The following is a 103,112-nucleotide window of genomic DNA, read 5'->3' on the forward strand; positions in this document are numbered from 1 at the left end:
GGTCCGGAGCGTGGGCGGGGGCCGGGGCGGGGGGAGCGGACACGGCGGCCGGCGGCTGGGCGGGTCAGTCGGAGGCGCCGGCCCGGATCAGTCCGGCCTCGTAGGCCAGGACCACGGCCTGGACCCGGTCGCGCAGGCCCAGCTTGGCCAGGATCCGCCCGACGTGGGTCTTCACGGTGGCCTCGGAGAGCACCAGCCGGGCCGCGATCTCCCCGTTCGACAGGCCCTGGGCGACCAGCAGGAACACCTCGCGCTCGCGCTCGGTGAGCGGGCCCAGGGTGTCGGAGCCGCCCGGGCCGCTCTGCGGGGTCGGCAGCACCTCGGCGAAGCGGTCGATCATGCGGCGGGTGGTGGTCGGGGCGACCACGGCGTCCCCGCCGTGCACGGCGCGGATCGCGGCCACCAGCTCGGTCGGCGGCACGTCCTTGAGCAGGAAGCCGCTGGCCCCGGCCTTGAGCGCGGCGAAGGCGTACTCGTCGAGGTCGAAGGTGGTGAGGATGAGCACGTGCGGGGCGTCCGGCAGCGGGCTGCCGTCCTCGGCCAGGCAGATCCGCCGGGTGGCCTGCACCCCGTCCAGCCGGGGCATCCGGACGTCCATGAGGATCACGTCCACCGCCGTGTGCCGGAGCTTCTCCACGGCCTGGGCGCCGTCCCCGGCCTCGGCGGCGATCTCGATGTCCCCCTGCGACTGGAGGATCATCCGGAATCCGGTGCGCAGCAGCTCCTGGTCGTCGACCAGCATCACGCGGATGGTCAAGGGTGGCTCCTAGTTCCTCGGGGAGGACAGCGGGGGGTCGGTGGCGTCCGTCGGCGGGTGTCCGGGGTCGGGTGGGTGTCCGGTCGGCGGGTCCTGGGTCAGGCGGCCTTGAGCGGCAGGACGGCGCGGATCCGGAATCCGCCGCCGGGGCGGGGCCCGATGTCGAGGCTGCCGCTGACCATACCGACCCGCTCGCGCATGCCGATCAGGCCGTGGCCCTGGCCGTCGGTGCCGCCGGAGGCGAGCTGCTCGTCGGTGCTGCCGCGGCCGTCGTCCTCGACCAGCACGGCCAGTTCGCGCTCGCCGAAGTCGACCGCGACCCGGGCGTGGACGTCGGGGCCGCCGTGCTTGCGGACGTTGGTCAGCGCCTCCTGGACGATCCGGTAGACCGTCAGCTCGACGCCGCGCGGCAGTTCGCGCGGGTGGCCCGAGGTGGCGAAGTCGACCTGGAGGCCGGCCGTGCGGACCTGGTCGAGCAGCTCCGGCAGCTCCTCGACGCCGGGCTGCGGCACGTACTCCTCGCCCTTGGTGTCGGCGCTGCGCAGCACGCCCAGCAGCCGGCGCATCTCGACCAGCGCCTGCCGGCCGGTGGAGGCGATGGTGCTGAGCGCCTCCTTGGCCTGCTGCGGCGAGTTGTCCAGGACGTAGGCGGCGCCGTCGGCCTGGACGATCATCACCGAGACGTTGTGCGCGACCACGTCGTGCAGTTCGCGGGCGATCCGGGCCCGCTCGGCGGCGACCGCGACCTTGGACTGGGCGTCGCGCTCCCGCTCCAGCCGGGCCGCCCGGTCCTCCAGCTCGACCAGGTACGCCCGGCGCACCCTGGTCAGCCGGCCCCAGGCCCAGCAGAGGATGAACGGGGTGGTCATCAGGCCGATGATGAGCAGCGCCTCGGGGGCGGAGTAGTTCACGAAGTGGACGTCGGAGTCGCCGACCGACTGGATCTTCTGCGGATGCAGCCGCCAGTACACCAGCGGGCCCGCGAGCAGGCCGCCGAGCAGCGCGAACCGGGACGTCCAGGGCTTGCCGAACGCGGCGCCGGTGTAGGCGAACACCAGGTAGGCGATGCTGGAGACCGCCGGGTTGACGTCCAGGAGGACCTGGGTGACGCCGATCAGGCCCGCGGCGGCCACCGTCGCGTCGGGGAAGCGCCGGCGGAACACCATCAGCAGGGGCAGCAGGACGGCGACGGCGTAGTGGACCCCGAGCCGCCAGCCGCTGTTCTCGCTCCCGCCCTCCGGCACCACGCCGAGGAAGAGCACCATCGCGGCCCAGACGGAGTCGATCACCATGGGGTGACGGCGGAGCCAGGCGTTGAGTCGATGCACGACTCAAGCGTAGGCAGTCGCACCCCGTGTCCAGGTCCGCCGGGAGGGCGATCCGTTCTACTCCCTAGGTCGGAGAGCCCGGCATGCCGCTGCCGTAGGGATTGGGCGGGTACGGACCGGGTGTGTAGCGTCCCGCTCCATGAGCTGGATGCGGTGGGCGCCCGCCACGGAGCGTGCCCTCTACGACCCCGACGGCGGCTTCTACCGCAGGCCGGAGGGCCCGGCCGGGCACTTCCGGACCTCGGTGCACGCCTCGCCGCTGTTCGCCCGGGCGGTGGCCCGGCTGCTGCTGGAGGTGGACGCGGCGCTCGGCCGCCCGGAGGAGCTGGCCTTCGTGGACGTCGGGGCCGGCCGGGGCGAGCTGGTCGCCGGGGTGCTGGCCGAACTGCCGGAGCCGGTGGGGGAGCGGCTGAAGGTGTGGGCGGTGGAGCTCGCCGACCGCCCGGACGCGCCGCCCGCCGCTCCGTCCACAGGCCTGTGGACGGAGCGGAGCTGGGCCGGGACGGTGTGGACGGCGGAGGTGCCGCGCGGCGTCACCGGGCTGCTGATCGCCAACGAGTGGCTGGACAACGTGCCGCTGGACACCGGCGAGGTCGGCGAGGACGGGCAGCTCCGCTACCTGGAGGTGGACCCGGCGACCGGGGAGGAGCGGCTCGGCGGGCCCGTGGACGCCGCCGACGCCGACTGGGCCGCCCGCTGGTGGCCGGCCGAACGGCCCGGGGACTTCGTCGAGTTCGGTGCGCCCAGGGACGCCGCCTGGGCGCACGCGGTGGCCGGCCTGGAACGGGGTCTGGCCGTCGCCGTCGACTACGGGCACACCGCCGGGCGGCGCCCGCCGTTCCCCACCCGGACCGGCTTCCGGGCCGGCCGCGAGGTGCCCCCGGTGCCCGACGGCTCCTGCGACGTCACCGCGCACGTGGCGCTGGACGCGGTGGCCGCGCCCGGTCTCCACAGCCTGTGGACGACCCAGCGGGAGGCGCTGCGGGCGCTCGGCGTCAGCGGCGCCCGGCCGCCGCTGGCCCTCGCCTCCACCGACCCGGTCGGCTACCTGCGCGCGCTCGGCGGCGCGGGCGAGGGGGCCGAGCTCACCGACGCCGCGGGCCTGGGCGGATTCGGCTGGCTCTCGCAGGCCGTCCGCATGCCGGTACCGCCGAGCCTCGGGGCGCTGCCGGGATGGCAGACTCTGACCCCATGAGGGAGACCACGGTCGGCATCGGGGCGGGAGCCGAGAACGTCACGGGCGGGGCTGGCAGCACCGACATGGTGCTCAACATCGGCCCGCAGCACCCGGCGACGCACGGTGTGCTGCGCCTGCGCCTGGTACTGGACGGCGAGCGCATCGTCAGCGCCGAGCCGGTGATCGGCTACATGCACCGGGGCGCGGAGAAGCTCTTCGAGGCCCGGGACTACCGGCAGATCATCATGCTGGCCAACCGGCACGACTGGCTCTCGGCCTTCTCCAACGAACTGGGCGTGGTGCTCGGCGTCGAGCGGATGCTCGGCATGGAGGTGCCCGAGCGGGCGGTGTGGATCCGCACCCTGCTGGCCGAGCTGAACCGCGTCCTCAACCACCTGATGTTCCTCGGCTCCTACCCGCTGGAGCTGGGCGGGATCACCCCGATCTTCCACGCCTTCACCGGCCGCGAGGACCTCCAGCACGTGCTGGAGGAGGCCTCCGGCGGCCGGATGCACTACATGTTCAACCGGGTCGGCGGCCTCAAGGAGGACCTGCCGGCCGGCTGGCTCGGCCGGGTCCGCGCCGCCGTCGCCGTGGTCCGCTCCCAGCTGCCGGTCTTCGAGGACCTGGTGCTGGGCAACGAGATCTTCCGCGCCCGCACCGCCGGTGTCGGCGTCCTGACCCGGGCGCAGGCCGAGGCGTACGGCGCCAGCGGCCCGATCGCGCGGGCCAGCGGACTGGACCTCGACCTGCGCCGGGACGAGCCCTACCTGGCGTACGGCAGCGAGGAACTGCGGCAGGTGCTGACCGTGGTCACCCGCGAGGAGGGCGACTGCCTGGCCCGCTTCGAGTGCCTGCTGGAGCAGACCGTCAACGCGCTCGACCTCGCGGACGCCTGCCTCGACAAGCTGGCCCTGCTCGCCCCCGGGCCGGTCAACCTGAGGCTGCCCAAGGTGCTCAAGGCCCCGGAGGGCAGCACCTACGCCTGGACCGAGAACCCGCTCGGCGTCAACGGCTACTACCTGGTGTCGCGCGGCGACAAGACGCCGTGGCGGCTGAAGCTGCGCTCGGCCTCGTTCAACAACATCCAGACGCTGACCGAGCTGCTGCCGGGGACGCTGGTCGCGGACATGGTGGCGATCCTGGGCTCGATGTTCTTCGTCGTCGGCGACATCGACAAGTAGCGCCGACCGGGGGGGCGGGCGGGCCCGCCCCCCGGGGGGTTGCGCTTGGGAGCGCGCTACTTCTTCGGCGCCTTCGGCCGCTTCGCCGGGTCGGCCGGGTGCGGGGCCACCTTGCGGTCGCCCTTGGTGGCGATCCGCTCCTCGCAGAGGCCGGCCAGCACCCGGTACGCGGCCCGGCCCATCAGCTCGGTGAGCTCCGGGCGGTAGCTGACGAACACCGGGTCGGCGCCCTGGTGGGCGTCCGGGCTGCCGGTGCACCACCAGTGCAGGTCGTGGCCGCCCGGGCCCCAGCCCCGGCGGTCGTACTCGCCGATGGTGACCTGGAGGTAGCGGGTGTCGTCCGGCCGGTCGATCCAGTCGTAGGTGCGGCGGACCGGCAGCTGCCAGCAGACGTCCGGCTTGGTCTCCAGCGGCTCGCGGCCCTCCGCGAGTGCCAGCGCGTGCAGGGCGCAGCCCCCTCCGCCGGCGAAGCCGGGGCTGTTCACGAAGATGCAGGCGCCGTCGACCCGCCGGGTCTGGCGGTCGCCGTCCTCGTCGAACATGGTGATGCCGCCGTCGATCTTGAGCCGGCCCTTGGCGTCGGTGCCGTGCCGGTGGTTCTCCCACAGCTCCGGGGTCAGCCGGGCCGCGTGGCCGGCCACCCGCTTCTCGTCGTCCTCGTCCGAGTAGTGCGCGCCCAGGGTGCAGCAGCCGTCGGACTCGCCCCGGCCCTCGCGGATGCCCTGGCAGCCCTGGCCGAAGATGCACGACCAGCGGGAGGTCAGCCAGGTCAGGTCGCAGCGGAAGACCTGCTCCTCGTCCTCGGGGTCGGTGAACTCGACCCAGGCGCGCGGGAAGTCGAGCGGGACCTCGGGGCGGAGCTCGGAACGGAGGGTCGGCATCGCCAGGTCGACGGCGCCCGGGCCGTCGCTCCCGGACTTCTTCCTGCCGCCCTTGGAAGTGCCGCTGTGCTGGGACGTCTCTGCTGCTGCCACCCGGCAAGGGTAGAGCCTCCGCGGAGCTGCGAACCGTCCGTGGTCACGCGGTTCACGGCGAGTTCACCGCCCGGCCCGGTGAACGCCGGGTCAACACCGGCCGAATGCCGTTCGAACCGGCGCCCCGGTCCGCCCCGGCCGGCCCGTCCCCGGCCGCGATCAGTACCCGGACCAGCACGAACACCGGCACGACCGGTCTCCTCCGGCGTGAGATCGCGTAGCGTGGAGGGTTATGCGACTCGGTGTGCTCGACGTAGGTTCCAACACGGTCCACTTCCTGGTGGTCGACGCCCACCCGGGCGCCGCACCCCTGCCCGCGTACTCCCACAAGGCCGAGCTGCGGCTCGCCGAACTCCTCGACGAGCAGGGCGCGATCGGCGGGTCCGGGGTCGAGAAGCTGATCGGCATGATCACCTCCTCGCTGCGGGTCGCCGAGGACAAGGGCGTGGTCGACATACTGCCCTTCGCCACCTCCGCCGTGCGCGAGGCCGCCAACGGCGAGGAGGTGCTCCGCCGGGTCGCCGAGGAGACCGGGGTCGAACTGCGGGTGCTCTCCGGCCAGGACGAGGCCCGGCTCACCTTCCTGGCGGTCCGCCGCTGGTTCGGCTGGTCCTCCGGCCGGCTGCTCAACCTCGACATCGGCGGCGGCTCGCTGGAGATCGCCTGCGGTCTGGACGAGCAGCCGGACGTGGCCTGCTCGGTGCCGCTGGGCGCCGGCCGGCTGACCGCCCGCTGGCTGCCCGGCGACGTCGCCGACCCCGAGCGGCTGCGCGAGCTCAGACGGCACATCCGCGCCGAGATCGCCACCGTCGTCGGCGAGATCTCCCGGCTCGGCGCGCCGGACCACGCCGTCGCCACCTCCAAGACCTTCAAGCAGCTGGCCCGGATGACCGGAGCCGCCCCGGCCGACGCCGGTCCGTACGCGGACCGCCGGCTCACCCGCGTCAACCTCGCCGCCTGGTTGCCCCGGCTGTCCACGATGACCGTCGCCGAACGGGCGCAGATCCCCGGGGTCTCCGAGGGCCGCGCCAAGCAGCTGCTCGCGGGCGCGCTGGTCGCCGACGCGGCGATGGACCTGTTCGGCCTGGACGAGCTGGACGTCTGTCCCTGGGCGCTGCGCGAGGGCATCATCCTGCGCCGGCTGGACGCCATGGACAGCCCGGCCGACCGTCGTCGGCCCGCGCTCATCCCCTGACACCGGGGCGGGGCGGCCGGGCGCGCGCCGACCGGCTCCCCGTTCCGGGCGCGGTCCGCTTACGCTGTCTCCCGTGGCGCAACCAGCGGACGAGGACGGGACGCGGGAGGGCCGCGCGCCCCAGGACGGGAAGCCGCGGCCGGACGCCCCGCGCCGCGCCGGGCGCCGCACCGGCCCTGGTCCCGCTCCGGACACCGCCGCGGATCCCGCTCCGGACAGCGACTCGACCCCTGGCCAGGACACCGGCCCGGGGGCTCCTGCGCCGGCCCGCAAGCTCGGCAAGGCGGTCAAGGGCGTCAAGAGCGTCAAGGGCGTCAAGGCGGTGAAGGCGGCCCGGGAGGCGGCCGGCGGCGTCGCCGAGAAGGCGGCCCGCAAGGCCGCGAGCCGCGCGGCCACCAAGGCTACCGGAGCCACCAAGGCATCCAAGGCGACCGGAGCCGCCGCGGCCGCCGGGGCGGCGAAGACCGCCAGGGCGCCCAAGGGCCCCAGGGCCCCCGGCGCCGAGCCCACCCGCACCGCCCGGGCGGCCGGCGCCGCCAAGGCCGCCGTCCAGTCCGTGAAGTCGGTCAAGGCCGCCCGCCAGGCCGCCGCCCGCCCGCCGCTGCTGCGCACCACCGACCGCCTGGTCCTGCCCCCGCACCCGGCCCTGCACATCCCGGACACCAAGGTCGTCCTCTCCACCGCCTCGGTCTACCCGGCCACCACCGCGGTCGCCTTCGAGCTGGCCGCCAAACTCGGCTACGACGGTGTCGAGGTGATGGTCTGGAACGACCCGGTCAGCCAGGACATCGAGGCGCTGCGCCGGCTCTCGGACGCCCACCGCATGCCGATCCTCGCCGTGCACGCGCCGTGCCTGCTGATCACCCAGCGGGTGTGGAGCACCGACCCGTGGACCAAGCTGGTCCGCGCCCGCGCGGCGGCCGAGAAGCTGGGCGCGAGCGCGGTCGTCGTCCACCCGCCGTTCCGCTGGCAGCGCCAGTACGCCCGGGAGTTCGTCGAGGGCATCCACCGGATGGCGGGGGAGACGGACGTCCGCTTCGCGGTCGAGAACATGTACCCGTGGCGGTACAAGGACCGCGAGGTGCTGGCGTACGCGCCGGGCTGGGACGTCACCGAGGAGGAGTACCGGCACTTCACCATCGACCTGTCGCACGTCGCCACCTCGCGGGTGGACGCCTTCGCGATGGTCGAGCGGATGGGGGACCGGCTCGCGCACATCCACCTGGCGGACGGCTCCGGCTCCGGCAAGGACGAGCACCTCATCCCCGGCCGGGGCAAGCAGCCCTGCGCCGAGCTGCTGGAACACCTCGCCCGGACCGGCTTCGACGGCCACGTCGTGCTGGAGGTCAACACCCGCCGCTCCGCGTCGCCCGCCGAACGCGAGGCCGATCTCGCCGAGGCCCTCGCCTTCACCCGCTTGCACCTGGCCACCCCCGCGCGCGTACGCTGACGGCACACGAACTGCCGTCCGCAGGGGGATACATGGCGGAAAAGACCGGATCCGGGCCCAGCAGCGACTTCCGTGAACTGGCGAAGTCCTTCGGCGGCGTGGCGGCGGAGTACGACCGGGCCAGGCCCTCGTACCCGCAGGAACTGTTCGACGCGCTGGAGCGGCTGGCCGGGCGCGGTCTGGAGGGCGCGCGGGTGCTGGACGTCGGCGCCGGCACCGGCATCTCGACCCGGCTGCTGGCCGGCCGCGGCGCCGACGTGGTCGCGGTGGAGCCGAACGCGGGCATGGCCGGGCAGTTCCTCGCCGCCTCGCCCGGGCTCGGGCTGGTCCGGGGCAGCGGCGACGAGCTGCCGTTCCACGACGGCTCGGCGGACTTCGTCACCTATGCCCAGGCCTTCCACTGGACCACCCCGGAGAAGTCCGTGCCGGAGGCGATCCGGGTGCTGCGGCCCGGCGGCGCCCTGGCCCTCTGGTGGAACGTGAAGGACAGCGGCGTCGCCTGGGTGCGGGCGATGGGCGAGCGGCTCGCCGCCGCGCTGCCCACGACCTACCACGGCTACGGCGCCGTCAACGAGGTCACCTCCCACCTCGCCCCGTACGACCTGCGGACGGAGCACACCCGGCTCCGCTGGGAGCGCCGGGTCGCCGTGGACCATGTGATCACCGACCTCACCTCCCGCTCCTACCTGGCCGCGCTCACCCCGGAGCAGCGCGCGCCGCTGCTGGCCGTCGAGCGCGAGGCCCTGCTGGCGGAGTTCCCGGACGGCACGGTCGTCGAGCCGTACGTGCTGGACCTGACCGTCGCGATCACCCCGTCCTGACCCGCGCCGGGGGCCGCCCGGCCCCGTCCGGCGGCCACCCGGCTGACCGCATCGCGGACGCCGTGTCCGCCGGACGGACGGCGGGCGTAGGCTCGACAGACACAGTGGCCCCGCACCCTCCTGATCGAGCGGGGCCGCCAGTCAGCCTCCGAAGGAGTGGAGCACAGTGCCCGAGCTGAGGTCCCGTACGGTCACCCACGGTCGCAACATGGCAGGCGCCCGGGCGCTTCTCCGGGCGGCCGGCGTAGCCCGCGAGGACTTCGGCAAGCCGATCATCGCGGTCGCCAACTCCTTCACCGAGTTCGTCCCCGGCCACACCCACCTCCAGCCGGTCGGCCGGATCGTGTCCGAGGCGATCAAGCAGGCCGGCGGCATCCCCCGCGAGTTCAACACCATCGCGGTGGACGACGGCATCGCGATGGGCCACAGCGGCATGCTCTACTCGCTGCCCTCGCGCGACCTGATCGCCGACTCGGTCGAGTACATGGTCAACGCGCACTGCGCGGACGCGCTGATCTGCATCTCCAACTGCGACAAGATCACCCCCGGCATGCTGATGGCCGCACTGCGGCTGAACATCCCGACGGTGTTCGTCTCCGGCGGCCCGATGGAGGCCGGCAAGGCCACCCTGGTCGACGGCACGGTGCGCAAGCTCGACCTGGTCGACGCGATCTCGCAGGCGGTGAACGAGAACGTCTCCGACGAGGACATCGCGATCATCGAGGAGAACGCCTGTCCGACCTGCGGCTCCTGCTCGGGCATGTTCACCGCCAACTCGATGAACTGCCTCACCGAGGCGATCGGCCTCTCGCTGCCCGGCAACGGCTCGCTGCTCGCCACCCACACCGCCCGCCGCGCCCTCTACGAGGCCGCCGGCCGGACCGTCGTCGAGATCACCGAGCGGCACTACGGCCAGGACGACTACTCCGTCCTGCCGCGCTCGATCGCCTCCCGCGCCGCCTTCGAGAACGCCATGGCCCTCGACATCGCCATGGGCGGCTCGACCAACACCATCCTCCACCTGCTCGCCGCCGCCCAGGAGGCCGAGCTGGACTTCGACCTGCGGGCCATCGACGCGATCTCCCGCAAGGTGCCGTGCCTGTCCAAGGTCGCGCCCAACGGCGCGTACTACATGGAGGACGTGCACCGGGCCGGCGGGATCCCGGCCATCCTCGGCGAGCTGCACCGGGGCGGGCTGCTGAACGAGGACGTGCACACCGTCCACTCCGACTCGCTCACCGAGTGGCTCAAGACCTGGGACGTCCGCGGCGGCTCGCCGTCCGCCGAGGCCGTCGAGCTGTGGCACGCCGCCCCCGGCTGCGTCCGGTCCGCCGAGGCCTTCTCGCAGTCCGAGCGCTGGGAGTCGCTGGACACCGACGGCGCCCGGGGCTGCATCCGCGCCGTCGAGCACGCCTACTCCGTCGAGGGCGGGCTCGCCGTGCTGTACGGCAACCTCGCCGAGGACGGCTGCATCGTGAAGACCGCCGGCGTGGACGAGTCGATCTGGACGTTCAGCGGCCCGGCCGTCGTCGTCGAGTCCCAGGAGGACGCGGTCGAGGCGATCCTCGCCAAGCGGATCAAGGAGGGCGACGTCGTCGTCATCCGCTACGAGGGCCCCAAGGGCGGCCCCGGCATGCAGGAGATGCTCTATCCGACCTCGTTCCTCAAGGGCCGGGGCCTGGGCAAGGCCTGCGCGCTGGTCACCGACGGCCGCTTCTCCGGCGGCACCTCGGGCCTGTCGATCGGCCACGCCTCCCCGGAGGCCGCGTCCGGCGGCACCATCGCCCTGGTCGAGGACGGCGACACCATCGCCATCGACATCCCGGGCCGGCGGATCTCGCTGGAGGTCCCGGCCGAGGTCCTGGACGAGCGCCGCCGCGTCCTGGAGGCCGGCCACGGCTACCGGCCGCAGAACCGCGACCGCCAGGTCAGCCAGGCCCTGCGCGCCTACGCCGCGATGGCCACCTCCGCCGACAAGGGCGCCGTCCGGGACGTCAGCAAGCTCGGCTGACCCCCACCGCGATCACGGAGGCGCCGTCCCGGCCACCGGGACGGCGCCTCCGCCGTTCCCGCCAGCCGGGGATAATCGGACCCGTGACCCAGGAACCCACCCCCACCACCCAGCCCGCCGGCGCCCCCGAGCCGGAGCCGATCCGCTGGTTCGGCACCAGCTGGGTCGAGCGCGGCGGCGACTACCGGCTGCGCCGCGTCCTCGTCCCGGCCGGGGCGCTGCTCGCCGCCGCGGCCGGCGCCTTCGTGCTGCGCCTCGCCGTCGACGGCATCCGGGTCGCCGACAACGGGGGCTTCCTCAACGGACTGCTGGTCGCCGCGGTCGCGATCTGCTCGCTGCTCGCCGCGCTGCGCACCTGGAAGCTGCTCACCGAGGGCCGGGACGCGCTGACCGGCTGGATGGCCGAGGACAAGTCGCTCGGCGTGGTCTGGGTGATCGGCGGGGTCGGCTCCCTGCTCGCCTACTTCCTCCGCGCCCTGCGCGAGGCCCCCGGCGAGGCCCTCCACCGGGCCCGCTACGAGAAGGCGCTCGCCCAGCACGAACGCCGGCAGGCCGGTCGCAGCGGCCGGCCCGGTGCCGGGGCACCGGGCCGGGCCAAGCGCAAGCGCTGAAGCAGCGGGGCCGGTCAGCTGCGGCTGACCGTGCCGCAGACGCCGTCCGTCCGCAGCTCCTTGGTGCGGTCGTACGGGTCCGAGAGCGGCCCGGAGGGCGCGGGGGACGTCCCCCCGGCGGCCGCGAACTGGTCGAACTGCGGGTGGTACCAGCCGTCGTAGACGTCGCACTCGCTGTTGCCGACGTCGGACATGGTCTGCTCGAAGTAGAGCCGGTCCCGCTCGACCTGGAACTTCGCCGGGTCGTAGAAGCGGAAGGTGTCCACCCGGCGCACGATGGTCCGCGCCGTCCAGGTGTCCCCGGCCACGTCGGCCGCCGGGGTGAGCAGACCGACCGGCTTCGGCGCGCCGCCCCCGCCGGGCGCCGGGCTGCCCGTCGGCCGCGCGGGACCGGAGGGCCTGGGTGCGGTGGCGCGCTTGGCGGCGTCCGGGCCGGGCCGGAGCGGGTAGACGAAGGTGAAGTCGGTGTGCACCAGCACGCCCCGCTTGCCGTCCCCCTCGACGCTGATCCGGCCCTGGAGCCGGTAGGTGTCGCCGACCGGGATCGCGTCGCGCGCGTCGAAGCGGCTGAACCAGCCGGTCGGGTCCTGGTCGCGGGAGGGACTGGCCAGCGCCTTCTCGGCCGTCGCCCGGTCCTCCGGGCCCAGCATGGCCAGGGCCGCCTCCGGGCGGCCGCCGGCCACCACCTTCGGGTCCAGGTTGGCCGCCGCCAGGTACCGCTTGACCAGGTCGACCTGCGCGGCGACCTGGTCGGCGCCGAACACGCCGATCCTGGTGACCGTGCCCGGTTCGGGCCCGAACGCGTCGATGCCGGTGGGCCACCCCTCGGCGGGGGAGCCCGCCCACGGGCGGTCGACGGTCGGCTGCTTCGGGTCGACCGGCGGCGGCGCGGCGGTCGGCGCCCCGGTCTCCGGAGCGACGGTCGCCACGGGCGTGCCGGCCGTCGTACCGCCGGAGCCGTCGCCGAACCGCGTCGAGTACCAGGACCGCAGCCCGTCGACGTTCAGCGCCGCGAGCACCAGGGCGACGGTGAGCACCACGAACAGCGGTGTCCGCCACCACCCGCCGCGGCGCGGCCGGGGGTTGCCCCACGGGTCGACCGGCCGCGCCCGGCGGGCGAAGCGCTGCCGCGGCCGGGGCCCGTCGTTCACCGAGCGTCGGCCGCCGGGGTCGACCGGCGGCGTGTGCTGCCACCGGGCGGCGAGCATCCGGGTGCGGCCCGCCTGCTCCTTGACGGCGGCGCCGCGGACGAACTCCTCGTCGAGTACGAGGTCGGCGAACGGGTCCTTCCCGTCCGTCCCGTCCTTCGGCTCCTCGGACGGACGCGGTTCTGGGTCTTCGGCGATCGGCATCGCGCCAGTATGCCGACGGGGTGTGACGGGTGTTCGATCGGGGCCGCACCGCCGGGTGAACACCCCCGCCGGAGCGGGGCGGTCGACCACCCGTGTCCTCCCGGGGCGTCAGTCCTTGCTGCGGGCGCGCTTCACCGAGCCGACCACCCCCGCCACACCCAGGACCATGGCCGCCGGGAACAGCGAGAGGAAGAACGCCTCGAACACGCCCGCGTCGCCGAGGAACAGCTGGGCCAGCGTGTTCAGCAGGAGCAGGCCGCCCGCCGCCGGGAGCGCGGCCTGCCAGGGGTGCTCGTTCGCCCACTTGTGCAGCCGGCGGTCGGCGGTGTCCCGGCGCAGCCGGCCGCCCACCGTGCCGACCAGGAAGAAGAAGAACAGGGCGAGGCCGGCCGGACCGGCCAGCATGCTCAGCGACCAGTCCCCGTCGATCAGATCGATCACCAGGTCCGTCGCCCCCACCAGGGCACCGACCCCCGCGGCCGTCCGCCACGGGCCCAAGGTCGCCGCGGCGACGGCGACCTGCCGGTTCTCACGTCGGGACATCTCTCCGTGTGCCATGCCTCCACGGTGCGCCCGCGTTCACCGCCGGGCCATAGGGGAGAACCCCGAGATTCGCCCTAGGGGCCTCTCTTCCGGGGTGCCGCTCCGCCGAGTGCCCGCAGGGTGGACGGTGCCGCCCGGGGGCGGGGCGCGGTGCGAGGATGACCGGGGTGGCGGGACACAACACCGGAGGCAAGGAGCGGCCATGACCAGCAGCGCGGCGCACGGACAGAAGATCGCCTTCCTCGGCACGGGCAAGATCGGGGAGGCCCTGCTCTCCGGTCTGCTGCGGGCCGGCAAGGACCCGGCGGACGTCCTGGTGACGGCCCGCCGGCCCGAGCGGGCGGCCGAACTGGCCGCCAGGTACGGGGTCGGCGTGGTGGGCAACGCCGAGGCCGCCAAGCTCGCGGACACCCTGATCCTCGCGGTGAAGCCGCAGGACATGGGCACCCTGCTGGACGAGCTGGCGCCGCACATCGACCCCGACCGGCTGGTGATCTCGGCCGCGGCCGGCATCCCCACCGCCTGGTTCGAGGCCAGGCTGGCGCCCGGCACCCCGGTGGTCCGGGTGATGCCGAACACGCCCGTCCTGGTGGACGAGGGCATGAGCGTCATCTCCGGCGGGTCGCACGCCGCCGAGGCGCACCTGGAGCGGGCGGAGGAGATCTTCCGCTCGGTCGGCAAGGCGCTGCGGCTGCCCGAGTCCCAGCAGGACGCGGCGACCGCGCTCTCCGGCTCCGGCCCGGCGTACTTCTACTTCCTGGTCGAGGCGATGACCGATGCGGGCATCCTGCTCGGGCTGCCCCGGCAGGTGGCGCACGACCTCATCGTGCAGTCGGCGATCGGCGCCTCGGTGATGCTGCGGGACTCCGGGGAGCACCCGGTGAAGCTGCGCGAGGCGGTCACCTCGCCGGCCGGCACCACCATCGCGGCCATCCGCGAGCTGGAGAACCACGGGGTGCGGGCGGCCCTGCTGAGCGCGCTGGAGGCGGCCCGGGACCGCTCCCGGGAGCTGGCCTCCGGCGGCAAGTGACCCGGAGGGACGGCCGGTAGGGTCGCCCGTATGGCCTATGAACTGGTGATTTTCGACAACGACGGTGTCCTGGTGGACAGCGAGCCGCTCTCCAACCGGGTGCTCGCCGACTATCTGACCGAACTGGGCTACCCGACCACCGTCGAGGACTCCTACCGGGACTTCATGGGCACCGCGGCCCACCGGGTGCACGACGTGATCGCCGAGCGGCACGACGGCGCCCTCCTCCCGGAGGGCTTCGACGAGACCTTCCACGGCCGGGTCTTCGACACCTTCACCGCCGAACTCGCCGCCGTACGGGGCGCGGAGACGCTGCTGAAGGAGCTCCGGCAGGGCTCCGTGCCGTACTGCCTGGCCTCGTCCGCGCACCACAGCTGGATCCGCGCCGCGCTGGACGTCACCGGTCTGCGCGGGTGGTTCCCGGAGGAGCGGATCTTCAGCGCCCAGGACGTGGGGGTGGGCAAGCCGGCGCCGGACCTGTTCCTGCACGCCGCCCGCACCCTCGGCGTGGATCCGGCCGCCTGCCTGGTGGTGGAGGACAGCCCGAACGGCGTGCTCGCCGCCCGCGCGGCCGGCATGGACGTGTACGGCTACACCGCGCTGACCGCCCCGGCGAAGCTGACCGCCGCCGGTGCCACCGGCCTGATCGCCGACCTCGCCGAGGTGCTCCCCCTGCTCGACCGGTAGCGGCCGGACCCCGGGAGGGGTGTGCGGCAGACGCAGCCGTCTCACGCGCACCCCCTCCCGCGAACGCCCGTCAGCGCCTACGCTCTCGCCACCGACCGCCGTACCGGCCAGTAGCGAGGTGGATGTGCCTACCGAGAGTGCCTACCGTTCCGGGAGCGATGCGGGGGACGGGAGCGTCCCGGTCACGCCGCGGCTCCGGGCCGGCCGGGCGGCGCTGGCCGCGAGCTTCCTCCTCCAGGGCGTCACTTTCGCCCTGCTGGTCACCTGCATCCCGGAGATCCAGGACCGCTACGGGCTGAGCGACTCCCTGCTGCCGCTCTTCCTGGCTGCGGTGCCGGTGCTGGCCGGGGTGGGGTCGATCGCCTCCGAGCGGCTGGTGCGCCGGACGAGCGCGCGGGCCGTGCTGCGGGTGGTCCAGCCGGCGGTCTGCGCCACCCTGGCCGCCGTCGGCCTGGGGGACGAGCTCTGGCAACTGGCGCTGGCCCTGGGCGCCTTCGGCCTGCTGGTCGGCGCGCTGGACGCGAGTATGAACATGCTCGGGGTCGGGCTCCAGCACCGCTACGGCCGCTCGGTGATGCTCGGCTTCCACGCCGCGTTCAGCCTCGGCGGCATCGTCGGCGCGGCTGTCGCGGGTCTCGGCGCGCACGTCGGGCTCGGTCTGCCGGTGCTGTTCGGGACGGCGGCCGGGGTGGTCGCCCCGCTCGCGCTGCTGGCCGGCACCAGGTTCGCCGGACCGGCCGAACTCGGCGACGCGGTACGGGAGGCCGCCGCGGCCGCCGCCCGGTCGATCCCCTGGCGGCCGCTGCTGCCGCTCTGCCTGGTGATGGCCTTCGCCTACATCGCCGACGCCTCGGTCTCCAACTACAGCGTCAAGTACCTGACCGACGGTCTCGGCAGTCCAGAGGACGTCGCCAAGCTCTCCTACCTCGGCTACATGGTGGCGATGCTGCTCGGCCGGGCGCTCGGCGACCGCGCGGTGCAGCGCTGGGGCGCCGTTCCGGTGGTGCGGTCCGGTGCCGCGCTGTCCGCGCTCGGGTTCGCGCTGGCCGCCGCCGCGCCCGCCGCCTGGGCCGGGATCGCCGGGTTCACCGTGCTGGGGCTGGGGATCTGCGCGATCATCCCGCAGGTGTTCGCGGCCGGCGGGCGGTTGTTCCCGGCCGACTCGGACGCCGCGGTGGCCCGGCTCAACCTGTTCAACTACGTGGGGTTCCTGGTGGGTTCGCCGCTGGTGGGGGCGCTCGCGGACGCGAGTTCGTACCGCTGGGCGCTGCTGGCGCCGATGCTGCTGGTACTGGCGGTGCTGCCGCTGGCGGACCGCTTCGCCCCGGCGGCGCCGGCCTCCCCGGCGCCCACCGGACCGGCCGTCCGGGACGCCGTCCGGGGTACGCCGTAGGGCGAACCGTCGGGCGCGCCACCGGGGGGCCGGCTCAGGGCGTCGCCTCCCTGATCTCCGCCAGCGACTCGTGCAGGATCGCCTTCGCGCGGGTGAACCAGTCGGTGAGCACGGCGATCTCGGCCGGGGTGTAGTCGGCGAAGAGGCCGTTGATCCGTCCGTAGAACGGGCCGTAGACCTCCATGATCCGCTCCTGCGCGGCGGCCTCCAGCACCACCCGCACCCGGCGGCGGTCGCCCGGGTCGGCCTCGCGCCGGGCGTACCCGGCCTTCTCCAGCCGGTTGAGCACACCGGTCACCGCGCCGGTGGTCAGCTGCGCGCGTTCGGCGAGGTCGCCCGCGGCCAGGCCCTCGCCGGCCATCGCCGCCTCGATCAGGAAGCCGACGCAGGTGAGGTCGGTGACGTTCAGGCCGAGCCGCGCCGCGATGTCCTGCTGGCCGAACTGCGCGAGCGCGATCATCCGGTCCATCGCGTAGAGCGCCTGCTCGGGCGTCGCCTCGGGGCGCGGCTTGCCCTCCACGGGAAATCTCCTTAGCATCTAAGTTACTTATCTCGTGAGATAAGACATCAGTCCGTTCGCGGACGGGAGCCCGGGTGGACCCGTCCATCACACCAAACGAGGACACATGGGCGCACACGCTGATCACGACATGGGCCACACCGTGGCCGGCTGGACCGGCACCGCCGTCGTCACCCTGGGCTTCGCCGTCGCGGGCGCGGCCTTCGTCGCGGGCTCCGGTCCGGGGCTCTGGGCCGGTGCGGCGCTGATCCTCCTCGGGGCGGTCGCCGCCTGGACGCTCCACCTGGCCGGCCGGGGCAAGGCCACCGGGCCGCGCCCGCCGGAACTGCGGCACTGGCGCACCCCCGACCCGGCCGGCCGCCACGGCCACCCCGACTGCCTCGGCTGCCGGCTGGCCGGCCGCCGAACCGCCCGCCGGACCGCCCGCGCCGCCGTCCCGGCCCCCGCGCACGCCCCCGTTTCCGCCGCCGCGCCCACCCCGGGGACGAGCGCCCGGATCTGACTCCCGTACCGCGGGCGTTCAAGGACCCGTTGCCCGGCCGCACGGCCGCCACCCACTACGGTGGAGGCCATGCCCGACGCCGAGCGTGACCCCTCCTGCGGCCTGCACCTCTTCTGGGACGAGGCGGTCACCGCCTACGACTTCGGCCCGGGCCACCCGATGGACCCCACCCGGCTGTCGCTCACCATGCGCCTGGTCGAGGACCTCGGCCTCGCCGCCGGACCGGGCGTCACCGTCCGCTCCGCGCCCGCCGCGGGCGACTCCACCCTCCGCCTGGTGCACACCGCGGCCTACGTCGAGGCGGTCAAGCACGCCGCCGCCCACCCCGACCGGCAGGATCCGCGGCACGGCCTCGGCACCGACGACAACTGGTCCTTCCCCGCCGTCCACTCCGCCTCCGCGCTGATCGCCGGCCAGTCGGTCGCCGCCGCCGAGGCGGTCTGGCGCGGCGAGACCCCGCACGCGGTCAACTTCGCCGGCGGGCTGCACCACGCGATGCCCGACCGCGCGTCCGGCTTCTGTGTCTACAACGACCCGGCCCTCGCCATCGCCCGGCTGCTCGAACTCGGCGCCGAGCGGATCGCCTACGTCGACGTGGACGTCCACCACGGCGACGGCGTCCAGCACGCGTTCTGGGACGACCCCCGGGTGCTCACCGTCTCGCTGCACGAGCACCCCGCCACGCTCTTCCCGCAGACCGGCTGGAGCACCGAGACCGGCGGCCCGGGTGCCGAGGGCTCCGCCGCCAACCTCCCGCTGCCGGCCGGCACCGGCGACGCCGGCTGGCTGCGCGCCTTCCACGCCCTGGTGCCCGAGCTGCTCGCAGCCTTCCGCCCGCAGGTCCTGGTCACCCAGCACGGGGCCGACACCCATCTGGAGGACCCGCTCGCCCACCTCGCCGTCACGGTGGACGCCCAGCGGGCCATCGCCGAGGAGCTGCACGGGCTGGCGCACGAGCACGCCGACGGCCGGTGGATCGCGCTCGGCGGGGGCGGCTACGCGGTCGTCGACGTCGTCCCGAGGGCCTGGACCCATCTGGTCGCCACCGCCGCGGGCCGGCCGGTCGACCCGGCCACCGAGACCCCGGAGTCCTGGCGCGCCGAGGTCTACCGGCGCACCCGGGGTCCCGCCCCGCTGCGGATGACCGACGGCGCCCGTCCGGTCTGGCGGGACTTCGACGCGGGATACGATCCGGCGGACCGCCTCGACCAGGCGATTCTGGCCGCCCGCCGCGCCGTCCTGCCGCACCACGGCCTGCTGCCCTGACCGGGTGGCGAAGGGGCGCCTTCCGCTTGTGAAGACCTGGTGCCCGGTCGCGTTCCGTGCGCAGGCCGACCGGTACAAATCGCCGATCGACTACGTACTGCAACCGACTTATCCCTCACCGTACGAGGACTGGGCTTCTCCCTCTTCCCACTGGTACCACCCATAACTACTCTGGGGATACACGTGTGCCGGTGGAGTCACCGGAGGGGAAGCCGGTGCCTTGCACACGGGTAAGGGTCGGGTGATGGTCATGAGTTCCGGCGAACGCCCCTTGCAGGACGTCGTCTTCCTGACCGTGGCCGAGGTGGCCGCGGTCATGCGGGTCTCCAAGATGACGGTCTACCGGTTGGTGCACAGCGGTGAGCTGCCTGCCATCCGGGTCGGCCGCTCGTTCCGGGTGCCCCAGCAGGCAGTGCACGAGTACCTCAAGGAGTCCTACGTGCGGCTCGAAAGCGCGTAGGCAAGGCCGGTCAGGGCGGGGTCCACCATCGGTGGGCCCCGTCTCCGTTCGCTCCGGATTCGCCTGCGGTTCGCCTGCTCCGGGGGGCGCGATTACGACCCTGGGCGAGTGGACGGTAGGCTGGGCCCTCACGTCAGTCGTATGGACTCCGTCTCTCACGGGCGAGAGTCTCAGTGAGCGAGGGTTGTTCCGTGGGCTCTGTCATCAAGAAGCGTCGCAAGCGTATGGCCAAGAAGAAGCACCGCAAGCTTCTCAAGCGCACGCGCGTTCAGCGTCGCAACAAGAAGTAAGCGTCCCCGGCCGCGCTCGCGCGCCCAGCGCTTGACACCGCCCGTCCTGGCCCTCCGGCCGGGGCGGGCGGTGTCGTTTCCCGGTCGGCGGTTTCCCCGGTCCGGCTGTTCCCCCGGCCCGGTCGTTTCCCGGCCCACCGGCGCGGCGCGGTACGGTGCACGCAGGTCTCCCGGGCCGAGGAATGGGGTGCAGCGCTGTGGGAACGGTCGTGCTCGTCACCGGCGTCGGCCGGCACCTGGGCGCCCGCTTCGCCGCCGAGCTGCGCCGCCGGCCGGGGGTGGACCTGGTGGTCGGTGTGGACGTGCAGCCGCCGAGCCCGGCCCTGCGCGCGCTCGCCGAGCCGGACGGGCCCGCCGCGCCGTACCGCTTCCACCAGCTGGACCTGCGCCGCCCCGCCGTGGCGCGGGTGATCGCCGAGCACGGCGTCGACACCGTGGTGCACCTCGCGGTCAGCGCCACCGGACTGGGCTCCACCAACCGCTCCGCGGTGAAGGAGTCCAATGTGATCGGCACCATGCAGCTGCTCGGCGCCTGCCAGAAGGCGCCGGGGGTGCGCCGATTGGTGGTGAAGTCGACCACCGGCGTCTACGGCTCGGCGCCGCGCGACCCGGCCGTGTTCACCGAGCGGACCCAGCCGAAGACCCTGCCGGGCGGCGGCTTCGCCAAGGACGCGGTCGAGGTCGAGGGCTACGTCCGGGGCTTCGCCCGGCGCCGTCCGGACGTCGCGGTCACGGTGCTGCGGTTCGCCAACATCGTCGGCCCGGGCGCCGACACCCCGCTGACCGACTACTTCGCGCTGCCGGTCCTGCCGACCGTGCTCGGCTACGACCCCCGGCTGCAGTTCGCGCACGAGGACGACGTGGTCGAGGTGCTCTGCCGGGCCTCCTTCCCGGCCGAGCCGGGCACCGTGAACACCGGCACCGTCAACGTCGCCGGGGAGGGCGTGCTGCTGCTCTCCCAGTGCGCCCGCCGACTGGGCCGGCCGACCCTGCCGCTGCTGCTGCCGGCGGTCAGCTGGATCGCCGGACTGGCCCGGCAGACCAGGCTGGTCGACGTCTCGCCCGAGCACCTGCGGCTGCTGACCCACGGCCGGGTGGTGGACACCGCCAGGCTGCGCGGGGCCTTCGGCTACCGCCCGGTGTTCAGCACCCCGGAGGCCTTTGCGGACTTCGCCGCCGCGCAGTCGCCGGGCCTGCTGCCGCCGGAGCGGCTGACCGCCGTCACCGACGGACTGGCCGCGCTGCTCGGTCCGGAGGCCGGCCGGACCACCGCTCCGGGCACCACCGCCCCGGGCACCCCCGCCCGACCGCACCGACCCAGGAGCTGACCCGCATGAGTGCCGCCGCCGAGAACGCGCCGGGTGAGGCCAAGGTCATCCCGATCGAGTCCGCCCCCAGCTGGAGCGAGCCGCCGGCCGACGGCTCCGGCCTGGCCGACCGGGTGGCCGGCGCCGTCGGCGGCGCGCTGGCCGGGCGGCTCGGCGCCGCCGCGACCCGCGCGTTCGGCAAGGGCTGGGAGGACCGGGCCGCCGACGGCCTGGCCTTCCTGCGCCGCCGGATCACCGGCGACTACGAGGTGGACGAGTTCGGCTTCGACCGGGAGCTCACCGAGGAGGTGCTGCTCGGGCTGCTGCGGCCGCTGGCGGAGAAGTACTTCCGGATCGAGGTGCGCGGGATCGAGAACATCCCGGCCGAGGGCGGCGCGCTGATCGTCGCCAACCACTCCGGGACGATCCCGCTGGACGCGCTGATGACCCAGGTGGTGATACACGACCACCACCCGCACCACCGGCACCTGCGGATGCTCGCCGCCGACCTGGTGTTCGTCCTGCCGGGGATCAACGAGCTGGCCCGCAAGGCCGGGCACACCCTGGCCTGCAACGAGGACGCCCAGGCCCTGCTGGAGCGCGGCGAACTGGTCGGGGTGTGGCCGGAGGGCTTCAAGGGGGTCGGCAAGCCGTTCTCCGAGCGGTACAAGCTCCAGCGCTTCGGCCGGGGCGGCTTCGTCTCCTCGGCGCTGCGGGCCCGGGTGCCGATCGTGCCGTGCTCGATCGTCGGGGCCGAGGAGACCTACCCGATGATCGGCGACTTCCGGACCCTGGCCCGGCTGCTGGGTCTGCCGTACGTGCCGATCACGCCGACCTTCCCGTGGCTGGGCCCGCTGGGGGCGGTGCCGCTGCCGACCAAGTGGATCATCGAGTTCGGCGAGCCGATCGCGACCGACCGGCACCCGGTGGAGGCGGCGGACGATCCGATGCTGGTCTTCGACCTGGCCGACGAGGTCCGCGAGACCATCCAGCACACGCTGTACCAGCTGCTGGTGCGGCGGCGCTCGGTGTTCTTCTGAGCCACTCGCCGGCCGTCCGGGCCGAGCGCAACGGCGGGTCAGCCGCCGAGGATCCGCAGCCCGGGCAGCAGGCCCGGGATCAGCGGGGGCACCTCGACCCCCTGCTGCTGGGCGGCGGCGCCGCTCGCACTGGGCGACTCGGACGGCTGCGCCGGGGACCGGTCCGGCACCGGGGCCGGAGCCGGCGCGTCCGCGCTGGGCGAGGGCTTGGCCCCGGTGAGCCCGCTGGTGAGGTTGTCCACCAGACCGCCGACCGGCGCCGGTACGACATTGCCCTCGTTGCTGGGCACCGGTGCGGCCGGTGCGCCGGGGGCAGCGGGCGCCGCCGGTGCGGGCGCGCCGCCCTGCGGCGGGACCTGCGGGGTGCTGCCCGGCCGACCGCCGACCGCGGTGCCGGCCGGTCCGCCGATGACACCGCCCTGGGCCGGTACTCCGCCGACCGCCGGGTTGCCGTCGGGCGAGGTGCCGACGGACGGTCCGCCCGGCACACCCGTCCCGCGGGTGCCGTCGCCCGCCCCGCCGTCGTCCGGCATCCCGCTCTTGGCGGGCTGCTGGACCAGACGCAGGGGCGCGACGTCCTGGCTTATGTCGTCGAAGAGCTGGTCCACCAGGTGGGCCTGCGGGACGAGCTGGTCCGGGAGCCGGGACTGCACCTCGGCCCAGGCGCCGTCCTCGTCCTGGGCGAAGCCTGCCAGGGCGCGCATCGGGTCGAGCGAGCCGTTGTTGCGGTAGACGGCGCGCAGCAGGTCGCGGCCCTTGAGGGCATCGGTGTGCATGTCGTCCAGGGCCTTGCGGACCTGCTCGACGGTGCCCGGGCTGAGCGAGCCGCCGGTACCGGCCCGGCCCACCAGTGACCGGGCCTCACCGAGCCGGGTGGCCGCGTTGTCGAGCAGCAGTTCGCCGCGCTCGCTGTCGGTGTTCGCGAGGTTGAGCCGGAGTCCCTCCAGTCCGCGCTTCATGCCGTACAGCGGGTCGCCGGGGAGGGCGTTGCCACTGGCGGCCGCGGCCCCGGCGAAGCTGCCGACGGCGAGGCCGGCGACGAGCCCGCCGATCGCGAACCGGCGGCTCCAGCGTCCGCGCGGCGCCGTGCGGACGGCCCGGTGGCGGCGCTGACGCGGCACGGTGACGCCCGGTCCGCCCGCGAAGGCCTGCTCGAACGCGGCCATCAGCTGGGCGCGTTGGACGGTCCGGACCTCGTGGTCGAGTTCCGGAGCGGGCAGCGCGCCGAGCGCGCCGACCGTGTCGATGAGTTCGGCCATCGCGACCGAACCGGCGTTGCCGGTAGCGGTGTTGGCCGTTCCGTTGCCGTCGGCAGCGCGTTGCTCCGCCTGGTGGGCCTCCAGCGCCTCGGCGAAGGCCTTCGCCCGCCGGTGCTCAAGCACGTTTGCCGTCACGGGCCACACCTCCCTTCGTCGTTGTCGACACCCCGGCCTGCCGGACGGTTGCCCCGGCAAGCCAAAGCCACTCCATCGGGTGAGAGGTCGCAATTCGACTTGACCGCACGCCTGGTGGAGGCTTGCAAGCTGGCCAACGAGCGGCGCGGGCGGTCGGTTACGCACGACTGATCATCGGACCGACCGTTCACCCGGATGTGTCGGGCCGCCGCCGAGGGTGACGGCCCGCCCACTATCTCTCCCGCCGCTTCCCCGGGGGCCTCCCCGGACCGCCGCCGGCTCACCGCGCGTCGGGCGGGAGCAGGCGGGCCAGGGTGCGCACGGCGCGGTACTGGAGGGTCTTGATGGCACCCTCGTTCTTGCCCATGATCCGGGCGGTCTCGGCGACCGACAGCCCCTGCAGGAAGCGCAGCGTGACGCACTCCTGCTGCTGCGGGTTCAGCCGGCGGACCGCCTCCAGCAGGGCCGCGTTGGAGAGCGACTCCAGCACCGAGTCCTCGGGGCTGCGTTCGCACTCGTTGGAGTCGAGCATCTCGCCCGTGGTGACCTCCAGCCGGAACCGGCTGGACTTGAAGTGGTCGGCGACCAGGTTGCGGGCGATGGTCACCAGCCAGGCGCCGAAGTCCCGGCCCTGCCAGGTGAAGGTGCCGATCCGGCGCAGCGCGCGCAGGAACGTCTCGCTGGTGAGGTCCTCGGCGGTGGCCCGGCTGCCGACCCGGTAGTAGATGTAGCGGTAGACGGTGTCCGCGTAGTGGTCGTAGAGCCGGCCGAAGGCCTCGCTCTCGCCGGCCTGGGCGCGCTCGACCAGCTCCATGATCGGGTTGTGCTCGGTCTCGTAACCGGGGCCGGTGGTGGTGCGGGAGCGGCTGCGGCCGCCGGCGCTGCCGGTCCGGCCCCGGGTGCCGGCCCCGGTCGAGCCGGCCGCGGTGGTGCGCAGCAGGGGGGTGCCGGGACGGTCCTGGGTCTGGCCGAACGCGGCTCCGGCGGGCACCAGTTGGGGGGTGGCGGCGAGCTGGCTGCGGAGCAGGGTGCGCAGCAGGTCCAGGCCGGTGGAGATCTGCCGGGGCGGGACCGGGCGGCCGCGGAGGCTGGTGCGGGAGCGCAGGGGCGCGGACGACGGGCGGGAGGGTGCAGGCGCGTCGTTCCGGACGGGTGGGTACACGGGACTCCCAGAGGCAGAACTGTGGACGGATCACCTCCGCCTGCGCGGAGAGCACGTCCGCGCCCCCCGGGTCGCGCTGGGGCGGTTGGGTGACGTGCATCCAGGAGAGAATAACGCTTTGTGCAATGACAGCTACACCGTGTGGTCGAAGTGGTCGTTTGGGATCCGCATTGAACGAATATCCGGCCGACAGTGACCGAACATGTCGGCGATCGGCTGGCTCAACGTGACAGAACGGGTGCACCTGGTGACCAATTCGGTGGTGCGGCGGGCGGTTTCCCGGTTCTGGGGCCCGATAACCCCCGACTTTGTCGAGCTGGCGAACGATCAGATCCGGTCACGGGCTGGCGAGTTCGATCGACGGGGCCGGACGGGCCCGCGACGCGCGGGAGTTCGCCCGTACGGGCGGCATCGTCAGCGCGCGAATTGACCGGACTCACCCCGGCGCGGGCCCCGGACGGCCGTCCGCAGGGTCCGGTCCGCCCGTCGCCCGTCGCCCGTCGCCCGTCGCCCGTCGCCCGCTGCTCGTCGCTCAGGCGCGGTGCCGGCGGTGCAGCGCGGCCCAGGCCGCGACGGCGCCCGCGGCCACGCCGAGCGCGGCGGCGGCCGGCAGCCCGACCCGGGCGGCCTTCCGTCCGGTCCGGAAGTCCCGGACCCGCCAGCCCTGCGCGCGGGCGTGCCGCCGCAGCGCGCCGTCCGGGTTCACCACGTAGGGGTGGCCCACCAGCGAGAGCATCGGGATGTCGTTGGCCGAGTCGCTGTACGCGGCGCAGCGGTCGAGGTCGAGCCGCTCCCGCCGGGACAGCGAGCGCACCGCGGCCGCCTTGGCCGGCCCGTGCAGCAGTTCGCCGACCAGCCGGCCGGTGTACGCGCCCTCGCGGGCCTCGGCGACGGTGCCGAGCGCCCCCGTCATGCCGAGCCGGGCCGCGATGATCCGGGCCACCTCCACCGGGGCGGCGGTGACCAGCCAGACCCGCTGCCCGGCGTCCAGGTGCATCTGGACCAGCGCGCGGGTGCCCGGCCACACCTTGTCGGCGATGACCTCCTCGAAGACCTCCTCGCAGAGCGCCTCCAGCTCGGCGGTCCGCTTGCCGGCGACCAGGCCCAGGGCGGTGTGCTGGGCGTCGGCCATGTGGTCCGGGTCCTCGGCGCCGTACAGCCGGAACCAGGCCTGCTGCCAGGCGAAGCGCGCGATGTCCCGGCGGGTGAGGAAGCCCCGGCGGTAGAGGCCGACCCCGAGGTAGAAGATCGCGGCCCCGCGCAGGATGGTGTTGTCGCAGTCGAAGAAGGCGGCGGCGCGCGGGTCGTCGGGATCGGGGGTGTGGTTCTCGGCGGGGGGCCTGGGCGCCCTGCCGCGCCGGGCGGGCTCCGCGTCCGCGGGCTCCGCCTCCTCGGCCGACCGGGTCTCCGCCGCCGGCCCGGTGCCGTCGGCCGGCTCCGCCGGAACCTCCCCGACCGGCGCCGGGGCGGCCCGCAGGGCGGCCTCCGCCGCCTCCGCCGCGGCCTCGCCCGCCAGCGCGGCCCGCGAGCCGGTGGAGCGCCTTGACTGGGTGAGCCTTCGGAGCACGGCCATGCCATCGAGCATAGCCAGCCACCTGTGCGGCGGCCGTGACGGCGACGTGCCCGACGGGTGAACGGCGGCCGGGTCCGGACCGTCCGCCGGGTCGGCGCACAATGGCGGGGTGAGTCCACTGCTGCGACGTGACAAGAACCGGGGCCCGGGGCCGGCCGACCGGACGGTGACCCTGGTGGCCAAGCCCGGCTGCCATCTGTGCGACGACGCCCGGGAGGTGATCGTCCGGGTGACGGCCGAGCTGGGCGCGGCCTTCGAGGAGAAGGACATCACCCAGGACCCGGAGCTCCACCACCTCTACTGGGAGCAGATCCCGGTCACCCTGATCGACGGGCGCCAGCACGACTTCTGGCGGGTGGACGAGAAGCGCCTGCGCACCGCGCTCGGCGCCTGACCCGGGCCCCGGCGGCCCCGACGGGAGGCACCGGCCCGCTCCGCCGGGAGCCGCCCGCCCGCTCCGCCGGGGGGCTCCCGCGCCCCCGCCGAACGGCGGGGGCGGTTCGCCGAATCGTTGTGAAGATTCCGCGTTCCCGGCTTGGGGCACCGGCCGTCGGTCGGCTTACGATCGAACTCGTCTGCGCCCATGGGGGGCTGAGCACGCGAGGAGTGCCGCCATGCTTCCCGGTCCGCCCTTAGCCACGCCCGCCGAGCCCTCGGCCGCGCGCGGGGGCTTCGCCGTGGTGGACGTGGAGGCGACCGGCCGCAGCCCCTGGCGGCACCGGGTGGTCGAGGTGGCGGTGGTGCTGCTGGACGAGCGGCTCCGCCCCGAGGGCGAGTTCTGCACCCTGCTGGACCCGCTCGGCCCGGTCGGCCCGACCCATGTGCACCGGATAGCGCAGGAGGACGTCGAGGGCGCCCCGCGCTTCCGCGAGATCGCGCCGCTGCTGCTGGAGCTGCTGACCGGCCGGGTGCTGGTCGGCCATCACGTCACCTGCGACCACGCCTTCCTGGATCGCGAGTTCGCCCGGATCGGGGTCCCGCTGCCGCCGGTGCCCTCGCTGTGCACGATGCGGCTGGCCCGGGCCCATCTGCCGGAGGCCGGCGGCTTCGGCCTGGCGGCCTGTGTGGCGGCGGCCGGCCTCGGCGGCTTCGCCGCGCACACCGCGCTCGGCGACGCCCGGGCCACCGCCGACCTGCTCCGCCACTGCCTGGACGCGCCGTCCTGCCCGCCGGACGACTGGGCGGAACCGCTGCGCGAGGCGGCCGCGGTGCCGTGGCCGAGGCTGGGGCGGGCCCGGTCCCGGCCGTCCGGGGAGCCGGTGCCGCTGGTCCTGCGGGGGTCCTCCCGCCCGGCTCCGCCCGTGCTGCCGAACGGCCTGCTGTACGGCCCTCGGCCACCCCTTGCACCGCCCCCGGCGGCGGCCCGGAAAGGGGCCGGTGCTATGGGGTCCACGGCGTGATGCGCATCACTGTGCGTGGACAAATCGGACACCATCTTTGTGCACACGTTCACAAACGCATAGCCTGGCTGCCAAAGCCCAGCTTCACCCACAGGAGCACCGTGGCAATCGGCCGATCACCACAGAGCAGTTCGCAGACGCCCGACCAGGGCGCCGCGCGTCGACCTTCGCGCGCCCGGGGCATCCCGGAGGCGACGGTCGCCCGGCTTCCGTTGTACCTGCGCGCGCTCACCGCGCTCTCCGAGCGCTCGGTGCCGACCGTCTCCTCCGAGGAGCTGGCGGCCGCGGCCGGGGTGAACTCCGCCAAGCTGCGCAAGGACTTCTCCTACCTGGGCTCGTACGGCACCCGCGGGGTCGGCTACGACGTCGAGTACCTCGTCTACCAGATCTCCCGCGAGCTGGGCCTGACGCAGGACTGGCCGGTCGTCATCGTCGGCATCGGGAACCTCGGCCACGCGCTCGCCAACTACGGCGGCTTCGCCTCCCGCGGTTTCCGGGTGGCCGCCCTGCTGGACGCCGACCCGTCCGTGGTCGGCAGCAGCGCGGCCGGCCTGCCGGTGCGCCACATGGACGAACTGGAGTCCATCGTGGAGAGCCAGCACGTCTCGATCGGTGTCATCACCACGCCGCCCGGCGCCGCCCAGCAGGTCTGCGACCGGCTGGTCGAGGCCGGTGTCACCAGCATCCTGAACTTCGCCCCGACCGTGCTGACCGTTCCGGACGGCGTGGACGTGCGCAAGGTGGACCTCTCCATCGAGCTGCAGATCCTCGCCTTCCACGAGCAGCGCAAGGCCGGCGACGAGCCGGACCGCACGGAGTCCGTGCTCGACCGCGCCCCCGGCCCGGTCCGCGCCGCCGCGGCCAAGCTGCGCCGCGCGGCCGGCGGCAGCACCAAGCCCCGCACCGCCGCCGAGTCGGCCAAGGACGCGGAGCCGACGGCGCAGGGCAAGCCCGGCAAGCCCGGCGAGGGCGAGCTGTCCGCGGTGATGCCGGCATGAGCGGGACCGAGAATCGTGGGACCAGGGGGCGGGCGTGAGTCTTCTCGTCGTAGGGCTGAGCCATCGCACGGCCCCGGTCGGCGTGCTGGAGCGGGCCGCGCTGACCGGTGAGGTGCCGACCCGGCTGCTGCACGACGCGGCCGCGTCCGCGACCGTCGCCGAGGCGGCGCTGGTCAACACCTGCAACCGGATCGAGCTGTACGCGGACGTGGACAAGTTCCACGCCGGCGTCGCCGAGCTGTCGCTGCTGCTCGCCCACCACAGCGGGGTCGACCTGGAGGAGCTGACCTCCCACCTCTACGTCCACTACGAGGACCGCGCGGTCCACCACCTCTTCTCGGTGGCCTGCGGCCTGGACTCGATGGTGGTCGGCGAGGGCCAGATCCTCGGCCAGCTGCGCGACGCCCTGGCCAAGGCGCAGGAGGAGCACACCGCCGCGCGCGGCCTCAACGAGCTCTTCCAGCAGGCCCTGCGGGTCGGCAAGCGGGCGCACAGCGAGACCGGCATCGACAAGGCCGGCCAGTCCCTGGTGACCTTCGGCCTGGAGCAGGTCGCGGCCGGCGCCGGCGCGATCGCGGGCAAGCGGGCGCTGGTGGTCGGCGCGGGCTCGATGAGCTCGCTGGCCGCCGCCACCCTGGTCCGCTCGGGCGTGACGGACCTGCTGATCGCCAACCGGACGCCGGAGCGCGCCGAGCGGCTGGTCGAGATCCTCGGCGGGGACGTCGCCCGCACCCTGGACCTGGCGAAGGTGCCGGAGGCGCTGGCCGACGTCGATCTGGTGATCTCCTGCACCGGCGCGGCCGGCACGGTGATCGGGGCGCAGGACGTCGCCGCCGCCGTCGCCGCGCGCGCCGCCGCCACCCCCCTCGCCTTCCTCGACCTCGCCATGCCGCGCGACGTCGACCACGCCGTGCACGAGCTGCCCGGCGCGCTCCTGGTCGACCTGGAGAGCCTCTCGCACGCCCACGCCGCCACCCCCGGCGCCGGGGACGTCGACGCCGTCACCGGCATCGTCGCCGAGGAGGTCACCGCCTTCGGCGCCGCCCAGCGGGCCGCGCGGATCGCCCCCACCGTGGTGGCGCTGCGCGCGATGGCCTCCGGGGTGGTCGCCACCGAGCTGGCCCGCCTGGACTCCAGGCTGCCCGGTCTGGACGAGCGCTCGCGCGCCGAGATCGGCCAGACCGTCCGCCGGGTCGTCGACAAGCTGCTGCACGCCCCCACCGTGCGGGTGAAGCAGCTGGCCGCCGAACCCGGCGGCGCCTCCTACGCGGAGGCACTGCGTGAACTGTTCGACCTCGACCCGGCCGCCGTCCACGCGGTCTCGGGCACCCCGATCGGCACCCAGCAGCCTGCGGGCGGGGGCGCCGGATGAACCGTCAGCCATCCCACGAGTACCACCGGGACGATCACCCCATGAATGGTCAACCGCTCACCGGCCAGGCACCGGACCCCACCGCGGCACCCCTGCGGCTCGGCACCCGGCGCAGCGCGCTCGCCATGGCGCAGTCGGGCATGGTCGCCCGCGAGGTGACCCGCCTCACCGGGCGCCCCGTCGAGCTGGTGGAGATCACCACCTACGGCGACACCTCCCGCGAGGCGCTGGCCCAGATCGGCGGCACCGGTGTGTTCGTCTCCGCGCTGCGCGACGCGCTGCTCGAGGGCCGGATCGACTTCGCCGTGCACTCGCTCAAGGACCTTCCGACCGCGGCCCCCGAGGGCCTGCTGCTGGCCGCCGTCCCCGAGCGCGAGGACAGCCGCGACGCCCTGGTGGCGCGCGACGGCCTGGCGCTCGGCGAGCTGGTGGAGAAGCTGGCCGGAGCCGGCCGCCCGGCCCGGATCGGCACCGGTTCGCCGCGCCGGATGGCGCAGCTGAACGCCTGGGCCCGCGAACGCGGCGACCGGCTGGAGACCGTCGCGATCCGCGGCAACGTGGACACCCGGATCGGCTTCGTGGCCTCCGGCGAGCTGGACGCCGTGGTGCTGGCCACCGCGGGTCTGAACCGGCTCGGCCGGTCCGCGGAGATCACCGAGCACCTCGACCCCGAGCTGATGGTCCCGGCCCCCGGCCAGGGCGCGCTCGCCATCGAGTGCACCGCCGCCGCCGCGCTCCCGGAAGGGGGCGGTCTGGCCGCCGCGCTGGCGGCCCTCGACCACACCCCCACCCGGGTCGCGGTGGCCGCCGAGCGGGCCCTGCTCGCCACCCTGGAGGCCGGCTGCTCCGCACCGGTCGCCGCGCTGGCCGCCTGGGACCACCGATCCGAACTGCGGCTGGAGGGCGTGGTCGGCACCGTCGACGGCGCCACCCTGCTGAAGATGTCCGCCCACGGTCCGATCGTCCTCGACGAGACCGCCGAGCAGCAGGCGGTGGCCCTCGGCCGCACGCTGGCCGCCCGGCTGCTCGACGCGGGCGCGGCCGCCCTGATGGGGGAGCGAGCCCGATGAGCCCCACCGCCGCCACCGACAGCCCGTTCCCGGCCGACAGCCCGTTCGGGGGTACGGTGCCCGCCACCGGCCGGTGCACCTTCCTGGGCGCGGGCCCCGGCGACCCGGGCCTGCTGACCCTGCGCGCGGTCGAGGTCCTGGCCTCGGCCGACGTCCTGGTCGCCGACCCGCTGACCGCGGCCGCCGTGCGCAGCCACTGTCCCTCGGGCGTACAGGTGCACGCCCCCGGCACCGAGGGGCCGGACTTCGACCTGGCGAACCTGGTCGCCGAGGCCGTGCGCTCCGGCAAGCACGTGGTGCGGACCGTCGACGGCGACCCGGGCCTGGACGGCTGCGCCGCCGAGGAGATGCTCGGCTGCGCCGGCGCCGGGATCGCCTTCGAGGTGATCCCGGGCGTCGCCCAGTCGGTCGGCGTGCCGGCCTACGCGGGGGTGCCGCTGCGCGGCGCCGCCGGGACGGACGTCCGCTTCGTGGAGGCCGCCGCGCTGCTGGCCGGCTCCCCGGTGGACCTGGGCGCGCCGGAGACCACCCTGGTCGTGCGCACCACCCTGGGCCAGCTGCCGGCCACCGCCAACGCGCTGGTCTCCAACGGCCGCAAGCCGGAGTCGGCGCTCAGCGCGACGCTCTCCGGCACCACCACCCGCCAGCGCACCTTCACCGCGACCCTGGCCACCATCGCGGCGGACCTCAAGGCCGCCCGGGTGCTGCCCGCGCCGGTGTCCGCCCCGGTGGACCCCGCCACCCCGGTCATAGCCGTGGTCGGTGAGCAGGTCGCCCACCGCTCCTCGCACTCCTGGTTCGAGACCAAGCCGCTGTTCGGCTGGAACGTCCTGGTGCCGCGCACCAAGGAGCAGGCGCACGGCCTGTCCGAGCAGCTGCGCTCGTACGGCGCGGTGCCGCAGGAGGTGCCGACCATCGCGGTCGAGCCGCCGCGCACCCCGCAGCAGATGGAGCGGGCGATCAAGGGCCTGGTCACCGGCAGGTACGAGTGGATCGCCTTCACCTCGGTGAACGCGGTGCGCGCGGTGCGGGAGAAGTTCGAGGAGTACGGCCTGGACGCCCGGGCGTTCGCCGGGATCAAGGTCGCGGCGGTCGGCGAGACCACCGCGCAGGCGCTGGTCGACTTCGGCGTGAAGCCGGACCTGGTGCCGTCCGGCGAGCAGTCCGCGGCCGGGCTGCTGGAGGACTGGCCGCCCTACGACCCGGTGTTCGACCCGATCGACCGGGTGCTGCTGCCGCGCGCCGACATCGCCACCGAGACCCTGGTGGCCGGCCTGGTCGAGCTGGGCTGGGAGGTCGACGACGTGACGGCGTACCGGACCGTGCGCGCCTCGCCGCCGCCGGCCGAGACCCGGGAGGCGATCAAGGGCGGCGGCTTCGACGCGGTGCTGTTCACCTCGTCCTCGACCGTGCGGAACCTGGTCGGCATCGCGGGCAAGCCGCACAACGTGACGGTCATCGCCTGCATCGGCCCGGCCACCGCGAAGACCGCCGAGGAGCACGGCCTGCGGGTCGACGTGATGGCCCCGGCCCCGTCGGCCGCGGCGCTCGCCCAGGCCCTGGCAGACTTCGGGGCCAAGCGCCGGGACACCGCGACCGCCGCCGGCGAGCCGGTCTACCGGCCCAGTGAGCGCCGCCCCGGCTCGCGCCGCAAGGCCGCGCGCTGAATCGAGGCCGGGGGCGGACCATCCGCCGCCCCCGGCACCAGCACCACCGTTCGGAGAGAGAAGCCGTGTCCGCTGAATTCCCGTACGTCCGCCCGCGCCGGCTGCGCTCGACCCCGGCGATGCGCCGGCTGGTCGCGGAGACCCGGCTGCACCCCGCGGAGCTGATCCTGCCGCTGTTCGTCCGCGAGGGCGTGCGCGAGCCGGTCCCGGTCTCGTCGATGCCGGGCGTGGTCCAGCACACCCGGGAGACCCTGCGCAAGGCCGTCACCGAGGCGGCCGCGGCGGGCCTGGGCGGCGTCATGCTGTTCGGCGTCCCCGAGGTCCAGGACGCGACCGGCAGCGAGGGCACCAACCCGGACGGCATCCTCCAGCAGGCGATCCGGGACGTGGTCGCCGAGGTCGGCGACGCCCTGGTGGTCATGTCGGACCTGTGCCTGGACGAGTACACCGACCACGGCCACTGCGGCGTACTGGCCGCGGACGGCTCGGTCGACAACGACGCCACCCTTGAGCGGTACGCCGAGATGGCCCGGGTGCAGGCGGACGCGGGCGTCCACCTGGTCGGCCCGTCCGGGATGATGGACGGCCAGATCGGGGTGGTCCGCCGGGCCCTGGACGAGGCCGGCCACCAGGACGTCGGCATCCTCGCCTACACCGCCAAGTACGCCTCGGCGTTCTACGGCCCGTTCCGGGAAGCGGTCGGCTCCTCGCTGAAGGGCGACCGCAAGAGCTACCAGCAGGACCCGGCCAACGCCCGCGAGGCGCTGCGGGAGCTGGAGCTGGACGTCGCCGAGGGCGCCGACCTGGTGATGGTGAAGCCGGGCATGGCCTACCTCGACATCCTGCGCCAGGTCGCCGACGCCTCGCCGGTGCCGGTCTCCGCCTACCAGGTGTCCGGCGAGTACGCGATGGTCGAGGCGGCCGCGGCCAACGGCTGGATCGACCGGGAGCGGATGATCCTGGAGACGCTGACCTCGCTGCGCCGGGCCGGCGCCGAGCAGATCCTCACCTACTGGGCCCTCGAGGCCGCCGCGATGGTGAAGTAGCCGGACCGGGGCCACAGCCCCGGACACGGCGGAGGCCGGGCCCCCTACCGAAGGGGGCCCGGCCTCCGTGCGTGCTACCAGCCGCCGATGTGGGCGAAGCCCTCCTCGCCGCCGACCGCGTCGGTGGAGGTGGCGGCGCCCCAGCCGTGCGCACCGGCGTGGATGTTCGAGGTGTGGGCGAGGCCCCACCACTCGCCGGCCGCGAACACCGGGTGGGCCGAGGCGGCGAACTCGCCGCCGCCGACCAGGCCGACGTGCGCGGACGCCGCCGGGGCGGCCAGGCCGGCCAGCGCCAGCGCGCCGACGGCGGTCAGAGTGACCTTGACCAGCTTGCTCTTCATGGATCTGCCCTCTCTTCCGGAGCGCCCCGTGCGGGCGCTCTGCCTCTGACGTGTGCTCCGGTCCGGTGCCGGGGACCGGCCCTGACACGGGACCACACGCTGCCGTCCGCGGCGGCGCCCCACGCGCCGCGCCGACGGCCTGTCACCCGGCCGGACGCCGCCGGTGCGGCCCGGTCGGACGTCCGGTCCGGTACGCCCGGAGGGCCCGGGGACCAGACGTCCCCGGGCCCTCCGTCGCGCCGTGCGGCCGAATCAGCCGATCAGGTGCGAGACACCCGCGTCGCCCGAGGACTGGGTGTTCTGGCCGACGTTGCAGATCTGCTTCGGGGTGCTGTTGAGGATCGGCACCTCGACCGGGACGGCCACGCCGAGGACGGCGACCGCGATGTTGTGGACCTCCGGCAGGCAGATGTTCGCGTTGTCGAGGGTGTGGAAGTTCGGGCTGTGGTCGCCGTGGGTGCCGGTCTGGTTGGTGCCGCCGTTGCCCTGGGCGGAGACGGCGGCGCCGTCCGAGTCGGCGATGGCGGAGGCGGAGCCGGCGGACATCGCGATGGCGGCGGCGGCCAGACCGGCGGCGGCGAGAGACTTCTTGATCATTTCGGTGTTCCTCTCAGGGGTGAATCGGGGAGCGATTCGAAGGGTGGATCAGGAGGGGTGACGCAGCTTGGGACGAGCAGGTCAGCCGATCAGGTGGGAGACGCCCGAGTCGCCCTTGGTCTGGGTGCCCTGGCCCTGGGTGCAGTACTGCTTGCCACCGCTGTTGGCGATCGGGACCTCGACCGGGACGGCCACACCGAGGACGCCGACCGCGATGTTGTGGATCTCGGGCAGGCAGACGTTCGCGTTGTCCAGGAAGTGGAAGTTCGGGCTGTGGTCACCGACGGTGCCGGTGAAGTTGGTGCCGCCGTTGCCCTGGAACGACCCGGCGGAGCCGTCCGAGTCACCGATGGCCGAGGCCGGCGCCGCGGCGACGGCCAGCGCGGCGGCGGCCAGGCCGGCGGCCGCGAAGGACTTCTGGATCATGGGGAGATCCCTCTCTGAAAAGCTCTTGGTTTCCGTGCGTACAACGCGTACAACGCTCAGACCCGGTCTGCGGTCACTGACGCTCAGATCAAAGAATGACGGCACGGAAGGTTACGGGGATTTCTGAAAAGAGTCCGGGAGGCGCGACGGCCGTGTGTTTCTTGTCGGATTATTAGCCCGAACCGGTTAACGCCCGCAATCCGGGATCCGGGTGGATCGTTGAGCACATTGCTTTCGGCTGCGCCCGCGCAGCCCTTCCCTGTAGAGATCTCCACTACGGACAGGCAGAACGGTGAAAAGCATGAGGTTCTCCAAGCGGGCCGGCGCGATGCTGCTGGCGGTCGGTGCGGGCATGCTCGCCTCCCAGGGGGCGGCCTCGGCCGCCCCGGTCGGCCCCGAGCAGGTGGGGGCCCTGGAGGAGCAGCTGGCCACCCAGCAGGTGCCGGTGGACATCCCGGTGGCACCGCTGGACAGCCGGATCTCGGGCGGCATCCCGACCTCGCTGCTGATGCCCCCGGTGCCGGCCCACACCACCGGCGACGCGCTGATCCCGGAGCGCATCGTGCCGCCGCTGGGCACCGGCCGGGTCGGTCCGACCGCCAAGGCCGAGCTGCCGCTGCCGCTGCTGGACCAGGGCGCCGACCTCGGTGAGCTGCTGCTGGACGCCCCGGCGGCGCCGCTGCACGCCGACACCCCCGGGATCGGTCTCGGCAAGCCGCTCTCGCTGGCCAAGGACGGCACCGGCCAGCTCGCCGACGGCCGGGTCAAGGTGGACGAGATCGACCCGCGGCTGGTGACCGGCGCGGTGCAGGCGGTGCCCGGTGCCAGCGCCACGCTGGGCAACGAGGACGAGCGGATCTCGGTGACCGACTCGGTGGACAACCTGGCGACCACCACGACCGCGACCACCACCGGCGTGGTCCAGGAGACCGGTCTGGCGGGCCTGGCCCAGCTGTAGCCCCGGACAGCCCGGGAGCCCGGCACCCCGTGTCGCAGGACGGGGTGCCGGGCTCCCGGCGTGCGCGGTGCCGGTGCGGCGGCTCAGCCGGGCAGCACGCCGAGCAGCCCGCCGACCAGCGGCAGGTCGCGCGGGCCGCCGCCGGCGCTGAGCGGCCCGGTCAGCAGGTCGGTGCCGACCGGCGCCAGGCCGGAGTTCTCCGGCTGGACGGTCGCGCCGTTGTTCAGCACGTCGGCCGAGGAGTTGGCCCACGGGTCCAGGCGGAGGTCCTTGACCGGCGCCACGGCGTAACCGAGCCCGGCGCTGGTGCCGCCGAGCGCCTGGTTGACGTCGGTCTTGGCCAGGGCGGCACCGCCCTCGGCGGGGGCCGCGTGCGCCGCGCCGGCGCCGCCGAGCAGCATCGCGGCGCCCAGGGCGGCGGCGAGGCCGGCCCCGCTCTTCTTCGAAACCATGCGCAATCACCTTCGGGGGGAGGGGTGCCCCGGGCGGCCGGACCGCGCCCGGGTACGCCGAACCGCCCCCCGGCCGACGGGCCGGGGGGCAGTGCGGGCGGAACGCGTGCCGATGGGGATCAGCAGTCGTCCATGTCGTGGTGGTGGTGCTCGGCCTCCGCGTTGATGCAGGTGTTGCCGAACGCCGGGTTCAGCAGGCCGATCACGTTGATGGAGTTGCCGCACAGGTTGACCGGGATGTGCACCGGGACCTGGAGCTGGTTGCCGGAGGCGACACCGGGCGAGCCGGCGGCGACGCCCTCCGCGCCGGAGCTGGCGGCGGCACCGCCCGCGGCGCCGAGCACCAGGCCGGCGGCGGCGGCGGAGAGGACGGCGGCCTTCTTCACGTTCTGCATGGGGGTTGATCTCCTAGATCAAACGCGGGTTGAGCGGGCCGCACCCCGCCCGTGACGGGGTGCGGCACGAGTGCGGTTGAACCGTGGCCGCCGGGTCGGCGGCCGCCGGGTCAGCCGTGGTTGATGCAGGTGTTGCCGAACGCCGGGTTCAGGATGCTGACGAGCCCGATGGAGTTGCCGCAGACGTTGACCGGGATGTGCACCGGGATCTGGATCTGGTTGCCGGAGAGCACACCCGGGGAGCCGGCGGCGACACCCTGGGCACCGGAGCTGGCGAACGCGCCACCGGCCGCACCGACCACCAGGCCGGCGGCGGCGAGGGACAGGGCGGCAGCCTTCTTGAGGTTACGCATGTGGTTCTTCCTCCGATTTCTGCCCGACCGTCTGTGGAATAGTCGGGAGCCGGGCGAGGTGAAATCCTGGCCCGGTGGTTTCTGGGAATGCCGTGATTGTCACTCGGGCGGCCCAGATGGCGCGTGTCGCCCGTGGCGCGGGCGATGAGCGGCCGCCGCGGTACCGTGCGCCGCGAACGATTCCCGCACGGCCGGGAAGATTCGCATCGACGCGCGACCGGGAGGAATTCCGGACGGGCTTGGACCGGCGGCGGATCTCCTCGTCTTGGCGGGCGGGTGGAGCGTGTTCCGACTGTGAGAACGAGGCAGTGCGCCGGGGGAAACGGTCGGATGCGGCAGTCACCCGAATGCCCGGACGGGGGTCCGTTCCTCCGGACGGGTGACAGTGGGGGTGCCCTCGCAACCGGCTCGACCGGGTCTCGTTGGAGATGTCGCACTCCCCGTGCATCTCTGTCGAACAGTCAGGAGGCTCCTCATGAGCATCAAGAAGACGGCCGCCGTCGGCGCCGCTGTTGTCGGCATCGTGGCCGCCGGTGCCGGTTCCGCGATGGCCAGCTCCGGCGCTGAGGGCGTCGCCGCCGGTTCCCCGGGTGTCATCTCCGGCAACCAGCTCCAGATTCCGGTGCACGTGCCGGTCAACCTGTGCGGCAACACGATCGACATCATCGGTCTGCTGAACCCGTCCTTCGGCAACACCTGCGTCAACAACGGCTGATCGTTCCTCGGTCCGGCCGGTGCGAGCCGCCGCTCCCGCGCTTCCCTCCTGGGGTGCGGAGTGGCGGCTCGCGGCGTTGTCGCCCCCGGTGCCGACGGCGGCCGCCGTCGGCACCGCTCGCATCCGGCGGCGGGCCGGGCCCGCCCTCCGCCGCTCCCGCGGCCGGTCCGTCCACGACCCGCCCGTCCGGTCACGGAGCGGGCTGCCCGCCCGTGCGGCGGGCGGGGTGTCGTAGGCTCGCCCGGCGTCGCGGTGTCGGTCGGCGCGCCGGACGCGAGTGGGGCGGGGAGTACCAGAGCTGATGAGCACGGCATCGAGCACCGAGTCGTCGGGCGGGGGCGCGGGCGTGTCCTCGTCGTCCTCCCCGTCGTCGTCGCCGTCCGGGTCGGTGGGCCCGGAGGAGACCGGTCGGCCGGACAGCCCGGGCCCGGGGCCCGGCCGGATCGGCGCCCTGGTCGACCGCTTCGCGCCGGCGCTCGGCGCGTACGCGGTGGTCAAGGCGACCGGGCTGACCGTCTTCCTGCTGCTGCTCTCGCACACCGAGGACTTCCTGAAGAAGGACCCGGGGCGCGGCGGCGGTGCCCGCCCCTGGGACGTGCTCGGCACCTGGGACGGCATCTGGTACCAGCGGATCGCGGAGAACGGCTACGACCCGCAGCTGATCCCGCTGCACGGCTACCCGCTGGCCACCTACTACGAGAACTCGGCGGCCTTCTTCCCGCTCTACCCCTGGCTGATGAGGCTGGTCGGGGCGGTGACCGGGCTCGGACCGTACGGCTCGGGGATCGTCGTCTCGGTGCTGGCCTCCTTCGTCGCCGCCGCCGGGATCTTCGCGATCGCCGAGCGGCTCGGCGGCTTCCGGGCCGGGGTGACCGCGGCGGTGATCTGGGGCCTGTTCCCGGGATCGGGCGTGGAGTGGGCGGTCTACTCCGACTCCCTGTTCGTCGCCCTCTCGGCCTGGGCCTGCTACTGCGTGATGACCCGCCGCTGGCTGGCCGCCGGCACCCTCGCCCTGGTGGCCGGTCTCAACCGGCCGACGGCGGCCACGGTGATCGCCGCGGTCTCGATCTCGGCGCTGGTGGCGCTGGTGCGGCGCACCGACGGGGTGGCCAGGCCGCTGACCGCGATGCTCATGACCCCGTGGGGCATGCTCGGGTACATCGCCTGGGTCGGCTGGCGGATGGGCGACTGGACCGGCTACTTCAAGCTCCAGCGCGGCGCCTGGAACCGCTACTTCGACTGGGGCGCGTCCACCCTGAGCAGCACCGTGGACACGATCACCGGGCACTGGACGTTCTGGCAGTCCAATCCGGCGCCGGACCTCATCGCGGTGTGCCTGCTGATCACGCTGCCCGGACTGCTGGTGCTGCTGCTGCGGCTGCGGCCGCCGCTGGTCCTGGTGGTCTACACGCTGCTGACCGTCTTCATGGCGCTGAGCAGCAACCAGATCTACGGCAACATCTCGCGCTACCTGCTGCCGGCCTTCCCGCTCTGTGTCGGTCTGGCGGTGGCGCTGCGCCGGCTGCGGCCGAGCACGGTGGCCGGGCTGTTCGCGATGCCGGCGGTGGCGGCGGGCTGGTACGCGGGGTACGCGCTGTTCGAGCTCGGCATCCCGTAGCCCGACGGGGCCCCGGGTCCGTGGAAAGCAGTCCTGCGGTGGGAAACGGTCCCGCACGGGATCGTCCGTCGGCGGACGGTCGTTGCTAACCTCGGAGCCATGACGACCATCCCGCCCGTGCGGCAGATCCGTGACATCTCCGGCCTGCTGGACCACGCCAGCCATGTGCTCGCGACCCGGATGTCGGCCGCGTTCACCGAGCTCGGGATCACCCCGCGCGCGTACTGCGTGCTGTTCCACGCGATGGAGGCCGAGCGCACCCAGATCCAGCTGGCCGAGCTGGCGGACCTGGACAAGACCACCATGGTGGTGACCGTCGACGAGCTGGAGAAGGCCGGGCTGGCCGAGCGCCGCCCGTCCGCCGTCGACCGCCGGGCCCGGATCATCTCGGTGACCGAGGCGGGGGAGGAGGCCGTCGAGCGGGGCACGGCGATCGCCGACCGGGTGCACCGGGACGTGCTGGAGGCGCTGCCGGAGGACGAGCGCACCGCCTTCGTCGCGGCGCTGACCCGGCTGGTGGGCGGGCCGCTGGCGGAGCCGGTGGAGAGCGAGCGGACGGTCCGCCGGGCCCGTCGTTCCCGAGGCTGACACAAGGAAGAGGATCATCCCCAGGAAGATTCTCTCGGAAGAGATAGTCCACAACAAAACCATCTGCTAGCGTCTTACCCGGTACTCGACCCACCGGGAGACCTGTTATGACCACGCACGCCCCGACCACTCGCAAGTCGACCGCGGCCGCGCCGGGCGCACCCGCCTCGACCCGCTCACGAGCCCTCGCCCTGGCGGTGCTCTGCGCGGGGATGCTGATGATCGTCCTGGACGGCTCGATCGTCACCGTCGCCCTGCCGGCCATCCAGCAGGACCTCGACTTCACCCCCGCCGGCCTGACCTGGACCGTCAACGCCTATCTGATCGCCTTCGCCGGGCTGCTCCTGCTCGCCGGCCGGCTCGGGGACCTCGTCGGCCGCCGGAAGGTGTTCGTCGCCGGGCTGGTGCTGTTCACCGCGGCCTCGCTGCTGTGCGCCCTCGCCACCGGCCCGGAACTGCTGATCGCCGCCCGCTTCCTGCAGGGCGTCGGCGGCGCCCTGGCCTCCTCGGTCAGCCTCGGCATGCTCGTCACGCTCTTCCCCGAGCCGGGCGAGCGCGGCCGTGCCATCGGCGCGTTCAGCTTCGTCGGCGCGGCCGGCGCGTCGATCGGCCAGGTGCTCGGCGGTGTCCTCACCGAGGCGCTGGACTGGCACTGGATCTTCCTGATCAACCTGCCGCTCGGCCTGACCGCCGCCCTGCTGGCGCTGCGCGTCCTGGCCCCCGACCGCGGCCCCGGGCTGCGGGCCGGCGCCGACGCCCTGGGCGCGGTGCTGATCACGGCGGCGCTGATGCTCGGCATCTACACCGTCGTCGGCACCGCCGAGCACGGCTGGACCTCGGCGCGGACCCTCGGCCTCGGCGCGCTCGCGCTGGTCCTGCTGGCCGGCTTCCTGGTCCGGCAGGCCCTGGCCGCGACGCCGCTGCTGCCCCTGCGGATGTTCCGCTCGCGGGCCGTCTCCACCGCCAACGCGGTGCAGGTGCTGGTCATCGCCGGGATGTTCGGCTTCCAGGTCCTGGTGGCCCTCTACCTCCAGAACGTGCGCGGCTACGGGGCCGCCGCCACCGGTCTCGCCATGCTCCCGGCCGCCGTCGCCATCGGCGCCGTCTCCCTGCTGCTCTCCGCCCGGCTGAGCGCCCGGTTCGGCGAGCGCGCCGTCCTGCTGGCCGGTCTCGGGCTGCTGGTCGCGGCGCTCGGCCTGCTGACCCGGCTGCCGGCCGACGCGGGCTACCTCGTGGACCTGCTGCCGACCATGCTGCTCGTCGGCGGTGGCGGGCTGGTGCTCTCCGGGCTGGCCGCGCTGGGCATGTCCGGCGCCGGCGAGGAGGACGCCGGGACCGCCTCCGGGCTGTTCAACACCACCCAGCAGGTCGGTGCCGCGCTCGGGGTGGCCGTGCTCTCCACCCTGGCCACCTCCCGCGGCGACGCCCTGGCCGCCGCCGGCCGGCCCGAGGCGGAGGCGCTCACCGGAGGCTTCCGGCTCGCCTTCACGGTCGCCGCCGGGCTGCTCGCCCTGGCCTTCGCCGTCACCGCGCTGCTGCCGCGTCCGAAGAAGTGACGGACCCCTCCGGGGCCGCCCGCGACTCCTGGGGCCGTCGTCGAACCCCTGTCTGCGGGGCGGCGCCGGGGGTTTGACGACGGCCCCGGGCCCCGGAGCGGCGACAGGTCGTTTCCGGTCGGCTTGTATGCTCCACCTGGCGCCAGGGCGGACGTCCTGGCCGCCGATCGTTCGAGGACACAGCCGTGAGAGGTGCGGGGATGTCGGGTCGCCGAGACAGGAGTCGGTCCAGCGTGGCCAGGCCGCGTTCGGAGGACCCGACCGGCTCGGCGGGTTCGGGTGCGCCCGGGGGCGGCTCCGCGGACGGCGCCGCCGCGGGCGGTTCCGGAACCGGCACGGTCGGCGCCGGTGGCTCGATCCCGGCCCCCAGGACCGGCGGCCGGGCCGAGGCCAGGCGTGCGGCCCAGGGCAAGGGCGGCCGCGGCGGAGCCGGTGGCGACGGCGGGTCGGCCGGCTCGGGCCACCGCAAGGCGGGCGGACGCGGCAAGAAGCCCGAGCGCAACATGAAGAAGATCGTCGGCTGGACGGCGGTGGGCGCCCTGGTGCTCATAGCCGGGACCGGCGGGGCGATCTACCTCAAGCTCAACGGCAACATCAAGACCATCGACTCGGACGGGCTCAGCAAGGACCGCCCGCCGGAGTCCGCGGCGGACGCCAACGGCAACAAGCCGGTGAACATCCTGCTGATCGGCTCCGACAGCCGGGGCGCCGGCAACTCCGACCTCGGCGGCGGCAACGCCGAGGGGGCCCGTTCGGACACCACGATCCTGTTGCACGTCTACGCCGACCACAAGAACGCCATCGGCGTCTCGATCCCGCGCAACACCCTGGTGACCATCCCGCCCTGCAAGCTCCCCAACGGCAAGTGGACCAAGGAGCAGAAGGGCAAGGACATCCTGTTCAACGCCGCGTTCTCGCAGGGCGACTCGACGGAGGGCAACGCCGCCTGCACCCAGAACACGGTGGAGAAGCTCACCGGGATCCGGGTCGACCACACCCTGGTGGTCGACTTCTCGGGCTTCGCGGCGATGACCAAGGCCGTCGGCGGCGTCGAGGTCTGCCTGCCCAAGGTCATCTACGAGGGCGACATCAACCCGAACCTCAACAAGCGGGGTGCCCAGGTCCTCCCGGCCGGACGGCAGAAGGTGGAGGGCCAGCAGGCGCTCGACTACGTCCGGCTGCGGCACGGCATCGGCGACGGCTCCGACATCGGCCGGATGAAGCGCCAGCAGGCCTTCATGAGTTCGATGATCAGCACGGTGAAGAAGAAGGGCCTGGAGCCCACCACCCTGCTGCCGCTGGCCGACGCGGCCACCAAGTCGCTGCGGGTGGACGAGGGGCTCAACTCGGTCGACAAGCTGATGTCCTTCGCCCTCTCGCTGAAGAACATCGACCTTCACGACCTCAAGTTCGTGACCCCGCCGTGGCGTTACAGCGATGCCAACCTCGACCTGGTGAAGCCCGACGTGGACCGGCTGTGGGAGGCCATCAAGGCGGACCGCACCCTGGACGGCAAGGACGCCACCGGCGAGCAGCCCGACGCGCCCGCCGCCCCGGCGGCCCCGGCGGCCACCCCGGAGGCCCCGCCGACCACCACCGCGCCGCCCGCGCGCGCCGCCGCGGCCCCGATCCGGGTCGCGGTCTACAACGGAACGACCGTCAACGGGCTGGGCGCCAAGGCGGGTGAGGCCCTGAAGGCGGCGCAGTTCACCGTCACCGGCGTCAACCAGGCGAAGTCCACCAACAAGGCCACCACCACGATCGAGTACGGCGCCGGGCAGAAGGCCAACGCCGAGAAGGTCGCCGCGCTGTTCCCCGGGGCCACCCTCACCTCCACCACGGCGGCCGGCATCAGCGTCGTCCTCGGCAAGGACTACGCCGACGCCAACGGCGGCGCCGGCACGGCCGCTCCGGGCACCCCGGCGGCCCCCGCCCCGCTGCCCAGCTCGGTCACCGAGGAAGCCCGCTCGGCGGACGACGACATCTGCGCCAACACCAGCTACGGCTCCGGCGGCTGACCCCCCCCGACGCCCTCCCGGACACCAATGGGCAGGCCCCCCGGCGTAGTGCCGGGGGGCCTGCCCTTCGAACGTCCCGCGAAGCCGGTGGGTCAGGGCCAGACCAGGCAGTACAACTGGTGCCCGGCGTCGTGCAGCCGGTTGGCGAAGTCCTGCCACTCGTGCAGCATGCTGTAGATCACGAAGGCGTCGCGCGGGCCCCGGCGGTCGGGGACGGTGGACCAGATGAAGGCGGCGGCGCCGAGTTCGGTCTCGTCGGCCTTCCGCAGCGGTTCGACGACGTTGTGGGGGAGCTGGACGACGGCGTAGTCCGGGTGCAGCACGACCAGCTCCAGCGGGGGCACCTGGTGCAGCGGCACGCCCTGGATGCCGGTGAGGACCATCGCGCTCATGGTCTCCGGCTTGATCTTGGTGGAGAGATGGCCGTTGGGCGAGCCGCTGGTCTCCATCAGATCGCCGAGCCGGCCGAGCGAGCCGAGTTCGCCCGCGTCCAGGCCGAGCCCGCCGGGGCCCAGCGCGGTCGGGACCCGGGCCGCGGTCGCCCGGTCGGGTGCGCCGAAGTACTTGTACGTCACCCCCACGCGTCCCTCACCCCGCCTCTCACGGCCACGGCCGCCACGCCCCGTTCCCGCTCCCGTACCCCCGCGTGCGGTCTCGGCGGGCCGGCGGGGGCCACCCGCGGCCTCGTCGTAGCCGTCCTGCGCCTCGGACACTCGGACCATCCTCACCGGAATTCGCCGGAATCGACAGACCCCCGCACGCCCGGTGTCCTCCGGACGTGCTCCTTACCCGTCATGCGCCGCCGTACCCAGTCGAGGTACGCGGCAGTCCTCTTCACACCCCTGCATCGACCCGGAGTTCCTGCCCACCCTCGCGGCCGGACGAACCCCGGAGACACTCCGGGTACATAGTCTGACTGGTCCGGGTGGCCGGCGCAGCCAGGGGTCCTGTTGTACGGATAACCGTACAGACTCGGGCGCCCGGATCATCGTTCCAGATGATGAGGTCCGACATGCAGAGGTGAAGGACACGATTTGAGACCATGTCTCCCGTGAGCTACCCCTACGAAGCACCCCAGTCCCAGTCGCTCTTCGATCGTGCCTCGGTCGTCACGCCCGGCGGCGTGAACTCCCCGGTGCGCGCCTTCCGCGCCGTCGGCGGTACGCCGCGCTTCATGGTGTCCGGAACCGGCCCCTACCTGACCGACGCCGACGGCCGCGAGTACGTCGACCTGGTCTGCTCGTGGGGTCCGATGATCCTCGGCCACGCGCACCCCGCCGTCCTGGACGCGGTGCGGGAGGCGGTCTCCCGCGGCACCTCCTTCGGCACGCCCGGGCAGGGCGAGGTCGAGCTGGCCGAGGAGATCGTCGCCCGGGTCGCCCCGGTCGAGCAGGTCCGCCTGGTCTCCTCCGGCACCGAGGCCACCATGTCGGCGATCCGGCTGGCCCGGGGCTTCACCGGCCGGGCCAAGGTGGTGAAGTTCGCCGGCTGCTACCACGGCCATGTGGACGCGCTGCTGGCCGCCGCCGGTTCCGGCCTCGCCACCTTCGGCCTGCCGGACACCCCGGGCGTCACCGGGGCCCAGGCCGGCGACACCATCGTGCTGCCGTACAACGACCTCGCCGCCGTCGAGGCGGCCTTCCGGGCCCACCCCGGCGAGATCGCCTGCGTGATCACCGAGGCCTCGCCCGGCAACATGGGCGTCGTCCCGCCGCTGCCCGGCTTCAACGGCGGCCTGGCCCGGCTCTGCCGGGAGAACGGCGCGCTGTTCGTCTCCGACGAGGTGATGACCGGCTTCCGCGTGTCGAAGGCGGGCTGGTACGGCCTGGAGGCGGCGCACGAGGGCTGGGCGCCCGACCTGCTGACCTTCGGCAAGGTCATGGGCGGCGGCTTCCCGGCGGCGGCCTTCGGCGGCCGCGCCGACGTGATGGCCCACCTCGCCCCGGCCGGCCCGGTCTACCAGGCCGGCACGCTCTCCGGGAACCCGATCGCCACCGCGGCCGGCCTGGCCCAGCTGCGGGGCTGCACCGACGAGGTCTACGCAACCGTCGACCGGGTCTCGGCCGAGATCTCCGGCCTGGTCTCCGCCGCGCTCGCCAAGGAGGGCGTGACGCACCGGCTGCAGACCGCCGGGAACATGTTCTCGGTGTTCTTCACCGAGGACGCCGTGACGAACTACGACGAGGCGAAGACCCAGGAGTCCTTCCGCTTCACCGCGTTCTTCCACTCGATGCTGTCCCAGGGCGTCTACCTGCCGCCGTCGGCCTTCGAGTCCTGGTTCGTCTCCTCGGCGCACGACGAGCGGGCGATCGAGCGGATCGCCGCCGCCCTGCCCGCCGCCGCCCGGGCCGCCGCCGAAGCGACCGCCTGAGCCACCGCCCGGGCCGCCAGGCCCCAGTGCCCAGCCCTTACGAGTCCCAGGAGTACTGAGAAGTGAGCGCCAAGGACATCACCGTCGTCCACCTGATGCGGCACGGTGAGGTGCACAACCCGGAGGGCGTCCTCTACGGCCGCCTCCCGGGCTACCGGCTGTCCGCGCTGGGCCGGGAGATGGCCGAGCGGGTCGCCGAGGACCTGGCCGGGCGGGACATCACCCATGTGGTGGCGTCCCCGCTGGAGCGCGCCCAGGAGACCGCCACGCCGATCGCCCGGTCCCACGGTCTGGACCTCGCGTCGGACGAGCGGCTGATCGAGGCGGAGAACATCTTCGAGGGCAAGACCTTCGGAGTGGGCGACGGCTCGCTGCGCAACCCGTCCTACTGGAAGTACCTCACCAACCCGTTCAAGCCGTCCTGGGGCGAGCCGTACCTGGAGCAGGCGGTGCGGATGATGGGCGCGCTGGCCGCGGCCCGGGACGCCGCGCGGGGGCACGAGGCGGTCTGCGTGAGCCACCAGCTGCCGATCTGGATCGTCCGCTCCTTCGTGGAGCGCCGCCGGCTCTGGCACGACCCGCGCAACCGGCAGTGCTCGCTGGCCTCGCTGACCAGCTTCACCTACGAGGGCGACCGGATCGTCTCGGTGGGCTACCGCGAGCCGGTCCGCGACCTGCTGCCGGCCCATCTGGTCGGCAAGGGCGGCAAGAGCAAGCCGGTGGGCAAGAGCTTCGGCGCCTGACGCCGGCTCCGGGGCCGGTCAGGGGCCGAGCGGGGGGGCTCAGGGGCCGAGCGGGGGCCTGGTCAGGGGTCGATCCGGGGGTGTCCGGTTCCGGGTACGCCGAGGAAGCCCGGACGAGCGGAACGGTGTTCATGGTTCCCGAGTCGGTGTAAGAGCCGTGTGAGTAAGACCTGGGTCACACTCCCGCGACACCCCGCAGATCGATCCCGCCGCAGGTCAGAGGGGGTCCGGCAGACAATGCCGGACCCCCCGGTACCTGCCCGTGACTCCATGCGAAACTTTTCACATGTCTGGCATGACGCGCCTCCGTCCCCGTCTCGCCGCCGCCGCGGTCACCGCCGCCGCTGCCGCGCTGGTCCTCACCGCCTGCAGCTCCTCCGGCTCCTCGGCCAGTGGTGACGGGCAGATCGGTTTCGTCACCGCCAAGGGCAGCAACATCTCCACCGCCGCCGTCGGCCACCGCCAGGAAGCGCCGGACATCGGCGGCGACACCCTGGAGGGCGCCCCGGCCAAGCTCTCCGACTACCGGGGCAAGGTCGTCGTGCTGAACGTCTGGGGCTCCTGGTGCGGCCCGTGCCGCTCGGAGGCCGACGACCTCCAGCGGATCTGGGACAAGTACAAGGACCAGGGCGTGCAGTTCCTCGGGATCAACACCCGGGACACCGAGATCAAGAACGCCGTCCGCTTCGAGCAGGAGAAGGGCGTCACCTTCCCCAGCATCTACGACCCGGCCGGCGCCCAGCTGCTCAAGTTCCCCAAGGGCAGCCTCAACCCGCAGTCCATCCCGACCACCCTGGTGGTCGACCGGGACGGCCGGCTCGCCGCCCGGGCCGTCGGCGGCCAGACCGACGACGCCCTCGAAACGATGCTCCAGCCGGTGCTGGCGGAGCAGCAGCGGTGAGCGGGACGCTGCAGCTCGCCGACAACATCGGGACCATCCAGAGCGGGGCGCTGCTGGTCGCGGCGCCGATCGCGCTGGCGGCGGGCCTGGTGTCGTTCTTCTCGCCCTGCGTGCTGCCGCTCGTCCCCGGCTACCTCTCCTACGTGACCGGCTTCTCGGCCGCCGACCTCGCCGACGCGCGCGGGGCCCGGCGCGGCCGGATGCTGGCCGGCGCGGGGCTGTTCATCCTCGGCTTCACCGCCGTCTTCGTCTCCAGCGGCGCGCTGTTCGGCCAGTTCGGCGACACGCTCAAGGAGCACCAGGCGGTCATCAGCAAGGTGCTCGGGGCGCTCACCATCGTGATGGGCCTGGCCTTCATGGGGCTGGTGCCCGGCCTGAGCATGCGCGAGGTGCGCACCCACCGCCGCCCGGTGGTCGGGCTGCTCGGCGCGCCGCTGCTCGGTGTGGTCTTCGGGGTCGGCTGGACCCCGTGCATGGGGCCGACCCTGGCCACCGTCACCAACCTCGCGCTCAACCAGGCCGACGCCCAACGCGGTGCGCTGCTGATGGTCTTCTACTGCCTGGGACTCGGCGTACCGTTCATCGTGGCTGCGCTGGCCTTCCGCCGGGCGCTGGGCGCCTTCGGCTGGGTGAAGCGGCACTACCCGCTCGTCATGCGGATCGGCGGCGGCATGCTCGTCGTGGTCGGTCTGCTGCTGGTCACCGGTGTCTGGGACGCCATGGTGAGTGACCTGCAGAACCAGTTCGCCGGCTTCCAGATCGGAATCTGACCCGTGACCAACACGACGACCGACCGTGACCGGGTCGGTGACCCGGCGCAGGGCGCCACCGAGGAAGCGGCCGAGCGGCTCACCACCGCCCCGGCCGAGTCCGACGGCCCGACCGGCATCGGCGTGGTCGGCTGGCTGCGCTGGATGTGGCGCCAGCTGACCTCGATGCGGGTCGCGCTGATCCTGCTCTTCCTGCTCTCGCTGGCGGCCATCCCGGGCTCGCTGATCCCGCAGAACGGCCAGAACCAGTTCAAGGTCGAGACCTGGAAGGCGCAGCACAGCACGGTCGCGCCGATCTACGAGAAGCTCCAGCTGTTCGACGTCTACAGCTCGGTCTGGTTCTCCGCGATCTACATCCTGCTGTTCGCCTCGCTGGCCGGCTGCATCGTGCCGCGCACCTGGCAGTTCGTCGGGGTGCTGCGCTCCCGGCCGCCGGCGGCGCCGCGCAACCTGACCCGGATGCCGGTGTACGCGGCCTGGCGGACGGACGCGGACGCCGCGGCCGTCAACGCCGCCGCCCACCGGCTGCTGCGCGGGCGGCGCTTCCGGGCGCACCTGGACGGCGGCGCGGTGGCGGCCGAGAAGGGCTATCTGCGCGAGGTCGGCAACCTGGTCTTCCACCTGTCCCTGTTCGCGCTGCTCGGCGGCTTCGCCTGGGCGAGCCTGGCCAGCGGCACCGGCGGCAAGCTGCTGGTCGAGGGCGAGGGCTACTCCAACACGATCACCCAGCTCGACGACTTCACCGGCACCCGGTTCTACGGGACCGAGGACCTCGACCCCTTCTACGTGAAGCTGAACAGGTTCACCTCGAAGTTCCAGAACAAGGGCTCGCAGATCGGCAGCGCGCGGGAGTTCACCGCGAACGTCGACTACTACGAGGGCAGCGACCCGGCGAAGCTCAAGCAGGGGAAGATCGAGGTCAACCACCCGCTGGAGATCGGCGGCAGCAAGTTCTTCCTGATCGGGCACGGCTACGCCCCGAAGATCACCGTGCGCAACGCGGCCGGCGACGTCGTCTACACCGGCGCCACCCCGTTCCTGCCGCAGGACGGCAACCTGACCTCCACCGGCGTCATCAAGGTCTCCGACTACGGCGACAAGGACGGGAAGCGGACCCAGCTGGGCCTGTCCGGGTTCTTCCTGCCGACCGCCCCGGTGGCCTTCGACCGGAACACCGGCCCGCGCTCGCTGTTCCCCGGTGACGCGGACCCGGTGCTCGTGCTCAACGCCTACGCGGGCGACCTGGGCACCGACTCGGGCCTGCCGCAGAACATCTACCAGCTCAACACGAAGAACCTGACCCAGCTCCAGCAGGACGGCCAGCCGGCCAAGGTCCGGATGAAGCCGGGCGAGGTCTGGGCCCTGCCGGACGGCTACGGCACGGTCACCTTCGAGGGCTACAAGCAGTGGGCCAGCTTCAATGTCTCGCACCGTCCGGGGAACGCGATCGCGCTGGCCGGCGCGGTGCTGGCGATCGCCGGCCTGATCGGCTCGCTGTTCATCCAGCGGCGCCGGATCTGGGTGCGGGCGGTGGCCCTGCCGGGCGGCGGGACGCAGGTCGAGCTGGCCGGGCTGGGCCGCAGTGAGTCGGCGAAGATCGCCGAGGAGCTGGCCGCGCTCGCGGTGGACCTCCAGGACGACGCCCCGGCGCTCGACGACAGGTCCGAGAACGAGCCCGAGAACGAGCCCGAGCCCCACGGCGAGTCCGAGGACGGCTCCGCGGAGGCCGACGAGGCCTCGGCACCCGCAGAATCCGCAGTTCCCGCCGATCAGAACTCCAAGGAGTAGACGGTGCACCTCGCCTCGTCGGTCGACCCGCAGCTGGCCGACCTGTCCAACAAGCTGATCTATTCGGCGATGGCGGTCTACCTGATCGCCATGTTCGCCTACATGTTCGAGTGGACCTTCGGAGCCAAGGGCGCCGTCGCCGTCCGCTCCACCGAGCAGGCGGGCCTGGCCGGGACCGTCGCGGCGGCGGAGGCCAAGGCCAAGGGCGCCAAGAAGGTCACCGTCACCGTCGCCTCGGCGGGCGGCGGCACCACCACGCTCACCCGCACGGCGCTGGCCGGCGAGGGTGCGACGGTGGTGACCAGCGGGCGCGGCGACGAGGAGGTCGACGGCCCCGGCGCGGCCGGCACCAGCGAGAAGGCCGACCTGTCCGGCCGGATCGCGGTCTCGCTCACCGTGCTCGCCGCCCTGCTGCACGTCGGCGGTGTCCTCACCCGCGGCCTCTCGGTGTCCCGCTGGCCGTGGGGCAACATGTACGAGTTCTCCTGCGCCTTCGCGCTCGCCATGACGCTGGCCTTCCTCGGCCTGATGATCGCGAAGAAGCCGGTCCGCTGGCTCGGCCTGCCGGTCACCCTGGCGGTGCTGCTCACCCTGGGCGTCGCCGTCTCCGTGCTCTACACCGAGTCCGAGCAGCTCGTGCCGGCCCTGCACTCGTACTGGCTGGCGATCCACGTCTCCACCGCGATCATCTGCGGCGGCGCCTTCTACGCGGCGTTCATCACGACCCTGCTCTACCTGGGCAAGGAATCCTTCGACCGGAGGACGGCGGCCGGCCTGGCCAAGGGCCCGCTCGGCACCTCGCCGTCGATCTGGCGCCGGCTGCCCGCCGCCTCGACCCTGGACAAGCTGTCCTACCGGATCAATGCACTGGTCTTCCCGCTCTGGACCTTCACCATCATCGCGGGCGCGATCTGGGCCGAGGCCGCCTGGGGCAAGTACTGGGAGTGGGACCCGAAGGAGACCTGGTCGTTCATCACCTGGGTCGCCTACGCGTGCTACCTGCACGCCCGCGCCACGGCCGGCTGGAAGGGACGCAAGGCCGCCTACCTGGCCCTCGGCGCCTTCGCCTGCTGGCTGTTCAACTACTACGGCGTGAACATCTTCGTGACCGGCAAGCACTCCTACGCGGGGCTCTGACCGGAACCGGAACCACACACCGGCCCGGCACTCCAGACGAGGAAGCCGGGCCGAGGTGCGACGGGGGTAGTGCGTGCCGGGCCACCCGGTCCGGCACGGGGAGGAATTGAGGAGGAAATCGCGCAATGGAGTGCGACGAGGTCATGCTGACCGTCCGAATCACCGCCGCCGAGCAGCTGCTGCTCCGCCGGCTCGCCCAGGGGCACCGCAGCGACGTGTCCGAGGTGGTGGCCGACGGGCTGCTGGACATCATCCCGACGTTCGTCTCGCCGGCCGACGCCTATCGGCTGCTGGGCGCCCTCGCGGCCCCCGCGCCGTGCGCGCTGACCGTCTGGCTGCCGACGCCGCTGGCCGATCTGCTGGTGCCGGGTGCGGCCCGGATCGCCCAGGTGACGCAGGTGCGGATCGGTTCGGCCAGCGCGATGCTGGGTGCCGCGCTGCGGCTCTGGCTGGCGCAGGATCCGGGGCGGCTGGCGGAGAACCTCAGCGTGATGCACGCGGGGCGGCCGTCGTCGGCGCTGGTGGCGGCCTGACCCGACGGGGGTAGCGGGCGCGGGGAGAACGGGGGAGCGGGGGCTCCGGTTCAGCTGGCGAGCGGCAGACCGCGGCGGGCGGGGGCCGGGGCGGCCGCGGACTTGCCGCCGCCGACGGGGGCACCGTCGGCGGGGGCGCCGATCAGTCGGACCTCGGCCACCGTGCGGCCGTCCTGGACCAGGACGACCCGGACGGGTGCCCGGCGCCCGCCGCAGCCGTCCTGACCGGACTCCGGCCCGGCCTCCCGGACGGCCCGCACCACACAGGGCCGGTCCGGCGCGATCGGGTCGTGGAAGGCCGTCACCAGGTCCACCGGCACCACCCGGTCCGGGTGGTGCAGCCGCTGCGCGGCCTGCCGGGCGGCCTCCAGGACGAGCATCCCGGGCAGGTGTCCCGGCGCCGGGTCCATCGGGTCGAACAGCACCGGGTGGGCGGCGTCGGCGCGCAGCAGCCAGCTGCCGGGCAGCAGCGCGGGGCCGAGCACCACATCGGCGGCCTGCTGGCGGCCCACCAGTTCCGGCGCGACGACCTGTTCCGGGATCCGCGGCGGGGCGGCCGGGCGGCGGGGGCCGCGCAGCCGGTCGTAGGCGGCGGGGGAGAGGATCCGCAGGCCCCCGACACCGCGGCCGACCGGACGGCCGTCACGTTCGATCTCCGCGTGCACCCGCAGCGCGACCAGCCGGCCGTGCCGCATCCGGACGTCGTGGCAGCTGATCCTGAGCATCAGTTCGGTGGGGGCGGCGCCGACCGCGAGGCCGTCGAGGCCGGCCGGGCCGAGGGTGTAGCCGAGTTCGTCGAGCACGGCGTGGTGGTCGTGGGGGACGCCGAAACCGGCGTGGCCGACCAACAGGGCGGCCTGCCTGACGGTTTCGGCCATCAGCACCGGGTCGTGGTGCCGGTCGCCGGGCAGCCGGTAGAAGCCGTGCAGCCGGGGCCACTGGGCGCCCAGCAGGAAGTCGTACGGACCGGTGGACTGCCAGCCGGTGATGAGTACTTCGGCGACCGAGGAGCGGTGGACCAGCTGACGGGAGACGGTCCGTTCGTGGAAGTCGTAGCGGCGCGGGCCCGGTTGGGCGGGGCCGGGGTGGGGATACGGAGCGTCGCCGTCCATCGCGGTGAACACTGGCATGACTGGCCCCACTCCCGGGTGTCGGTCGGCCGGCCGAACTGGCGGCCTGCGCAAAACATACAGGCCACCCGGTTTCTGCTTCCCCTGCGGGGTAGCCGCCGTCGCGCACCCGGCGGGTTCACCGTACCCGCGTTCCGGCCTGCGGCAACGCCCGGGCGGCCCGCCCAGGACCTTGGGCGGGGGTCGGTCCCCTCTGGACGGCGGGGGCCGGGCAGGGGCTAGATTAGATACCAACCATGCGGTTTCGGGTGGGCGCGGCGCGCCCCCGACGGTCCGCAGAGGCGCCGCACCATCGACGACGGCGCCGTGACAGCAACCGGGCGAGCCGGAGCTCGCCACGGCCGGGGGCCGGAGGGACCGAGTGGCCAAGCAGGAACGGGCAGGGCGGACCAGGCAGGCCGTGCTGCTCGCGGCGGCGGACACCTTCGCCGACGCGGGATTCGAGTCGGCGAGCCTGGTCGACATCAGTCGCCGGGCGGGCGTCAGCAAGGGCGCGCTCTACTTCCACTTCGTCTCCAAGCAGGCGCTCGCGGACGGGGTCCGCACCGCGGCCGCCGACACCATCGGCCTGGCTGTGCTGCGCGCGCTGCGCGGCCGGGGGCCGGCCGTCCAGGAACTCCTCGACCTCACCCACGAACTGGCCCGGCTGCTGCGCGAGGACGTGGTCGTCCGGGCCGGTGTGCTGCTCGGCCTCGGCGGCCGCCCGGCCGGCTGCGGGGTGGGGGCGGTGGTGTCGCCGGCCGGTTCGCCGCCGGAGCCCTCGGCGGACGCGTGGTGGAGCCTGACCGCCGTCTTCCGCACCCTGCTCGACCGCGCCGCCGCGGCCGGCGAGCTGCGGCCCGGGCTGGACCGGGAGCAGGCGGCCGGGCTGCTGACCACCCTGGCGGCCGGGCTGGTGCTGTTCGCCGCCGAGTCCACCGGCCGGCTGGCTGCCGAGGCGGTCGGGGGCCTCTGGACGGTGGCCCTGCCGTCCCTCGTCCCGGCCGACCGGGTGGCGGACTACCGGATCGGATCCGCTTTCTAGTCCCGGTCCAGGTCGAAGGTGTTCAGCCGGGCCAGGGTGCGCGGCTCGACCAGTCCGGGCAGCAGCAGCGTCCAGAGGTCGGCCATCCGCTGCAGCAGGTCCTTGCGGTCGGTCAGGACCTGCGAGCTGAGCTGGATGCCGGTCACCGCGCCGGTGATCACACCCGCGGCGGCCGCCGGCCGCACCCCCGGCCGCAGTTCGCCGGCGTCCCGGGCCCGCTCCAGCAGCTCCCGCGCCGCGTCCGTCCAGCCCTGGTAGGCGCCGATCTGCGGCTGGGTGAAGGTGCCGTGCTCGATGGTCAGCCGGATCGAGCCGCGCAGCAGCGGGTCGTCCAGCAGCGAGTGGGCGAAGGCGTGCCCCAGGTCGATCACGGTCTGCATCGGGCTGTCGGAGGTCGGCTGCCAGGTGGCCAGCCAGCCGCCCTGGCCCTCGATCACGGCGAGTGCCAGCTCCTCCTTGGACGGGAAGTGGAAGTAGAGCGCGCCCTTGGTGACCCCCGCCCGGTCCAGGATCTCGGCCATGGTGGCGCCCGCGTAGCCGCGTTCGTCGAACACCTCGGCCGCGGCGCGCAGCACCGTCTGGCGGGTCGCCAGCGCGCGGGCCTGCCTGGCCATCGCAGCCTCCCTGGTGGTTCCGGTCGTCAGCTGCTGGATCCTACGGGGGCGGGCCGGGCGGCGGCCCGCATACCGTCCGGTAGGGACCCTTTCGAGCCGTTTCGGGCGGCAGTGCGGAGTTCCGGCCCCCGCGGCCCGTCCGGCCGGCCGCGGCCGGCCCCCGTCCCGGGGAACGCCGTCGGCCGGCCACCCCGGTACTGCGGGTGGCCGGCCGACGGCCGAGCGGTCTCCGTGCGGGCCCTCGGGCGAGGCGTCAGGCGGCCCACTGCCAGCTGACCGGCGAGAAGTACGCCGGACGGCGCTCCAGGCGCTGCCAGTTGGCGATCGGCTCGACCGGCGAGGAGGCGGCCGCCTGCTGGGCGGCCGCGGCGCGGGCCATCAGCACGGCGGTCAGGGCGGCGAGCTCCTCGTCGGAGAGCGAGCCGCGGACGATTCGGACGAGTGGTTCGGCGGAAGCGGTCATGGTCCGGATTTCTCCCGGCGTAAGTGGTGAGTGGGCGTCGGCTCGGCCGGCCGTACTGCTCGGGCCGGGCGGCGCTGCTACATCGGAGGGTTGCCGTGCTTGCGGCTCGGCAGGTCCGCGTGCTTGGTGCGCAGCATGGCCAGCGAGGACGCCAGGACCTGGCGGGTCTCGGCGGGGTCGATGACGTCGTCCACGAGGCCGCGCTCGGCCGCGTAGTACGGGTGCATCAGCTCGCTCTTGTATTCCTTGATCTTCTGGGTGCGCATCGCGTCCGGGTCGTCGGCGGCGTTGATGTCCCGGCGGAAGATGACGTTGGCGGCGCCCTCGGCACCCATGACGGCGATCTCGTTGGTCGGCCACGCGAAGGAGAGGTCGGCGCCGATCGAGCGGGAGTCCATGACGATGTAGGCACCGCCGTAGGCCTTGCGCAGGATCAGCTGGATCCGCGGCACGGTCGCGTTGCAGTAGGCGTAGAGGAGCTTGGCGCCGTGCCGGATGATGCCGTCGTGCTCCTGGTCGACGCCGGGCAGGAAGCCGGGGACGTCGAGCATGGTGACCAGGGGGATGTTGAAGGCGTCGCACATCTGGACGAAGCGCGCGGCCTTCTCGCTGGCGTTGATGTCCAGGACGCCGGCCAGCGACTGCGGCTGGTTGGCGATGATGCCGGTGACGTGGCCGTCGATCCGGGCGAGCACGCAGAGCACATTGGTGGCCCAGCGCTCGTGGACCTCCAGGTACTCGCCGTGGTCGACGATCTCCTCGATGACCTTGCGCATGTCGTACGGCCGGTTGCCGTCGGCCGGCACCAGGTCGAGCAGGCTGTCGTTGCGGCGGTCCACCGGGTCGTCGTTGACGACGGGCGGGGGCATCTCGCGGTTGTTCTGCGGCAGCAGCGAGAGGAGGTAGCGGACCTCCTCGATGCAGGACTGCTCGTCGTCGTAGACGAAGTGCGAGACGCCGGAGACGCCGGCGTGGACGTCGGCGCCGCCGAGCCCGTTCTGGCTGATCTTCTCGCCGGTGACGGCCTGGACGACGTCCGGGCCGGTGATGAACATCTGCGAGGTCTCGCGGACCATGAAGACGAAGTCGGTCAGGGCCGGGGAGTAGGCCGCGCCGCCGGCGCACGGGCCGAGCATCACGGAGATCTGCGGGATCACACCGGAGGCCCTGGTGTTGCGCTGGAAGATGCCGCCGTAGCCGGCGAGCGCGGTGACGCCCTCCTGGATGCGGGCGCCGGCGCCGTCGTTGAGCGAGACCAGCGGGGCACCGGCCGCGATGGCCATGTCCATGATCTTGTGGATCTTCTGGGCGTGGGCCTCGCCGAGCGCGCCGCCGAAGATCCGGAAGTCGTGGGCGTAGGTGAAGACCGTCCGGCCGTGCACGGTGCCCCAGCCGACGACCACGCCGTCGGTGTGCGGCTTCTTCGCCTCCAGCCCGAAGCCGGTGGCGCGGTGCCGGCGCAGCGGCTCGACCTCGCGGAACGAGCCCTCGTCGAGCAGGAGGTCGATCCGCTCGCGGGCGGTCAGCTTGCCCTTGGCGTGCTGGGCCTCGGTGGCCTTCTCGCTGGGGCCCCGGCGGACCTGCTCGCGGAGTTCGTGCAGTTCCGCGACTCTTCCCCGGACGTCCGTGGGGATCTCAGGGACGTCGTCGTCGACCGGTGCCTGGTGCACAACCGTCATCTCGAACCACTCCAAAGGTGAGGGAACTGTCCGACAGCCAACGTCTGCGATGCCCCCGGCTGCGAATCACTTCTTCACTTATGACTGTACGAGGGGCCGCGCGCTGGTTTCGGCGTCGATTCCGTACAAGGTCGCGTCCGTTTAGATGTCAGGGCTGCACAGAAAGCGAAGCGTTTCAGCCCGTCCGGCCGGTAGCTGTTCGATTACCCCGAGCTGTCGTCCAGATGGCGGTCGGGTGAGCGTAACCTGAGGAAACATGCAGGTCACAGCTGTACCTGTCAAGGAGGGCCGGGTCTCCCGAGGGGGTGTCCGCGGGACGCCTGGTGCGGCGGTGAAGGCCGTGCCGGCGGGCCGGTGGTGTCCGACCAGTCGTAGGGATGCACCAAAAAGACCGCAGCCCACCCGGTGGATGCCGGGTGGGCTGTCCGAGCGACACGGGCTCAGCCGCGACGCCCTTCGTCCGGGTCGTCCTTGCCGCGCAGCTCGTTCTCGCGGCGGCGCAAATCCGCCTCCCACTGCTTGAGCATGTCCTCGTGCTCGTTGTTGTGCTTCTTCAACGAGGCGAGGAACTCCGGGTTGTCGTCAGGCGCCACCGGCCGGCCGTCGCGCCGGGGCGCGTACGCCGGGCCGTCGGCGTCCAGGCCGCCCGCCGGCGCGGTCCGCAGCGCCCCGCGCTGCTTGCCGGCCACCAGCCAGGCGATCGAGCCGACGAGCGGGAAGAGCAGCACGATGATCACCCAGACCACCTTGGGCAGGTGCTTCACCTCGTCCTCGGGGGTGGTCAGGCAGTCGATGAAGGCCCACACCCACAGGGCGAGCGGGAGTACGAAGGTCAGGATCCTCAGCACGGCGGCGGTCTCCCCCGGGTGACGTCGGTGGCGGGCGCGTTCTCGTGGCGGCGGGCCGGCCCGTCGACCGGTGCCGCTTCGAGGGGGCCCTTGACACAGGCCAGGCTAGCGGGTGGCGGATACTGGCAGGCATGGCATACGACGATCTCCGCTCGTTCCTGCGGGCCCTCGACCGCGAAGGCGACCTCAAGCGGATCAAGGCGGAGGTGGACCCCTATCTGGAGATCGGCGAGATCGTCGACCGGGTGCAGAAGGCCAAGGGCCCGGCCCTGCTGTTCGAGAACGTCAAGGGCTCGTCGATGCCGCTGGCGATGAACGTCTTCGGCACCGAGCGCCGGCTCTCCAAGGCGCTCGGCCTCAAGGGCCCGGAGGAGATCGCCGACCGGATCTCCGGTCTGCTGAAGCCGGAGCTGCCGCAGGGCTTCACCGGCTTCCGGGACGCCTTCGGCAAGCTGGCCTCGATGGCCCATGTGCCGCCGAAGAACGTGAAGTCCGGCGACGCGCCCGTGCACGAGGTGGTGCTCACCGGCGAGGACGTCAACCTGGACGAGCTGCCCGCGCTGTTCACCTGGCCGCTGGACGGCGGCTCCTTCTTCAATCTGGGCCTGACCCACACCAAGGACCCGGACAGCGGCATCCGCAACCTCGGTCTGTACCGGCTCCAGCGGCACGACCGCCGCACCATCGGCATGCACTGGCAGATCCACAAGGACAGCCGCAACCACGCCGCGGTGGCCGCCAAGCGCGGCGAGCGGCTGCCGGTCGCGATCGCCTTCGGCTGCCCGCCGGCCGTCACCTACGCGGCCACCGCGCCGCTGCCGGGCGACATCGACGAGTACCTGTTCGCCGGCTTCGTCGCGGGCGAGCGGGTGCGGATGGTGGACTGCAAGACGGTCCCGCTGCAGGTCCCGGCGGACGCCGAGGTGGTCCTGGAGGGCTGGCTGGAGCCGGGCGAGATGCTGCCCGAGGGGCCGTTCGGCGACCACACCGGCTTCTACACGCCGCAGGAGCCGTTCCCGGCGCTGACGATCGACTGCGTGACGATGCGCCGCCGCCCGATCCTGCAGTCCATCGTGGTCGGCCGGCCGCCGACGGAGGACGGCCCGCTGGGCAAGTTCACCGAGCGCTTCTTCCTGCCGCTGCTGAAGATCATCATCCCGGACATCGTCGACTACGACCTGCCCGAGGCCGGCGGCTTCCACAACTGCGTGATCGTCTCGATCGACAAGAAGTACCCGAAGCACGCCCAGAAGACCATGCACGCCATCTGGGGCGCGCACATGATGTCGCTGACCAAGCTGATCATCGTGGTGGACTCCGACTGCGACGTCCACGACTACCAGGAGGTCGCCTGGCGGGCCTTCGGCAATGTCGACTACAGCCGCGACCTCACCGTGGTCGAGGGCCCGGTCGACCACCTCGACCACGCCTCGTACCAGCAGTTCTGGGGCGGCAAGGCGGGTATCGACGCGACCCGCAAGCTGCCCGAGGAGGGCTACACCCGCGACGGCGGCTGGCCCGAGATGGTCTCCTCCGACCCGGAGACCGCCGCCCTGGTGAGCCGGCGCTGGAAGGAGTACGGCCTGTGAGCACCGCCGCCGCACTCCCCGAGGTCCCGCCCGGCAAGGTCAAGTCCTTCCTGCGGCTGGTGATGATCGAGCACTCGGTCTTCGCCCTGCCGTTCGCCTACATCGCGGCGCTGACGGCGATGTTCCGGGCCGACGAGCGGGTGCACTGGGGCGAGCTTTTCGTCGTCACGGTCTGCATGGTCGGGCTCCGGACCTTCGCCATGGCGGCGAACCGGATCATCGACCGGGAGATCGACGCCCGCAACCCGCGTACGGCCGGGCGCGAACTCGTCACCGGCGCGGTGTCCCTGAAGACCGCGTACGTCGGCTCGGCGGTCGCCCTGGTGGTCTTCCTGGGCGCGGCCGCGCTGCTGAACCCGCTCTGCCTCGCGCTGGCTCCGGTCGCCGTGGTGCCGATGGTGGTCTACCCGTACGGCAAGCGGTTCACCGACTTCCCGCAGGCGATCCTCGGCCTGGCCCAGGCGATGGGCCCGGTGGGCGCCTGGCTGGCCGTCACCGGCACCTGGTCCTGGGACGCGGTGGTGCTCGGCGCGGCCGTCGGCATCTGGATCGGCGGCTTCGACCTGATCTACGCCTGCCAGGACGTGGCCTCCGACCGGGCGGGCGGGGTGCGCTCGGTGCCGGCCCGGTTCGGCGTCCCGGCCGCGATCCGGGGCGCGCGCGGCTGCCATGTGCTCACCACGTTGCTGCTCGGCTGGTACGCGGTGCTCACCGACGCGGGTGTCGCGTTCTGGATCGGCCTGCTGGTGGTGGCCGGCGCCTTCGTCTACGAGCACACCATCGTGAAGCCGAACGACCTGTCCCGGCTGAACCGGGCGTTCTTCCAGACCAACGGCTTCGTCGGCATCTCGCTGTTCTTCTTCGCGCTGGTGGACCTGATGGTGCGCGGCCTCGGCATCTGAGGCCGCGCCCCGCGGGGCTACTTCCCGCCCTCGTCGAGCGTGTGCTTGACGAGGGCGTTCGCGTGCCCGTGGCCGATGCCGTGCTCGGCCTTGAGCCAGGCGACCAGTTCCATGTGCTTGGCCAGCGGGGAGGCGCGGATCAGCTCCTGCCAGTGGGCGACCGGCTGCCCGTACTTCTTCTCGATGGCGGGGAAGTAGCTGGCGGGGCCGTTGGGGGTGGTCATGCGGTGCTCCTCGAAGTCCGTTCGGTCGTCCACTGATTGATGATCATTACGCATGGAGCCTGATCGCGACAGCGGTCAGCCAGAGCAGTCCGAGCGCGGCGGCCAGGGTGAACGCCAGCACGGTGGCGCCCGAGGCGGCGAACCCGAGCAGGACGGCGGCCGCGACCACGCGCGAGGCGAGGGCCCAGGGTCCGCCCAGGTGGCGGGCGAGGACGAGGAAGGCCGCGCACAGGGCGAGGAAGCCGACCGCTCCGCCGACCAGGTGCACCAGGCCGTGCCCGCTCAGTTCGGTCACCCGGCCCTCGGGCGCCCCGACCGGGAACCCGGCCCCGGGGTCGGCGGCGAAGAACCCGTCGAGGACGAAGCTCGCCCCGAACACCCCGACCAGCCGGGGCGCCCAGGTGCTCCCCGGCAGGGCCCGGCGCAGTCCGACGGCGCCCGCGAGCAGCAGCGCGCCGGTGAGCAGGAACGCGGTCTGCTGGATCCACCCGAGCCCGCCGAGGCTCAACTGGCTGAGCGCGTTGCGGGTGAAGTCGAAGCCCTCCCGGGTCGACCCGCCGACCACGCCGACGGCGAGGAAGAGGGGACCGGCGACCGCGCCGGCGGTCAGCAGTGGGCGGGCGGCGGCGGAAGCGGTGGCGGTCCTCGCGGTCATCGTGTTCGTCATGCACATAGGACCGGCGCCGGTGCGGAAACTCATCGGCGGGTCGGGTGTGACCCGCGTCACTCGGCATGCCGTGAATGGGTCGCGTACGTCAGGTCGGGGCCCTCTGTTCGCGGGTGCCGCGTGTGGGCGTCGTGTGTGGGTGCTGCGTGCAGGGGCGCAGATCGGCCAGACCGAACGGCCCGTCGGCCGGTGCGGCCGCCCGGCTCGTGTCCGGACGCCCCTTCGGTGCCTGCCTGCCGGTTCGTTCCGGCCGGAACCGTCGCAGGTCGGCTGCGTGGAGGGCGGGGCGGGCGGCAAGGTGGCTGAAAATCTCATGCAATATAACCTGTGACATTGTTCTGATCATCAGCCGATGACAGGATCCACGCCACATCTCCTTCCTTCAGTCCGACCCCAACTCGGGCTGCCCCCACTCACGAAGGATTCGGCGTGCTCCTGCGCACCAGACTCTCCATGCTCGCAGCCGGCGTCGTCGCCTGTTGCGCCACGGCCACGGCCGTGCTGCCGACCCAGGCGGCCTTCGCGGCGCCCCCCGCCGCCACCGCCGGTTCGGCCCCGGCCCCGGCGGCCCCGACCTCGTCCGGCCCGGTCGGCCTCACCGCCCCGACCGTGACGACGGGTTCCGAGGAACTCGCCGAGCCCGCCGCCGCGCTGCCCCCGGCGCTGATCGGCGCGACCCGCCTGAACGATCCGGCCGAGGCGAGCGCCCCCGCCGCGTTCAAGTCCCTCGCCGTGCAGAGCTGCACCCCGGCCGACTTCGCGGCCCGCACCGGGGCCGACCTGGTCGCGTTCATCAAGAGCTCGACCGTGGACTGCGTCAAGTCGCTGTACAGCAGTGGCAGTTCCGACCCCAGCATCTTCCAGCAGTCCCGGATGCTGTCCGTCGCGGCTGCCCTCAAGGACCTCGCGGCCGGCTACAGCGGCGACAGCTCGACCGGTATCACCCAGCTGGTGAAGTACCTGCAGGTGGGCTACTACATCCAGTTCTACAACCCGGACCGGACCGGCGCGTACACCGGCGAGCTCACCACCGCCGTCACCTCCGCGCTGGACACGCTGTTCGCCGGCACCCGCTGGCGCGACGTCAGCGACAGCAACGGCAGCCTCCTCAAGGAGGTGGTGTGGCTCACCGACAGCGCCAACGTCCAGGCCCGCTACATCGGCGCCTACAAGCGGATCCTCGACGAGTACAACAACACCTACAACGCGTTCCCGCAGATGATCAGCGCCGTCAACTCGGTGCTGTACTACCCGCTCTGGGGCGGCTACCGGAACCAGGACTTCGTCCGGGCGCTCGCCGCCGACCCGGGCCTCGTCAACTCGCTGGCGGACTTCGCGATCAAGCACCGCGACCTGCTCAGCGGCCCCCACTCGGTGCTCGACACCAATGCGGGCAACGACCTGGCCCGGTTCGCCGGAACCAGCCCCGCCGCCGAGGCGGTGGCCAAGCCGCTGGTCAAGAAGGTGCTGGACTCCGCGCCGCTGCTCACGCCCTTCGGGTCGCTGTACGTGTACACGGCCGTCCAGGCCGCGTACTACAACAACGGCCAGTGCTCGTACTACGGCATCTGCAACCTGCCGGCCAAGCTCACCTCGGTGGTCCTGCCGAACCAGCTGGTCTGCGACAACCGCACCATCCAGGCCCAGGCCCTGTCGGCCGCCGAACTCGAGGCCGCCTGCACCAGCCTGCGCGGCGAGGACACGTTCTTCCACAGCGTGGTCAAGGACAACGGCCCGATCCCGAACCAGTACGCCAAGACCGTCACCCTCGGGATCTTCGCCAACAAGGCCGACTACACCACCTACTCGTGGGCGATCTACGGCAACTCGACCGACAACGGCGGCCAGACCGTCATGGACCCGACCAACCCCAACAGCCGGGCCGTGAACGTGATGTACCAGAAGGCCTGGAACACCAAGGACACCGCCCGGGTCTGGAACCTCAACCACGAGTACAGCCACTACCTCGACGGCATCTACGACATGAAGGGCAACTTCTCCACCCAGACCTCCGTCCCGGACATCTGGTGGGTCGAGGGCCTCGCCGAGTACATGTCGTACACCTACCGCGCCACCACCGACACCGACGCGATGGCGCAGGCCGCCCAGCACACCTACAAGCTCAGCACCCTCTTCCAGAACACCTACGCCAACTCGGACTCGACCCGGGTCTACCCGTGGGGCTACCTGGCCGTCCGCTACATGCTGGAGAAGCACCCGGCCGACGTGCAGGCCATGCTGGCGCGGTTCCGCGTCGCCGACTACACCGGCGGCTACGCGGTCTACAACAACCTCGGCACCTCCTACGACGCCGACTTCGACGCCTGGCTCACCGCCTGCGCCGCCGGTGCCTGCTACGCGGCCGGCCCGACCGCGCTGTTCGACACCACGGTGAACGGCGCCACCGTCAACGTGAGCGAGCGGTCCGTGCAGACCGGCCCGGGCCGGATCACCGCCTGGCACTGGACCTTCGGCGACGGCACCACCTCGGACGAGCGCAACCCGAGCCACACCTACGCGGTGGCCGGCTCCTACACCGTCGCCCTCACCGCGACCGACGACACCGGCCGGACCGCCGTCACCCCGACCACGGTCACCGTGACCGCCCCGGCCACCTCCCTGCTGGCCTGCGCCGACCAGCGCAACGACGCGATGGGCCAGAACTGCGCCCGGTCCGGCCGCGCCGCGACCGCCGGCAACTCCGACTACCTGTACGTCTACCTGCCGGCCGGCACCAGCACGCTGAAGGTCTCCACCACCGGCGGCACCGGTACCGCGTACCTGTACTACAACGCGGACACCTGGGCGTCGCCGACGGCCTACACCGCCGCCTCGACGGCCGCCGGTGCCACCCAGTCCATCACCGTCACCAACCCGACGGCCGGCTACCGCTACCTCAGCCTGTACGCCGTCACCGACTTCAGCGGCGTCACCGTCACCACCCAGTTCTGACACCGCCTCGGATCCACGCGCCCGGCCGGGACCTCCCGGCCGGGCGTTCCGCGTCCGCGCGGGCCCGATCGCCCGCCGGCCGGGGTCGTTAGCATCGATCCATGATCGACAACGAGAACGACTGGAAGGCCGACCGGATCGGCAGCGCGCTGCGCGGGGAGAACCCCACCGTCGTCCGGCGGCTGGAAGCCGGGTTCGCGGTGATCGGGGACGTGCAGTTCCTGCCCGGGTACGCGATCCTGCTGACCGACGAGCCGGGCGTGCAGCGGCTCTCCGACCTGCCCCGGCCGCGTCGGCTCGCCTACCTGGAGGACCTCGACCGCCTCGGCGAGGCCGTCGAACGGGCCTGCCGCGCGGCCGATCCCGCGTTCCGGCGGGTCAACCTGGAGATCCTCGGCAACACCGACCCGATGCTGCACGCCCATGTCTGGCCCCGCTACGAGTGGGAGCCCGCCGACCTCGTCCGGCTGCCGGTCTGGCTCTACCCGCACGACCGCTGGACCGACCCGGCGCACGCCCTCACCCCCGCCCACGACCCGATCCGCGCGGCCATCGGCGCGGAGTTGGATGCGCTCCGGTAAAGGCAAGTGGTGCAGACCACTCGTTCTCGTGAATCCGCTGCCCAGGGGCGGTACGCGGACCCGACTCGCGTCTACGCTGCGGCACATGGACATCGTCATCCTGCTCTTCGACGACTTCGAGCCGCTGGACGCGATCGGCCCGTACCAGGTGCTCGGCCATCTGCCGGGCGCCACCGTGCGGTTCGTGTCGGCGGGGGAGAAGGGGGTCGTGGCCGACAGCATCGGCGGGATGCGGCTGGACGTGCCCACCGGCCGGGCGGACGTCGGGGCCTGTGACGTCCTGCTCGTCCCGGGCGGGCACGGCACCCGGCCGCTGATGACGGACGCCGCGCTGCTGGACTGGCTGCGCCGGACGCACGCGACCACCCGGTTCACCGCCTCGGTGTGCACCGGCGCGCTGCTGCTCGGGGCCGCCGGGCTGCTGGACGGCCTGGATGCCACCACCCACTGGGCGGCCGCCGGCGAACTCGCCGTCCACGGTGCCACCTATCTCCCCGAGCGGGTGGTGCGGCAGGGGCGGATCGTCACCGCCGCCGGGATCTCCGCCGGGATCGACATGGCGCTGCACCTCGCCGCCCTGCTCACCGACGAGACCACCGCCCGGGCGATCCAGCTGCACGCCGAGTACGACCCGCTGCCGCCCTTCGACAGCGGCTCCTGGGCGAAGGCCTCGCCCGCCGTCCGGGAGCGGATCCGGCAGCTCGGGTAGCCGGCCGCGGGTGCGCTACTCGCCGAGGAAGGCCTCCAGGGCGGCCGCCAGGGCGACCGGGGTCTCGTGCATGGGGTAGTGGCCGCTGCCGGGGAGCTCCGCCACCTCCGCGTTGGGGTAGTGGGCGAGGAAGGTGCCGCGCATCGCGTCGGCGGTCAGCAGCAGGTCGTGCTCGCCGACGAACACCCGGACCGGCACCGGGTTCCCGGCCACCCGGTCCACCAGGTCGGCGGTGGCCCAGTCGCGGACGTAGCCGCCGAAGGCCTCCCGGGTGGACAGCTCCAGCGAGCGGTCCACCATCAGGTCGAGCCAGACCCGGCCGGCCCGCCGCCCGGTCACCAGGTCCAGGATCGCGTACCGCTTGGCGCGGTCCTCGGCGGCGCCGTAGAACAGCGTCTCGCCGTCCGCGTCCATCGGGTACGGACCGGCGGGAACGGGCGCCAGCCCGGCCAACTTCCGCACCCGTCCGGGCGCCTGGGCGAGCACCTGCTGGACGGCCTTGCCGCCCATCGAGTGCCCGACCAGCGAGAACTCCGGCCAGTCCAGCTGGTCGGCCAGCGCGAGCGCGTCGTCCGCGATCTCGGCCAGGGTGTACGCGCCGGCCACGTCCTTGCGGTCGCCGTAGCCCCGGTAGTCGAGGAAGGCGTAGCTGAAGGCGGAGCCGTCCAGGTAGTCCGGGAACGGGCCCCAGCCGGCGCTGGTGCCGAACCAGTCGTGCAGGACCAGGACCTTGTGGGCGCCGGTGCCGACCAGGCGGTGAGGGATCGTCATGCCGGTAGTGCTGCCCACCGGCCGGGCGGCCGAACCGCCGTTCAGAGGGCCCGGCGGTAGGCCATGACCTTCTCGCCGTCGACGCGCCGCTCGCCGACCTCGGTGAATCCGGTGCGGGCGAGCAGGGCGCGGGAGGCCTCGTTGTCCAGCGAGCTCACGGCGGTGAGCTCGCTCAACCCGTAGGAGGCGGAGGCCAGTCGGCAGACCTCCTCGACGGCTGCCCGGCCCAGGCCCTGCTGGGCGTCGGCCTCGGCGATCCGGTAGCCGATCTCGGCGCTGCCGCCGGCGACGCTCACCAGGTTCACCCGGCCGACGATCCGGCCCCAGCCGTTGACGAGGACGTGGAAGTGGCTGCGGCCGTAGGTCTGTTCGTCGAGCAGGGCCCGGTGCCGCTCGGCGAAGCCGTCGGGGGTGAAGTACTCGTCCCCGCGGTCGGGCACCGAGTAGCGGAAGAAGTCCCGGTTCTCCTGCTCGAACGCGAGCACGGCGCCCGCGTGTTCGGCCGTCAGGCGTTCCAGCGTGGGCTCGGGGGCGAGCCGCGGGGCCTCCAGGTGGTAGAGGCGCTGCCGCTCGGTCGTCGTGTGGCCGATCTCGTGGCCGATGTTCCAGAGCACGTCGCCCGACCGGACCAGGGCTCCCGTGGCCCGGCCGTACCCCTTGATGACGCCGCCGCGGCCGTCCGGGTCCGGGAAGGTGTGCGGTCGGCCGGCGCCGAGTTCGACCGAGTGGGCCGAGATCCGGCCGAGGATCTGCGAGCCGCTGCCGAGCAGGCTGTCGCCGGTGACCTCGACGCCGTCCATGAGCCGGACCTCGTCACCGATCTCGATGCTCTCGTGGGCCCCGGCGATGATCCGGGTGCCGCCGTCGCCGATCTGCGAGCGGGCGCCGATGGTGATGCTGCCCCCGTCGGCGGCGCTGATCCGGGTGCCGCCGTACAGCAGGTTGCCAGGGCCGAGTACGCAGCGGCTCTGCTCGTCGCACTCGACGACGACACCGGGGTGGAGCACATTGTCGGGTCCGAGCTTCACCTGCCGGGAGACGATCACCGAGAACGGGTCGAGCACCGTGACCCCGTACTCGGCGAGGTCGAGCAGTTCGGCGGGAGTGAGCAGCCCGCGGTCGCGGCGCAGCCGGTCGAGGCGAGCGTGCACGGATTCGTCCGGAGTGGTCATCCGAGCATGGTTACGATCTTCGGTCGGCTTGTCCAGCACGGCCACCGGAGCCCGCGGCCGCCGACCCCGAACCCTCCCGAAGGAGCCCCGATGATCGGCCGGTTGCAGTGCCTCGTGCTCGACTGTCCGGACCCGGCCGCGCTGGCCCGGTTCTACGCCGGGCTGCTCGGCGGCGAGGTGGACCGCCCGGATCCGCGCTGGTCGCTGGGCGCGGACTGGTCCACCCTGCACACCCCCGACGGCCGGGTGCTCTGCTTCCAGCGGGTCGCCGGGTACCGCCCGCCCCGCTGGCCGGACCCGGAGCACCCGCAGCAGGCCCATCTGGACGTCGACGTGCCCGACCTCGCCACCGCCGACCCCGCCGTCCGGGCCCTCGGGGCGACCCTGCTCCAGGACGCCGGCGGGTGGTTGGTCTACGCCGACCCGGCCGGTCACCCGCTGTGCCTGCTCCCGGAGCGCCGCTGAGCCCGCTGTCGCGGCGGGCCCGGGAGGGGGCGGGCCCGCCCCGTGCCCGGCCCGCCCCGGTCTCAGGAGATCCGGCGGACCCGGCGGACGGCGACGGTGACCAGCAGGACGGTCAGGGCGAGGAAGATCCCGGTCTCGATCGCCTGGAAGGTCCAGAAGCGGTCGGCCGGCTGGTACTCCTGCCAGTTGGTGAGCGGGGCGGGGCCGTAGTCCTGGGCGATCCGGGCCAGGCACCCGGCGCTGTCGCCGGTCTCGGGGGCGCAGCCGATCCGGCCGTCGGGGAGGACGAGGGCGCCGGTGCCGTTGCGGACGCCCTCCTGGTAGATCCAGGAGCCGGCGAAGCGGTTGGCCATCAGCGGGCTGTCGATCGCGTAGGTGAGCGTTTTGGCCGGCAGGAAGTGCGGGCGGGCGAACAGCTCGACCAGGGCGCGGACGGCGATGAACGCCGCGAGCGAGATGCCCATCGCGGGCAGTACCCGGCGGGCGAGAGTGCCGGCCAGGATGCCGAGCGCGACCGCGAACAGCGTGTACCCGATCGGCGCGATGCCCTGGACGTCGAAGACCAGGTAGCGGAAGCGGCCGAGGCCGTTGTCGGCGAGCGGCCGCAGCCACCAGGCGGCGCCGAGCGCGTAGCCGACGGACAGGACCAGGGTGACCGCGCCGACCAGGCCGAACTTGGTGAGGATCCAGCGCCGGCGGCTGATGCCCTGGGTCCAGACCAGCCGGTGGGTGCCGTTCTCGACCTCCCGGGCGACCAGCGGGGCGCCGAGGAAGACGCCGGCGAGGACCGGCAGCAGGACCAGGAGCACGGCCAGGTAGGCGGTCGAGTCGTACTTGTTCCGGAAGCGCTCGCTCAGCGCCTCGCAGCCGCCGTTGTCGACGAGTTCGGCGTGGCCCAGTGCGCGCAGGCAGGCGCCGAGGCCGGAGTCCTGGAAGGAGGAGCGCATGGCCAGGCCGGTGGGGACCAGGACGGCGGCGAGCGCGAGGAGCGCCGCGGCCGTCCACAGAGCCTGCTTGCGGTGCTGGCGCCAGGTCAGCCAGATCATGCGGCCACCTCCGAGGCGGTAGGACCGGCGGACGGGCCGGCGGACGGGCCGGCGGTCGGGCCGGCGGTGGGGCCCGCCGAGGCACCGAGATGGGCGAGGACGAGGTCCTCCAGGGTGACCTCGTGCACGGTCCAGCGGCTCTCGTCGACCGGGCCGTCGGTGCGGACGAGCAGGGTGGACTGCCGTTCGGTGTGACTGGCCCGGACCACCTCGGCCACCCCGGGCACGGCGGCGCCGTCGGGGATCCGGGGGCCGACCAGCCGGCAGTGCGAGGCGAGCAGATCGTCCACCGGGGCGGAGAGCCGGACCTGTGAGGTGTGCAGCAGCACCAGGTGGTCGCAGACCCGTTCCAGGTCGTTCAGCAGATGGGAGGAGAGCAGGACGGTGGTGCCGTACTCGCCCACGGCGCCCATCAGGGCCTGCATGAACTCGTGCCGGGCGAGCGGGTCCAGTGCCGCCACCGGCTCGTCGAGCAGGAGCAGCCGGGGCCGTTTGGCCAGCGCCAGCGCCAGTGCGACCTGGGCGCGCTGGCCGCCGGAGAGCCGGCCGACGCGCTTGTCCGGCGGGAGGCCGAGCCGGGTGAGCCGGTCGCGGGCGATCGAGTCGTCCCATCCGTGCGGGTTGAGCCGCCGGCCCATGGTGATCAGCTCGGTGGCGGTGAAGTCGGGGTAGAGCGGGGTGTCCTGGGCGACGAAGCCGAGGTCGGCCCGGGCGTCGGGGTCCTCGCGCGGGTCCCGTCCGAAGACCCGGACCTGCCCGGTGTCGGGCCGGAGCAGGCCGACGGCGAGGTGGAGCAGGGTGGACTTGCCGGCGCCGTTGGGCCCGACCAGGGCGGCGATCCGCCCGGCCGGGAGCTCCAGCGAGCAGTCCTGGAGTGCCCAGGTCTGCCCGTAGCGCTTGCCCAACGCCTCGGTGTGCAGAGCGACTTCCGTCATGTTGTCTCCCCCAGGATGACGTTCAGGCCGGTGCGGCGCCGTCGGTGGGCGGCCGGTCCGGGGTGGCTCGCAGGGTGGTGTCGACGAGTGCGGTGATGTCCTCGCGGGTGAGTCCGGCGGCCTGCGCGCGGTGCAGCCAGGCCACCAACTCCGCCCGCAGTTCGGCCTGGTGGGCCAGGGCGGGTCCGGCCAGGGTGCGGACGAGGAACGTCCCCACGCCGGGCCGGCCCTCGGCGAGCCCTTCCAGCTCCAGCTCCCGGTAGGCCTTGAGCACGGTGTTGGGGTTGATCGCCAGCGCCTGGGCCACGTCGCGCACCTTGGGGAGCCGGTCCCCCGGTTGCGCGAGTCCGACCCGCAGCGCCTGCTTCACCTGCAGGACCAGCTGCATGTACGTGGCCACCCGTGAGCGGCCGTCGAGCACGAACTCGATCACCAGTTGTTCTCCTGTCTTACGACAGTAAGACAGGATAGGCGTACGTCAGTCAAGTGACGAGACAGGGGTGTGAATTGACGGACGGTGGGGTGACGGCCGGCGGTCAGTCGATCGTCAGCGTGTCCCCGACGGTGAGGCGTCCCGGGGTGGCGACCTCGGCGAGGGCGTCGAGCCGGGTGTCGTGGGACCGGGCGATGGCCTTGAGGATCTCGGGGGCGTGCGGCAGGCCGGGCTGCGCGACGGTGACCATCGCGCAGCGTTCGCTGGCGCGGACGAAGGCGAGCCGGGCGCCCGAGCGGGCGCCGGTCCGGGCCTCCCGGCCGAACCAGGTGTCCTCGCTGAACGGCGGGGTGCCGGGCGGGGTGCGCAGCAGGATGTTAGGGCGGAAGCGGCGGATGTCGACCGCGGCGGTCGGCGCGGCGCGGGCGACCCAGTCCAGGGTGGCGGTGGTGAGCACGCTCACCGGGAGCTGGTCGAAGTGGGAGACGGCGTCCTCGCGGGCGAGTTCGACGTCCTCGCGCTGGAGGTAGGCGCGCAGGAAGGCGGTCGGGTCGGCGACCGGCTGCCCGAGCGGGTCGAACAGCTCGGGGCCGTCGAGCCGGTGGCCGAGCCGGGAGGAGAGGCGCAGCAGGCCGTCCATCCGCCGGAAGCGGCGGGTGTTCTTGCCGGAGCCGAACTTGCCCTGGCCGTCGCGCACGGCGTAGAGGCGGTCGCCCGCGAGCCCGCGGTCGTCCACCTCGACGGAGTCGAGCCGCTCGCCGCCGGTGGATTTCACGGGGTAGCGCCAGAGCTGCTCGACGACTCCGATGATCTCTGCCATGGCCGGACAGCGTACCGCCGCCCGCCAATGATGGTCTAGACCAAGTGCCCGAGTGCGGCGAGGGGTTCACCCCAATCGGGCCACCGCCCGGACCGGAGCCCCGTCCGCCGCGACCAGCCGGAGCGGGAAGAGCGACACCTCGACCGCCCGCCCCGCCTCCTGCGCCGCCAGCAGCGGCCGCAGATCGGTCAGGTTCTCCGCGATCACCCCGCCGCCCGGCGCCCCGAGCAGCACCCGGTGGGCCGCCAGCGTGGGCTCCTCGGCGGCCGGTTGGTCGTGCTCGTCGGTGAGGTCGGCGAGCAGCGCCGCCACCGCCGGGTCGCCCGGGCCGGGATCGGGGGTGGGGTCGACGCTCAGCGCGTCCACCCCGACCGTGCGGACCCCGGCCGCCACGATCGCCTCGGCGGCCCGGGCGGTCAGGGACGGGTGGGCCAGATAGGCGTCGGTGCCCCAGTGCCGCGCCCACCCGGTGGCGAGCAGCAGGACGGTGCCCTCGCCGGCCAGCTCCAGGGCGGGCGCGAGCTGCTCGGCGGTGACCTCGGCGCGCGGCTCCAGACCGCGCAGGTCGGCCACCACGGCCGGGCCGGTGAACCGCTCCAGCGGCAGGCCGTCCAGCGTCGGCCAGGTGACGTCGACGTGGTACGGCGCGTCGACATGGGTGCCGGACTGCGAGCCGAGGTGCACCGCGAGCACGTTCACCCCGGCGGTGGCGGTGGTGAGGGCGGGCTCCAGGAGGACGGCCGGATCGCCGGGGTAGACCGGCATCGCGGTGGTCACCTGGTGGGTCAGGTCGACGAGGGTCGGGGCCATGCGGCCATCCTCCCAGGGCGGGCCGGGGCGGGGTGGGGATAGAAAGGAAGCACTATGGAAAAGCCTGAGCAGCCCGTGCGCCGCCCCTGGATCGTCGGGGTCTCCGGCGCGTCCGGCACCCCGTACGCCGCGTCCGTGATCCGAGCCCTCCTCGCCGCCGGCGAGTCCGTCGACCTGGTGGTCAGCCGCGCGGCCCGGCTGACGATCCTCGACGAGACCGGTATCGCCTTCCGGGACGCGCACTGGCGCGCGGACCTGGCGTTGTGGCTGGGGACGGCGGCGGACGCCCTGGAGGACGTCCGGTACTGGCCGGCCGGGGACTTCGCGGCCGGTCCGTCCAGCGGCTCCTACCCGGCGAAGGGGATGCTGGTGGTGCCCGCGACCACCGGCGCGGTGGCCGGGATCGCGCTGGGCCTCAGCAAGGACCTGCTCCAGCGTGTGGCCAGCGTCACCCTCAAGGAGCGGCGTCCGCTGGTCGTCTGCGTCCGGGAGGCACCACTCAACGGGGTGACGTTGAAGCACTTGGTGGAGCTGGACGCGCAGGGCGCGGTGGTACTGCCCGCCTCGCCCGGGTTCTACGCCGGCGGCTCCACCGTCCGGGAGCTGGTCGACTTCGTCGCCGGACGGGTCCTGGACGCCGTCGGCGTGCCCCACACGCTGTACCGGCGCTGGGAGGGTGAGTTGGGCGGGGCGGCGCGCGCGGCGGAGCGTCCGGCCTGAGGGGGAGTGAGGAGCCGCAGGACGGGAGAGTATGTTCTCTGCGATATCCGGGTTGGTGCGAGCACGGCGCCTTTGAATCCGGATAATGATCTGTGGGTCTGGTGAGGTTCGGAAGGACGCGGACGGTATATGGACACGGTGGACAGACAGCTCATCCAGGCGCTCCGGGAGAACGGCCGCGCGTCCTACGCCGAGCTGGGCCGGCTGGTCGGCCTCTCCGGCCCGAGCGTCACGGACCGGATCAACCGCCTGGAGCAGGCCGGTGTGATCACCGGCTACCGCGCGACGGTCAACCCGGCCTCGCTCGGCTTCGGCGTGACGGCCCTGATCGGCCTCCAGCTGACCGACGCGGCGGACCACGAGGACGTGGCGTTCCGGCTGAAGGACCTGGGGGAGGTCGAGGACTGCTGGTTCATCGCCGGTGACGACTCGTACATGCTCAAGGTCCGGGTGCCGGACGTCGAGGGCCTGGAGTCGGTGGTGAAGCGGATTTCGGGCACGAAGGGTGTGGCCCGGACCCGGACCACCGTCGTACTCTCCACCAAGTGGGAGAGCCGGGTCAGCGAGCTGCCGTTCGCCGACGGCGAGTGACCGCCGCGGGGAGTGCCTTCGCGGCGAGTAGCTGCCGCGGCGAGTAGTCGCCGCGGCGGGTGACCGCCGCGGGGCGGACCGGACGAACGAGAGCACACGGGGGAGTGGTGGACATGGCACTGGTCGGCCTGGAGGAGCTGCGCGCGGCCCGTCGGCGGATCGAGGGGGTCGCGGTGCGCACCCCGCTGGTCCCCGCGCCCTGGGCGGCGGACGGCGAGCGCCGGCTCTGGCTGAAGCCGGAGAACCTCCAGCCGACCGGGGCGTTCAAGACCCGGGGCGCGTACAACCGGCTCGCCGCGCTGAGCGAGGAGGAGCGCGCCCGCGGCGTGGTCGCCCAGTCCAGTGGCAACCACGCGCAGGCGGTGGCGTACGCCGCGCAGCTGCTCGGGATCAAGGCCGTGATCGTGATGCCGGACACCTCGCCGGCGGTCAAGATCGAGGCCACCCGGTCGTTCGGCGCCGAGGTGCTGGTGGTGTCGCCGGAGCAGCGGGACGTGGTGCCCGGTGAACTGGCCGAGCAGCACGGCTATGTCTGGGTGCCCCCGTACGACGATCCGTTCATCATCGCGGGTCAGGGCACGGTCGGCCTGGAGATCGCCGACGACGCCCCGGCGGAGCTGGACACCGTGCTCGTCCCGGTCAGCGGCGGCGGGCTGATCGGCGGCACGGCGGCCGCGCTCAAGCTGACCCGCCCCGGGATCCGGGTGATCGGCGTCGAGCCCGAGCTGGCCGCCGACGCCCGGGCCAGCCTGCGGGCCGGCGAGCGGATCAGCTGGCCGGTCGCCGACACCTACCGGACCATCGCCGACGGTCTGCGCACCCCTTCGGTGGGCGTGCTGCCGTACGAGCACATCACCGCCTACGTGGACGACATCGTCACCGTCACCGAGGACGAGATCCGCTCCACCGTCGCACTGCTGGCCCGGCGCGGGCGGATCGTCGCCGAGCCGTCCGGCGCGGTCGCCCCGGCCGCGTACTTCCACCGGGCCGCCGAGACCGGCGGGCAGGCCGTCGCGGCCGTCGTGAGCGGCGGCAACATCGAGCCCGCGCTGCTCGCGGAACTCCTGGCCGGCTGACCCGCGCGGGGCGGCTGCCCGCGAGTCGCCGCGGGTGGGGGCGTACGCTCGTTCCGGCAACGATTCGAAGTCGGAGGAGGCGGGGCACCGCATGGACGCAGGGCTCAAGCGCGAGCTGGAGGCGAAGGTCTACGCGGGGGAGCGGCTGACCCGGGAGGACGGGATCGCGCTCTACGAGAGCGACGACCTGGCCTGGCTGGGCGGGCTCGCCCACCACGTGCGCACGGTGAAGAACGGCGACGTCGTCCACTTCAACGTCAACCGCCACCTCAACATGACCAACGTGTGCAGCGCCTCCTGCTCGTACTGCTCGTTCCAGCGCAAGCCGGGCGAGAAGGACGCGTACACGATGCGCATCGAGGAGGCCGTCCGCCTCGCCAAGGCGATGGAGGTGGACTCCCTCACCGAGCTGCACATCGTCAACGGCCTCCACCCCACCCTGCCGTGGCGCTACTACCCGCGCTCGCTGCGGGAGCTCAAGGCCGCGCTGCCGAACGTCTCGCTCAAGGCCTTCACCGCCACCGAGATCCACTGGTTCGAGCGGATCAGCGGCCTGCCCGCCGACGAGATCCTGGACGAGCTGATCGACGCCGGTCTGGAGTCGCTGACCGGCGGCGGCGCGGAGATCTTCGACTGGGAGGTCCGCCAGCACATCGTCGACCACGACACCCACTGGGAGGACTGGTCGCGGATCCACCGGCTCGCCCACAGCAAGGGCCTCAAGACCCCGGCCACCATGCTGTACGGCCACATCGAGGAGCCCCGCCACCGGGTGGACCACGTGCTGCGGCTGCGCGAGCTCCAGGACGAGACCGGCGGCTTCCAGGTCTTCATCCCGCTGCGCTTCCAGCACGACTTCCACGACTCCAAGGACGGCGTCGTGCGCAACAAGCTGATGGCGCGCGCCGAGATGGCCACCGGAGCCGAGGCGCTGAAGACCTTCGCGGTCTCCCGGCTGCTCTTCGACAACGTGCCGCACGTCAAGGTCTTCTGGGTGATGCACGGCGTCACCACCGCCCAGCTGGCGCTCAGCCACGGCGCGGACGACATGGACGGCTCGGTGGTCGAGTACAAGATCACCCATGACGCGGACAACTTCGGCACCCCGAACAAGCTGGGCCGCGAGGACCTGCTCGGCCTGATCCGGGACGCCGGCTTCCGCCCGGTCGAGCGCAACACCCGCTACGAGGTCATCCGCGAGTACGACGGCCCCGACCTGGCCCGTCGGGAGACCCCGCAGGCGATGCGCCTCTGACGCACGCTCCGCCGCCCGGGCCCCCGCGGCCCGGGCGGCGCGCCTTCTTCACCGGGCCCGCACAGCCCCCGGGTTTCCCAACGCGGCCTCCGTTTGGCAGGATCGGCCACATGTCCGGTCACCGTCGCACCTCCCCGTACCCGTCGTACGAGCCGGTGCACGAGGTGCCGCAGCCCTCGTACGGCGAGCACCAGCAGGAATACGGAACCGTGTACGAGGGCCAGGACCCCGGGTACGGCTACCGGAGCCTCGCCGACCACGATGTGTACGACCGGCCCTTCCAGGCGTACGCCGCCGAGCCGGCCTTCCCGGCGGACCAGCAGCCGGTGTACGACGGATATGCCTACCAGGACGTCCAGCAGGGCTCCCACCAGGACGGCTACGGCTACGCGGACGAGTACCGGCCCGAGCCGCAGGACCCGGCGCCGCCGGTGGTGCCGCTGCCGCAGCAGCGGAGCGCCGCCGCCGCTCCCGGCCCGCGCGCGGCCGCCCGGGGCCACCGCCGCAAGCCCAGGAAGAAGCGCACCGGCCGCGCCGTCACCGCCGGCACCGCCCTGCTGCTGGCGGCCGCCGCCGGCTGGTACACCGTCGGCGAGGACGCCGCCAAGCCCGGTGTGACCAGTGCCGACGGCCCCGGCGCCGAGGGCGTCGCCGCGCAGCCCGCGGCCGACCAGCCCTCGCCGACCGCCGCCCCGGCCGCCCGGGCCGCCGACGCCCGGCAGACCGAGACCCCCGCCGCCGACCGCAGCGAGCGCACCGACGGCTCGGTGGCCGCCATCCCGGGCCTCGGCGCCTCCTTCGCCGGCCGGATACCCGCCGACACCACCCAGGTGGTGCTGGCCTCCGGCGAGGGCAAGGACACCAACCGGAGCGCCGTCACGCTGTGGACCCGCACCGGTGAGGGCCGCTGGGTGGCCGGCGAGACCTGGCAGGGCCACAACGCCTTCAAGGGCTGGACCACCGACCACAACGAGGGCGACCTGCGCAGCCCGATCGGCGTCTTCTCGCTCACCGACGCCGGCGGCCGCAAGGCCGACCCGGGCAGCAAGCTCCCGTACGACCGGGACTCGAACTTCGTGGTCTCCGGCCGGGGCTTCGCCGGCGAGCAGCTGGCCGGCTCCTTCGACTACGTGGTCGCGATCGACTACAACCGGGTGCCCGGCAACTCCCCGCTGGACCCGCGCCGCCCCAACGGCTCGACCAAGGGCGGCGGGATCTGGATCCACGTCGACCACGGCGGTCCGACACACGGCTGCGTCTCGGTGCCGGAGGACAAAATGGCGGAGTTGATCCGTACCCTCGACCCGGCCGCCCGTCCGGTGATCGTGATGGGGGACGCCGGCTCGCTGGCGGCCTGAGCGGCCCGGACCGGGCGGTCGTTCGTCCACGACTGTCTTTGCGCGTCCGATCGGGACCCGCCTGCCGCAACGGTCCTTGTCGGCCTCCTACAGCATCCCGGCGCGGATCCTGTAGCCGGTCGCGCCCGACTGACCAGCGGGTAACCGGGTTGAGTGGGCAGTATGACCGGTTCGCGCATCGTGGCACTCGGCCACTACCAGCCCCCCAAGGTCCTCACCAACGACGACCTGTCGAAGCTGGTCGACACCGACGACGAGTGGATCCGCAGCCGCGTCGGCATCCGGACGCGGCACATCGCGGAGGACGAGACCGTCGTCGACCTCGCCACCGAGGCGGCCCAGAAGGCCCTGGCGAACAGCGGCCGCTCGGCCGCCGAGGTCGACCTGGTCGTGGTGGCCACCTGCACCGCGGTGGAGCGCAGCCCCAACACGGCCGCCGCCGTCGCCGCCCGGCTCGGGATCCGCTCCCCGGCCGCCTACGACATCAACACGGTCTGCTCGGGCTTCTCCTACGCGCTGGCCACCGCGGACCACGCGATCCGGGCCGGGGCGGCCACCAAGGCCCTGGTGATCGGCGCGGAGCGGATGTCGGACACCCTCGACTGGACCGACCGGTCCACCTGCGTGATCTTCGGCGACGGCGCCGGCGCGGCGCTGGTCGAGGCCCAGGAGGAGGGCGCCGAGCCCGGCATCGGCCCGGTGGTCTGGGGCTCGGAGCCCGAGCGGGGCGACGCCGTGGTGATCACCGGCTGGGACCCGGTGATCAGCCAGCAGGGCCAGTCGGTGTTCCGCTGGGCGACCACGCAGATCGCCCCGCTGGCCCGGCAGGCCTGCGAGCGGGCCGGGATCGACCCGTCCGAGCTCAAGGGCTTCGTGCCGCACCAGGCCAATCTGCGCATCATCGACGCGATCGCGTCCCGGCTGGGGGTCACCGACGCGGTGGTCGCCCGGGACGTGGTGGACTCCGGCAACACCTCGGCGGCCTCGGTGCCGCTGGCCTTCTCCAAGCTGGTCGAGCGCGGGGAGCTGTCGCCCGGCGACCCGGTGCTCCTGTTCGGCTTCGGCGGCGGCCTCGCCTACGCCGGCCAGGTCGTCCGCTGCCCGTGACGCCCTCGCCCGACCCTGCCCGGGCCCCTCGGGGCGCCCGGGGGCCGTTGTAGGCCCCGCAGGGCCCCGGGGCGGCACGACATGCCTGTGGGCGGTCACCCTCGCAAGGGTGACCGCCCACAGGCATGTCGTGGCGCGCAGCGGACCGCCGGCGGACCTCCCCCGAGGACACGGCCGCCGTCCGTCGTACCCCGGACAGGAGGCCGGGGCGCGCGCGAAGCGGAAGGGTGGGTCGTAGCGGATCGGTCTACTTGGGCGCCTTCTTGCCGGTGACGCCCAGGTACACCAGGGGAGCGAGGTTGGGCTTGAGGTCCTTGACCTTGACGCCCCAGGAAGTGAAGGCCTTCTGGTGCTCGGCCGCGGAGGCGAGCAGCGAGACCAGTGACCCGGCCACGGCGGCCGGATCCAGTGATTTGTCTGCCTGGCCCTTCGCCTGGAGTTCCTTGACGGCTTCCGCGAGTGGCTTGGCGACCGCGTTGAGGACGGTCATGCGGATCTTGAAGAACCGCTTGTCCCCTTCCGCGGCACCGAGCGTGACCACTCGGAGAATGGCGTCGTTCTTGCGCCAGAAGGCGAGGAATCCGTCGACCAGTTCTTCCGAAGTGGTCGTGCCGGACTTCCCTGCCCAGGACTTTCCGGCCACCAGCTCTTTGAGCGTGTCGGCGTCCTTGGCCATTTCCTCGGCGATTTCGAGGACAGCGCCCTCGACATCCGGGAAGTACTGGTAGAAGGTCGCGGGGGAGGTACCCGCCATACGGGCGACGTCGATGACCTTGACGTCCCGATAGGGCGACGTGCTGAGCATCTCGCGGAGGCAGTCGAGCAGCTTCTGCCGCGTCTCCTGTCCGCGTCGCCCGGCGACGCGACCGTCGACGGTGCGAACTTGTCCTGTCATGCCGTCAGCTTACCGTGGCCCGATCTTGGCGCGATTCGGTGATGTGACAATTACTCCGCCCGGGGGTTGGTATAGGGGCTCCAGGGCCTTCGGACGGATATTCACGGGCCTCCGGAGGGCGTCATGACGCCCCCCCGTGCACCGATGACGCCACAGGGTGACGACCCCTTCGCTGAGGGGTTATCGAGTAACGGAGCGTGACGAAGTAACCGGGGGTGTGAGTCGCCCCTCACGGTGGCTCCGGGCGTGTCGGGCGCAAGCCCGGGCCGGAGCGGACGTCAGGATCCGGCCGTTCCGGAGTCGCTGACCGGGCCGTGGCCCCACCCGCGGGCCGGACAGGGCTCTGGGCGGGGGAGGTTGGTGATGGGCCGGGCGGCATTGGAGAATCGGGTCCGGCACCACGCGGTGGGTGCTCGGCACCACGCGGGCGGTGCTCAATACGGGGAGGTGGCAGCGGGTGGACCAGCTGACGGCGCACGATCCGAGGCGGATCGGGCCCTTCGAGGTGCTGGGGCGGCTCGGGGCGGGGGGAATGGGCCTGGTCTATCTGGCGCGGTCCGCGTCCGGCCGGCGGGTGGCCATCAAGACCGTCCGGGGGGAGCTGGCCGAGGACGAGCTGTTCCGGGTCCGGTTCGCGCGGGAGATCGCGGCCGCCAAGACGGTCGGCGGTTTCTACACCGCGGCCGTGGTCGACGCCGACGCGGACGCCCGGGTGCCCTGGCTGGCCACCGCGTACGTGCCGGCGCCGTCCCTGGAGGACCTGGTCACCGACTGCGGGCCGCTGCCGGTCGGGGCGGTGCGCTGGCTGGTCGCCGGCATCGCCGAGGCGCTGCAGTCCATCCACGCCGCCGGGCTGGTGCACCGCGACCTCAAGCCGTCCAACGTCCTGGTGGTCGAGGACGGCCCCCGGGTGATCGACTTCGGTATCGCCGCCGGGGTCTCCAGCACCCGGCTCACCATGACCAATGTCGCGGTCGGCACCCCGGCGTACATGTCGCCGGAGCAGGCCAGGGACAGCCGCGGCGTCACCGGCGCCAGCGACGTCTTCTCGCTCGGCTCGCTGCTGGTCTTCTGTGCCACCGGCCATCCGCCCTACCGGGGCGCCAACCCGGTGGAGACGGTGTTCCAGCTGCTGCGCGAGCAGCCCGACCTCTCCGGCCTGCCGGCCGAGCTGGTCGACCTGGTGCGGGCCTGCATGCGGCCGGCCCCCGAGCACCGGCCGACCCCGGAGCAGATCCAGGTCGAGCTGGCCCCGCACCTGTTCTCCCGGGACGACGCCTCCGGCGAGGCCGGGGACTGGCTGCCGCCCAACGCGCTCGCCCTGATCGAGCAGAAGCGCCGCCGCCCGGCGCCCGCGGCTGCGCAGCCCCCGGTGGTGCGGCCGCCGGTCGTCCCGCCGCAGCAGGTGCCGCCGCAGCCGGTGCCGTCGCAGCCGGTGCCGCCGCACCACCAGCACCAGGTCGGCCACGGGTCGGCGGCGCACTCCGCCCTGCCGGCGGTGGACGACCCGCGCACCCGGCAGGTGGCCGGGCACGCGCCGCCGTCCGCCGGTCCGGTGCACAGCGCGCCGCCCGGTCCGGACACCGAGGCCGCCACCGAGAAGATCTCCGCCCCCAGCCGCCACCGCCGGCCGGCCGGCGAGGACGAGGCGGAGGTCCGGCTGCCCGGGGCCTCGGTCCGGATAGGACCCGGCCCGCGCGCCGAGCAGACCGGCCCGGGCGCACCGCCCGCCGAGACGGACTGGGTCCGCCGGATCACCCCGCCCCCGGCCCGCGCCGCCCGCTGGCGCCCCTGGCGGTTCCGGATGTCCAACGACGTCTGGGGCACCCCCGTGGTCGCCGACGGCACCCTGTTCGTCTCCAGCTTCGAGGTGCACGCCCTGGACATCGCGTCCGGGCAGCGCCGCTACAAGACCCGGGACGTCGCCTGGGCCCTGGCCGTGGACGCCGGGCGGGTGCACGCGGCCGACGGCCCCCACCTCTACACGGTCGACGTCGCGGACGGCACCGAGCGCTGGCGGCACTCGCTGGACGGCTGGGTGTACGCGCTGGACGCGGCCGACGGCGTGCTCTGCTGCGGTGTCCGGGGCGGCGGCGTCCAGCTGCGCTCGGCGGTCACCGGTGCCGAGCTGTGGCGGGCCGACGACGCCCAGCAGGACTACGAGAACCCGCAGTCGGGGCCCGCGCTGGTGGCCGGTTCGGCCTACTACTACGGCGGCGGCCGGCTGCGCTGCGTGGATCCGCGCGGCTCCGGCCTGCGCTGGTCGGTCCCGGTCGGCGAGGACGTGCCGTCCCGCCCGGTCGAGCGGGCCGGCGTGCTCTACGTGACGGCCGGGACCAGGGTGTACGCGCTGGACGCGGCGAGCGGTGCCGAGCGCTGGCGGTTCGAGGCCCCGGTGGTGCTGTTCACCCCGCCGGCGCTGGACGCCGACGCGGTCTACGTGGCCGACTACCTGGGCACCGTGTACGCGCTGGACGCCGCCACCGGCCGGGACCGCTGGCGCGCGGCCACCGGTACCCGGCAGGGCGCCGAGCCGGTGGTGGTGGGCGACGGCATGGTGCTGGTCGGCAGCGGCGAGGTGCTGTACGCCCTCGAGGCGGCCGGCGGCCGGGAGCGCTGGCGCTACACGGCTCGGGGCGAGATCGTCGGCTCCCCGGCGGTCGCCGACGGGCTGGTCCACCTCGGCAGCCGGGACCACTCGCTGCACACCCTGGACCTGGCCAGCGGTCAGCTGCGCTGGGAACTCGGCACCAAGGGCGAGCTGACCGGCTCGCCGGTCGCGGTCGGCGGCAAGGTGTTCGTCGGCAGCAAGGACCGCTGCGTGTACGCGCTGGACGCCTTCTACGGCACGGCGGTGCCCTCGCACTGACCCGGACGCGGCGGGGGCCAGGGCCTCCGCCGCGCCCGCGGTCGGGTGCGGACTACTTGCGGGCCTCCGGGTGGCGGCTGCACCAGCCCTCCCAGGCCGAGGCGACCATGTCCTCGACCTCGTGCCGGGCGGTCCAGTCCAGCTCGCGGCGGATCAGGTCGGCCGAGGCCACCACCCGGGCCGGGTCGCCGGCGCGGCGGGGGGTGATCTCCGGCGTGGTGTCGTAGCCGGTGACCTTGCCGATCACGTCCAGCATCTCCCGCACGCTGACGCCCTCGCCGCGGCCGATGTTGAGCACCAGGGAGGTCTCCCCGGCCGGGTCGGCGGCCAGGCGCTTCGCCGCGGCCACGTGCGCCGAGGCGATGTCGGAGACGTGGATGAAGTCGCGGACGCAGGTGCCGTCCGGCGTCGGGTAGTCGTCGCCGAACACCAGCGGGGCCCGGCCGGCGGTGAGCCGCTCGAAGACCATCGGGATCAGGTTGAAGACGCCGGCGTCGGAGAGCTCCGGCGAGGCGGCGCCGGCCACGTTGAAGTAGCGCAGCGCGACGGTGGACATGCCGTGGGCCTTGCCGGCCGCGGCGACCAGCCACTCGCCGGCCAGCTTGGTCTCGCCGTAGGGGCTCATCGGCGCGCACGGGGTCGACTCGGTGACCAGGTCGACGTCCGGCATGCCGTAGACGGCGGCGGAGGAGGAGAACAGGAAGCGCTTGACGCCGCCCTCGGCCGCGGCCTCCAGCACGGTCTGGAGGCCGATCATGTTCTCCCGGTAGTACAGGAAGGGCTGCTCGACCGACTCGCCGACCTGCTTCTTGGCGGCGAAGTGGAGCACGCCCTCCACCCGGTGGTCGCGGATGGCCGCGTCCAGCGCGGTCCGGTCCAGGGTCGACCCCTCGACCAGGACGACCTCCTTCGGCAGCCGGGCCCGGTCACCGGTGCTCAGGTCGTCCAGTACGGCCACGCGCTCGCCCGCGTCGAGGAGCTGCTGCACGACGTGCCCGCCGATGTATCCGGCACCGCCGGTGATCAACCAAGTCATGGCCGAATCCTAGGGCGTGCGGGTTTCGTACCGGTGCCGCGGGCGAGTCGGAGCCAGGCATTCGGACATTTCGGTGAAATGCTGACAAAGATCTCTGCGCCCTGTCCGATCGGCCCCGTGCGGCCGTGTGCCGAGGAATCCGGAGGCGTCACCGGTGAACCGCAAGAAGGAGCCCACCCGTCCGATTCCGGCCGGACCGCGCCCGACCGGGCCGAAGGCCTTCGACCGGAGGGTGCTGGCGCCCGCCGCCGTCGCGGTGCTGACCGCGCTCGTGGCGGCCGGGTGCAGCAGCGGCTCGTCCTCGTCGTCCTCCTCCTCGTTCACCTCCTCGGGGGCGGCCGGGTCCGCGACCCCCTCCGTCCGGGCCTCCGGCAGCGCCGCCGCCCAGCCGGGCGGCGGCAACCAGCTCCAGTCCGACTACCAGAAGGTGATCAAGGACGTCCTGCCCTCGGTGGTGCAGATCACCACCGCGACCGGCCTCGGCTCCGGGATCGTCTACGACGACAAGGGCGACATCGTCACCAACGCCCACGTGGTCGGCACCGCCACCAGCTTCACGGTCACCCTGGCCGGCAGCACCAAGCCGCTGGACGCCACCCTGGTCGCCGGCTACCCGGACTCCGACCTCGCGGTGATCCGGCTGAGCAACCCGCCGGGCGGACTCAGGCCGGCCGCATTCGGGGACTCCACCAAGGTCGAACTGGGCCAGATCACCCTCGCCATGGGCAGCCCGCTCGGACTCTCCAGCAGCGTCACCCAGGGCATCGTCTCGGCCACCGGCCGGACCGTCGCCGAGCCGCGCACCGAGGGCTCGCCGGGCGCCGTGATCGGCAACATGGTGCAGACCTCGGCCGCCATCAACCCCGGCAACAGCGGCGGCGCCCTGGTCAACCTGGACAGCCAGGTGATCGGGATCAACACGCTCGCCGCCACCGAGCCGGAGGCCAACGGCGCCGCCGCCCCCGGCATCGGCTTCGCCATCCCGGCGTCCACCGTGACCAGCATCGCCGATCAGCTGATCAAGGACGGCAAGGTCACCAACTCCGGCCGGGCCGCGCTCGGCATCACCGCCCGGACCTACCTCGACCAGAACTACCGCCCGGCCGGCGCCGTCGTGGTCGCCGTCGTGGACGGCGGTCCGGCCGCCTCGGCCGGCCTCCAGCCCGGGGACGTGATCACCAGGATCGGGGACACCCCGGTCGACTCGCTGAACTCGCTCACCACCGCCCTGGCCTCGCTCGCGCCGGGAAGCAAGGTCACCGTGACCTACAGCCGGGACGGCAGGAGCACCACCGCCGAGGTCACCCTCGGCACCCTGGCGACGCCCTAGCGCGCGCCTCCAGCCCCCGGACGGCCGGGCGCCCCGCACACCGCGCAAGGGTTCGCGGGGCGCCCGCCGTCCGGGCCCAGGGAGCCGTCAGCGACGGGCGGCGCGGGTGTGCCAGGGGAGCTCGACCGTCACCGAGGTCGGGCCGCCCTCCGGGCTCTCCACCAGGAACACCCCGTCCACCGCCCGCACCCGCTCGGCCAGCCCGGCCAGGCCGCTGCCCGGGTAGGGGGCCGCGCCGCCCTTGCCGTTGTCCTGGACCAGCAGCATCAGCTGGTCGCCGGCCCGCCAGACGTCCACGGTGGCGGAGCGGGCGCCGGAGTGCTTCGAGATATTGGTCAGCAGCTCGCTCACGGTGAAGTAGGCGATGCCCTCCACCGCGGAGTCCGGCCGGCCGGTGCCGCCGTCCGGGGCCTTCAGGTCGACGTGCACCTTGACCCCCTCCGGCACCGTGCAGCGCGCGGCCACCGAGGACAGCGCCGCGTCCAGGCCGCGGTCGGTCAGCACCGCCGGGTGGATGCCCCGGGCGAGGTCCCGCAGCTCCTGGAGGGCCAGCTTCACCTCGCCGTGGGCGTTGTCCACCATCTTCGCGGCGGCGGCCACGTCCTGCGGGGTCTCGGGCTCCCGCAGCCGCTCCTTGGCCATGCCGAGGTCCATCGCCAGCGCCACCAGCCGGGCCTGGGCGCCGTCGTGCAGGTCGCGCTCGATCCGGCGCAGGTCGGCGGCGGCGGTGTCGACGACGGTGCCGCGGTCGTCCTCCAGTTCGCGCACCCGCTCGGAGAGCGCGCCCGGGGTGAGCAGGACCTCGACCAGCATCCGGTCCACCGCCGACTCGGCGCGGACCACCCAGGGCAGGGCCGGCCAGCCGATCAGGACGAAGACCAGGGTCACGGCGAAGCTCAGGATCCCCCACGGCAGCATCAGCACGTGGTAGAGCGCCGAGCGCCAGGAGAGCGAGTCGGTCAGGTGGGCGATCGCGAAGCCGGTGGCGCCCGGCCGGCGCGGCACCGGCTCCGGCTCGTGCACCCCGGAGCCGTACAGGGCCCGGGCCCGGCCGCGGGCGAAGCCGCCCATCCCCCGGCAGCCGGCCAGGCCGGCGGCGAGCAGCGGCAGCCCGATCACGGTGACGGACAGGGCGAGGCCGACCGACAGGGTCACGATCGTGAAGACGAAGCCCGCGATGCCGAGCGGCAGGTTCAGCAGCAGCTGCCCGACCTGCCGCCACATCCGCGCGCCGTACAGCGGGGTGCGTCCGGCGGGCGGCGTCTGCGCGCCGGTGTCCCCGGCGTGGCGGTCCTTTGGCTTCATCTCGGTCTTCCGTCCCTCTCGGTCGAGCTGAGCCCCTAGCTTCGCCGGTCGGGGGCGGGCGGGGCCATGGGGGTGATCCGTCTCCCCGGCCGGGGGTTATCCCCACCCCGGTTCCGACCGCCCGGGTGACGGCGGGGTGACCGCCACGTGCCGCCGGATGTCCACCGGCCGTCCATCGGATGTCTTGCGGACCGGGCAGGATGCCGGGCACGGGGGCGGTGCACTTAGACTCACGCACTGGCGATGGTTATGAGCGTGTAAAGGAACGTCGTAGAACCGCCCCGAGGGCGGGTTCCGCGGCCGATGTGGAGGCGAGGCATGGTGGGGCAGCAGGCGGCTGCGGTCGCGGCCGACCCGGCGGCCGGCAGCGGCTACTTCGACGCGTACGCCGCGATGGGCCTGCTCGCCGTCGTCGGCGTGCTCTTCGTGACGGTGGCGTTCACCGCCAACCGGCTGCTCCGGCCGGTGGTGTACTCGCCGGAGAAGCTCCTCGCCTACGAGTGCGGCGTGGACCCGGTGGGGGAGGACTGGGCGCACACCCAGGTCCGCTACTACGTCTACGCCTTCCTGTACGTGATCTTCGCGGTCGACGCGATCTACCTGTTCCCGTGGGCGACCGTCTTCGCCTCCGCCGGGTACGGCGCCGGGACGCTGGTCGAGATGTTCGTCTTCATCGGCTTCCTCGCGGTCGGCCTGCTCTACGCCTGGAAGAAGGGCGTTCTCGAATGGACGTGACGCACAGCCACTCGCAGGGGCACTCGCACGGGCACGGCGCCGCCGGCGGTCCGGTTCCGCTGGGCGTGCCGGACCCGTCCAGCCCCGGTGCCGCCGCGGAGCGGCGCATCGGCCCGCTGGCCCGGCTCGCGCCGGACCCGGTCAAGGTGGTGCTCAACTGGGGGCGGCGCTACAGCCTCTGGTGCTTCAACTTCGGCCTCGCCTGCTGCGCGATCGAGTTCATCGCGGCGTCGATGGCCAAGCACGACTTCATCCGGATGGGTGTCATTCCGTTCGCGCCGGGTCCCCGGCAGGCCGATCTGATGATCGTCTCGGGGACGGTGACCGACAAGATGGCGCCCGCCGTGAAGCGCCTCTACGAGCAGATGCCCGAGCCGAAGTACGTCATCTCCTTCGGCGCCTGCTCCAACTCCGGCGGCCCGTACTGGGACTCCTACTCCGTCACCAAGGGCGTCGACCAGATCATCCCGGTCGACGTCTACGTGCCCGGCTGCCCGCCGCGGCCCGAGGCGCTGCTCCAGGGCATCCTCAAGCTCCAGGAGAAGATCGCCGCCGAGTCGCTGCCCGGCCGCTACACCGCGCCCGCCGCGGCGCTGCGGCGTCCGCCGGTGCCCGGGCCCGAGGCCGCCGCGAGCAGCGGGGGCGATGCCGGCACCGGCACCGGTACCGGTACGACCGGGGGCGCCGGCACCGTCGAGGGAGGGGTCTCGTGACCACGGCCGAGCAGTACGCGGCGTCGGTCGGGGAGTGGGCGACCGGCGCCGAGGCATACGGGCTGATCACCGTCGACGTGCCCGCCGAGCACTGGATCGAGGCGCTCACCGCGGCCCGGGACACCCTCGGCCTGACCTTCTTCGACTGGCTCAGCGCCGTCGACGAGCTCGCCGAGGGCTTCTCGGTGGTCGCCCACCTCGCCGCCGTCGACGCCCCCGGGGTGCGCCACCTGGCGGTGCGCACCCGGGTGCCGCGCGCCGGGGCCGCGCTGCCGACCGCCGTCGCCGTGTACGCCGGGGCCGCCTGGCACGAGCGCGAGACGCACGAGATGTTCGGCATCGACTTCCCCGGGCACCCCCACCTGGTCACCCTGCTGCTGCCGGACGGCTTCGAGGGGCACCCGCTGCGCAAGGAGTTCGTGCTCGCGGCGCGGGTCGCCAAGGCCTGGCCGGGCGCCAAGGAGCCGGGCGAGTCCGAGGGCGACGGGCCGGCGCGGCGCAAGATGCAGCCGGCCGGGGTGCCGGACCCGAACGAGTGGGGGCCGCTCAAGGGCACCCTGCCGCCGGTGGCCGAGCGTCCCGCCCGGGGTGCCAGGGCCGCCGGCGCGGCCCGGACGCCGCGGGCCGCCGCGGGCGCGGCCGGGGCCGCCGGTGCGGCGGGTGCCGAGGGCGCTGCCGGGGCTGAAGGCACGGCCGGGGCCGAGGGCGCTGCCGCGGTGCGGGCGGACCGTCCGCGCCGGACCAGGACGGTCTCCGACGGGTCGGCGAGCCAGGCGGCCGCCGCTCCGGCCCAGGGGGCCGCGGTCGAGGGCGCTGCGGTCGAGGGCGCTGCCGTCGAAGGTGCCGCTGTCGAAGGCGCTGCCGTCGAGGGTGCCGCTGTTGAAGGTGCCGCCGCGCCGCCGGTGCGGGCGGACCGTCCGCGTCGGACCAGGTCGGTGTCCGACGGCTCGGTGAGCCAGGCGGAGGCCGGTGCGGCCGCCGCTGCTCCGGAGTCCGGTCCCGCGCGGACCGCGCCGTCCCGGACCCGGTCCTCCGACGCGCCCTGGCACAACCCGGTGCCGGCCCACGACGGGCCGACGGACGAGCCGAACGGGCCTTCGGACGGGCCGGCCGAGTCCTCGGACGGGCCCGCGGAGTCTTCGGACGGCCCCGCCGCCGGGGAGCGGAAGACGACTGAGCCGCCGGCCGAGTCGGCCGGCCAGGACGGAGACGGCGCGTGAACCTGTTCGACACGGTGCTGCGCTGCGTCGCCACGCTGGTCGTCTTCCTCACCCTCCCCCTGGTCATCGGCCAGACCGAGCACAAGGTGATGGCGCACATGCAGGGCCGGCTCGGCCCGATGTACGCCGGCGGCTTCCACGGCTGGGCGCAGCTGATCGCGGACGGGGTGAAGTTCGCGCAGAAGGAGGACATCGTCCCGGCCGGGGCCGACCGCCGGATCTTCCAGCTGGCCCCCGCCGTCTCGCTGCTGCCGTACCTCTTCGTGCTGCTGGCGATCCCGGTCGGCCCGGACGGCTTCGTCGGGCAGGCGATCGACGCCGGCCTGTTCTTCGTGCTGGCCGTCATGGGTGTCGGCGTGATCGGCAAGCTGATGGCGGGCTGGGCCTCGGCCAACAAGTTCTCGCTGCTCGGCGGTCTGCGCACGGCCGCGCAGCTGATGTCCTACGAGCTGCCGATGGTGCTCGCCGCGGCCTCGGTGGCGATGGCCGCCGGGACGCTCTCGCTGCCCGGGATCGTGGACGCCTGGGAGTGGTACTGGATCCCGTGGCAGATCATCGGCGCCTTCGTGTTCTTCACGGCTGGTCTGGCCGAGCTGCAGCGACCGCCGTTCGACATGCCGGTCGCCGATTCGGAGATCATCTTCGGCGCGTACACCGAGTACACCGGTCTGCGCTTCGCGCTGTTCCTGCTCTCCGAGTACGTGGGCATCCTGGTGGTCTCCGCGCTGACCGCGGTGCTGTTCCTCGGCGGTTGGCACGGCCCGCTGCCGGACCAGCTCGGCTGGCTGTGGACCCTGCTGAAGACCTTCGCGCTGGCCTTCGTGGTGATCTGGCTGCGGGTCACCTACCCCCGGCTGCGCGAGGACCAGCTGATGCGCTTCGCGTGGACGGTGCTGATCCCGCTCGCCCTCGTCCAGCTGGCCCTCACCGGCATCATCAAGGTGGCGATCTCATGAGTTTCCCCGGTGCGGGCCTGGCCAAGGGCCTGGCCGTCACGCTGCGGACGATGACGAGGAAGACCGTCACCGCGCAGTACCCCGACACGCAGCCCGCGCTCCCGCCCCGTTCGCGCGGGGTGATCGCGCTGCTGGAGGAGAACTGCACGGTCTGCATGCTCTGCGCCCGTGAGTGCCCGGACTGGTGCATCTACATCGACTCCCACAAGGAGACGCTGCCGGCCGCCGACCCGAACGCGCGCGCCCGCACCCGCAATGTGCTGGACCGGTTCGCCATCGACTTCTCGCTCTGCATGTACTGCGGGATCTGCATCGAGGTGTGCCCGTTCGACGCGCTGTTCTGGTCGCCGGAGTTCGAGTACGCGGAGACCGACATCCTGGAACTGACCCATGAGCGGGACCGGCTCCGGGAGTGGATGTGGACGGTGCCGGTGCCGCCGGCGCTGGACCCGGCGGCCGAGGAGCCCAAGGAGATCGCCGCCGCGCGGAAGGCCGCCGACAAGCTCGCGGCGGCTGCCGCCGCGGCTCTCGAACAGGGGGGTGACGCGCAGTGAGCGCCGCCGCCCTGCTCGCCGCGACCGGGCCGCTGGACCCGGCCGCGCGCTCCTTCCTCTCCCCGACCGGGGTGGAGATCGTCTTCCTGCTGGTCGGCATCGCCGTGCTCGGCTCGGCCGTGGTCGCCGTGACCACCAAGCAGCTGGTGCACGCCGCGCTGTGGCTGGTCGCCGCGCTCGGCGGGCTGGCGGTGGAGTTCCTGCTGCTCACCGCCGAGTTCATCGCCTGGGTGCAGGTGCTGATCTACCTCGGCTCGGTGGTCGTGCTGGTGCTGTTCGGACTGATGCTCACCAAGGCGCCGATCGGGCGCTCGCCGGACGCCGACTCGAACAACCGCTGGGTCGCCCTGGTGGTCGCGCTGGCCTCGGCCGGGACCCTGGTGACGCTGGTCGTGGACGCCTTCCGGACGTCCTGGATCGACCTCGGCGCGGGCGGCGGCTCGGCCGCGGTGACCGGCGCCAGCCTGTTCCGCACCTGGGTGCTGCCCTTCGAGGCGCTCTCGGTGCTGCTGCTGGCCGCGCTGGTCGGCGCCATCGTGCTGTCGCGCGGCGCGGGCCGGCGGGTCCCGGCGCCCCGGTCCGGGCGGATCCGGGCCGGCCGTCCGGTGGGCTCCAACGGGACGGTCGCCCAGCGGGCGGCCGCCGCGCCCCCGGCCGAGGCCCCCGAGACCGCTCCGGCGGAGGAGAGCTGATGCACCTCGCCTACCCCGTCGTCCTCGCCGCGCTGCTGTTCAGCGTCGGCGTCTACGGCGTCCTCGCCCGGCGCAACGTGATCCTGGTGCTGATGTCCGTCGAGCTGATGCTCAACGCCGTCAACCTCAACCTGGTCGCCTTCGACGCCTGGCTGCGCGACTCGCTGCACGCCGGCCAGGCGCTGACCCTGTTCACCATCACGATCGCCGCCGCCGAGATCGGGCTCGGGCTCGCCATCGTGCTGCTGCTCTTCCGGGCCCGGGGCACGGCGGACATCGACCGGGTCACCGAGCTCGGCGACCCGGCCGAATCCACCGCCGTCGTCGACGAGGCGCCGGTCGGGACCGAGGCGCTGAAGGGCCGGGCCGCCGCATGAACCTCGCCCTTCCCGTCCTCGTCCCCGCCCTGCCCGCGCTCGGCGCGGCCGCCACCCTGGCCGTCGGCCGCCGCTCCCCGGGCCTGGCCCGGCCGCTGGCGATCGTGCCGGTCGCGGTCTCGGCCGTGCTCGCCCTGGTGGTCGCGATCCAGCTCGGCACCGGCCAGGTGATGGACGCCGCCACCCGGCTCACCCCGACCGGCGGCCCGGAGATCTCGCTCTCGATCCACCTGGACGGCTACAGCTCGCTGATCTCGGTGCTGGTCGGCCTGGTCGCCACCTGCGTCCAGGTCTACTCGACCGCCTACCTCAAGGACGATCCGCGCTACCCCTCGTACGCGGCGCTGGTCTCGCTGTTCACCGCGGCGATGTTCCTGGTCGTGTACTCCGGCGACCTGATCGTGCTGCTGGTCGGCTGGGAGGTCATGGGCATCTGCTCGTACTTCCTGATCGGCCACCACTGGGAGACCGAGGACGCCCGCTCCGCCTCGCTGAAGGCCTTCCTGGTCACCAAGCTGGGCGATGTGCCGTTCCTGTTCGGCATCTTCCTGCTCGGCGCCGACGCCGGCAGCTTCCGGATCGAGGACGTGCTGCAGGCCGCCGGCGACGGGCGGCTCGGCCACCCGACGCTGATCGCGCTGCTCCTGCTGGCCGGGGTGGCGGGCAAGAGCGCGCAGTTCCCGCTGCACACCTGGCTCCCGGACGCGATGGCCGGTCCGACGCCGGTCTCCGCCCTGATCCACGCCGCCACCATGGTCGCCGCCGGCATCTACCTGGTGGCCCGGCTGCTGCCGGTCTTCCTGCTGTCCGGGGCGGCACTGGTGGTCCTGGCGGTGATGGCCGCCGTGACGATGATCGGCTCGGCGCTCTGCGCGCTGGCCCAGGACGACCTCAAGCGGGTGCTCGCCTACTCGACCGTCGGCCAGCTCGGCTACATGGCCGGCGCGCTGGCCAGCGGCGACCGCGAGGCCTCGGTCTTCCACCTGGTCAGCCACGGCGCGTTCAAGGCGCTGCTGTTCCTCGCCGCCGGTGTGGTGATCCACGCCGCGCACACCAACTCGATCTCCGCGATGTCCAGGATCCCCGGGCTGCGCAAGCGCGTCCCGGACGCCTACTGGACGATGGCCATCGCGCTGATCGCCCTGATCGGCCTGCCGCCGTTCTCCGGCTTCTTCAGCAAGGAGGCGGTGCTGACCGCCGCCGAGCACGCCGCCAACGGCGAGGCGCTGACCAACGGCCTCGGCCCGGCCTCGGCGGTGCCGCAGGCGGCCGGCTGGATCGTGCTGATCTCGGCCGGGCTCACCGCGCTGCTCACGGCGGCGTACGCGGCCAGGCTCTTCCTGGTGACCTTCCACAGCCCGGCGGGCGCGGCGGCCCCCGCCACGGCCGGGGCCCCGGCGGTCGCCGACCACGAACCCGACGCGCCGTACTCGCCCGAGCCGGACGAGGCCGACCCGGCCGTCGCCGAACCGCCCGCGATGCGCTGGCCGCTGTGGGTGCTGGCCGTCCCGACCATGGGCTTCGGCATCGCCGGCCTGCGCTCGGACTGGCTGCCCGCGCTGCTGGACGGCGGCTCGCTGAAGCCCTCCGCGGTCACCGCCGTCACCGGCACCGGCCTGGCCGTGGTCGGTGTGCTGCTGGCCTACGGCGCCTGGCGCTCGGCCACCGCCCGGGTCACCGAGGGCCTGCCCGCCCCGGCGGAGCCCGGCCGGGTGCCCGAACAGGCCGGAGCCCCGGCCGCCGAGGTGATCGTCGCCGATCCCGGGCGCGCCCTGCTGGGCCCGCTGTTCGGCCCGGCCCGGCACGGCTTCGGCGTCGACCGGCTCTACAGCGCGCTGTTCGTCCGCCCGGTCGAGGCCGCCGCCCGGCTCGTCCGCTTCCTCGACCGCGAGGTCGTGGAGACGTACGTGCGCGGCAGCGGCGCCGGGGCCGATCTGCTCGGCCGGGTCGTCCGGCTGGCGCAGACCGGCAACGCGCAGACCTACCTCAGCGCGCTGCTCGCCGGTGTCGTCCTGCTGGCCGTCCTGGTGGCGGTGTAGCCGATGCCGTACCTCCCGTCCTCGCCCGTGGTTGTCACTAGGAGCGCCCGATGAACGCGGTCCTCATCGCCCTCCTGGTGCTGCCGCTGCTCGGCGCCGCGCTCACCCTGGCCCCGGTGTTCGGCCCGGACCCGGCCGCCGCCGACCGGCGCGCGCTGCGCTTCGGCACGGTGCTGACCGGCGCCGTCCTGCTGCTCACCGTCGCCCTGGCGGCCGGCTTCGACCACGACGAGCCGGCCCGGATGCAGGCCACCACCGACGTGGCCTGGATCCCGGCCATCGGGGTGCGCCTCCACCTCGGTGTGGACGGTGTCTCGCTGCCGCTGCTGGTGCTGACCTCGCTGCTCACCTTCCTCTGCGCGCTGTACTCGGAGCGGCGGCTGCCGTCCGGGGCGGGCGTGCCCTCGGCCCGGTCCTTCGTCGGGCTGTTCCTCCTCCTCGAAGTGGGCATGCTGGCCACCTTCGCGGTGCTGGACCTGGTGCTCTTCTTCCTGGCCTTCGAGATCGTGCTGATCCCGATGTACTTCCTGATCGCCCGCTGGGGGAGCGGCGCGAAGGTGCCGGCCGCGAACCGGTTCATCCTGTACACGCTGCTCGGCTCGGCCGTGATGCTGCTCGGCTTCCTGCTGGTCGGCCTCAAGGCGGGCACCTTCGACATGCAGGCCCTCGCCGCCGCCCACGGCTCCGGCCTGAGCCACTCCACCCAGGTGATCGCCGCGCTGGCGATCATGATCGGGCTCGCGGTCAAGGCCCCCGCCTGGCCGCTGCACAGCTGGCTCCCGGACGCGCACACGGCCGCCCCGACGGTGGGCTCCGTCCTGCTCGCCGGCGTGCTGCTGAAGATGGGCACCTACGGCCTGGTCCGCGTCCTCCTCCCGGTCGTCCCGGACGGCACCACGACGCTCGCCCCCTACCTGGGCGCGTTCGCCGCCGTCGGCATCGTCTACGGCTCGCTGGCCTGCCTCGCCCTTTCCCGGACCGGGGCCAAGGGCGACCTCAAGCGCCTGATCGCCTACTCCTCCGTCGGCCACATGGGCTTCGTCCTGCTGGGCATCGCCTCCCTCACCCCGGTGGGGGTCAACGGCGCGCTGTTCGCCAACATCGCGCACGGTCTGATCACCGGCCTGCTGTTCTTCGTGGTCGGGGCGCTCAAGGACCGCTACGGCACAGCGGACCTCGACACCCTGGCCGGCGCCACCGGCGGCGCCCTCTACGGGCGGGCGCCCCGGCTCGGCGCGCTGCTCGCCTTCGCCGCCGTCGCCAGCCTCGGCCTGCCGGGCCTGGCCGGCTTCTGGGGCGAGCTGCTCGCGATGTTCGGCGCGTTCGACCCGGCCGAGGGCCTCTCGCGCCCCGCGTTCGTCACCTACATGGTCCTGGCCGGTCTCGGTACCCTCCTCACCGCCGCCTATCTGCTGATCGTGGTCAGGCGCGTCTGCATGGGCGACCCGAAGCAGCCCGCGCCGGTGGCCGAACTCGCCGACATCCGCCCCTACGAGGCCGTCAGCTGGACGCCGCTGGCCGCCCTCACCCTGCTCGCCGGCCTCTGGCCCGCGCTCCTGCTCGGCCTCTCCGACCCCGCGGTCAAGCACCTGCTCGGGGGTGGCTGACCATGCTCGGCACCGCACTCGGATCTCACTCCACGGGGCAGACCACTGTGACCTCCCTCGCCGTCGCCAACCCGGGCAGCCTGATCCAGTCCGTGGACTGGGTGGCGATCGCGCCCCCGCTGATCGCCGCGCTGGCCGCCCTCGCCGTGCTGGTCACCGACCTCTTCCTGCCCGCGCGGCACAAGCGCTGGCTGGGCCGGCTCACCGCCGCCGCACTCGCCCTGGCCATCGTCTCGCTCCTCCCGCTCACCGATGGGTCACCCCGAGCCACCTTCTGTGCGCAGAACGTAACAGGAGCCACTGACAACGCAGGCTGCTCCTACGTCGCCGACCACTTCGCCCTGGTCTTCCAGCTGCTCGCACTCGGCGGCGCGCTGATCGCCGCCCTGCTGTCCGCCCACACGGTGGAGCGCGAGGAGCTGCCCGGCGGCGAGTACTGGTTCCTGCTGCTCTCCAGCGCCACCGGCGCCGCGCTGCTGCCCGCCTCCCGCGACCTCGCCACCCTGGTGATCGCCCTGGAGGTGGCCTCGCTGCCCGCCTTCGCCCTGGTCGCGCTGCGCCGGGACGGCCGGGGCGCCGAGGCGGCGCTCAAGTTCTTCCTGTCCTCCGTCACCGCGACCGCCGTGATGCTGCTCGGCATCGGCTTCGTCTACGCGGCGAGCGGCAGCCTGCACCTGGGCGCCGTCGCCACCGGGCTGGAGCACGCCCCCGCGCAGCTGAAGCCGCTGGCCGAGGCGGGAGCCGTGCTCACGCTGGCCGGCTTCGCCTTCAAGGTCGCCGCCGTGCCGTTCCACTTCTGGGTGCCGGACACCTACACCGGCGCCCCGCTGCCGGTGGCCGGCTACCTCTCGGTGGTCGGCAAGGCGGCCGGGCTGGCCGGACTGGCACTGGTCACCACCATCGCCTTCCGCCCGTACGCGCACACCTGGGGCCTGGTGCTCGCGGTGCTGGCCGCCGTCACCATGACGGTCGGCAACGCGGGCGCGCTGCGCCAGCGCTTCGACACCCGCTACAGCGCGGTCCGGCTGCTCGCCTGGTCCTCGGTGGGCCAGGCCGGCTACCTGCTGGTGCCGCTGGCCGCGGCCGGCTACGCGCCCACCACGACCGACCCGCTGGGCGCCACCGCCGCGTACGCGCTGATCTACGGTGTGGTCAACCTGGGCGCCTTCGGTGTGGTGGCGGCGGTCGGCCGCCGTTCCGAGGCCGGGGTGGACGACTTCCGCGGGCTGTTCGCCCGGCGCCGCTGGACGGCGCTGGCGCTGGCGTTCTTCCTGCTCTGCCTGGCCGGGCTGCCGCCGGGCGTGATCGGCCTGTTCGGCAAGGTCGTGGTGTTCCGCGCCGCCGTCGACGCCGGGCTGGGCTGGCTGGCCGTGGTGATGGCCGTCAATGTGGTCGTCGCGCTGTACTACTACCTGCGCTGGACCGCCGTGCTGTTCGCCCCGGCCCCGGAGCCGGCCCCCGAGGCGGCTGCGGAGGCGGAGGCCGGGGCGGGGGACCGCGCGGCCGCGGCCGCCGGAACGGCCCCCGAGCGGCGCCTGCCGGTGTCGCTGACCGCCACCCTGGGCCTCACCGCCTCCGTCGCGGTGGTGCTCTCGGTGGCCCCGCAGCTGGTGCTCCAGGTGGTCGGCGGTTCGCTGTTCTGAACCCCGCCCGGCGGGCGGGCCGGGGCGGGGTCCCGTCCCCCGGTCGGGTGTCACGCCGGTCACAAGGGAACAAGGCCCCGGCCCCCACCCGTTGACCGGGCAGGAGGGACGAGGCAGAAAGGGCTTCCCCACGCACCATTGGAGGGCCACCCGTGCATCGCCGGCACAACGGACTGAGGACCGCCGCCCTGCTCGGGGGCCTCTCGGCGCTGATCCTGGTGATCGGCTCCTTCTTCGGCCGTACGGGCTTCGTGATCGCCCTGCTGGTCGCCCTCGGCACCAACGCCTACGCCTACTGGAACAGCGACAAGCTCGCCCTGCGCGCCATGCGGGCCCGCCCGGTGAGCGAGATCGAGGCGCCGCGGCTGTACCGGATCGTCCGGGAGCTCTCCACCTCGGCGCGCCAGCCGATGCCCCGGCTCTACATCTCGCCGACCCCGGCGCCGAACGCCTTCGCCACCGGCCGCAACCCGCGCAACGCGGCGGTCTGCTGCACCGACGGCATCCTGCAGCTGCTCGACGAGCGCGAGCTGCGCGGTGTCCTCGGCCACGAGCTGAGCCACGTCTACAACCGGGACATCCTGATCTCCTCGGTGGCCGGCGCGCTCGCCTCGGTGGTGATGTTCCTGGTGAACTTCGCCTGGCTGATCCCGTTCGGCCGGGGTGACGACGACGACGGCCCGGGCCTGTTCGGGCTGCTCGCGATCATGATCCTCGGTCCGGTCGCCGCCTCGCTGATCCAACTGGCGGTCAGCCGCTCCCGGGAGTACCAGGCCGACGCCGACGGGGCCCGGATCACCGGCGACCCGCTGGCCCTGGCGAGCGCGCTGCGCAAGCTGGACGCTGGCACCCGGCAGCTGCCGCTGCCGCCGGAGCCGCAGATCCAGACCGCCAGCCACATGATGATCGCCAGCCCGTTCCGGCCGGGCGAGGCCGGTACGAAGCTGTTCTCGACCCATCCGCCGATGGCCGAGCGGATCGCCCGGCTGGAGCGGATGGCCGGCCACCGGTAGCGGCACCCGTAGCGGCGCCGGGAGGGTCCGCGGCCGCCGTCAGCCCGTCGTGACCTCGTCCAGTACCGCCCGGAGCCGGTGGACGCCCTCCACCACCTGGGCGGAGGTTTCGGCGGCGGCGTAGCTGAGCCGCAGATGGGCGGCCGGCGGTTCGGCGGCGTGGTACGGGCGGCCGGGGGTCACCTGGACGCCGGCCCGCATGGCGGCGGCGGTGAGCACGCCGTCGTCGACGCCCTCGGGGAGCCGCAGCCACAGGTGGTAGCCGCCGGGGCGGTAGCTGCCGAGCACGCCCGGCAGCTCGCGGTGCAGGGCGGCGACGGCGGCGGTGCGGCGGTTGCGCAGCTCGGTGCCGAGCGCGCGCAGGTGACGGGCCCAGCCCGGGTCGGCGACGAGTTCCAGCGTCGCCTCCTGGAGCGGCCGGGGCACGAAGAAGCTGTCCACCACCTGGGTGGCCCGCAGCCGGGCGAGGGCCGGGCCGCGCGCGGTGAGGGCGCCGACCCGCAGATTGGGCGAGGCGGCCTTGGTGAGCGAACGCAGGTGCACCACCACCCCGTCGCGGTCGTCGGCGGCGAGCGGCCGGGGCAGCGCGGGGGCGTCCGCGTGGACCAGCAGCCGGGAGAAGTCGTCCTCGACGACGAAGGCCCCGGCCGCCCGGGCGATCCGGAGCACCTCGGCCCGGCGTTCGGGGGAGAGCACCGCGCCGGTCGGGTTCTGGAACAGCGGCTGGCAGACGAAGACCCGCGCCCTGGTGGCCTCGAAGGCGTCCGCCAGCAGGTCGGTGCGGACGCCGTCGGCGTCGACCGGCACCGGGACGGGCCGCAGCCCCGCCGCCCGGACGACCGCCAGGATCCCCGGGTAGGTCGGAGACTCCACCAGGACCGGTGCGCCGGGCGCGGCGAGGGAGCGCATCGCCACGGTGAGGCCGCTCTGCCCGCCGGAGGTGAGCAGGACGTCCCCGGTGGCGATCGGCCCGTCGTGGCCGCCGATGTCGCGGGCGAACCAGCCGCGCAGCTCGGTGAGGCCGTCGGTGGGCGGGCGCTCCCAGGCGCCGGGGCGGCGTCCGGCCCGGGCCAGGGCGGCGGCGAGCAGCCGTTCGGGCAGCAGTGAGGCGTGCGGGTAGCCGCTGTTGAGGTCGATGACGTCGGGCGGCGGCACGCGCAGGGTGGCGAACAGCGGGGCGGCCAGCAGGTCGCGCGGTCCGGTGTCGCTGCTGAGGGCGATCTCCTGCCAGGAGAGGTCGCCGGGGCGGGCGGTACCGGCCGGGGCCCTGCGGGCGCCGGTCGCGGGGCCGGTCGTGAAGGCGGCCGCGCGGAACACCCCGGCGCCCGGGCGGGAGATCACGAGCCCCTCGGCGGAGAGGACGGCGATGGCGCGGGAGACCGTACCGGGGCTGACCTGGTGGCGTTCCATCAGGGCCCGGCTCGACGGCAGCTTCCGTCCTTCCGGGTAGCGCTCGACTTCCCGTCGCAGACTGTCGGCGAGTTCGGTCACACTGCTACGCTCATTCATGAGAGCACAAGATAGCGCTACCCTCCGTTCGGCGATAGCGGACCGGCCCGCTACGGCGCAGACGACGGCCCCGGCGACCGCAGGGGCGACCGCAGTGGCCGCGGCGCCCAAGGCCGCACCCGGTACCGGTGGCTCCGCCGGTACCGCGCAGGCCGCCCTGGGTGTCCTCTGCTTCTCCTTCAGCTTCCCCGCCACCGCCTGGGCGCTGACCGGCTTCGGCCCCTGGACCGCGACCGGCCTGCGCGGCCTGCTCGCCGGGGTGCTCGCCGCGCTCTGCCTGGCGGCGGCCCGCGTCCCGCTGCCCGAGCGCCGGCACTGGCCCGGCCTGCTGGTGGTCTCGGCGGGCTGCGTCCTCGGCTTCCCGCTGCTCACCACGCTGGCCCTGCGCACCTCCTCGACCGCCCACTCGGCGGTCGTCATCGGTGTGCTGCCGCTGGCCACCGCGGCCGTCGCCGCGCTGCGGGCCGGCCGCTCCGGTGCCCGGCCGTCCCGGCTGTTCTGGGGCGCGGCACTGGCCGGGGCGGCGGCCGTGCTCGGCTTCACCCTGCTGCAGAGCCACGGGCGGCCGGGCCTCGCCGACCTGTACCTGTTCGCGGCGCTGCTGATCTGCGCGGCCGGGTACGCGGAGGGCGGGCGGATCTCCCGGGAGCTGCCCGGCTGGCAGGTGATCGGCTGGGCGGTGGTCGCGGCGCTGCCGGTCACCGCGCTGACCACGGCGCTGGCGCTGCCCGCCGAGCCGGTGGAGTTCGGCGGGAAGGCGCTGGCCGGGCTGGCGTACACGGCGGTGGTGTCGCAGTTCGGCGGGTTCGTGGTCTGGTACCGGGGGATGGCGGCGATCGGCGTGCCGAGGGCGAGTCAGCTCCAGCTGGCGCAGCCGCTGCTGACGCTGATCTGGTCGGTGCTGCTGCTCGGCGAGGTGCTGCCGGCCGCCGCGCCGGTGACGGCGGTGGTGGTGCTGCTCTGCATCGCGCTCACCCAGCGGGCGCGGGTCTGACCTGCGGCCCGTCCGGGGCGGGGCCCGTCCCGGCGCGTGCCCGTGGACGGCGACCGGCCGTCGCCGGCGCGCCCGGGGGGCGTGCCGACGACGGCCGGTCCTCGGTCGGACGGCGGGTCCGCGTCAGCCGCGGTCCTGGGCGTTGGTGCACAGCGCCCAGATGATGAACACGTCCAGGGCGAGCACGACCACCGACCAGATGGGGTAGTAGGGCAGCGAGAGGAAGCTCTCGATCCCGCCCAGCACCACCAGGCCGATACCGACGTACTGCGCCCAGACGGCTCCTCTGACCACGAAGAAGCCGGTCACCGCGATCAGCGCGCCGATGATCAGATGGATCCAGCCCCAGCCGGTGAGGCTGAACTGGAACACGTAGTTGCGGGTGGTGACGAAGACGTCGTCCTCGGCGATCGCCATGATGCCCCGGGTCACGTCGAGCACGCCGTTCATCATCATCAGCACACCGGCGAAGAGCACCCCGCCGGTCACCCAGCCGCTGGCGCCGTGCCTTGGCGGCGGCGTGGCCGGGCCGGCCGGTCGGGCTCCCTGTCCGGGGGGTGGCGTCGCGCCCGACGGCGGGGGTGTCGGCGGGGTCGGCGGAGTGGTGCTGCTCATGGGACCTCCTCGAATCCGGGTCCTCGGGCTCCGGGCCGGAGCGCCCCGGTCCAGGGCTCGCCGACCCGGAACTCACTCGAACGGATGTCCGGGGTTCGACCGTCCGCCCGTCGCCGCCGCCCGGCAACCGGACCGCACCTGTTCGGGTGACCCGCCCCGCGCGCCCCCGTTCGCCCCGGCGGTCCGACCGGTACTGCTGGTCCGACCCCTGCCCCGGACCTGGAAGGCGCGGCACGTGACTCTTCTGCCGAAGGAACCCGTGGAGCAGCCCCCACACCGTTCGCGCGCCCCGCGGCTGGAACGGCACCGCGTCGCCGCCCGCCGCCGGCGCGGCCGGGCCCTGGTCGGCTGGCTGACCACCACCGACCACAAACGGATCGGCACCCTCTACCTCACCACCTCCTTCGTGTTCTTCCTGCTCGGCGGGCTGATGGCGATGCTGATGCGGATCGAGCTGGCCCGTCCCGGGCTGCAACTGCTCTCCAACGAGCAGTTCAACCAGCTCTTCACCATGCACGGCACGATCATGCTGCTGATGTTCGCGACCCCGCTGTTCGCCGGGTTCGCCAACTGGATCATGCCGCTGCAGCTCGGCGCCCCCGACGTCGCCTTCCCCCGGCTGAACGCGCTCGCCTACTGGCTCTACCTGTTCGGCTCGCTGATCGCCGTCTTCGGCTTCCTCACGCCGGACGGCGCGGCCGACTTCGGCTGGTTCGCCTACGCGCCGCTCAACAGCGCCGAGTACAGCCCCGGCATCGGCGCCGACCTGTGGATCATGGGCCTGGCCTTCTCCGGCTTCGGCACCATCCTCGGCTCGGTCAACTTCGTCACCACGATCATCTGCTTCCGCGCACCCGGGATGACGATGTTCCGGATGCCGATCTTCGTCTGGAACATCCTGCTCACCGCCGTCCTGGTGCTCTTCGCCTTCCCGGTCCTGGCGGCCGCGCTGCTCTGCCTGGAGTCCGACCGGCGGTTCGGCTCCCACGCCTTCGACGCGGCCAACGGCGGGGCGCTGCTCTGGCAGCACCTGTTCTGGTTCTTCGGACACCCGGAGGTCTACGTCATCGCGCTGCCGTTCTTCGGCATCGTCACCGAGATCATCCCGGTGTTCAGCCGCAAACCGGTCTTCGGCTACAGCGGCCTGATCGCCGCGACCATCGCCATCACCGGCCTGTCGATCACCGTCTGGGCGCACCACATGTTCGTCACCGGACAGGTGCTGCTGCCGTTCTTCGCGGTCATGACGATGCTGATCGCGGTGCCCACCGGGGTGAAGTTCTTCAACTGGATCGGGACCATGTGGCGGGGCTCGCTCAGCTTCGAGGCCCCGATGCTGTGGACGGTCGGCTTCCTGGTCACCTTCCTCTTCGGCGGCCTCACCGGGGTGCTGCTGGCCGCGCCGCCGATCGACTTCCACGTCTCCGACTCGTACTTCGTCGTCGCGCACTTCCACTACGTGGTGTTCGGGACGGTGGTCTTCGCGATGTTCGCCGGCTTCCACTTCTGGTGGCCCAAGTTCACCGGCCGGATGCTCGACGAGCGGCTCGGACGGATCCACTTCTGGACGCTGTTCATCGGCTTCCACACCACCTTCCTGGTGCAGCACTGGCTCGGCGCCGAAGGCATGCCCCGCCGCTACGCCGACTACCTCGCCAGCGACGGCTTCACCACCCTCAACACCGTCTCCAGCATCGGCTCCTTCCTGCTCGGCATCTCCACCCTGCCGTTCCTGTACAACGTCTGGCACACCACCCGGTACGGGCAGCGGGTCACCGCCGACGACCCGTGGGGCTACGGCCGCTCGCTGGAATGGGCCACCTCCTGCCCGCCGCCCCGGCACAACTTCACCACCCTGCCCCGGATCCGCTCCGAATCCCCGGCCTTCGACCTGCACCACCCGGAGATCGCCGCACTCGACCGGCAGCAGAACGTCCGCGAACCACAGCGCTGATTCCGGGCCCCACGCCCTCTCGTTAGGATGACCGGCATGGCAGAGGACACCGCGGACACCGCAGAGGACACCAACGCCCCGGTGGCCGGCGACCCGCGGGCCCGGCGGCGCGGTCAGGGCGAACTGGAGGCCCAGGTACTGGCGGTGCTCCAGCACGCGCCCGGCCCCGCCACCGCCGGCTGGGTCCAGGAACGCCTCGACGGCGACCTCGCCTACACCACCGTGATGACGATCCTCTCCCGGCTGCACGCCAAGGGCGCCGTCAGCCGGACCCGCTCCGGCCGCTCCTACCTCTGGCAGGCCTCCTCGGACGCCGCCGGCCTCGCCGCCCTGCGGATGCGCCGCGTCCTGGACGGCGAACCCGACCGGGACGCCGTGCTCGCCAGCTTCGTCACCGCCCTGCTCCCGCACGACGAGGAACTGCTGCGCACCCTGCTCGACAGCGCCACCGCCCCGGCCCCCGACCGCGAAGGCTGACCTCCTCACCGTGGGTTTCTTCGTCTTCCTCCCGCTCGTGCTGCCGCTGACGGCGCTGCCCATCGCCCGTCTCACCGAGCAGCACCTCCACCCGCGCGGCGCCGCCCGGCTGCTCACCGGGTTCAGCATCGTGATGGCGCTGTGCAGCGCGGTCAGCCTCGGCCTGATCGGCGTCGTCGGCACCGCGCAGCTCCCCGGCAACCCGCTGCCCGACAGCTGGTCCGACCCCGAGGTCAGGGACGCCCTGCCCTACCACGAGACGGTCGGCACGGCGGCGCTGCTCGTCCTCGCCGTCGTCCTGCTCGCGGTGGGCCGCACCCTGGTCCGGCACCTGCGGATCCGCGCCCGCGCCCGGCGCGCCCTCGGCCGCGCCCTGCCCGCCGCCTCCGACGTCGCCCTGCTCCCCGACCCGGCCCCGTACGCCTACGCGCTGCCCGGTTCGCCGCGCTCGCCCGGGCGGGTGGTCGTCTCCACCGGCATGCTCGACGGCCTGGCCGAGGACGAGCGCGCCGCGCTGCTCGCGCACGAACGCGCCCACCTCACCCACCGGCACCACCGCCACCTGCTGGCCACCCAGCTGGCCGGCTGCGTCAACCCGTTCCTGCGGCCGCTCCAGCGGGCCGTCGCCTACAGCGCGGAGCGCTGGGCCGACGAGGAGTCCGCGCAGGCCGTCGGCGACCGCCGGGTCACCGCCCGCGCCGTCGCCCGGGCCGCCCTCGCCTCGCGCACGGCCCCCGCCGCCTACACGGTGTTCCCCGCCTTCGCGGCCCCCGGCCCCGTCCCCCGCCGGGTCGCCGC

The 103,112-nt window shown here is 73.4% G+C and carries 101 protein-coding genes; 66 read left to right on the forward strand and 35 right to left on the reverse strand.

Annotated features, from left to right (window positions below; genetic code table 11):
• Positions 1–64: 64 nt before the first annotated feature.
• Both ADK60_RS34435 and ADK60_RS34440 read right to left on the reverse strand, forming a co-directional pair.
• Positions 65–757: a response regulator gene (locus ADK60_RS34435; RefSeq protein ID WP_045937960.1), complete on the reverse strand. Its 693-nt coding sequence runs from the start codon at positions 755–757 to the stop codon at positions 65–67.
• A 98-nt stretch (positions 758–855) separates the two neighbouring features.
• The gene (locus tag ADK60_RS34440) at positions 856–2,085 is read right to left on the reverse strand and encodes a sensor histidine kinase (protein WP_045937959.1); all 1,230 of its coding nucleotides are present in this window, start codon (positions 2,083–2,085) and stop codon (positions 856–858) included.
• Positions 2,086–2,224: 139 nt separating this feature from the next.
• Between ADK60_RS34440 and ADK60_RS34445 the strand changes: the two genes are divergently transcribed.
• Entirely contained in the window at positions 2,225–3,280 is a 1,056-nt protein-coding gene (locus tag ADK60_RS34445; RefSeq protein ID WP_053650840.1) for an SAM-dependent methyltransferase, read from the forward strand.
• A complete protein-coding gene (locus tag ADK60_RS34450) occupies positions 3,277–4,446 on the forward strand; it encodes an NADH-quinone oxidoreductase subunit D (protein WP_053650841.1) in 1,170 nt (389 codons plus the stop codon). Before ADK60_RS34445 ends, ADK60_RS34450 begins: the two co-directional genes overlap by 4 nt.
• Positions 4,447–4,502: 56 nt before the next feature.
• On the opposite strand, the gene ADK60_RS34455 is transcribed toward ADK60_RS34450, so the two are convergent.
• Complete coding sequence (locus ADK60_RS34455; protein WP_045937956.1) at positions 4,503–5,327, reverse strand: DUF3109 family protein; 825 nt, start codon at positions 5,325–5,327, stop codon at positions 4,503–4,505.
• A 325-nt stretch (positions 5,328–5,652) separates the two neighbouring features.
• On the opposite strand from ADK60_RS34455, the gene ADK60_RS34460 reads away from it, so the two are divergent.
• The 5 genes from ADK60_RS34460 to ADK60_RS34480 all read left to right on the forward strand — a co-directional run bounded on the left by ADK60_RS34460 (position 5,653) and on the right by ADK60_RS34480 (position 11,508).
• Positions 5,653–6,615 carry a Ppx/GppA family phosphatase gene (locus ADK60_RS34460; protein ID WP_045937952.1) on the forward strand — a complete coding sequence of 321 codons (963 nt, stop codon included), beginning with the start codon at positions 5,653–5,655 and terminating at the stop codon, positions 6,613–6,615.
• A 646-nt stretch (positions 6,616–7,261) separates the two neighbouring features.
• Entirely contained in the window at positions 7,262–8,065 is an 804-nt protein-coding gene (locus ADK60_RS34465; protein ID WP_199839821.1) for a sugar phosphate isomerase/epimerase family protein, read from the forward strand.
• A gap of 32 nt (positions 8,066–8,097) precedes the next feature.
• Positions 8,098–8,886 carry a class I SAM-dependent methyltransferase gene (locus ADK60_RS34470; protein WP_053650842.1) on the forward strand — a complete coding sequence of 263 codons (789 nt, stop codon included), beginning with the start codon at positions 8,098–8,100 and terminating at the stop codon, positions 8,884–8,886.
• 166 nt (positions 8,887–9,052) lie between these two features.
• Positions 9,053–10,897 carry a dihydroxy-acid dehydratase gene (gene ilvD, locus ADK60_RS34475; protein WP_053650843.1) on the forward strand — a complete coding sequence of 615 codons (1,845 nt, stop codon included), beginning with the start codon at positions 9,053–9,055 and terminating at the stop codon, positions 10,895–10,897.
• 83 nt (positions 10,898–10,980) lie between these two features.
• Positions 10,981–11,508 carry a hypothetical protein gene (locus tag ADK60_RS34480; protein ID WP_063783355.1) on the forward strand — a complete coding sequence of 176 codons (528 nt, stop codon included), beginning with the start codon at positions 10,981–10,983 and terminating at the stop codon, positions 11,506–11,508.
• A 14-nt stretch (positions 11,509–11,522) separates the two neighbouring features.
• On the opposite strand, the gene ADK60_RS34485 is transcribed toward ADK60_RS34480, so the two are convergent.
• Together ADK60_RS34485 and ADK60_RS34490 are read right to left on the reverse strand one after the other, a co-directional pair.
• Positions 11,523–12,860: an SCO2583/SCO2584 N-terminal domain-containing protein gene (locus tag ADK60_RS34485; RefSeq protein WP_053650844.1), complete on the reverse strand. Its 1,338-nt coding sequence runs from the start codon at positions 12,858–12,860 to the stop codon at positions 11,523–11,525.
• Positions 12,861–12,968: 108 nt separating this feature from the next.
• Complete coding sequence (locus tag ADK60_RS34490; protein ID WP_159400702.1) at positions 12,969–13,418, reverse strand: hypothetical protein; 450 nt, start codon at positions 13,416–13,418, stop codon at positions 12,969–12,971.
• A gap of 187 nt (positions 13,419–13,605) precedes the next feature.
• On the opposite strand from ADK60_RS34490, the gene proC reads away from it, so the two are divergent.
• From proC to ADK60_RS34505, 3 genes are all read left to right on the forward strand, one after another.
• On the forward strand, positions 13,606–14,433 hold the full coding sequence (gene proC, locus ADK60_RS34495; protein ID WP_045937944.1) for a pyrroline-5-carboxylate reductase: 828 nt from the start codon (positions 13,606–13,608) through the stop codon (positions 14,431–14,433).
• Between the two features lie 30 nt (positions 14,434–14,463).
• Complete coding sequence (locus ADK60_RS34500; protein WP_053650846.1) at positions 14,464–15,120, forward strand: HAD family hydrolase; 657 nt, start codon at positions 14,464–14,466, stop codon at positions 15,118–15,120.
• Positions 15,121–15,334: 214 nt separating this feature from the next.
• On the forward strand, positions 15,335–16,513 hold the full coding sequence (locus tag ADK60_RS34505; RefSeq protein WP_053650877.1) for an MFS transporter: 1,179 nt from the start codon (positions 15,335–15,337) through the stop codon (positions 16,511–16,513).
• A gap of 34 nt (positions 16,514–16,547) precedes the next feature.
• Here the strand turns inward: ADK60_RS34505 and ADK60_RS34510 are convergent, their stop codons facing one another.
• Complete coding sequence (locus tag ADK60_RS34510) at positions 16,548–17,033, reverse strand: MarR family winged helix-turn-helix transcriptional regulator (protein WP_045937942.1); 486 nt, start codon at positions 17,031–17,033, stop codon at positions 16,548–16,550.
• A 106-nt stretch (positions 17,034–17,139) separates the two neighbouring features.
• Here ADK60_RS34510 and ADK60_RS34515 point away from each other — a divergent pair, with 106 nt between their 5' ends.
• The 6 genes from ADK60_RS34515 (at position 17,140) to ADK60_RS34535 (ending at position 21,898) form a co-directional block, all read left to right on the forward strand.
• On the forward strand, positions 17,140–17,535 hold the full coding sequence (locus tag ADK60_RS34515; RefSeq protein WP_053650847.1) for an HGxxPAAW family protein: 396 nt from the start codon (positions 17,140–17,142) through the stop codon (positions 17,533–17,535).
• A 69-nt stretch (positions 17,536–17,604) separates the two neighbouring features.
• Positions 17,605–18,801 carry an acetoin utilization protein AcuC gene (locus tag ADK60_RS34520; protein WP_053650878.1) on the forward strand — a complete coding sequence of 399 codons (1,197 nt, stop codon included), beginning with the start codon at positions 17,605–17,607 and terminating at the stop codon, positions 18,799–18,801.
• A gap of 250 nt (positions 18,802–19,051) precedes the next feature.
• Positions 19,052–19,261 carry a helix-turn-helix domain-containing protein gene (locus tag ADK60_RS34525; RefSeq protein WP_045937940.1) on the forward strand — a complete coding sequence of 70 codons (210 nt, stop codon included), beginning with the start codon at positions 19,052–19,054 and terminating at the stop codon, positions 19,259–19,261.
• 191 nt (positions 19,262–19,452) lie between these two features.
• The gene (locus tag ADK60_RS42660) at positions 19,453–19,551 is read left to right on the forward strand and encodes a 30S ribosomal protein bS22 (RefSeq protein WP_003948845.1); all 99 of its coding nucleotides are present in this window, start codon (positions 19,453–19,455) and stop codon (positions 19,549–19,551) included.
• Positions 19,552–19,748: 197 nt separating this feature from the next.
• Positions 19,749–20,879, forward strand: coding sequence for an NAD-dependent epimerase/dehydratase family protein (locus ADK60_RS34530; protein ID WP_045937932.1), 1,131 nt, complete (start codon positions 19,749–19,751; stop codon positions 20,877–20,879).
• Between the two features lie 5 nt (positions 20,880–20,884).
• Complete coding sequence (locus tag ADK60_RS34535) at positions 20,885–21,898, forward strand: lysophospholipid acyltransferase family protein (protein ID WP_045937931.1); 1,014 nt, start codon at positions 20,885–20,887, stop codon at positions 21,896–21,898.
• A 38-nt stretch (positions 21,899–21,936) separates the two neighbouring features.
• Here the strand turns inward: ADK60_RS34535 and ADK60_RS34540 are convergent, their stop codons facing one another.
• The 3 genes from ADK60_RS34540 to ADK60_RS34550 form a co-directional block, all read right to left on the reverse strand.
• Complete coding sequence (locus ADK60_RS34540) at positions 21,937–23,292, reverse strand: DUF5667 domain-containing protein (protein ID WP_159400703.1); 1,356 nt, start codon at positions 23,290–23,292, stop codon at positions 21,937–21,939.
• A 280-nt stretch (positions 23,293–23,572) separates the two neighbouring features.
• Entirely contained in the window at positions 23,573–24,349 is a 777-nt protein-coding gene (locus tag ADK60_RS34545) for an ECF subfamily RNA polymerase sigma factor, BldN family (RefSeq protein WP_078896156.1), read from the reverse strand.
• Between the two features lie 637 nt (positions 24,350–24,986).
• Positions 24,987–26,027, reverse strand: a complete 1,041-nt coding sequence (locus ADK60_RS34550) for an HAD family hydrolase (protein ID WP_053650879.1) — start codon at positions 26,025–26,027, stop codon at positions 24,987–24,989.
• Between the two features lie 109 nt (positions 26,028–26,136).
• Between ADK60_RS34550 and ADK60_RS34555 the strand changes: the two genes are divergently transcribed.
• From ADK60_RS34555 to hemB, 7 genes are all read left to right on the forward strand, one after another.
• A complete protein-coding gene (locus ADK60_RS34555) occupies positions 26,137–26,421 on the forward strand; it encodes a glutaredoxin family protein (RefSeq protein ID WP_045937930.1) in 285 nt (94 codons plus the stop codon).
• Positions 26,422–26,641: 220 nt separating this feature from the next.
• Positions 26,642–27,427, forward strand: coding sequence for a 3'-5' exonuclease (locus ADK60_RS34560; protein WP_078896155.1), 786 nt, complete (start codon positions 26,642–26,644; stop codon positions 27,425–27,427).
• 101 nt (positions 27,428–27,528) lie between these two features.
• On the forward strand, positions 27,529–28,425 hold the full coding sequence (locus ADK60_RS34565; RefSeq protein WP_199839820.1) for a redox-sensing transcriptional repressor Rex: 897 nt from the start codon (positions 27,529–27,531) through the stop codon (positions 28,423–28,425).
• 34 nt (positions 28,426–28,459) lie between these two features.
• Positions 28,460–29,797 (forward strand): glutamyl-tRNA reductase, encoded by a 1,338-nt coding sequence (locus tag ADK60_RS34570; protein WP_045937929.1) that lies wholly within the window; start codon positions 28,460–28,462, stop codon positions 29,795–29,797.
• Positions 29,798–29,838: 41 nt separating this feature from the next.
• Positions 29,839–30,867 (forward strand): hydroxymethylbilane synthase, encoded by a 1,029-nt coding sequence (gene hemC / locus ADK60_RS34575; protein WP_053650849.1) that lies wholly within the window; start codon positions 29,839–29,841, stop codon positions 30,865–30,867.
• Entirely contained in the window at positions 30,864–32,534 is a 1,671-nt protein-coding gene (locus ADK60_RS34580; protein ID WP_234325801.1) for a bifunctional uroporphyrinogen-III C-methyltransferase/uroporphyrinogen-III synthase, read from the forward strand. Before hemC ends, ADK60_RS34580 begins: the two co-directional genes overlap by 4 nt.
• A gap of 65 nt (positions 32,535–32,599) precedes the next feature.
• Positions 32,600–33,580, forward strand: coding sequence for a porphobilinogen synthase (gene hemB, locus ADK60_RS34585; protein ID WP_053650850.1), 981 nt, complete (start codon positions 32,600–32,602; stop codon positions 33,578–33,580).
• A gap of 74 nt (positions 33,581–33,654) precedes the next feature.
• Here the strand turns inward: hemB and ADK60_RS34590 are convergent, their stop codons facing one another.
• The 3 genes from ADK60_RS34590 to ADK60_RS34600 all read right to left on the reverse strand — a co-directional run bounded on the left by ADK60_RS34590 (position 33,655) and on the right by ADK60_RS34600 (position 34,944).
• A complete protein-coding gene (locus ADK60_RS34590) occupies positions 33,655–33,921 on the reverse strand; it encodes a hypothetical protein (RefSeq protein ID WP_053650851.1) in 267 nt (88 codons plus the stop codon).
• Positions 33,922–34,173: 252 nt separating this feature from the next.
• The gene (locus ADK60_RS34595; RefSeq protein WP_037779809.1) at positions 34,174–34,518 is read right to left on the reverse strand and encodes a hypothetical protein; all 345 of its coding nucleotides are present in this window, start codon (positions 34,516–34,518) and stop codon (positions 34,174–34,176) included.
• Between the two features lie 81 nt (positions 34,519–34,599).
• On the reverse strand, positions 34,600–34,944 hold the full coding sequence (locus tag ADK60_RS34600) for a hypothetical protein (protein ID WP_030304790.1): 345 nt from the start codon (positions 34,942–34,944) through the stop codon (positions 34,600–34,602).
• A 301-nt stretch (positions 34,945–35,245) separates the two neighbouring features.
• Between ADK60_RS34600 and ADK60_RS34605 the strand changes: the two genes are divergently transcribed.
• Positions 35,246–35,902, forward strand: a complete 657-nt coding sequence (locus ADK60_RS34605; RefSeq protein ID WP_045937923.1) for a hypothetical protein — start codon at positions 35,246–35,248, stop codon at positions 35,900–35,902.
• Between the two features lie 83 nt (positions 35,903–35,985).
• Here ADK60_RS34605 and ADK60_RS34610 read toward each other — a convergent pair whose 3' ends face one another.
• From ADK60_RS34610 to ADK60_RS34620, 3 genes are all read right to left on the reverse strand, one after another.
• Positions 35,986–36,354, reverse strand: a complete 369-nt coding sequence (locus tag ADK60_RS34610; protein ID WP_045937922.1) for a hypothetical protein — start codon at positions 36,352–36,354, stop codon at positions 35,986–35,988.
• A 119-nt stretch (positions 36,355–36,473) separates the two neighbouring features.
• Positions 36,474–36,749 (reverse strand): chaplin, encoded by a 276-nt coding sequence (locus tag ADK60_RS34615; RefSeq protein ID WP_045937921.1) that lies wholly within the window; start codon positions 36,747–36,749, stop codon positions 36,474–36,476.
• A gap of 110 nt (positions 36,750–36,859) precedes the next feature.
• The gene (locus ADK60_RS34620; RefSeq protein ID WP_045937920.1) at positions 36,860–37,102 is read right to left on the reverse strand and encodes a chaplin; all 243 of its coding nucleotides are present in this window, start codon (positions 37,100–37,102) and stop codon (positions 36,860–36,862) included.
• 475 nt (positions 37,103–37,577) lie between these two features.
• Here ADK60_RS34620 and ADK60_RS34625 point away from each other — a divergent pair, with 475 nt between their 5' ends.
• From ADK60_RS34625 to ADK60_RS34645, 5 genes are all read left to right on the forward strand, one after another.
• Positions 37,578–37,817, forward strand: coding sequence for a chaplin (locus tag ADK60_RS34625; protein WP_030393803.1), 240 nt, complete (start codon positions 37,578–37,580; stop codon positions 37,815–37,817).
• Between the two features lie 301 nt (positions 37,818–38,118).
• A complete protein-coding gene (locus ADK60_RS34630; protein ID WP_234371433.1) occupies positions 38,119–39,435 on the forward strand; it encodes a putative hexosyltransferase in 1,317 nt (438 codons plus the stop codon).
• A gap of 99 nt (positions 39,436–39,534) precedes the next feature.
• Positions 39,535–40,023, forward strand: a complete 489-nt coding sequence (locus tag ADK60_RS34635; protein WP_053650853.1) for a MarR family winged helix-turn-helix transcriptional regulator — start codon at positions 39,535–39,537, stop codon at positions 40,021–40,023.
• A 107-nt stretch (positions 40,024–40,130) separates the two neighbouring features.
• Positions 40,131–41,579, forward strand: a complete 1,449-nt coding sequence (locus ADK60_RS34640; protein ID WP_053650854.1) for an MFS transporter — start codon at positions 40,131–40,133, stop codon at positions 41,577–41,579.
• 503 nt (positions 41,580–42,082) lie between these two features.
• On the forward strand, positions 42,083–43,597 hold the full coding sequence (locus tag ADK60_RS34645) for an LCP family protein (RefSeq protein WP_053650880.1): 1,515 nt from the start codon (positions 42,083–42,085) through the stop codon (positions 43,595–43,597).
• A 92-nt stretch (positions 43,598–43,689) separates the two neighbouring features.
• On the opposite strand, the gene ADK60_RS34650 is transcribed toward ADK60_RS34645, so the two are convergent.
• A complete protein-coding gene (locus ADK60_RS34650; RefSeq protein WP_078879960.1) occupies positions 43,690–44,172 on the reverse strand; it encodes a hypothetical protein in 483 nt (160 codons plus the stop codon).
• Between the two features lie 467 nt (positions 44,173–44,639).
• Between ADK60_RS34650 and hemL the strand changes: the two genes are divergently transcribed.
• The 7 genes from hemL (at position 44,640) to ADK60_RS34685 (ending at position 51,840) form a co-directional block, all read left to right on the forward strand.
• Complete coding sequence (gene hemL / locus ADK60_RS34655) at positions 44,640–45,968, forward strand: glutamate-1-semialdehyde 2,1-aminomutase (RefSeq protein ID WP_045937897.1); 1,329 nt, start codon at positions 44,640–44,642, stop codon at positions 45,966–45,968.
• A gap of 95 nt (positions 45,969–46,063) precedes the next feature.
• On the forward strand, positions 46,064–46,711 hold the full coding sequence (locus tag ADK60_RS34660; RefSeq protein WP_053650881.1) for a histidine phosphatase family protein: 648 nt from the start codon (positions 46,064–46,066) through the stop codon (positions 46,709–46,711).
• Between the two features lie 295 nt (positions 46,712–47,006).
• Positions 47,007–47,612: a TlpA family protein disulfide reductase gene (locus ADK60_RS34665; RefSeq protein WP_353612655.1), complete on the forward strand. Its 606-nt coding sequence runs from the start codon at positions 47,007–47,009 to the stop codon at positions 47,610–47,612.
• Positions 47,609–48,382 carry a cytochrome c biogenesis CcdA family protein gene (locus ADK60_RS34670; protein WP_037779811.1) on the forward strand — a complete coding sequence of 258 codons (774 nt, stop codon included), beginning with the start codon at positions 47,609–47,611 and terminating at the stop codon, positions 48,380–48,382. Before ADK60_RS34665 ends, ADK60_RS34670 begins: the two co-directional genes overlap by 4 nt.
• Before the next feature lie 3 nt (positions 48,383–48,385).
• Entirely contained in the window at positions 48,386–50,170 is a 1,785-nt protein-coding gene (gene resB / locus ADK60_RS34675) for a cytochrome c biogenesis protein ResB (protein ID WP_053650855.1), read from the forward strand.
• Positions 50,171–50,173: 3 nt separating this feature from the next.
• Positions 50,174–51,307, forward strand: a complete 1,134-nt coding sequence (gene ccsB / locus ADK60_RS34680; protein WP_053650856.1) for a c-type cytochrome biogenesis protein CcsB — start codon at positions 50,174–50,176, stop codon at positions 51,305–51,307.
• A gap of 125 nt (positions 51,308–51,432) precedes the next feature.
• On the forward strand, positions 51,433–51,840 hold the full coding sequence (locus ADK60_RS34685; RefSeq protein ID WP_053650857.1) for a hypothetical protein: 408 nt from the start codon (positions 51,433–51,435) through the stop codon (positions 51,838–51,840).
• A gap of 50 nt (positions 51,841–51,890) precedes the next feature.
• On the opposite strand, the gene ADK60_RS34690 is transcribed toward ADK60_RS34685, so the two are convergent.
• On the reverse strand, positions 51,891–52,970 hold the full coding sequence (locus ADK60_RS34690; protein WP_159400704.1) for a ScbA/BarX family gamma-butyrolactone biosynthesis protein: 1,080 nt from the start codon (positions 52,968–52,970) through the stop codon (positions 51,891–51,893).
• Positions 52,971–53,331: 361 nt separating this feature from the next.
• Here ADK60_RS34690 and ADK60_RS34695 point away from each other — a divergent pair, with 361 nt between their 5' ends.
• Entirely contained in the window at positions 53,332–53,994 is a 663-nt protein-coding gene (locus ADK60_RS34695; RefSeq protein ID WP_053650859.1) for a ScbR family autoregulator-binding transcription factor, read from the forward strand.
• Here the strand turns inward: ADK60_RS34695 and ADK60_RS34700 are convergent.
• The 4 genes from ADK60_RS34700 to ADK60_RS34715 all read right to left on the reverse strand — a co-directional run bounded on the left by ADK60_RS34700 (position 53,991) and on the right by ADK60_RS34715 (position 57,598).
• Entirely contained in the window at positions 53,991–54,608 is a 618-nt protein-coding gene (locus ADK60_RS34700) for a ScbR family autoregulator-binding transcription factor (RefSeq protein ID WP_045937893.1), read from the reverse strand. The genes ADK60_RS34695 and ADK60_RS34700 overlap by 4 nt on opposite strands.
• Positions 54,609–54,861: 253 nt before the next feature.
• On the reverse strand, positions 54,862–55,071 hold the full coding sequence (locus ADK60_RS34705; RefSeq protein WP_030393819.1) for an acyl-CoA carboxylase subunit epsilon: 210 nt from the start codon (positions 55,069–55,071) through the stop codon (positions 54,862–54,864).
• A 77-nt stretch (positions 55,072–55,148) separates the two neighbouring features.
• The gene (locus ADK60_RS34710) at positions 55,149–56,750 is read right to left on the reverse strand and encodes an acyl-CoA carboxylase subunit beta (protein ID WP_045937913.1); all 1,602 of its coding nucleotides are present in this window, start codon (positions 56,748–56,750) and stop codon (positions 55,149–55,151) included.
• Positions 56,751–57,190: 440 nt separating this feature from the next.
• Positions 57,191–57,598: a PLD nuclease N-terminal domain-containing protein gene (locus ADK60_RS34715; RefSeq protein WP_045937892.1), complete on the reverse strand. Its 408-nt coding sequence runs from the start codon at positions 57,596–57,598 to the stop codon at positions 57,191–57,193.
• Positions 57,599–57,729: 131 nt separating this feature from the next.
• On the opposite strand from ADK60_RS34715, the gene ADK60_RS34720 reads away from it, so the two are divergent.
• Positions 57,730–59,187, forward strand: coding sequence for a menaquinone biosynthesis decarboxylase (locus tag ADK60_RS34720; protein ID WP_045937891.1), 1,458 nt, complete (start codon positions 57,730–57,732; stop codon positions 59,185–59,187).
• Positions 59,184–60,089: a menaquinone biosynthesis prenyltransferase MqnP gene (gene mqnP / locus ADK60_RS34725; RefSeq protein WP_053650860.1), complete on the forward strand. Its 906-nt coding sequence runs from the start codon at positions 59,184–59,186 to the stop codon at positions 60,087–60,089. Before ADK60_RS34720 ends, mqnP begins: the two co-directional genes overlap by 4 nt.
• A gap of 17 nt (positions 60,090–60,106) precedes the next feature.
• Here the strand turns inward: mqnP and ADK60_RS34730 are convergent, their stop codons facing one another.
• Together ADK60_RS34730 and ADK60_RS34735 are read right to left on the reverse strand one after the other, a co-directional pair.
• Positions 60,107–60,313: a DUF4287 domain-containing protein gene (locus ADK60_RS34730; protein ID WP_045937912.1), complete on the reverse strand. Its 207-nt coding sequence runs from the start codon at positions 60,311–60,313 to the stop codon at positions 60,107–60,109.
• A 46-nt stretch (positions 60,314–60,359) separates the two neighbouring features.
• Positions 60,360–60,980, reverse strand: coding sequence for a DUF998 domain-containing protein (locus ADK60_RS34735; RefSeq protein ID WP_053650861.1), 621 nt, complete (start codon positions 60,978–60,980; stop codon positions 60,360–60,362).
• Positions 60,981–61,409: 429 nt separating this feature from the next.
• Between ADK60_RS34735 and ADK60_RS34740 the strand changes: the two genes are divergently transcribed.
• The 3 genes from ADK60_RS34740 to ADK60_RS34750 all read left to right on the forward strand — a co-directional run bounded on the left by ADK60_RS34740 (position 61,410) and on the right by ADK60_RS34750 (position 65,222).
• The gene (locus ADK60_RS34740; RefSeq protein ID WP_053650862.1) at positions 61,410–63,932 is read left to right on the forward strand and encodes a collagenase; all 2,523 of its coding nucleotides are present in this window, start codon (positions 61,410–61,412) and stop codon (positions 63,930–63,932) included.
• 101 nt (positions 63,933–64,033) lie between these two features.
• Positions 64,034–64,513 (forward strand): HIT family protein, encoded by a 480-nt coding sequence (locus tag ADK60_RS34745; protein ID WP_045937889.1) that lies wholly within the window; start codon positions 64,034–64,036, stop codon positions 64,511–64,513.
• 85 nt (positions 64,514–64,598) lie between these two features.
• Positions 64,599–65,222, forward strand: a complete 624-nt coding sequence (locus ADK60_RS34750) for a DJ-1/PfpI family protein (protein ID WP_053650863.1) — start codon at positions 64,599–64,601, stop codon at positions 65,220–65,222.
• Positions 65,223–65,237: 15 nt separating this feature from the next.
• On the opposite strand, the gene ADK60_RS34755 is transcribed toward ADK60_RS34750, so the two are convergent.
• Together ADK60_RS34755 and ADK60_RS48250 are read right to left on the reverse strand one after the other, a co-directional pair.
• The gene (locus ADK60_RS34755; protein ID WP_053650864.1) at positions 65,238–65,993 is read right to left on the reverse strand and encodes an alpha/beta fold hydrolase; all 756 of its coding nucleotides are present in this window, start codon (positions 65,991–65,993) and stop codon (positions 65,238–65,240) included.
• A 41-nt stretch (positions 65,994–66,034) separates the two neighbouring features.
• Complete coding sequence (locus ADK60_RS48250) at positions 66,035–67,165, reverse strand: GNAT family N-acetyltransferase (protein ID WP_353651786.1); 1,131 nt, start codon at positions 67,163–67,165, stop codon at positions 66,035–66,037.
• Between the two features lie 90 nt (positions 67,166–67,255).
• Between ADK60_RS48250 and ADK60_RS34765 the strand changes: the two genes are divergently transcribed.
• Positions 67,256–67,630 carry a VOC family protein gene (locus ADK60_RS34765; RefSeq protein ID WP_053650865.1) on the forward strand — a complete coding sequence of 125 codons (375 nt, stop codon included), beginning with the start codon at positions 67,256–67,258 and terminating at the stop codon, positions 67,628–67,630.
• Positions 67,631–67,692: 62 nt separating this feature from the next.
• On the opposite strand, the gene ADK60_RS34770 is transcribed toward ADK60_RS34765, so the two are convergent.
• The 5 genes from ADK60_RS34770 to ADK60_RS34790 form a co-directional block, all read right to left on the reverse strand.
• Positions 67,693–68,676, reverse strand: coding sequence for an ABC transporter permease (locus ADK60_RS34770; RefSeq protein WP_053650866.1), 984 nt, complete (start codon positions 68,674–68,676; stop codon positions 67,693–67,695).
• On the reverse strand, positions 68,673–69,611 hold the full coding sequence (locus ADK60_RS34775) for an ABC transporter ATP-binding protein (protein ID WP_053650867.1): 939 nt from the start codon (positions 69,609–69,611) through the stop codon (positions 68,673–68,675). The genes ADK60_RS34770 and ADK60_RS34775 overlap by 4 nt, the downstream gene beginning before the upstream one ends.
• Positions 69,612–69,633: 22 nt before the next feature.
• On the reverse strand, positions 69,634–70,044 hold the full coding sequence (locus tag ADK60_RS34780) for a GntR family transcriptional regulator (RefSeq protein ID WP_045937883.1): 411 nt from the start codon (positions 70,042–70,044) through the stop codon (positions 69,634–69,636).
• 103 nt (positions 70,045–70,147) lie between these two features.
• Positions 70,148–70,864: an MOSC domain-containing protein gene (locus ADK60_RS34785; RefSeq protein WP_045937882.1), complete on the reverse strand. Its 717-nt coding sequence runs from the start codon at positions 70,862–70,864 to the stop codon at positions 70,148–70,150.
• 66 nt (positions 70,865–70,930) lie between these two features.
• Entirely contained in the window at positions 70,931–71,674 is a 744-nt protein-coding gene (locus ADK60_RS34790) for a cyclase family protein (RefSeq protein WP_045937881.1), read from the reverse strand.
• 54 nt (positions 71,675–71,728) lie between these two features.
• Between ADK60_RS34790 and ADK60_RS34795 the strand changes: the two genes are divergently transcribed.
• The 6 genes from ADK60_RS34795 (at position 71,729) to ADK60_RS34820 (ending at position 77,781) form a co-directional block, all read left to right on the forward strand.
• A complete protein-coding gene (locus ADK60_RS34795) occupies positions 71,729–72,394 on the forward strand; it encodes a UbiX family flavin prenyltransferase (protein ID WP_045937880.1) in 666 nt (221 codons plus the stop codon).
• A gap of 129 nt (positions 72,395–72,523) precedes the next feature.
• Positions 72,524–72,985 (forward strand): Lrp/AsnC family transcriptional regulator, encoded by a 462-nt coding sequence (locus ADK60_RS34800; protein ID WP_030393837.1) that lies wholly within the window; start codon positions 72,524–72,526, stop codon positions 72,983–72,985.
• Between the two features lie 113 nt (positions 72,986–73,098).
• Complete coding sequence (locus ADK60_RS34805; protein WP_053650883.1) at positions 73,099–74,061, forward strand: threonine ammonia-lyase; 963 nt, start codon at positions 73,099–73,101, stop codon at positions 74,059–74,061.
• A 91-nt stretch (positions 74,062–74,152) separates the two neighbouring features.
• Positions 74,153–75,316, forward strand: a complete 1,164-nt coding sequence (mqnE, locus tag ADK60_RS34810; protein ID WP_045937879.1) for an aminofutalosine synthase MqnE — start codon at positions 74,153–74,155, stop codon at positions 75,314–75,316.
• Between the two features lie 110 nt (positions 75,317–75,426).
• On the forward strand, positions 75,427–76,674 hold the full coding sequence (locus ADK60_RS48555) for a L,D-transpeptidase family protein (protein WP_079008934.1): 1,248 nt from the start codon (positions 75,427–75,429) through the stop codon (positions 76,672–76,674).
• Between the two features lie 162 nt (positions 76,675–76,836).
• Complete coding sequence (locus ADK60_RS34820; RefSeq protein WP_045937878.1) at positions 76,837–77,781, forward strand: beta-ketoacyl-ACP synthase III; 945 nt, start codon at positions 76,837–76,839, stop codon at positions 77,779–77,781.
• Positions 77,782–78,028: 247 nt separating this feature from the next.
• Here ADK60_RS34820 and ADK60_RS34825 read toward each other — a convergent pair whose 3' ends face one another.
• The gene (locus ADK60_RS34825) at positions 78,029–78,676 is read right to left on the reverse strand and encodes a TetR family transcriptional regulator (protein WP_030393842.1); all 648 of its coding nucleotides are present in this window, start codon (positions 78,674–78,676) and stop codon (positions 78,029–78,031) included.
• A 457-nt stretch (positions 78,677–79,133) separates the two neighbouring features.
• Between ADK60_RS34825 and ADK60_RS34830 the strand changes: the two genes are divergently transcribed.
• Positions 79,134–81,545 carry an outer membrane protein assembly factor BamB family protein gene (locus tag ADK60_RS34830; protein ID WP_053650868.1) on the forward strand — a complete coding sequence of 804 codons (2,412 nt, stop codon included), beginning with the start codon at positions 79,134–79,136 and terminating at the stop codon, positions 81,543–81,545.
• A gap of 52 nt (positions 81,546–81,597) precedes the next feature.
• Here ADK60_RS34830 and galE read toward each other — a convergent pair whose 3' ends face one another.
• The gene (galE, locus tag ADK60_RS34835; protein WP_053650869.1) at positions 81,598–82,581 is read right to left on the reverse strand and encodes a UDP-glucose 4-epimerase GalE; all 984 of its coding nucleotides are present in this window, start codon (positions 82,579–82,581) and stop codon (positions 81,598–81,600) included.
• Positions 82,582–82,813: 232 nt separating this feature from the next.
• Here galE and ADK60_RS34840 point away from each other — a divergent pair, with 232 nt between their 5' ends.
• Positions 82,814–83,911: a S1C family serine protease gene (locus ADK60_RS34840; RefSeq protein ID WP_053650884.1), complete on the forward strand. Its 1,098-nt coding sequence runs from the start codon at positions 82,814–82,816 to the stop codon at positions 83,909–83,911.
• A gap of 87 nt (positions 83,912–83,998) precedes the next feature.
• Here the strand turns inward: ADK60_RS34840 and ADK60_RS34845 are convergent, their stop codons facing one another.
• Complete coding sequence (locus ADK60_RS34845) at positions 83,999–85,216, reverse strand: sensor domain-containing protein (RefSeq protein WP_079008935.1); 1,218 nt, start codon at positions 85,214–85,216, stop codon at positions 83,999–84,001.
• A 318-nt stretch (positions 85,217–85,534) separates the two neighbouring features.
• On the opposite strand from ADK60_RS34845, the gene ADK60_RS34850 reads away from it, so the two are divergent.
• From ADK60_RS34850 to htpX, 11 genes are all read left to right on the forward strand, one after another.
• Positions 85,535–85,951 (forward strand): NADH-quinone oxidoreductase subunit A, encoded by a 417-nt coding sequence (locus ADK60_RS34850; RefSeq protein ID WP_045937876.1) that lies wholly within the window; start codon positions 85,535–85,537, stop codon positions 85,949–85,951.
• Positions 85,942–86,664 (forward strand): NADH-quinone oxidoreductase subunit B, encoded by a 723-nt coding sequence (locus tag ADK60_RS34855; protein ID WP_063772392.1) that lies wholly within the window; start codon positions 85,942–85,944, stop codon positions 86,662–86,664. Before ADK60_RS34850 ends, ADK60_RS34855 begins: the two co-directional genes overlap by 10 nt.
• A complete protein-coding gene (locus ADK60_RS34860; protein ID WP_053650870.1) occupies positions 86,661–87,884 on the forward strand; it encodes an NADH-quinone oxidoreductase subunit C in 1,224 nt (407 codons plus the stop codon). Before ADK60_RS34855 ends, ADK60_RS34860 begins: the two co-directional genes overlap by 4 nt.
• Positions 87,881–88,840: an NADH-quinone oxidoreductase subunit NuoH gene (gene nuoH / locus ADK60_RS34865; protein ID WP_375975398.1), complete on the forward strand. Its 960-nt coding sequence runs from the start codon at positions 87,881–87,883 to the stop codon at positions 88,838–88,840. Before ADK60_RS34860 ends, nuoH begins: the two co-directional genes overlap by 4 nt.
• Positions 88,837–89,394 (forward strand): NuoI/complex I 23 kDa subunit family protein, encoded by a 558-nt coding sequence (locus tag ADK60_RS34870; RefSeq protein ID WP_045937874.1) that lies wholly within the window; start codon positions 88,837–88,839, stop codon positions 89,392–89,394. The genes nuoH and ADK60_RS34870 overlap by 4 nt, the downstream gene beginning before the upstream one ends.
• On the forward strand, positions 89,391–90,086 hold the full coding sequence (locus tag ADK60_RS34875) for an NADH-quinone oxidoreductase subunit J family protein (RefSeq protein WP_045937873.1): 696 nt from the start codon (positions 89,391–89,393) through the stop codon (positions 90,084–90,086). The genes ADK60_RS34870 and ADK60_RS34875 overlap by 4 nt, the downstream gene beginning before the upstream one ends.
• On the forward strand, positions 90,086–90,463 hold the full coding sequence (nuoK, locus tag ADK60_RS34880; RefSeq protein ID WP_045937872.1) for an NADH-quinone oxidoreductase subunit NuoK: 378 nt from the start codon (positions 90,086–90,088) through the stop codon (positions 90,461–90,463). The genes ADK60_RS34875 and nuoK overlap by 1 nt, the downstream gene beginning before the upstream one ends.
• Positions 90,460–92,502 carry an NADH-quinone oxidoreductase subunit 5 family protein gene (locus ADK60_RS34885; RefSeq protein WP_045937871.1) on the forward strand — a complete coding sequence of 681 codons (2,043 nt, stop codon included), beginning with the start codon at positions 90,460–90,462 and terminating at the stop codon, positions 92,500–92,502. Before nuoK ends, ADK60_RS34885 begins: the two co-directional genes overlap by 4 nt.
• Before the next feature lie 50 nt (positions 92,503–92,552).
• Positions 92,553–94,109, forward strand: a complete 1,557-nt coding sequence (locus tag ADK60_RS34890) for a complex I subunit 4 family protein (RefSeq protein WP_053650871.1) — start codon at positions 92,553–92,555, stop codon at positions 94,107–94,109.
• 47 nt (positions 94,110–94,156) lie between these two features.
• Complete coding sequence (locus ADK60_RS34895; protein ID WP_053650886.1) at positions 94,157–95,752, forward strand: NADH-quinone oxidoreductase subunit N; 1,596 nt, start codon at positions 94,157–94,159, stop codon at positions 95,750–95,752.
• Between the two features lie 152 nt (positions 95,753–95,904).
• Positions 95,905–96,765, forward strand: a complete 861-nt coding sequence (gene htpX, locus ADK60_RS34900; protein WP_045937868.1) for a zinc metalloprotease HtpX — start codon at positions 95,905–95,907, stop codon at positions 96,763–96,765.
• A 39-nt stretch (positions 96,766–96,804) separates the two neighbouring features.
• Here htpX and ADK60_RS34905 read toward each other — a convergent pair whose 3' ends face one another.
• The gene (locus ADK60_RS34905) at positions 96,805–98,274 is read right to left on the reverse strand and encodes an aminotransferase-like domain-containing protein (protein WP_053650872.1); all 1,470 of its coding nucleotides are present in this window, start codon (positions 98,272–98,274) and stop codon (positions 96,805–96,807) included.
• Between ADK60_RS34905 and ADK60_RS34910 the strand changes: the two genes are divergently transcribed.
• Entirely contained in the window at positions 98,273–99,268 is a 996-nt protein-coding gene (locus tag ADK60_RS34910; RefSeq protein ID WP_079008937.1) for a DMT family transporter, read from the forward strand. The genes ADK60_RS34905 and ADK60_RS34910 overlap by 2 nt on opposite strands.
• A gap of 123 nt (positions 99,269–99,391) precedes the next feature.
• On the opposite strand, the gene ADK60_RS34915 is transcribed toward ADK60_RS34910, so the two are convergent.
• A complete protein-coding gene (locus ADK60_RS34915; RefSeq protein WP_079008938.1) occupies positions 99,392–99,883 on the reverse strand; it encodes a DUF7144 family membrane protein in 492 nt (163 codons plus the stop codon).
• Positions 99,884–100,178: 295 nt separating this feature from the next.
• On the opposite strand from ADK60_RS34915, the gene ctaD reads away from it, so the two are divergent.
• The 3 genes from ctaD to ADK60_RS34930 all read left to right on the forward strand — a co-directional run.
• Positions 100,179–101,837, forward strand: a complete 1,659-nt coding sequence (gene ctaD, locus ADK60_RS34920; protein ID WP_502687473.1) for an aa3-type cytochrome oxidase subunit I — start codon at positions 100,179–100,181, stop codon at positions 101,835–101,837.
• Between the two features lie 36 nt (positions 101,838–101,873).
• Positions 101,874–102,314 (forward strand): BlaI/MecI/CopY family transcriptional regulator, encoded by a 441-nt coding sequence (locus ADK60_RS34925; RefSeq protein ID WP_079008939.1) that lies wholly within the window; start codon positions 101,874–101,876, stop codon positions 102,312–102,314.
• Positions 102,315–102,324: 10 nt separating this feature from the next.
• A partial coding sequence (locus ADK60_RS34930) for a M48 family metalloprotease (RefSeq protein ID WP_053650875.1) occupies positions 102,325–103,112 on the forward strand: 788 nt, incomplete at its 3' end.

Origin of the sequence: Streptomyces sp. XY431 (assembly GCF_001279805.1) — a bacterium.
GTDB classification, from domain to species: Bacteria; Actinomycetota; Actinomycetes; order Streptomycetales; family Streptomycetaceae; genus Kitasatospora; species Kitasatospora purpeofusca.

Excerpts from the sequence above, each read along its gene's own strand:
- ADK60_RS34610 (WP_045937922.1), bottom strand. The coding sequence starts at position 36,354 with ATGGTTTCGAAGAAGAGCGGGGCCGGCCTCGCCGCCGCCCTGGGCGCC.
- ADK60_RS34745 (WP_045937889.1), top strand. The coding sequence starts at position 64,034 with ATGATCGACAACGAGAACGACTGGAAGGCCGACCGGATCGGCAGCGCG.
- ADK60_RS34620 (WP_045937920.1), bottom strand. The coding sequence starts at position 37,102 with ATGCGTAACCTCAAGAAGGCTGCCGCCCTGTCCCTCGCCGCCGCCGGC.
- ADK60_RS34535 (WP_045937931.1), top strand. The coding sequence starts at position 20,885 with ATGAGTGCCGCCGCCGAGAACGCGCCGGGTGAGGCCAAGGTCATCCCG.
- ADK60_RS34520 (WP_053650878.1), top strand. The coding sequence starts at position 17,605 with ATGCCCGACGCCGAGCGTGACCCCTCCTGCGGCCTGCACCTCTTCTGG.
- ADK60_RS34595 (WP_037779809.1), bottom strand. The coding sequence starts at position 34,518 with ATGATCAAGAAGTCTCTCGCCGCCGCCGGTCTGGCCGCCGCCGCCATC.
- ADK60_RS34525 (WP_045937940.1), top strand. The coding sequence starts at position 19,052 with ATGAGTTCCGGCGAACGCCCCTTGCAGGACGTCGTCTTCCTGACCGTG.
- ADK60_RS34905 (WP_053650872.1), bottom strand. The coding sequence starts at position 98,274 with ATGAATGAGCGTAGCAGTGTGACCGAACTCGCCGACAGTCTGCGACGG.
- hemC (WP_053650849.1), top strand. The coding sequence starts at position 29,839 with ATGAATGGTCAACCGCTCACCGGCCAGGCACCGGACCCCACCGCGGCA.
- ADK60_RS34660 (WP_053650881.1), top strand. The coding sequence starts at position 46,064 with ATGCGGCACGGTGAGGTGCACAACCCGGAGGGCGTCCTCTACGGCCGC.
- ADK60_RS34890 (WP_053650871.1), top strand. The coding sequence starts at position 92,553 with ATGAACGCGGTCCTCATCGCCCTCCTGGTGCTGCCGCTGCTCGGCGCC.
- ADK60_RS34645 (WP_053650880.1), top strand. The coding sequence starts at position 42,083 with ATGAAGAAGATCGTCGGCTGGACGGCGGTGGGCGCCCTGGTGCTCATA.
- proC (WP_045937944.1), top strand. The coding sequence starts at position 13,606 with ATGACCAGCAGCGCGGCGCACGGACAGAAGATCGCCTTCCTCGGCACG.
- mqnE (WP_045937879.1), top strand. The coding sequence starts at position 74,153 with ATGGACGCAGGGCTCAAGCGCGAGCTGGAGGCGAAGGTCTACGCGGGG.
- ADK60_RS34795 (WP_045937880.1), top strand. The coding sequence starts at position 71,729 with ATGGAAAAGCCTGAGCAGCCCGTGCGCCGCCCCTGGATCGTCGGGGTC.
- ADK60_RS34470 (WP_053650842.1), top strand. The coding sequence starts at position 8,098 with ATGGCGGAAAAGACCGGATCCGGGCCCAGCAGCGACTTCCGTGAACTG.
- ADK60_RS34730 (WP_045937912.1), bottom strand. The coding sequence starts at position 60,313 with ATGACCACCCCCAACGGCCCCGCCAGCTACTTCCCCGCCATCGAGAAG.
- ADK60_RS34765 (WP_053650865.1), top strand. The coding sequence starts at position 67,256 with ATGATCGGCCGGTTGCAGTGCCTCGTGCTCGACTGTCCGGACCCGGCC.
- ADK60_RS34925 (WP_079008939.1), top strand. The coding sequence starts at position 101,874 with ATGGCAGAGGACACCGCGGACACCGCAGAGGACACCAACGCCCCGGTG.
- ADK60_RS34560 (WP_078896155.1), top strand. The coding sequence starts at position 26,642 with ATGCTTCCCGGTCCGCCCTTAGCCACGCCCGCCGAGCCCTCGGCCGCG.
- ADK60_RS34615 (WP_045937921.1), bottom strand. The coding sequence starts at position 36,749 with ATGCAGAACGTGAAGAAGGCCGCCGTCCTCTCCGCCGCCGCCGCCGGC.
- ADK60_RS34750 (WP_053650863.1), top strand. The coding sequence starts at position 64,599 with ATGGACATCGTCATCCTGCTCTTCGACGACTTCGAGCCGCTGGACGCG.
- ADK60_RS34720 (WP_045937891.1), top strand. The coding sequence starts at position 57,730 with ATGGCATACGACGATCTCCGCTCGTTCCTGCGGGCCCTCGACCGCGAA.
- ADK60_RS34850 (WP_045937876.1), top strand. The coding sequence starts at position 85,535 with ATGGTGGGGCAGCAGGCGGCTGCGGTCGCGGCCGACCCGGCGGCCGGC.
- ADK60_RS34515 (WP_053650847.1), top strand. The coding sequence starts at position 17,140 with ATGGGCGCACACGCTGATCACGACATGGGCCACACCGTGGCCGGCTGG.
- ADK60_RS34580 (WP_234325801.1), top strand. The coding sequence starts at position 30,864 with ATGAGCCCCACCGCCGCCACCGACAGCCCGTTCCCGGCCGACAGCCCG.
- ADK60_RS34870 (WP_045937874.1), top strand. The coding sequence starts at position 88,837 with ATGAGTTTCCCCGGTGCGGGCCTGGCCAAGGGCCTGGCCGTCACGCTG.
- ADK60_RS34705 (WP_030393819.1), bottom strand. The coding sequence starts at position 55,071 with ATGACCGCTTCCGCCGAACCACTCGTCCGAATCGTCCGCGGCTCGCTC.
- ADK60_RS34800 (WP_030393837.1), top strand. The coding sequence starts at position 72,524 with ATGGACACGGTGGACAGACAGCTCATCCAGGCGCTCCGGGAGAACGGC.
- ADK60_RS34785 (WP_045937882.1), bottom strand. The coding sequence starts at position 70,864 with ATGGCAGAGATCATCGGAGTCGTCGAGCAGCTCTGGCGCTACCCCGTG.
- ADK60_RS34455 (WP_045937956.1), bottom strand. The coding sequence starts at position 5,327 with ATGCCGACCCTCCGTTCCGAGCTCCGCCCCGAGGTCCCGCTCGACTTC.
- ADK60_RS34445 (WP_053650840.1), top strand. The coding sequence starts at position 2,225 with ATGAGCTGGATGCGGTGGGCGCCCGCCACGGAGCGTGCCCTCTACGAC.
- ADK60_RS34820 (WP_045937878.1), top strand. The coding sequence starts at position 76,837 with ATGACCGGTTCGCGCATCGTGGCACTCGGCCACTACCAGCCCCCCAAG.
- ADK60_RS34845 (WP_079008935.1), bottom strand. The coding sequence starts at position 85,216 with ATGAAGCCAAAGGACCGCCACGCCGGGGACACCGGCGCGCAGACGCCG.
- ADK60_RS34910 (WP_079008937.1), top strand. The coding sequence starts at position 98,273 with ATGAGAGCACAAGATAGCGCTACCCTCCGTTCGGCGATAGCGGACCGG.
- hemL (WP_045937897.1), top strand. The coding sequence starts at position 44,640 with ATGTCTCCCGTGAGCTACCCCTACGAAGCACCCCAGTCCCAGTCGCTC.
- ADK60_RS34685 (WP_053650857.1), top strand. The coding sequence starts at position 51,433 with ATGGAGTGCGACGAGGTCATGCTGACCGTCCGAATCACCGCCGCCGAG.
- ADK60_RS34460 (WP_045937952.1), top strand. The coding sequence starts at position 5,653 with ATGCGACTCGGTGTGCTCGACGTAGGTTCCAACACGGTCCACTTCCTG.
- ADK60_RS34855 (WP_063772392.1), top strand. The coding sequence starts at position 85,942 with ATGGACGTGACGCACAGCCACTCGCAGGGGCACTCGCACGGGCACGGC.
- ADK60_RS34710 (WP_045937913.1), bottom strand. The coding sequence starts at position 56,750 with ATGACGGTTGTGCACCAGGCACCGGTCGACGACGACGTCCCTGAGATC.
- ADK60_RS34825 (WP_030393842.1), bottom strand. The coding sequence starts at position 78,676 with ATGACAGGACAAGTTCGCACCGTCGACGGTCGCGTCGCCGGGCGACGC.
- ADK60_RS34755 (WP_053650864.1), bottom strand. The coding sequence starts at position 65,993 with ATGACGATCCCTCACCGCCTGGTCGGCACCGGCGCCCACAAGGTCCTG.
- ADK60_RS34630 (WP_234371433.1), top strand. The coding sequence starts at position 38,119 with ATGAGCACGGCATCGAGCACCGAGTCGTCGGGCGGGGGCGCGGGCGTG.
- ADK60_RS34885 (WP_045937871.1), top strand. The coding sequence starts at position 90,460 with ATGAACCTCGCCCTTCCCGTCCTCGTCCCCGCCCTGCCCGCGCTCGGC.
- ADK60_RS34805 (WP_053650883.1), top strand. The coding sequence starts at position 73,099 with ATGGCACTGGTCGGCCTGGAGGAGCTGCGCGCGGCCCGTCGGCGGATC.
- ADK60_RS34605 (WP_045937923.1), top strand. The coding sequence starts at position 35,246 with ATGAGGTTCTCCAAGCGGGCCGGCGCGATGCTGCTGGCGGTCGGTGCG.
- ADK60_RS34600 (WP_030304790.1), bottom strand. The coding sequence starts at position 34,944 with ATGATCCAGAAGTCCTTCGCGGCCGCCGGCCTGGCCGCCGCCGCGCTG.
- ADK60_RS34690 (WP_159400704.1), bottom strand. The coding sequence starts at position 52,970 with ATGCCAGTGTTCACCGCGATGGACGGCGACGCTCCGTATCCCCACCCC.
- ADK60_RS34640 (WP_053650854.1), top strand. The coding sequence starts at position 40,131 with ATGACCACGCACGCCCCGACCACTCGCAAGTCGACCGCGGCCGCGCCG.
- galE (WP_053650869.1), bottom strand. The coding sequence starts at position 82,581 with ATGACTTGGTTGATCACCGGCGGTGCCGGATACATCGGCGGGCACGTC.
- ADK60_RS34665 (WP_353612655.1), top strand. The coding sequence starts at position 47,007 with ATGACGCGCCTCCGTCCCCGTCTCGCCGCCGCCGCGGTCACCGCCGCC.
- ADK60_RS34635 (WP_053650853.1), top strand. The coding sequence starts at position 39,535 with ATGACGACCATCCCGCCCGTGCGGCAGATCCGTGACATCTCCGGCCTG.
- ADK60_RS34790 (WP_045937881.1), bottom strand. The coding sequence starts at position 71,674 with ATGGCCCCGACCCTCGTCGACCTGACCCACCAGGTGACCACCGCGATG.
- ADK60_RS34550 (WP_053650879.1), bottom strand. The coding sequence starts at position 26,027 with ATGGCCGTGCTCCGAAGGCTCACCCAGTCAAGGCGCTCCACCGGCTCG.
- ADK60_RS34500 (WP_053650846.1), top strand. The coding sequence starts at position 14,464 with ATGGCCTATGAACTGGTGATTTTCGACAACGACGGTGTCCTGGTGGAC.
- ADK60_RS34490 (WP_159400702.1), bottom strand. The coding sequence starts at position 13,418 with ATGGCACACGGAGAGATGTCCCGACGTGAGAACCGGCAGGTCGCCGTC.
- ADK60_RS34770 (WP_053650866.1), bottom strand. The coding sequence starts at position 68,676 with ATGATCTGGCTGACCTGGCGCCAGCACCGCAAGCAGGCTCTGTGGACG.
- ADK60_RS34915 (WP_079008938.1), bottom strand. The coding sequence starts at position 99,883 with ATGAGCAGCACCACTCCGCCGACCCCGCCGACACCCCCGCCGTCGGGC.
- nuoK (WP_045937872.1), top strand. The coding sequence starts at position 90,086 with ATGCACCTCGCCTACCCCGTCGTCCTCGCCGCGCTGCTGTTCAGCGTC.
- ADK60_RS34735 (WP_053650861.1), bottom strand. The coding sequence starts at position 60,980 with ATGACGAACACGATGACCGCGAGGACCGCCACCGCTTCCGCCGCCGCC.
- ADK60_RS34485 (WP_053650844.1), bottom strand. The coding sequence starts at position 12,860 with ATGCCGATCGCCGAAGACCCAGAACCGCGTCCGTCCGAGGAGCCGAAG.
- ADK60_RS34775 (WP_053650867.1), bottom strand. The coding sequence starts at position 69,611 with ATGACGGAAGTCGCTCTGCACACCGAGGCGTTGGGCAAGCGCTACGGG.
- ADK60_RS48250 (WP_353651786.1), bottom strand. The coding sequence starts at position 67,165 with ATGACCACTCCGGACGAATCCGTGCACGCTCGCCTCGACCGGCTGCGC.
- ADK60_RS34700 (WP_045937893.1), bottom strand. The coding sequence starts at position 54,608 with ATGGCCAGGCAGGCCCGCGCGCTGGCGACCCGCCAGACGGTGCTGCGC.
- ADK60_RS34450 (WP_053650841.1), top strand. The coding sequence starts at position 3,277 with ATGAGGGAGACCACGGTCGGCATCGGGGCGGGAGCCGAGAACGTCACG.
- ADK60_RS48555 (WP_079008934.1), top strand. The coding sequence starts at position 75,427 with ATGTCCGGTCACCGTCGCACCTCCCCGTACCCGTCGTACGAGCCGGTG.
- ADK60_RS34590 (WP_053650851.1), bottom strand. The coding sequence starts at position 33,921 with ATGAAGAGCAAGCTGGTCAAGGTCACTCTGACCGCCGTCGGCGCGCTG.
- ADK60_RS34625 (WP_030393803.1), top strand. The coding sequence starts at position 37,578 with ATGAGCATCAAGAAGACGGCCGCCGTCGGCGCCGCTGTTGTCGGCATC.